Annotated in this window: 80 protein-coding genes, 1 tRNA gene and 1 pseudogene (1 of these 82 running past the window's edge); 26 read left to right on the top strand and 56 right to left on the bottom strand. The window is 63.0% G+C overall.

All coding sequences use genetic code 11. The annotated features are described in order from the left end of the window. From BLR94_RS20060 to BLR94_RS20035, 5 genes are all read left to right on the top strand, one after another. A partial coding sequence (locus BLR94_RS20060) for an IS3 family transposase (protein ID WP_139207451.1) occupies positions 1-307 on the top strand: 307 nt, incomplete at its 5' end. Between the two features lie 932 nt (positions 308-1,239). Further along, the gene (locus tag BLR94_RS20050; RefSeq protein WP_084307662.1) at positions 1,240-1,515 is read left to right on the top strand and encodes a hypothetical protein; all 276 of its coding nucleotides are present in this window, start codon (positions 1,240-1,242) and stop codon (positions 1,513-1,515) included. Positions 1,516-2,011: 496 nt separating this feature from the next. Beyond that, positions 2,012-3,301, top strand: coding sequence for an oligosaccharide MFS transporter (locus BLR94_RS20045; protein ID WP_084307663.1), 1,290 nt, complete (start codon positions 2,012-2,014; stop codon positions 3,299-3,301). A 23-nt stretch (positions 3,302-3,324) separates the two neighbouring features. Beyond that, positions 3,325-4,800, top strand: coding sequence for a glycoside hydrolase family 32 protein (locus BLR94_RS20040; protein ID WP_084307664.1), 1,476 nt, complete (start codon positions 3,325-3,327; stop codon positions 4,798-4,800). A gap of 91 nt (positions 4,801-4,891) precedes the next feature. Further along, positions 4,892-5,890 carry a LacI family DNA-binding transcriptional regulator gene (locus BLR94_RS20035; RefSeq protein ID WP_084307782.1) on the top strand — a complete coding sequence of 333 codons (999 nt, stop codon included), beginning with the start codon at positions 4,892-4,894 and terminating at the stop codon, positions 5,888-5,890. Positions 5,891-6,016: 126 nt separating this feature from the next. Here BLR94_RS20035 and BLR94_RS20030 read toward each other — a convergent pair whose 3' ends face one another. The 20 genes from BLR94_RS20030 to trmJ all read right to left on the bottom strand — a co-directional run bounded on the left by BLR94_RS20030 (position 6,017) and on the right by trmJ (position 23,605). Further along, positions 6,017-6,694 (bottom strand): type 1 glutamine amidotransferase domain-containing protein, encoded by a 678-nt coding sequence (locus tag BLR94_RS20030; protein WP_084307665.1) that lies wholly within the window; start codon positions 6,692-6,694, stop codon positions 6,017-6,019. Positions 6,695-6,972: 278 nt separating this feature from the next. Continuing rightward, complete coding sequence (der, locus tag BLR94_RS20025; protein WP_084307666.1) at positions 6,973-8,445, bottom strand: ribosome biogenesis GTPase Der; 1,473 nt, start codon at positions 8,443-8,445, stop codon at positions 6,973-6,975. 116 nt (positions 8,446-8,561) lie between these two features. Continuing rightward, positions 8,562-9,713 carry an outer membrane protein assembly factor BamB gene (bamB, locus tag BLR94_RS20020; RefSeq protein WP_084307667.1) on the bottom strand — a complete coding sequence of 384 codons (1,152 nt, stop codon included), beginning with the start codon at positions 9,711-9,713 and terminating at the stop codon, positions 8,562-8,564. Continuing rightward, positions 9,706-10,344 carry a tetratricopeptide repeat protein gene (locus BLR94_RS20015; RefSeq protein WP_084307783.1) on the bottom strand — a complete coding sequence of 213 codons (639 nt, stop codon included), beginning with the start codon at positions 10,342-10,344 and terminating at the stop codon, positions 9,706-9,708. Before BLR94_RS20015 ends, bamB begins: the two co-directional genes overlap by 8 nt. A 34-nt stretch (positions 10,345-10,378) precedes the next feature. Then, entirely contained in the window at positions 10,379-11,668 is a 1,290-nt protein-coding gene (hisS, locus tag BLR94_RS20010; protein ID WP_084307668.1) for a histidine--tRNA ligase, read from the bottom strand. Positions 11,669-11,688: 20 nt separating this feature from the next. Then, positions 11,689-12,801, bottom strand: coding sequence for a flavodoxin-dependent (E)-4-hydroxy-3-methylbut-2-enyl-diphosphate synthase (ispG, locus tag BLR94_RS20005; RefSeq protein ID WP_084307669.1), 1,113 nt, complete (start codon positions 12,799-12,801; stop codon positions 11,689-11,691). Between the two features lies 1 nt (position 12,802). Beyond that, positions 12,803-13,825 carry a RodZ domain-containing protein gene (locus BLR94_RS20000; RefSeq protein WP_084307670.1) on the bottom strand — a complete coding sequence of 341 codons (1,023 nt, stop codon included), beginning with the start codon at positions 13,823-13,825 and terminating at the stop codon, positions 12,803-12,805. Beyond that, on the bottom strand, positions 13,822-14,586 hold the full coding sequence (pilW, locus tag BLR94_RS19995; RefSeq protein ID WP_084307671.1) for a type IV pilus biogenesis/stability protein PilW: 765 nt from the start codon (positions 14,584-14,586) through the stop codon (positions 13,822-13,824). Before pilW ends, BLR94_RS20000 begins: the two co-directional genes overlap by 4 nt. Before the next feature lie 10 nt (positions 14,587-14,596). After that, entirely contained in the window at positions 14,597-15,745 is a 1,149-nt protein-coding gene (gene rlmN, locus BLR94_RS19990; RefSeq protein ID WP_084307672.1) for a dual-specificity RNA methyltransferase RlmN, read from the bottom strand. Between the two features lie 24 nt (positions 15,746-15,769). Then, complete coding sequence (ndk, locus tag BLR94_RS19985) at positions 15,770-16,201, bottom strand: nucleoside-diphosphate kinase (RefSeq protein WP_084307673.1); 432 nt, start codon at positions 16,199-16,201, stop codon at positions 15,770-15,772. A gap of 140 nt (positions 16,202-16,341) precedes the next feature. Next, a complete protein-coding gene (gene iscX / locus BLR94_RS19980; protein WP_084307674.1) occupies positions 16,342-16,542 on the bottom strand; it encodes a Fe-S cluster assembly protein IscX in 201 nt (66 codons plus the stop codon). A 15-nt stretch (positions 16,543-16,557) separates the two neighbouring features. After that, positions 16,558-16,899 carry an ISC system 2Fe-2S type ferredoxin gene (gene fdx, locus BLR94_RS19975; protein WP_084307675.1) on the bottom strand — a complete coding sequence of 114 codons (342 nt, stop codon included), beginning with the start codon at positions 16,897-16,899 and terminating at the stop codon, positions 16,558-16,560. Positions 16,900-16,902: 3 nt separating this feature from the next. Beyond that, positions 16,903-18,768, bottom strand: a complete 1,866-nt coding sequence (hscA, locus tag BLR94_RS19970; RefSeq protein ID WP_084307676.1) for a Fe-S protein assembly chaperone HscA — start codon at positions 18,766-18,768, stop codon at positions 16,903-16,905. A 54-nt stretch (positions 18,769-18,822) separates the two neighbouring features. Next, complete coding sequence (gene hscB / locus BLR94_RS19965; RefSeq protein ID WP_084307677.1) at positions 18,823-19,350, bottom strand: co-chaperone HscB; 528 nt, start codon at positions 19,348-19,350, stop codon at positions 18,823-18,825. After that, a complete protein-coding gene (gene iscA / locus BLR94_RS19960) occupies positions 19,350-19,673 on the bottom strand; it encodes an iron-sulfur cluster assembly protein IscA (RefSeq protein WP_084307678.1) in 324 nt (107 codons plus the stop codon). The genes hscB and iscA overlap by 1 nt, the downstream gene beginning before the upstream one ends. 12 nt (positions 19,674-19,685) lie before the next feature. Next, positions 19,686-20,072: a Fe-S cluster assembly scaffold IscU gene (iscU, locus tag BLR94_RS19955; RefSeq protein WP_002552476.1), complete on the bottom strand. Its 387-nt coding sequence runs from the start codon at positions 20,070-20,072 to the stop codon at positions 19,686-19,688. Positions 20,073-20,114: 42 nt separating this feature from the next. Next, entirely contained in the window at positions 20,115-21,329 is a 1,215-nt protein-coding gene (locus BLR94_RS19950) for an IscS subfamily cysteine desulfurase (RefSeq protein WP_084307679.1), read from the bottom strand. 43 nt (positions 21,330-21,372) lie between these two features. After that, positions 21,373-21,870 carry a Fe-S cluster assembly transcriptional regulator IscR gene (gene iscR / locus BLR94_RS19945; protein ID WP_084307680.1) on the bottom strand — a complete coding sequence of 166 codons (498 nt, stop codon included), beginning with the start codon at positions 21,868-21,870 and terminating at the stop codon, positions 21,373-21,375. 147 nt (positions 21,871-22,017) lie between these two features. Next, positions 22,018-22,797: a serine O-acetyltransferase gene (cysE, locus tag BLR94_RS19940; RefSeq protein ID WP_084307681.1), complete on the bottom strand. Its 780-nt coding sequence runs from the start codon at positions 22,795-22,797 to the stop codon at positions 22,018-22,020. After that, on the bottom strand, positions 22,790-23,605 hold the full coding sequence (gene trmJ, locus BLR94_RS19935) for a tRNA (cytosine(32)/uridine(32)-2'-O)-methyltransferase TrmJ (RefSeq protein WP_420492696.1): 816 nt from the start codon (positions 23,603-23,605) through the stop codon (positions 22,790-22,792). The genes cysE and trmJ overlap by 8 nt, the downstream gene beginning before the upstream one ends. 107 nt (positions 23,606-23,712) lie before the next feature. Here trmJ and suhB point away from each other — a divergent pair, with 107 nt between their 5' ends. Continuing rightward, complete coding sequence (gene suhB, locus BLR94_RS19930; RefSeq protein ID WP_084307683.1) at positions 23,713-24,528, top strand: type III secretion system regulator SuhB; 816 nt, start codon at positions 23,713-23,715, stop codon at positions 24,526-24,528. Between the two features lie 101 nt (positions 24,529-24,629). On the opposite strand, the gene BLR94_RS19925 is transcribed toward suhB, so the two are convergent. The 6 genes from BLR94_RS19925 to queA form a co-directional block, all read right to left on the bottom strand. Continuing rightward, on the bottom strand, positions 24,630-25,175 hold the full coding sequence (locus BLR94_RS19925; RefSeq protein ID WP_084307684.1) for a glycine zipper 2TM domain-containing protein: 546 nt from the start codon (positions 25,173-25,175) through the stop codon (positions 24,630-24,632). A gap of 125 nt (positions 25,176-25,300) precedes the next feature. After that, the gene (secF, locus tag BLR94_RS19920) at positions 25,301-26,221 is read right to left on the bottom strand and encodes a protein translocase subunit SecF (protein WP_084307685.1); all 921 of its coding nucleotides are present in this window, start codon (positions 26,219-26,221) and stop codon (positions 25,301-25,303) included. Between the two features lie 9 nt (positions 26,222-26,230). After that, positions 26,231-28,099, bottom strand: a complete 1,869-nt coding sequence (secD, locus tag BLR94_RS19915; RefSeq protein WP_084307686.1) for a protein translocase subunit SecD — start codon at positions 28,097-28,099, stop codon at positions 26,231-26,233. A 73-nt stretch (positions 28,100-28,172) separates the two neighbouring features. Next, positions 28,173-28,508, bottom strand: a complete 336-nt coding sequence (gene yajC / locus BLR94_RS19910) for a preprotein translocase subunit YajC (protein WP_084307687.1) — start codon at positions 28,506-28,508, stop codon at positions 28,173-28,175. A 36-nt stretch (positions 28,509-28,544) separates the two neighbouring features. After that, a complete protein-coding gene (gene tgt / locus BLR94_RS19905; RefSeq protein ID WP_175154247.1) occupies positions 28,545-29,663 on the bottom strand; it encodes a tRNA guanosine(34) transglycosylase Tgt in 1,119 nt (372 codons plus the stop codon). A 14-nt stretch (positions 29,664-29,677) separates the two neighbouring features. Then, positions 29,678-30,727 carry a tRNA preQ1(34) S-adenosylmethionine ribosyltransferase-isomerase QueA gene (queA, locus tag BLR94_RS19900; RefSeq protein ID WP_084307689.1) on the bottom strand — a complete coding sequence of 350 codons (1,050 nt, stop codon included), beginning with the start codon at positions 30,725-30,727 and terminating at the stop codon, positions 29,678-29,680. 114 nt (positions 30,728-30,841) lie between these two features. Here queA and BLR94_RS19895 point away from each other — a divergent pair. Together BLR94_RS19895 and BLR94_RS19890 are read left to right on the top strand one after the other, a co-directional pair. Beyond that, a tRNA-Leu gene (locus BLR94_RS19895) sits at positions 30,842-30,926 on the top strand. A 639-nt stretch (positions 30,927-31,565) separates the two neighbouring features. After that, positions 31,566-33,479 (top strand): HAMP domain-containing methyl-accepting chemotaxis protein, encoded by a 1,914-nt coding sequence (locus tag BLR94_RS19890; protein ID WP_084307690.1) that lies wholly within the window; start codon positions 31,566-31,568, stop codon positions 33,477-33,479. Between the two features lie 270 nt (positions 33,480-33,749). Here BLR94_RS19890 and BLR94_RS19885 read toward each other — a convergent pair. After that, positions 33,750-33,923 (bottom strand): annotated as a pseudogene (locus BLR94_RS19885) (IS256 family transposase); the annotation flags it as partial. 552 nt (positions 33,924-34,475) lie between these two features. On the opposite strand from BLR94_RS19885, the gene BLR94_RS19880 reads away from it, so the two are divergent. Together BLR94_RS19880 and BLR94_RS19875 are read left to right on the top strand one after the other, a co-directional pair. Beyond that, positions 34,476-34,688 (top strand): cold-shock protein, encoded by a 213-nt coding sequence (locus BLR94_RS19880; RefSeq protein ID WP_010486675.1) that lies wholly within the window; start codon positions 34,476-34,478, stop codon positions 34,686-34,688. Positions 34,689-34,783: 95 nt separating this feature from the next. Further along, on the top strand, positions 34,784-35,278 hold the full coding sequence (locus BLR94_RS19875; RefSeq protein WP_084307692.1) for an RDD family protein: 495 nt from the start codon (positions 34,784-34,786) through the stop codon (positions 35,276-35,278). A gap of 67 nt (positions 35,279-35,345) precedes the next feature. On the opposite strand, the gene lptG is transcribed toward BLR94_RS19875, so the two are convergent. Together lptG and lptF are read right to left on the bottom strand one after the other, a co-directional pair. After that, positions 35,346-36,407, bottom strand: a complete 1,062-nt coding sequence (gene lptG / locus BLR94_RS19870) for an LPS export ABC transporter permease LptG (RefSeq protein WP_084307693.1) — start codon at positions 36,405-36,407, stop codon at positions 35,346-35,348. Beyond that, positions 36,400-37,521, bottom strand: coding sequence for an LPS export ABC transporter permease LptF (gene lptF / locus BLR94_RS19865; RefSeq protein ID WP_084307694.1), 1,122 nt, complete (start codon positions 37,519-37,521; stop codon positions 36,400-36,402). Before lptF ends, lptG begins: the two co-directional genes overlap by 8 nt. 142 nt (positions 37,522-37,663) lie before the next feature. Here lptF and BLR94_RS19860 point away from each other — a divergent pair, with 142 nt between their 5' ends. Next, positions 37,664-39,157 carry a leucyl aminopeptidase gene (locus BLR94_RS19860; protein WP_084307695.1) on the top strand — a complete coding sequence of 498 codons (1,494 nt, stop codon included), beginning with the start codon at positions 37,664-37,666 and terminating at the stop codon, positions 39,155-39,157. 149 nt (positions 39,158-39,306) lie between these two features. Here BLR94_RS19860 and BLR94_RS19855 read toward each other — a convergent pair whose 3' ends face one another. The 4 genes from BLR94_RS19855 to BLR94_RS19840 form a co-directional block, all read right to left on the bottom strand. After that, positions 39,307-41,049 carry an ABC transporter ATP-binding protein/permease gene (locus tag BLR94_RS19855; protein WP_084307696.1) on the bottom strand — a complete coding sequence of 581 codons (1,743 nt, stop codon included), beginning with the start codon at positions 41,047-41,049 and terminating at the stop codon, positions 39,307-39,309. Between the two features lie 37 nt (positions 41,050-41,086). After that, positions 41,087-43,378, bottom strand: coding sequence for a TonB-dependent siderophore receptor (locus tag BLR94_RS19850; protein WP_084307697.1), 2,292 nt, complete (start codon positions 43,376-43,378; stop codon positions 41,087-41,089). Positions 43,379-43,495: 117 nt separating this feature from the next. Then, complete coding sequence (locus BLR94_RS19845; protein WP_084307698.1) at positions 43,496-44,428, bottom strand: DUF4880 domain-containing protein; 933 nt, start codon at positions 44,426-44,428, stop codon at positions 43,496-43,498. After that, positions 44,425-44,928, bottom strand: coding sequence for a sigma-70 family RNA polymerase sigma factor (locus BLR94_RS19840; RefSeq protein WP_084307784.1), 504 nt, complete (start codon positions 44,926-44,928; stop codon positions 44,425-44,427). Before BLR94_RS19840 ends, BLR94_RS19845 begins: the two co-directional genes overlap by 4 nt. A gap of 240 nt (positions 44,929-45,168) precedes the next feature. Here BLR94_RS19840 and BLR94_RS19835 point away from each other — a divergent pair, with 240 nt between their 5' ends. From BLR94_RS19835 to BLR94_RS19815, 5 genes are all read left to right on the top strand, one after another. Next, positions 45,169-45,588 (top strand): DNA polymerase III subunit chi, encoded by a 420-nt coding sequence (locus tag BLR94_RS19835; protein ID WP_084307699.1) that lies wholly within the window; start codon positions 45,169-45,171, stop codon positions 45,586-45,588. Between the two features lie 9 nt (positions 45,589-45,597). Next, the gene (locus BLR94_RS19830) at positions 45,598-46,008 is read left to right on the top strand and encodes a DNA polymerase III subunit chi (protein WP_084307700.1); all 411 of its coding nucleotides are present in this window, start codon (positions 45,598-45,600) and stop codon (positions 46,006-46,008) included. A 136-nt stretch (positions 46,009-46,144) separates the two neighbouring features. Further along, positions 46,145-48,976: a valine--tRNA ligase gene (locus BLR94_RS19825; protein ID WP_084307701.1), complete on the top strand. Its 2,832-nt coding sequence runs from the start codon at positions 46,145-46,147 to the stop codon at positions 48,974-48,976. Between the two features lie 123 nt (positions 48,977-49,099). Further along, on the top strand, positions 49,100-49,396 hold the full coding sequence (locus BLR94_RS19820) for a winged helix-turn-helix domain-containing protein (protein WP_084307785.1): 297 nt from the start codon (positions 49,100-49,102) through the stop codon (positions 49,394-49,396). A 23-nt stretch (positions 49,397-49,419) separates the two neighbouring features. Beyond that, positions 49,420-51,249 (top strand): SLC13 family permease, encoded by a 1,830-nt coding sequence (locus BLR94_RS19815; RefSeq protein WP_084307702.1) that lies wholly within the window; start codon positions 49,420-49,422, stop codon positions 51,247-51,249. Positions 51,250-51,683: 434 nt separating this feature from the next. Here the strand turns inward: BLR94_RS19815 and BLR94_RS19810 are convergent, their stop codons facing one another. Further along, complete coding sequence (locus tag BLR94_RS19810; protein ID WP_090423746.1) at positions 51,684-52,151, bottom strand: bacteriohemerythrin; 468 nt, start codon at positions 52,149-52,151, stop codon at positions 51,684-51,686. Positions 52,152-52,350: 199 nt separating this feature from the next. On the opposite strand from BLR94_RS19810, the gene rlmF reads away from it, so the two are divergent. Beyond that, a complete protein-coding gene (gene rlmF, locus BLR94_RS19805; protein WP_084307704.1) occupies positions 52,351-53,337 on the top strand; it encodes a 23S rRNA (adenine(1618)-N(6))-methyltransferase RlmF in 987 nt (328 codons plus the stop codon). Here the strand turns inward: rlmF and BLR94_RS19800 are convergent. Both BLR94_RS19800 and BLR94_RS19795 read right to left on the bottom strand, forming a co-directional pair. Then, on the bottom strand, positions 53,334-54,224 hold the full coding sequence (locus BLR94_RS19800; RefSeq protein ID WP_084307705.1) for a universal stress protein: 891 nt from the start codon (positions 54,222-54,224) through the stop codon (positions 53,334-53,336). The genes rlmF and BLR94_RS19800 overlap by 4 nt on opposite strands. Positions 54,225-54,319: 95 nt before the next feature. Beyond that, positions 54,320-54,955 carry a DUF998 domain-containing protein gene (locus BLR94_RS19795; protein ID WP_084307706.1) on the bottom strand — a complete coding sequence of 212 codons (636 nt, stop codon included), beginning with the start codon at positions 54,953-54,955 and terminating at the stop codon, positions 54,320-54,322. 198 nt (positions 54,956-55,153) lie between these two features. On the opposite strand from BLR94_RS19795, the gene BLR94_RS19790 reads away from it, so the two are divergent. Next, positions 55,154-56,764, top strand: coding sequence for an NAD(P)/FAD-dependent oxidoreductase (locus BLR94_RS19790; RefSeq protein ID WP_084307707.1), 1,611 nt, complete (start codon positions 55,154-55,156; stop codon positions 56,762-56,764). Here the strand turns inward: BLR94_RS19790 and BLR94_RS19785 are convergent. From BLR94_RS19785 to dinG, 16 genes are all read right to left on the bottom strand, one after another. Then, positions 56,761-57,267: a GNAT family N-acetyltransferase gene (locus tag BLR94_RS19785; RefSeq protein WP_084307708.1), complete on the bottom strand. Its 507-nt coding sequence runs from the start codon at positions 57,265-57,267 to the stop codon at positions 56,761-56,763. The genes BLR94_RS19790 and BLR94_RS19785 overlap by 4 nt on opposite strands. Positions 57,268-57,361: 94 nt before the next feature. After that, a complete protein-coding gene (locus BLR94_RS19780) occupies positions 57,362-57,694 on the bottom strand; it encodes a Na+/H+ antiporter subunit G (RefSeq protein WP_042555267.1) in 333 nt (110 codons plus the stop codon). A 13-nt stretch (positions 57,695-57,707) separates the two neighbouring features. Then, entirely contained in the window at positions 57,708-57,977 is a 270-nt protein-coding gene (locus BLR94_RS19775) for a K+/H+ antiporter subunit F (RefSeq protein ID WP_084307709.1), read from the bottom strand. Next, positions 57,962-58,465 (bottom strand): Na+/H+ antiporter subunit E, encoded by a 504-nt coding sequence (locus BLR94_RS19770; RefSeq protein ID WP_084307710.1) that lies wholly within the window; start codon positions 58,463-58,465, stop codon positions 57,962-57,964. The genes BLR94_RS19775 and BLR94_RS19770 overlap by 16 nt, the downstream gene beginning before the upstream one ends. Next, positions 58,462-59,964, bottom strand: coding sequence for a monovalent cation/H+ antiporter subunit D (locus BLR94_RS19765; RefSeq protein ID WP_084307711.1), 1,503 nt, complete (start codon positions 59,962-59,964; stop codon positions 58,462-58,464). The genes BLR94_RS19770 and BLR94_RS19765 overlap by 4 nt, the downstream gene beginning before the upstream one ends. Next, positions 59,964-60,290 (bottom strand): Na+/H+ antiporter subunit C, encoded by a 327-nt coding sequence (locus tag BLR94_RS19760; RefSeq protein WP_084307712.1) that lies wholly within the window; start codon positions 60,288-60,290, stop codon positions 59,964-59,966. The genes BLR94_RS19765 and BLR94_RS19760 overlap by 1 nt, the downstream gene beginning before the upstream one ends. Then, positions 60,290-63,082, bottom strand: a complete 2,793-nt coding sequence (locus BLR94_RS19755; RefSeq protein WP_084307713.1) for a monovalent cation/H+ antiporter subunit A — start codon at positions 63,080-63,082, stop codon at positions 60,290-60,292. The genes BLR94_RS19760 and BLR94_RS19755 overlap by 1 nt, the downstream gene beginning before the upstream one ends. Before the next feature lie 495 nt (positions 63,083-63,577). Then, positions 63,578-64,042 carry an outer membrane lipoprotein gene (locus BLR94_RS19750; RefSeq protein ID WP_084307714.1) on the bottom strand — a complete coding sequence of 155 codons (465 nt, stop codon included), beginning with the start codon at positions 64,040-64,042 and terminating at the stop codon, positions 63,578-63,580. A 218-nt stretch (positions 64,043-64,260) separates the two neighbouring features. Continuing rightward, complete coding sequence (locus BLR94_RS19745; protein WP_084307715.1) at positions 64,261-65,403, bottom strand: glycerate kinase; 1,143 nt, start codon at positions 65,401-65,403, stop codon at positions 64,261-64,263. Between the two features lie 225 nt (positions 65,404-65,628). Further along, positions 65,629-66,987, bottom strand: a complete 1,359-nt coding sequence (locus BLR94_RS19740; protein ID WP_084307786.1) for a GntP family permease — start codon at positions 66,985-66,987, stop codon at positions 65,629-65,631. Between the two features lie 147 nt (positions 66,988-67,134). Continuing rightward, positions 67,135-68,241: a sugar diacid recognition domain-containing protein gene (locus tag BLR94_RS19735; protein WP_084307716.1), complete on the bottom strand. Its 1,107-nt coding sequence runs from the start codon at positions 68,239-68,241 to the stop codon at positions 67,135-67,137. Positions 68,242-68,308: 67 nt separating this feature from the next. Then, positions 68,309-68,956: a pyridoxamine 5'-phosphate oxidase gene (gene pdxH, locus BLR94_RS19730; protein WP_084307717.1), complete on the bottom strand. Its 648-nt coding sequence runs from the start codon at positions 68,954-68,956 to the stop codon at positions 68,309-68,311. 48 nt (positions 68,957-69,004) lie between these two features. Further along, positions 69,005-69,859: an OmpA family protein gene (locus BLR94_RS19725; protein WP_084307718.1), complete on the bottom strand. Its 855-nt coding sequence runs from the start codon at positions 69,857-69,859 to the stop codon at positions 69,005-69,007. 90 nt (positions 69,860-69,949) lie between these two features. Next, the gene (locus tag BLR94_RS19720; RefSeq protein ID WP_084307719.1) at positions 69,950-71,095 is read right to left on the bottom strand and encodes a serine hydrolase domain-containing protein; all 1,146 of its coding nucleotides are present in this window, start codon (positions 71,093-71,095) and stop codon (positions 69,950-69,952) included. Between the two features lie 48 nt (positions 71,096-71,143). Beyond that, positions 71,144-73,387 carry a beta-agarase gene (locus BLR94_RS19715; RefSeq protein ID WP_084307720.1) on the bottom strand — a complete coding sequence of 748 codons (2,244 nt, stop codon included), beginning with the start codon at positions 73,385-73,387 and terminating at the stop codon, positions 71,144-71,146. Positions 73,388-73,703: 316 nt separating this feature from the next. Further along, on the bottom strand, positions 73,704-75,848 hold the full coding sequence (gene dinG / locus BLR94_RS19710; protein WP_084307721.1) for an ATP-dependent DNA helicase DinG: 2,145 nt from the start codon (positions 75,846-75,848) through the stop codon (positions 73,704-73,706). Positions 75,849-76,074: 226 nt separating this feature from the next. Here dinG and BLR94_RS19705 point away from each other — a divergent pair, with 226 nt between their 5' ends. Then, on the top strand, positions 76,075-76,539 hold the full coding sequence (locus BLR94_RS19705; RefSeq protein WP_084307722.1) for a CopD family protein: 465 nt from the start codon (positions 76,075-76,077) through the stop codon (positions 76,537-76,539). 18 nt (positions 76,540-76,557) lie between these two features. Here BLR94_RS19705 and BLR94_RS19700 read toward each other — a convergent pair whose 3' ends face one another. The 3 genes from BLR94_RS19700 to BLR94_RS28325 all read right to left on the bottom strand — a co-directional run bounded on the left by BLR94_RS19700 (position 76,558) and on the right by BLR94_RS28325 (position 78,402). After that, positions 76,558-77,322: a collagen-like triple helix repeat-containing protein gene (locus tag BLR94_RS19700; RefSeq protein WP_084307723.1), complete on the bottom strand. Its 765-nt coding sequence runs from the start codon at positions 77,320-77,322 to the stop codon at positions 76,558-76,560. Further along, positions 77,315-77,614 (bottom strand): DUF1145 domain-containing protein, encoded by a 300-nt coding sequence (locus BLR94_RS19695; RefSeq protein WP_084307724.1) that lies wholly within the window; start codon positions 77,612-77,614, stop codon positions 77,315-77,317. The genes BLR94_RS19700 and BLR94_RS19695 overlap by 8 nt, the downstream gene beginning before the upstream one ends. Positions 77,615-77,766: 152 nt before the next feature. After that, positions 77,767-78,402 carry an OmpA family protein gene (locus BLR94_RS28325; protein WP_084307725.1) on the bottom strand — a complete coding sequence of 212 codons (636 nt, stop codon included), beginning with the start codon at positions 78,400-78,402 and terminating at the stop codon, positions 77,767-77,769. Between the two features lie 163 nt (positions 78,403-78,565). Here BLR94_RS28325 and BLR94_RS19685 point away from each other — a divergent pair, with 163 nt between their 5' ends. Beyond that, entirely contained in the window at positions 78,566-79,063 is a 498-nt protein-coding gene (locus tag BLR94_RS19685) for a DUF6231 family protein (RefSeq protein ID WP_084307726.1), read from the top strand. A 2-nt stretch (positions 79,064-79,065) separates the two neighbouring features. Continuing rightward, positions 79,066-79,548 carry a YchJ family protein gene (locus BLR94_RS19680; RefSeq protein WP_084307727.1) on the top strand — a complete coding sequence of 161 codons (483 nt, stop codon included), beginning with the start codon at positions 79,066-79,068 and terminating at the stop codon, positions 79,546-79,548. A 135-nt stretch (positions 79,549-79,683) separates the two neighbouring features. On the opposite strand, the gene BLR94_RS19675 is transcribed toward BLR94_RS19680, so the two are convergent. After that, positions 79,684-80,223 (bottom strand): hypothetical protein, encoded by a 540-nt coding sequence (locus BLR94_RS19675; protein ID WP_084307728.1) that lies wholly within the window; start codon positions 80,221-80,223, stop codon positions 79,684-79,686. A 235-nt stretch (positions 80,224-80,458) separates the two neighbouring features. On the opposite strand from BLR94_RS19675, the gene BLR94_RS19670 reads away from it, so the two are divergent. The 5 genes from BLR94_RS19670 to BLR94_RS19650 form a co-directional block, all read left to right on the top strand. Beyond that, positions 80,459-80,956 carry an LEA/WHy family protein gene (locus tag BLR94_RS19670; RefSeq protein WP_084307729.1) on the top strand — a complete coding sequence of 166 codons (498 nt, stop codon included), beginning with the start codon at positions 80,459-80,461 and terminating at the stop codon, positions 80,954-80,956. Between the two features lie 7 nt (positions 80,957-80,963). Beyond that, positions 80,964-81,170, top strand: coding sequence for an SEC-C metal-binding domain-containing protein (locus tag BLR94_RS19665; RefSeq protein WP_084307730.1), 207 nt, complete (start codon positions 80,964-80,966; stop codon positions 81,168-81,170). A gap of 423 nt (positions 81,171-81,593) precedes the next feature. After that, on the top strand, positions 81,594-84,065 hold the full coding sequence (locus BLR94_RS19660) for a penicillin acylase family protein (protein WP_420492698.1): 2,472 nt from the start codon (positions 81,594-81,596) through the stop codon (positions 84,063-84,065). A 404-nt stretch (positions 84,066-84,469) separates the two neighbouring features. After that, on the top strand, positions 84,470-85,735 hold the full coding sequence (locus BLR94_RS19655) for an NAD(P)/FAD-dependent oxidoreductase (protein WP_084307732.1): 1,266 nt from the start codon (positions 84,470-84,472) through the stop codon (positions 85,733-85,735). Further along, on the top strand, positions 85,735-87,415 hold the 5' portion of the coding sequence (locus tag BLR94_RS19650) for a nitrate reductase (RefSeq protein ID WP_084307733.1). Its footprint extends 1,073 nt past the window's final position; only the first 1,681 of its 2,754 coding nucleotides appear in the window; the start codon lies at positions 85,735-85,737; the stop codon falls past the right edge of the window. Before BLR94_RS19655 ends, BLR94_RS19650 begins: the two co-directional genes overlap by 1 nt.

Below are 87,415 nucleotides of genomic sequence, written 5' to 3'. Positions count from 1 at the left end.
CCACTCAGACCAGGGCAGCCAGTTCAGCAGCCTGGACTGGCAAAGTTTCCTCAAGGCCAACAACCTAATCAGTAGCATGAGCCGGCGCGGTAACTGTCACGACAACGCCGTGGCAGAGAGCTTTTTCCAACTGCTGAAGCGCGAACGCATCAGGCGGAAAACCTACGGCACTCGTGAAGAAGCACGCGCTGATGTGTTCGATTACATCGAGATGTTTTATAACCCTAAACGCCGGCACAGCAGCGCTATGCAGCTATCGCCAGTGGATTTTGAAAAGCGCTATTTCCAGAGCTTGGAAAGTGTCTAGGAAAGCCGGGGCGATTCACCCCCAGAGATAGAAGACCGGTTGACGCCGGGGCATTGGACAGGTGTCCTGGTCTAATTCCCGTGGACACCATGATAGGGGATGATTCCCCCGGAGAGGACGTTGACCAGCATGACAACCCATTCCCGTAGAACCTTCGATGTGGCCCTCAAACTGCATATCGTGCAGATGATCCGCGAGTAAAAAACCTGAGCGTTGCCCAGGTCTGACTTGATCAGGGGCTGGTCGACAGCGCGGTGCGCTGCTGGTGGGTCCAGTACGATGCCGCAAAGCTGGGCCAGCCTAGGGGCGATAAACGGCTAACGCCCGAGCAGCAGCGTATTCGTGGGCTCGAACGCGAAAACCAGCGGCTACACGAGGACGTCTCCCTGCTAAAAAGCTTCAGCCTTCTCCCGGGAACTGAAGTGATCCAGCAGGCGATTGATCAGCGCCATAAGCAGGCCTGTGTTTCTCGGCTGTGCAGCGTGCGGAACGTGACCCGCTCGGGGTTCTATGCCGCCCAGCAGCGCGAGCGCGAATCTGCCGTATACCGTTGCGCTGAAGCCGCCTTCCAGGGCAGCCGCTGCCTGAGCGCGGTGCTCAAGGCCCAGTGCCTGCCAGCAGGTCGACATCGCAGGCTTTGATACGCACGTGTGGGGTTACACGGTGCAGGCGTTCGGCGACCGGAGGCCAAGACGCAGAGCAGCTCGCCCGACCCGCAATCGCGGATCTTGAAGACAGGCAATGGCTTCGATCAGCGCCACAATGCGCAGGCGGCGGTGGACGAAAGTGGCATGATCGTGGCCAAGTAGCTGATCGCTGCGGCCGCTATTGGCTGAGATCGGACCGTTCGGCAATCCCTCGGCTGCCGCCCTCACCCGTTGCAACATCGAGCCCGAATCACTGTCACTGACTCAGTCACTTAGGAGGTACGAATGAAGCTGATAACCACCCTTGCCGTTGTTGGCACCTTGCTGGTCGGCTGCGCTCAGCATGAACGAGAAATCAGACACGGCTATGGCAATGATGCCCTACCCAGCGCTGAAGTGAAGGCTTTCCAGGCTGCGGATGCTCGACTGCATTACCAGGACGCGCGTATCGAGTGGGACCAGAAGAACTGCGCGCTCTACCAGGGCATCGCCCCGGATGGCGCACTGCGGACCGTCCCCCTCGCCGACCAGAACGGCAAACCCATCTGCAGCCGCCCATAACCCGCCCCTGATAAATTCCCTCGCTATAGTGCCCACGCCGTACGTTTTACGCGCGCGGGTTCTATCCTCGGCGCATGGATAGCGCTGATCTTATCCGCCGCCTCGAAAACCTGATCCCCGCAATCGATGCGGACACGGCCCCTGCCGGCTCATAACCGGTGGTACCTCAGCGACCTGCCTGCGCTGTTACGCACCCGGCACTGGCGAGCAGAGCGCCGTCTTCGCCCAGTCCGGCGAGGCAGCGGTTGGCCTCGGGTCTATACAGCGAAGGAGCCCCGCCCCGGGTAACCATCAGCGCCCGGGCCACCGCACCTGAATAGGTCGCGGGGCCTATACCGGAGTCGGCGCCTACTGCTACGGACTGAATAGCGGCGCGAGGAGAAAGACCACCCGACAGCCTGCTCTTGCGCTCGACGCCACTTGACAGCGGCCGTTCGAAAACGCGTAATGGCTTGCAATGTTAACGTTAACTAAAATAAAAAGAAGAGGCCGCCACATGCAGCTATCCGTCAAACGCGAGTATTGGCTTATCAGCGGCTTGCTATTTTTCTTCTTTTTTTCCTGGTCTTCCAGCTACTCGCTGTTCTCGATCTGGCTTCATCGGGTCATCGGCCTGAACGGTACTGAAACCGGCTTTGTCTTCGCCGCCAATGCCGTTGCCGCCTTACTGATTCAGCCGTTCTATGGCGCCCTCCAGGATCGCCTTGGCCTGTCGAAAAAGCTGCTGGCCTGGATTGGCATCCTGCTCTGTGCGAGCGCCCCGTTCGCGATTTTCGTCTATGCCAACCTGCTGGCTCATAACGTGGTACTGGGGGCGGTGGTCGGTGCGGCTTTCCTGGCACTGGCCATGCTCGCGGGCGTGGGCGTGATCGAGTCCTACACCGAACGACTGTCGAGGCACGTGGGCTTCGAGTTTGGCACCAGCAGGATGTGGGGCTCGCTGGGCTGGGCCAGTGCGACAGGCGTGACGGGCGTGGCATTCGACATCGACCCGGATATCGCCTTTTACCTGAGCAGCGCTGCCGGAGCCGCATTCCTGCTGATCCTGTACAAACTGGATTTGCGCAGATTCGCCCCGCGCCAGGTCGCCGGAGTGACTGCAGCCAGCCCAGTACGCCTGCACGATCTATGGACATTGCTGACGCTGCCTCGCTTCTGGGCATTCGGCCTGTACCTGACCGGGGTCAGCGGGGTCTACATGATCTACGAGCAACAGTTTCCCGTGTATTTCGCCTCGTTCTTCGCGACCCCGGAGGCGGGCACCCGAACGTATGGGTATCTGAATTCATCGCAGGTGTTCCTCGAAGCGGCGTTGATGCTGGTCGCCCCTTGGGTGGTGAGCCGTACGGGCGCCAAGTACGGATTGATTCTGGCCGGTAGCATCATGTTCGTTCGTATTCTTGGTTCCGGGCTGGCAATGGAGGCCTGGACCATCGCCGCCTGCAAGATGTTGCACGCCTTGGAAGTGCCAATCCTGCTGGTTTCGGTATTCAAGTACATTTCGTTCAACTTCGATTCGCGCCTGTCCGCTTCGATCTATCTGGTGGGGTTCCAGTTCGCCCAGCAATTGACCGCGATGCTGCTGTCGCCGCTGGTGGGCTACGGCTACGACCATTTTGGTTTTCCGAGCGTTTACGTGCTGATGGCTGGCCTGGTCGGCGGCTGCCTGCTGCTGTCATTGACGCTATTGCGCCCGGACCCGCCCCGCAAGCCCTCCCCTTGCAGGGTTACTGATTCGCTGGAACTCCCTGCCATTGCTCAGCCCGTCACCCGTTACAAACCTTAGGACACCCTAGAGAGGAGCAAACCATGCATGCTGCACGGCTGGACAAAGCCCATCAAGCCATCGAAAAAAAGCGCCCCGAATGTGGTGACGACTATCGCCTTGGCTACCACCTGTCGCCGCCAGCGGGATGGATGAATGATCCGAACGGGCTGGTTTGCTTTCGCGGTGAATACCATGTGTTCTACCAGCACCATCCCTACTCGGCGCAGTGGGGGCCGATGCACTGGGGGCATGCCAAGAGCGGCGACCTGGTGCATTGGGAGCATCTGCCCATCGCCCTGGCACCCAGCGATGCTTACGATCAGGGCGGGTGTTTTTCAGGGTCGGCGGTGGTTGCAGGGGATACCCTTTATCTGATCTACACCGGGCACACTTGGCTGGGTGAGCCCGGTGATGACCAGAACATTCTCCAGGTCCAATGCCTGGCCAGCAGCACGGATGGCCTCACTTTCAACAAGCACGGGCCGGTCATCGCAACGCCGCCGGCACCGCACATCATGCATTTTCGCGATCCGAAGGTCTGGAAACGTGGCGAGCTATGGTGGATGGCGCTTGGCGCTCGGCAAGCAGATGACCCACAGCTGTTGCTCTATCGCTCCGAGGACCTGCATCACTGGGATTATCTGGGCTGCGCCCTGCAAGGTCGACGTGAAACGGACGGCTATATGTGGGAATGTCCAGATCTCTTCGAACTCGATGGTTGCGACGTTTTTCTCTATTCGCCGCAAGGTCTGCAGCCCAGTGGTTATGATAAATGGAACAAATTCCAGAACAGCTACCGAATCGGCCAGCTTGACGACAGCGGACGCTTTAGCCCTTGCGGCGAGGTTCACGAGCTTGATCATGGCCACGATTTTTACGCGGCGCAGACCCTGCTGGCACCAGACGGGCGCCGTCTGCTGTGGGCATGGATGGATATGTGGGACAGTCCGATGCCGAGTCAGGCGCACCACTGGTGCGGCGCGTTGTCGTTGCCCCGTGAGCTGAGCCGCGACGGCGAACGGCTGCGCATGCGGCCAGCCCGTGAACTGACAGCATTGAGGCAGTCACAGCAAGTGCTGCAGATCGGGGCAATCGAATCTGCCACCTGTTCACTCGGTGTACGGAGCGCCTTACTGGAAGTTGAACTCGTCCTGGAACTGGCTGGCAGCAGTGCCGAACGCTTTGGCCTGGCGCTACGCTGTAGCGAGGATGGACAGGAGCGCACCTTGCTGTATTTCGATGCCATGGCCCGACGCCTGGTGCTCGACCGGCAATACGCGGGCGCGGGCGTGAGCGGCGTTCGCAGCGTCCCCGTGGCTACCGGGCAAACGCATATCGCGCTGCGGATTTTTCTCGATCGCTCGTCCATAGAGGTGTTCGTCGACGACGGTGCCTATAGCCTTACCAGCCGGATTTATCCACGGCCCGACAGCCTCCGGGCCAGCGCTTTCGCCGTCAATGGGATCGGGCTGTTCGGGGAGGCTTCAACCTGGGAGCTGGCCGATACCCAACGCTGATACAGCGGACGGGGACAGGCACCGGGCAGCGCCTTGTCATGCTTTCAACAAGCATGACATGATGCCTGGCCAGAAAAACAAGGGCTCCGGAATGGCTTCGGTTAAAGATGTCGCACGGCTGGCCGGGGTGTCCTTGATGACCGTTTCCAGGGCACTCAACACCCCGGAAAAGCTGAACCAGGAAACCCTGGCGAAAGTTCGCCAGGCGGTCGAGACTCTGGGTTATGTTCCCAGCCTTTCCGCCCGCAGGACCCGCGGCGGTCACTCCCGGGGCAAGACCATCGGCGTCTTTGCGCTGGATACCGCGACCACCCCCTTCGCCGTGGAAATGCTCCTTTCGATGGAGCGCACGGCACGAGATACCGGCTGGAACCTTTTCATCCTCAACCTGTTCGAAGCGCCGCCGAGTCAGCAAACCATCGACCTGATGCTCTCCCATCAACCTGACGGAATCATCTTCAGCACCATGCAGTTACGCAGCGTGCAAATTCCCCAGGTATTGCGCAGCCTGCCGCTGGTGTTGAGCAACTGCATCAGTTCGGTACCTGGCGTCGCCTGCTACATACCCGACGACGAGGAAGGTCAGTATCAGGCCATAGGGCAGGCACTGAAACGAGGCTACCGCAAGCCACTGTGCATCAACCTGCCGCGCAGCAGCCTGGCCAGGCAATGGCGCCAGCAAGGGTTGCTCCGCGCCCTCACGGAGGCCGGTATTGCCATGGACAGCGTTCACCAATACGACCTGTCCACCGATGACGCCTATCAGGAAACACGGCTGGCCCTGGAACACCAATTGCTCGGCTCCAGGGGCAAACCGGCTTTCGATCTGCTGGTTTGTGGCAACGACCGTATCGCCCTGGTCGCCTATCAGTACCTGCTCGGTCGCGGCCTGCGCATTCCAGAGGATGTGGCGGTTCTCGGCTACGACAACATGATTGGCATCGCCGAACTGTTCTACCCTCCCCTGAGCACAGTGCAACTGCCCTATTACGAAATGGGCCGCCGTGCAGCGCGGCATCTGATCGAAAGCCGGGACGACAATACGATTCACAGAGTTGCCTGCCCACTCATTGCCCGTGATTCATGCTGATGAACGGGTCTACGAGCCGCAGCCTGCTGCCGGACCCTACCGACCGGCCTGGCTCGTAGCGCCTTGCCGATGGCCTGCCGCCCCCCCTACCGAACTGAACCTGCCCGATTCAGCGCTGCTCAGCCGTTACTGGAGCTGGGCGAGCAGGGCCTTGGCGACCCCTTCCGAACTGGCCGGGTTCTGGCCGGTAACCAGCCTGCCATCCTCGACCACGAAGGGTGCCCAGTCCGGGCCCTTTTCGTACTTGCCGCCAAGTGCCTGGAACTCGTCCTCGATCAGGAAGGGCACCACGTCGGTCAGTCCCACGCCGGCTTCTTCGCCGTTGGTGAAGCCGGTTACGCGACGGCCCTTGATCAACGGTGAGCCATCGGCGGCTTTGACGTGACGCAGCACACCAGGGGCGTGGCAAACGAAGCCGATGGGCTTGCCGGCGCGCGCGAAGGCTTCGATCAGACTGATGGACAGTCGCGACTCGGCCAGGTCCCACAGCGGGCCGTGGCCGCCTGGGTAGAAGAGCGTGTCGAATTCCTGCTGATTGACGGTTTCCAGCTTCAGGGTACTGGCCAGATGCGTTTGTGCCTGCGGGTCAGCCTTGAAACGTTGGGTCAGCGCGGTCTGGAACTGCGCTTGGTCGCTCTTCGGGTCCAGCGGCGGTTGGCCCCCTGCTGGGGATGCCAGTACCACCTCGGCGCCGGCATCCTTGAACAGATAGTAAGGCGCGGCGAACTCTTCAAGCCAGAAGCCGGTTTTCGCCCCGGTGTTGCCTAGCTGATCGTGGGAGGTCAGCACCATCAGTATTTTCATCATGAAATCCTTCTTGTCGCTGTAGGGTTCTTGATTAGTCGCCTGAAAGGCTCTGGAGTGCCCGATGCTTTACACGTTATGGCCCATGCAGCCGGTCAACGAAGACGCGGTACGACACAGGCGGGGAACGAGGCAGGCAAACTGGCCCCTGCCCTGCCCTGTGCACCCGGCTCGATACCTGGGGGCTGGAACGAAGAAAGGGGCAGCTACGCCTGTCGCTGCCCCTTTCTCCTGAAGCGACCAAAGCCTACAAGGGGCTGACCGCACTGGAACATCGCTCAACGCTTGTCCTTGCGCTTCTTCTCGGCCTTCTTGTGGTGGCTCATCAGACGGCGCTTCTTGTTCACCTGGCGATCGGTGAGGGTGTTCTTGTTGCCCTCGTAGGGGTTCTCGCCGCCCTTGTATTCGATGCGGATTGGCGTACCAACCAGTTTGAGCACGCGACGGTAGGTGTTTTCCAGGTACCGGGAGTAGGCACGTGGCACGGCATCGACCTGGTTACCGTGGATCACGATCAACGGCGGGTTGGCGCCACCGAGGTGGGCATAACGCAGCTTGATACGGCGGCCATTGACCAGAGGCGGCTGGTGCTCGCGTACTGCATCCTCGAGGATCTGCGTCAGGCGGCTGGTCGGCCAACGGGTGATCGCCGACTGGAACGAGGCCTGCACCGACTTGTACAGATGACCGACGCCGGTGCCGTGCAGCGCCGAGATGAAGTGGATGTCAGCGAAGTCGACGAAGAACAACCGGCGTTGCAGCTCGGTCTTCACGTAGTCGCGCTCGCTGGGCTCCATGCCGTCCCACTTGTTGAGAGCAATGACCAGAGCACGGCCACTCTCGAGCACGAAGCCGAGCAGGTTGAGATCGTGGTCGACCACGCCTTCGCGGGCGTCCATAACGAACACCACGACATTGGAATCCTGGATCGCCTGCAGGGTCTTGACCACCGAGAACTTTTCCACCGCCTCGAAGATCTTGCCGCGGCGACGCACCCCGGCGGTATCGATCAGGGTGTATTTCTCGTCATCGCGCTCGAAGGGGATGTAGATACTGTCGCGGGTGGTGCCAGCCTGATCGTAGACGATCACCCGGTCTTCACCGAGCATACGGTTGACCAGGGTCGACTTGCCGACGTTGGGACGACCGATGATGGCCAGCTTGATGCCGTCCTTCTCGCTAGGGCCGGGAATGCGCTTCGCTTCCTCGCCCTCGGCGACCACTTCGGCCTCCTCGCCCTCTTCAGGTTCGCCGGCGTCCTTGGGGAAGCTACCCAGTGCCGCTTCGAGCATCTGGGTGATGCCACGGCCGTGAGCACCGGCGATGGCCAGGGCTTCGCCCATGCCCAGCGGGGCGAATTCAGCGCGGGCCAGATCCGGGTCGAGGTTGTCGACCTTGTTGACCACCAGGAAGCTGCGCTTGTTACGCTTGCGCAAGTGCTCGCCAATCATCTGATCGGAGGCGGAAAGCCCCGCACGGGCGTCGACCAGAAACAGCACGGCGTCGGCTTCTTCGATGGCCTGCAGGGACTGCTCGGCCATCTTCGCGTCGATGCCTTCTTCGTCACCGGAAATACCGCCGGTGTCGATCACGATATAAGTACGCCCCTGCCATTTGGCCTCGCCGTACTGGCGGTCGCGGGTAAGACCGGAAAGGTCACCGACGATCGCGTCGCGGGTGCGAGTCAGGCGGTTGAACAGGGTGGACTTGCCGACGTTCGGCCGACCCACCAGGGCAATTACGGGAACCATTCGGCTCTCCACTTCGTTATTTCAGAAAATACAAAAGCCGCTGCACAGGCAGCGGCCACAAATCTGCACTATCCGCCCCGCTCGCCCGGCCGTGGCCGGGCGAGCGGAACAGGGGCTCACTTGATGGTCAAGGCCACCAGTTTGCCGCCGTTGCCGAAGGCGTACAGCCAGTCACCAACCACCAGGGGACGGGCACGCAGGCCATCGCTGTCGATACGGATACGCCCGACGAACCGACCATCGACCTGGCTGACCAGGTGGAGGTAGCCCTCAAAGTCACCGAATGCGACGTAGCTGGAGAAAACCTGAGGTGCTGACAGTTGGCGACGAGCCAGTGCATCGTTGCTCCACAGGGCCGAGGCCGAGCGCTCGTCGATGCTTTCCACGGTGCCGTTGGCCAGGGTCACGTAGACGTTGCCGAAGCCCTGAGCCACGCCCATGGAACTGGAGGCCTCGCGCTGCCACAACACGCGGCCGCTTTGCAGATCGAGAGCCGCGACACGGCCCTGATAGGTCACCACGTACAACTGGCCACCGGAGAGCAGCAGCCCTCCGTCGATGTCGACGATGCGATCCAGCTCGGAACGGCCTTGCGGAATGGCGACACGTTGCTCCCACACCGGTATGCCACGCTGGGCGTCCAGGGCCACGACCTTTCCACTGGACAGGCCGGCGATGGCCAACTGATTGGTCAGTATCGGGCTGCCGGTGCCACGCAGGGTCAGTACCGCCGGGGTGTTTTCGAAGATCCAGCGCTGCTGGCCGCTGTAGGCGTCGAGAGCGACCAAGGTGTCGTCCTGGGTCTGTACCAGTACGGTGTCGCTGCCGATGGCCGGCGCAGAGAGCACTTCGCTCGGCACCTTGGCGCGCCATTTCTCTTCACCCGTGGCGGCGTCCAGGGCGATCACTTCCCCCTTGAGGGTGCCGACCACGACCATGCCATAACCAGCGGCCACGGCACCGGAAACCGGTACCTCCAGTTCCTTTTTCCAGGACACCTTGCCAGTGGTGCGCTCCATGGAAACGATCAGCCCTTCGACGTCGGCGGCAATGATCTGCTCGCCGTCGACCACCGGCTCGAGCATGTTGTAAATGTCGCCCTGCCCGTTGCCGATCGAGCGGCTCCATTCTTTCTGCAACGTCACTTCCGTCTTGAAATCAGGCAGTTCGGCAGGAGGCAATTCTTTCTTGCTATTGCTGCTGCAACCAACGACCAGTACGGCCAGGGCCAGCATTGCGGCACTCTTCCAACGCTTCACGTCATGCATCCCCTTTGGCCAGGTCGTCGATCTTCATCTGCAGACCACCAACGGCCGCCTCTTCAGACAGTGCACCCTTGGCTTTCACATAAGCAGCATGGGCATCGTCGGTACGGCCCAGCTTCACCAACAGGTCGCCCTTGAGTTCTTCGCGACTGGCCAGGTAAGCCTGGTCAGCATCGCCCTCGAGCAGCTTCAGGCCCTCTTCGGCCTTGTCCTGGGCAGCCAGCACGCGAGCCAGACGCTGTCGGGCCAGTTCACCGAGGGTGTCATTGGCCGGCTTGTCGACCACGCTGCGCAATTCGGCGGCGGCGTCGTCCAGTTTGCCAGACTCGACCGCGACCTTGGCCACGAACAGGCTTCCGTATTGAGCGTACTGGGTACCGCCGAAATCGCTCTTCAATTGTCCCGACAGCGCCGCCACTTTGGCGGCATCGGGTTGACCGCTCGGGGTAAGGGCCGATTCGAGCAGTTGCTGGTAGATCACCGAAGCACCCTGAGCCTGATTGCTCTGGTACTTCTGCCAAGCCTGCCAACCGAATACCGCGATCAGTGCCAGTACGCCGCCAGCCAGCAGCGGCTTGCCGTTACGCTGCCACCAGTCCTTCAGGCCGGCCAGTTCATCATCATCGCTGTTCAACGCCACCCCAGATACTCCTTAATCGCTAAATCGCTCAAGCCTGCTTGGTGCAGGACGCCAGATGGCCGGCCAGATCCGACCAGGCAATGCTTTGTTGTTCGCTGTCATCGCGCAAAGGTTTGCAACCTACCACGCGCTTGGCCAGTTCGTCCTCACCCAGGATCAGAGCATACAGGGCTCCGCTCTTGTCGGCTTTCTTGAACTGGCTCTTGAAGCTGCCCCCACCGGCATTCACCAGCAGCCGCAACCCCGGAACCTCACTGCGCAGGTTTTCTGCCAGGGCCAGGGCGGCCAGCTCGGCTGGCTCGCCAAAGGCACAGATGAAGGCATCTGCCGTGCGGTTCAGCTCGGCGGGCACCCGCTGCAGGGTCTCCAGCAGCAACACCAGTCGCTCGACGCCCATGGCGAAGCCGACACCCGGAGTCGGTTTACCGCCGAACTGGGTTATCAGGCCATCGTAGCGGCCACCGGCACATACGGTGCCCTGGGAACCGAGCTTGTCGGTGACCCACTCGAACACGGTGCGACCGTAGTAATCCAGGCCCCGTACCAACTTGGGGTTGATCTCGTAGGCGATACCGACGGCATCGAGGCGCGCCTTGAGACCCTCGAAATGCACGCGGGACTCTTCGTCCAAATAGTCGTGCAGGGTCGGCGCGTCGGCGAGCAGCGCCTGGGTGGCGGCCACCTTGCTGTCGAGAATCCGCAGCGGATTGGTGGTCAGGCGGCGTTGGCTGTCCTCGTCGAGCTGGTCGAAGCGCTCGCGCAGATAGGCCACCAGCGCATCGCGATACACCGCGCGGGCCTCGCTGGAGCCCAGGCTGTTGAGCTGCAGGGTCACCGCATCAGCTAGGCCCAGCTGCTTCCACAGGCGCCAGGTCAGGATGATCAGCTCGGCATCGATGTCCGGCCCCGGCAGGTTGAAGACTTCGACACCGATCTGGTGGAACTGGCGATAACGGCCCTTCTGCGGCTTCTCGTAGCGAAACATGGGGCCGGCGTACCAGAGCTTCTGCACCTGGCCACCACCGGTCATGCCATGCTCGAGCACGGCGCGCACGCAACCGGCAGTGCCTTCGGGGCGCAGGGTCAGGGATTCGTTGTTGCGGTCGAGGAAGGTGTACATCTCCTTGTCGACCACATCGGTGCCTTCGCCTATACCGCGGGCGAACAGTTCGGTGAACTCGAGGATCGGCAGACGCATTTCCTGATAGCCGTAGTTGTCCAGCAGCTCTGCCAGGGTGGTTTCCAGGTAACGCCAGGCTGGGGTCTGCTGCGGCAGGATATCGTTCATGCCACGGATGGCTTGCAGGGACTTGCTCACTTGTTTTCCTTAGGCACGGGTCAGCCGCGCACGATCACGGCCGCGTCGGCTGCGACCTTCTCGGCCGCCTTTGTGCGGATCAGCCGTTCCAGCTCATCCACCAGGTTGGTGTTGGTCAGTTTCGAGACGGGCTTGCCGTCGATGTAGACCAGGTTGTTCGGGCTGCCGCCGGTAAGGCCGATGTGGGCCTCCTTGGCTTCGCCCGGGCCGTTCACCACGCAGCCGATCACCGCGACGTCCAGAGGCACCAGCAGGTCCTCGACGCGGGTTTCCAGCTCGTTCATGGTCTTGACCACATCGAAGTTCTGGCGCGAGCAGCTTGGGCAGGCGATGAAGTTGATACCCCGCGAGCGCAGGCGCAACGACTTGAGAATATCGAAGCCGACCTTGATCTCTTCCACCGGGTCGGCGGCCAGAGAAATGCGGATGGTGTCGCCAATGCCATCGGCGAGCAGCATGCCCAGGCCGACGGAGGACTTCACGGTACCGGAGCGCAGGCCACCGGCTTCGGTGATGCCCAAGTGCAGCGGCTGTTCGATCTGCTTGGCGAGCAGACGATAGGCTTCGACGGCCATGAACACGTCGGAGGCCTTCACGCTGACCTTGAAGTCAGGGAAGTTCAGGCGGTCGAGGTGCTCCACGTGACGCAGTGCGGATTCGACCAGTGCTTCAGGGGTCGGCTCGCCGTATTTCTTCTGCAGGTCTTTTTCCAGCGAACCGGCGTTCACGCCGATGCGGATCGGGATGCCCTTGTCGCGGGCGGCCTCGACCACCGCCTTGACCCGATCCTCGCGGCCGATGTTGCCGGGGTTGATGCGCAGACAGTCGACGCCCAGCTCGGCCACACGCAGGGCGATCAGGTAATCGAAGTGAATGTCCGCCACCAACGGCAGGTTGACCTGCTGCTTGATGCGGCCAAAGGCTTCGGCAGCGTCCATGTCCGGCACGGATACGCGCACGATGTCGGCACCGGCCGCTTCGAGGCGACGGATCTGCTCGACGGTGGCGGCGACATCATTGGTGTCGGTATTGGTCATGCTCTGTACGGCGATGGGCGCATCGCCCCCTACCGGTACCTTGCCAACCCAGATCTTGCGGGATGGACGGCGTTTGATCGGTGATTCACCGTGCATATTACTGCCCACCCAACTTCAAGCGTGCGGTTTCACCGGAGATGTGCGGCGTTACATCGACGGCAGCGCCGTTATAGGTCACCTGGGCGCCACGGGCGAAGCCCAGACGCAACTCGAGGGGTGCCTTGCCACGGGCATCGAGGCTGTCGCCGGATCGTTTCAGGCCGCTGGCGACCACCTTGCCCGTGGCATCGGTCACCTGAACCCAGCAGTCGGCGGTGAACTTGAGGCTCACCAAACCTTCGCCCGCGGCGACCGGCGCCTGCGGCTGAGCGGCTGCGGCAGCGGGGGCCGCAGGCGAGGCCGGCGCACTGGGAGCGGGTGTGCCCGACTGGGCAGGCGGCAGCGGATCGGCTGGTGCGGTCGGAGCGGCCTGGCCGGCAGGAGGATTCTGCTCCAGCAGCTCGCCGGCCGTGGCTGGCGGCGGAGTCTCGGCAGCACTGCCTGACGATTCGGCAGGCACACCGGGCAACGGTAGTTCAGTACCTTGGCTCTGTGCTTCTGCCACGGCCTGATCTTCCGGCTCTTCGAGGGGATGGATCTGCGTGCTGCCGTCGGCACCATCGACTTCGACATGCCCCAGGCCCACGCCCTTCAGGTCGTCGAACTGCCAGCCCTGGTCCTGCCACCAGTAGAAGCAGGCACCGCCCACCCCGAGCAACAGCAGGAAACTGACCAGACGCAAGATGCTTTGCGAGTAACGTGTCGGTTCTTCGATACGCCCCAGGGCGTGCACACTGCTGCCCGTGGCATTGCTGCCGGTGAACCGATCGAAGTCGGCGACCAGGGGGGCCTGTTCCAGGCCCAGCAGCTTGGCATAGGCGCGGATATAACCACGGGCGAAGGTATTGCCCGGCAGCTTGTCGAACTCGCCGGCCTCCAGCTGGGTCAGGCGCATTGGCGTGAGGTTCAGTTGGGTCGCGACTTCGCCGACCGACCAGTTCCTGCTCTCACGTTCCGCACGCAGGGCTTCACCAGGATTGACACGATGAGCTGCTGCAACTTCAGGTTGGGCCGCTTTCATCTTTGCTCCGACAGATATTGCTGATACTCCGGCGTACCGGGATAAAGACGTTTCAACTGCAGGCCGAGGCTGGCGGCGCGGTCACGATCCTCGAAGATCGTGGCCAGCCGAGCCCCCAGCAACAGGCTGCGGGCGTTCTGCTCGGCGATGGCGCTGTAGGCGTCATAATAACCACGCGCCGGGACGTACTGTTTGTCTTCATAGGAGAGGTTCGCCATCTCCAACAGCGCACGCGGCTGGCGGTTGTTGAGGCGTAGCGAGCGCTCGAAATAACCTTTGGCCTCGTCACGCTGCTTGAGCATCATGGCCGTCATGCCCAGATTCTCGAACACCCGGGCGCGCTCCGGGTAGAGGCTGTCCTCGGCGGCCAGGCTGTAACGCTGCTGGGCTTCCTTGTAGCGCTTCTGCTCGAACAGGAAACCGGCGTAATTGTTCAGCAGGCGAGCGTCCTTGGGATTCTTCGACAGCGACTTGCGAAAGTGTTCGTCGGCCAGTTGCGGTTCCATCTCACGCTGGAATACCAGGGCCAGCACGGCGTGGGCATCGGGAGCAGAAGCGTCGATGTCCAGCGCGTTCTTCAACGGCACCTTGGCCGGCCCGGTTTCACCCTGCTGCAGATAGCCAATGCCAAGCTGGACGAAAGAGTCGTAAGCCTTCTTGCGGCCTTCGGTGGTTTTCATCGGGTCTACGTCACCGGTGGACACACAGGCGGTGAGCAGACTTGCACTCAGCAGAAACAGCAGGGGGCGCAGCACGGTCATGGAGATCCTCTCAGGTACGGCTGGCGGCAGGACGCGGCACATCGGCATCGCCGCTCAATTGACGCACGGCGATGTAACGTTCGCTGCGACGAGTGCGGTCCATGACCTGGCCGACCAGTTGCCCGCACGCCGCGTCGATATCTTCACCGCGCGTGGTGCGCACCGTGACGTTGTGACCGGCTTTTTGCAAGCGCTCCTGGAAGCGACGAATGGCATTGTTACTGGGACGTTCATAACCCGAATGGGGAAACGGATTGAACGGAATCAGATTGATCTTGCAGGGTACGTCCGCCAGCAACGCGACCATCTGCTCGGCGTGCTCGAGTTTATCGTTCACGTCCTTGAGCAGGGTGTACTCGATTGTCAGCACACGTTTCTCGCCCAGGCGAGAGATATAACGCTTGCAGGCCGCCAACAACACAGCAAGTGGATACTTCTTGTTGATCGGCACCAACTGGCTGCGCAATTCGTCGTTCGGCGCGTGCAGCGACAACGCCAGGGACACGTCGATGACCTCGGCCAGCTTGTCGATCATCGGCACCACGCCGGACGTGGACAGGGTCACCTTGCGCTTGGAGATGCCATAACCGAGGTCGTCCATCATGATTTTCATGGCGGCGACCACGTTGTCGAAGTTCAACAGCGGCTCGCCCATCCCCATCATCACCACGTTGGTGATGGCACGGTCGATCTTCGCCGGTACGCTGCCGAACGACTTGTTGGCGACCCACACCTGGCCGATGATCTCGGCACTGGTCAGGTCGCTGTTGAAACCCTGCTTGCCCGTGGAGCAGAAGCTGCAGTCCAGGGCACAGCCGGCCTGCGAAGAAACGCACAGGGTGCCACGCCCGCCCTGGGGGATGTACACGGTTTCCACGCAGCTGCCCGATGCCACACGCACGACCCACTTGCGGGTGCCATCGGAAGAAATATCTTCGCTGACCACTTCGGGCCCGCGAATGTAGGCAGCGGCCTCGAGCTTCTCGCGCAAGGCCTTGCCGACGTTGGTCATGGCGGCGAAATCATCGACGCCGAAGTGATGAATCCACTTCATGACCTGACCGGCACGGAAGCGCTTCTCTCCGATGCTGTCGAAGAACTGCTCCATTTCCGGCTGGGTCAGGCCCAGCAGGTTGATTTTGCCATTCGTGTCGGTCATGACGTCACCTTCGCACGCTTCGCCTTAGCGAATGCGAGCGTTTACCTCGGTAGCGGAGAAGAAGTAGGCGATTTCGCGAGCAGCGGAAGCTTCCGAGTCGGAACCGTGAACGGCGTTCTCGTCGATGGAAACGGCGAAGTCGGCACGGATGGTGCCGGCAGCAGCTTCTTTCGGGTTGGTAGCGCCCATCAGCTCACGGTTCTTGGCGATGGCGTTTTCGCCTTCCAGAACCTGCACGATCACCGGGCCGGACGTCATGAATGCAACCAGGTCCTTGAAGAAGCCGCGCTCACTGTGCTCGGCGTAGAAGCCGGCAGCTTCGCGCTCGGACAGTTGCAGTTGCTTGGAAGCGACGATGCGCAGACCAGCGTCTTCGAAGCGAGTGGTGATCTTGCCAATGACGTTTTTCGCAACGGCATCGGGCTTGATGATGGAGAACGTACGTTGAACAGCCATTTGAAACTCCAGAAACAGTGGATTAAAGCCAAAAATTAAACCCGCGAATTATACGCGGGTTCCAGTCAAAAGCATAAGAGCGGAGCCTGTGCCGGTACACCACCCTTTGCGCCAGGATCGGCCGGAGCCGTCCTGGCGAGTCATTGCGCTTCTTCGATCCAGGCGGCCTGAATGGCCTCGAGCACCTTTTCGCCGCCCCGCTGGGGGTCGTCGGAAAACTCCGGCAGCGCTACCACCCAGCGATGCAGCTGGACGAAATTCACGTAACGAGGGTCGACATCCGGCTGGCTATCGGCGAGCTGGATGGCGATTTCGAGCACATCAACCCATTTCAGGCTCATGCGTGGGCTTCCTGATCAGTGCGGCGCTTCGGCCGCATGGTTGAGCGAGTATTTGGGAATTTCGACGGTAATGTCTTCCTCACCAACGATCGCCTGACAGGCGAGGCGCGACTGAGCCTCCAGCCCCCAGGCCTTGTCGAGGTAGTCCTCTTCGAGCTCGTCGGCTTCGTTGAGCGAATCGAAACCCTTGCGCACCACACAGTGGCAAGTGGTACAGGCGCACACGCCACCACAGGCGCTTTCCATCTCGATATGGTGCTCATGGGCCAGTTCCAGAATGGAAGTGCCCGGCTGCGCCTCCACCACCAGCCCTTGCGGACAGAATTTCTCGTGGGGCAGAAAAGTTACCACGGGCATCGGTTATTCCTCGATCTCATTCAGGCTGCGCCCGGCCAGCGCGGCTTTTACCGTCAAATCCATGCGGCGGGCTGCAAAGGCATCGGTCACTTGCGACAGACGCTTGGTCTGCTGCTCGATGGCCAGGCCATCGCTGCCCGTCAACAAATCACGCAGTTCCTGCACCTGCAGGTCGATCACCATGCGCTCCTCGGCATCCAGCAGACGCTCACCGTCGACCTGCAGGGCGGCCTCGACCGCCTCGAGCAGGCGCTGTGCATCGACCTGCTGCTCGCGCAATACGCGGGCGGCCTTGTCACCACCAGCATGCTGGAAGGAGTCCTGGAGCATGCGCGCCACCTCACCATCGGTAAGGCCGTAGGACGGCTTGACCTGGATACTGGCTTCGACGCCCGACGCCAGCTCGCGGGCACTTACGCTGAGCAGGCCATCGGCGTCCACCTGGAAGGTCACGCGGATCTTCGCAGCGCCAGCCACCATGGGCGGGATACCACGCAGCTCGAAGCGCGCCAGAGATCTGCAATCACTGATCAGCTCACGCTCGCCCTGCAACACATGGATCATCATGGCGCTCTGGCCATCTTTGTAGGTCGTGAATTCCTGAGCACGAGCCACTGGAATCGTGGTGTTGCGCGGAATCACTTTTTCCATCAACCCGCCCATGGTTTCCAGCCCCAGGGACAACGGGATGACATCCAGCAGGAGCAATTCTTCGCCGTCTGCACGACGGTTGCCAGCCAGGGCGTCGGCCTGGATCGCCGCGCCGATGGCGACCACCTGATCCGGGTCGATATTGGTCAGCGGCTGACGACCGAACAGCCCGCCGACTGCCTCGCGCACGCACGGTACCCGGGTCGAGCCACCGACCATGACCACCGCGCCGACGTCTTCGACTTCGATACCGGCATCGCGCACCGCACGGCGACAAGCCTTCAGGCTGCGCGCCACCATGGGCTCGATCAGCGCCTGGAAACCGGTACGTGACAGTACGCCGCGCCACTGACCGTGCACGACTTCGACACTGTCGGCATCGGTCAGCGCTTCCTTGGCGGCGCAGGCGGCCTGCAGCAGGCTGCGCTGGGCTCCGGGCTCGATATCGGCGGAGAGACCGGCCTGCTCGACGATCCAGCCAGCGATAGCGTGGTCGAAATCGTCGCCTCCCAGCGCACTGTCACCACCGGTCGCCAGCACCTCGAACACACCGCCGGTCAGGCGCAGGATGGAGATGTCGAAAGTACCGCCTCCCAGGTCGTAGATCGCCACCATGCCCTCGGCATTCTGGTCGAGGCCGTAGGCGACCGCGGCGGCAGTGGGCTCGTTGAGCAGACGCAGCACGCTCAGACCGGCCAGACGCGCAGCGTCCTTGGTGGCCTGACGCTGGGAATCGTCGAAATAGGCCGGCACGGTGATCACCGCGCCTACCAGCTCGCCCCCCAAGGTCGACTCGGCACGCTGGCGCAACACCCTGAGGATGTCGGCGGACACTTCCACAGGGCTTTTCAGCCCCTGCACGGTGTCGATGAACGGCATGTGCGACTCACCGGCGACGAAGCGATAAGGCAACTGCTCGCCCAATTGCTTCACATCGGCAAGACCGCGCCCCATCAGGCGCTTGACCGACAGGATACTGTTGAAGGGGTCGCTGGCGGCATCACGACGGGCCGTCTCACCGACTTCGACGCGATCGGCGTGATAACGCACGGCCGAGGGCAGAATCAGGCGCCCTTCACTGTCCGGCAGCGGCTCGCTGACGCCGCTGCGCACGGCAGCGACCAGGGAATTGGTAGTACCCAGGTCGATCCCGACAGCCAGACGACGCTGGTGTGGTTGCGGGCTTTGTCCGGGCTCAGCAATCTGCAATAAAGCCATAGGTAGTCGATGCTTATCTGGGTATCAGGCACGGCCACGGCAGCCGTACGCGCATTAATCGTCGAGGCGCTCTTCCAACTGGCGCACCTCGTGGGAAAGCTTGTCGAGGAACTGCATGCGGCGCATCAGGCGTTCGGCCTCTTCTCGGCGCGCATCCTCCTCCCAGGCTTCGGCGAAACGTTCGTTGAGCTGCTGCTGTGCGGTCTTCAGGCGGCCCTTGAAAGCGGCGACGCCGGCCAGATCGGCTTCGTCCTGCAGCTCTTCCAGTTCCTCACGCCACTGCATCTGCTGCATCAGGAAGTCGGGATCCTGCACGGTGACTTCCAGCGGCAGCTCGGGACCACGCATCGCCAGCAGATAACGGGCTCGCTGCGAGTCGCTCCTGAGCGTGCGGTAAGCCTCGTTGAGGCTCGCCGAACGCTCCAGCGCCAGGCGCCGTTCTCGCTCGGAAGCATCGGCGAAGCGGTCGGGGTGTACGCTGCGCGCCAGCTCGCGATAGCGAGCCGCCAACTGATCGAGATCAAGGCGAAAGCTCGGCTGCAGTTCGAACAGGGCGAAATGGCAAGGACCGGAACTGTTCATCAGATATTGAAGCTTTCGCCGCAGCCACACTCACCACGGACGTTCGGGTTGTTGAACTTGAAGCCTTCGTTCAACCCCTCCCTGACGAAATCCAGTTCGGTGCCATCGAGGTAAACCAGGCTCTTGGGATCGATGATCACCTTGACACCGTGGCTCTCGAACACCTGATCTTCGCCGGCGGTTTCGTCGACGAACTCCAACACGTAGGCCAGGCCGGAACAGCCCGTGGTGCGTACACCGAGGCGAATACCCTCACCCTTGCCACGACCGTCGAGCGAACGACGGATATGCTGGGCAGCCGCTGGAGTCATGCTGATGGCCATCGACGAACCTCCTTAGAGCAAACCTTTCTTCTGCTTGTAGTCGCGCACGGCCGCCTTGATGGCGTCCTCGGCGAGTACCGAACAGTGGATTTTCACCGGTGGCAGAGCCAACTCTTCGGCAAGCTGGGTATTCTTGATGGTCTCTGCCTCGTCCAGCGTCTTGCCCTTCATCCACTCGGTAGCGAGGGAACTGGAGGCGATGGCGGAACCACAACCGTAGGTCTTGAACTTGGCGTCTTCGATGACACCCTGCTCGTTGACCTTGATCTGCAGACGCATCACGTCGCCGCAGGCCGGCGCGCCGACCATGCCGGTGCCGACGTCAGGATCTTCCGCGTTCATCTTGCCGACGTTGCGCGGGTTCTCGTAGTGGTCGATGACCTTTTCGCTGTAAGCCATGTTATCAATCCTCTTTCATCAGGCGCCGCTCACCGGCAGCTTTCAGTGTGCTGCCCATTCCACCTTGGAAATGTCGACACCCTCTTTGAACATATCCCAGAGCGGCGACAGTTCGCGCAGCTTGGTGACTGCCTCGCGTACTTTCTCCGCGGCGTAGTCGACTTCTTCTTCGGTGGTAAAGCGACCGAAGGTGAAGCGAATGGAGCTGTGTGCCAACTCGTCGTTGCGACCCAGGGCGCGCAGCACATAGGAAGGCTCCAGAGAGGCCGAGGTACAGGCCGAACCGGACGATACCGCCAAATCCTTGAGCGCCATGATCAGCGACTCGCCTTCCACATAGTTGAAGCTGAGGTTCAGGTTGTGCGGGACACGGGCCGTCATGCTGCCGTTGATGTACAGCTCTTCCAGACCGTCGACGTGCTTGAAGAAGCGCTCACGCAGGGCCAGTACCTTGGCGTTCTCTGCAGCCATTTCTTCCTTGGCGATACGGAAGGCTTCGCCCATGCCGACGCACTGATGGGTCGCCAGGGTGCCGGAACGCATGCCGCGCTCATGCCCACCACCGTGGGTCTGAGCTTCCAGACGGATACGCGGCTTGCGGCGTACGTAAAGCGCGCCGACCCCTTTCGGGCCGTAGGTCTTGTGCGCCGAGAAGGCCATCAGGTCGACCTTGAGCTTTTGCAGGTCGATTTCCACCTTGCCGGTCGACTGGGCGGCATCGACGTGGAAGAACACACCACGAGCGCGCAGCAGCTCGCCAATCGCGGCGATGTCGTTGACGGTACCGATTTCGTTGTTGACGTGCATGATCGACACCAGAATGGTGTCTTCGCGCAACGCTGCCTCGACCATGGCCGGAGTGATCAGGCCATCTTCGCCGGGCTCGATGTAGGTGACTTCGAAGCCTTCACGCTCGAGCTGACGCATGGTGTCGAGCACCGCTTTGTGCTCGATCTTCGAGGTGATCAGGTGCTTGCCCTTGCTTGCGTAGAAGCTGGCTACGCCCTTGATCGCAAGGTTGTCGGACTCGGTGGCACCGGAGGTCCAGACGATCTCGCGAGGGTCGGCGTTGACCAGTTCAGCAACCTGACGGCGGGCGTTCTCTACCGCTTCTTCGGCTTTCCAGCCGAATACGTGGGAGCGCGAAGCCGGGTTGCCGAAGTTGCCTTCGTTGGTCAGGCATTCGATCATTTTTTGCGCAACGCGAGGGTCGACCGGCGTTGTCGCAGAGTAGTCCATGTAGATCGGCAATTTCATTTCGGTATCTCCTAATCAGGTATCAGGCCGGCGCCTTGCGTGCTCAATCGACGGTGGACGCTTCAATCTTATCCAGATGGTGCGCCCTGCCATTGCTGTTGCAGCGACGCTGATCCTGGCGCTGGGCGACTTCCTGCACCTCGCGGCGAGTGACCAGATCGGCCAGACTGATGCCGCTGAGGAATTCGTGGATCTGCTGGCTCAGATCACACCACAGGTGGTGGGTCAGGCAAATGTCGCCGGAATGACAACCACCCTGCCCCTGGCAACGGGTGGCGTCGACGGATTCGTTGACCGCGTCGATCACTTCGGCGACCTGGATACCCTGCATGTTGCGCGACAACTGATAGCCACCGCCCGGGCCACGCACGCTGGACACCAGGCTCCCACGACGAAGCTTGGCAAACAGCTGCTCGAGGTAAGAGAGGGAAATACCCTGGCGCTCGGAGATATCGGCGAGAGACACCGGCCCGTTCTGGGCATGCAGCGCCAGATCGAGCATGGCAGTCACGGCGTATCGGCCTTTGGTAGTCAGTCGCATGAAGGGTTACCAAGGAATCACAATGTGGTGCGATTATCCTATTCCCGAGTATTTAAGTCAACTATAAGACCTAGTAAAACACTCGGATTTAGCGCCTTGCATGCCCATTACGGCGGCGAATCATAGCAAAGCCACGCTGGCCACGCATCAGGCAGCCGGCTTGTCGCCCTGCCCCTTGCAGACACCATCGAAGTCTTCGGCGCGAAGCTCGGGCAACTTCTTGGCACGATAATCGCTGCCCAGCGCACCGAGCGCCTCGCACATGTCCTCCAGGCGATTGTCGACCGCATGCAGGTGATCGAGCAGTTGCGCGATCGCCCGCGCCACTGGATCGGGCATGTCCTGACTGACGCCGTAGGCATCGAAACCCAGCTTGTCGGCGATGGCCTGGCGCTGAGCCTCGAGCCCATCATCGCCCTTGACGATGATCTTGGCCGGAATCCCCACCGCCGTCGCACCAGCCGGCACCGCCTTGGTGACCACCGCATTGGAACCGATCTTGGCGCCGGCACCGACCGTGAACGGGCCGAGCACCTTGGCGCCAGCCCCCACCACCACGCCATCTTCGAGTGTCGGGTGACGCTTGCCTTTGTTCCAACTGGTACCACCCAGGGTCACACCTTGATAGAGCGTCACGTCGTCCCCGATCTCGGCGGTTTCACCGATGACGATACCCATGCCGTGATCGATGAAGAAACGCCGACCGATCACCGCACCCGGATGAATCTCGATGCCGGTCAGCCAGCGACTGAAGTTCGACACGCTGCGCGCCAGCCACTTCCAGCCGGATACCCACAACCCATGAGCAACCCGATGCAGCCAAACCGCATGCAACCCGGGGTAACAGGTGATCACTTCGAACGCATTGCGCGCCGCCGGATCACGATGAAAAACACCCTGGATATCTTCCCGCATGCGCTCAAACATCGGCCTTTCCCCGCTTATGGTGCTCGCCGCGCGCCGCCTTGAGCGTTTCCGTCAACACGCCGCGCAAGATGTTCATTTCCAACCTGGTCACGCCACTGCGGCCGTACAGACGACGCAGGCGACTCATCAGATGGCGCGGACTGACCGGGTCCAGAAAACCGATTTCCACCAGCGATTCCTCGAGGTGCCCATAGAAGGACTCCATCTCGTCAGCGGTCACCGGCTGCTCGCCCTCATCGGCAGCAACCTCCTGACGAGGCGCCACAAGGGGCGCATTCTCCAGCGCCAGGGCGGCCATGCGCGCCTCGTAGGTCAGCACCTGCACTGCAGCCGCCAGATTCAGCGAGCTGAATGCCGGATCGGACGGAATGTGCACATGGAAGTGGCAACGCTGCAGCTCTTCATTGGTGAGGCCAGCATGCTCGCGACCGAATACCAGCGCCACCTCACCGCCGCCCGCAGCTTTCTCAACAGCTTTCACACCACAGTCCCGCGGGCCGATCAGCGGCCAGGGAATGCGCCGCTCGCGGGCACTGGTACCGAACACCAGGCTGCAGCCGACCAACGCCTCCTCGAGGCACGAAACCACCCGCGCCGCCTCGAGGATATCGGTAGCGCCGGAAGCACGAGCCACCGCCTCCTCGCTCGGAAACTGACGCGGCTCGACCAGCACCAGCCGCGACACCCCCATATTCTTCATGGCGCGAGCCGCCCCGCCGATATTGCCGGGATGGCTGGTATTGACCAGTACCACTCGAATGTTCTGCAGCAAGGGAGACGCCCGCGTCGGATAAACAAGGCGACAAATCTTACAGAAGCCCCCCGCTTTATGCCATGCGAGACACGGACGGCACTTCAAGCGACAGGCTTTTCTGCTAGAATGGCCGGCTTTATTACGACCCCAGGTGAACTTCCATGCAGCCCATGCTGAATATCGCGCTGCGCGCAGCCCGTAGCGCCGGTGAAATGATCTTCCGCTCAATCGAACGCCTGGACGTCATCTCCGTAGATGAAAAGGACGCCAAGGACTACGTCACCGAGATCGACCGCTCCGCAGAGCTGTTGATCGTGCAGGCACTGCGCAAGGCGTACCCGACCCACAGCTTCCTGGGCGAAGAAGGCGGCCTGCTCGAAGGCAGCGGCGAGGGCGCCGACTATCAGTGGATCATCGACCCACTTGATGGCACCACCAACTTCATCCGCGGTGTGCCCCATTTCGCCGTGAGCCTGGCCTGCAAATACCGCGGCCGCCTGGAGCACGCCGTGATCATCGACCCGGTACGCCAGGAAGAATTCACCGCCAGCCGTGGCCGTGGCGCCGCCCTGAATGGCCGTCGCCTGCGCGTCAGCAACCGCAAGAGCCTGGAAGGCGCCCTGCTGGGGACTGGCTTCCCGTTCCGCGACAGCCAGCTGGACAACCTGGAAAACTACCTGGGCATGTTCCGCAGCCTGGTCGGCCAGACCGCAGGCGTACGCCGCGCCGGCGCCGCCAGCCTGGACCTGGCCTACGTGGCCGCCGGCCGCTTCGACGCCTTCTGGGAATTCGGCCTGTCCGAATGGGACATGGCAGCCGGCGCCCTGCTGATCCAGGAAGCAGGCGGCCTGGTCAGCGACTTCAGCGGTGGCCATGAATTCCTCGAGAAAGGCCAGATCGTCGCCGGCAACACCAAGTGCTTCAAGGCCGTACTGACCGCGATCCAGCCACATCTCTCGGCATCGCTCAAGCGCTAAGCTGATAGCTGCACCTATGGAAAACCGGCCTGGCGCCGGTTTTCTATTGCCTATGAAAAAGGCGCTCCCGGGAGCGCCTTTTGTGTATCTAGCCGAGCGAATTACTCGTCCGCTTCGGAATCGGCCAGTACCAGTTTGCCGTCGCGCACCGGGATCTTGCTACCGGGCTCTTCATCCATGCGCACCTTGCCGATCTTGCCATCCAGATCGTATTTCACGTCATAGCCAACGACCTTCTCGCTGGAGTCGGTAACGGTCTTGCAGCGCGTCTCGGTGGTGGTATAGGTATCGCGATTCTGCATACCCTCCTGCACCTTGTTGCCCGCATAACCACCACCAACCGCACCCGCCACGGTGGCGATCTTCTTGCCGTTACCACCACCGACCTGATTGCCGAGCAGACCACCGACCACGGCACCGATGGCAGTGCCGGCGATCTGATGCTGATCCTGAACCGGCCGCTGGCGAGTGACCGCCACGTCCTTGCACTCTTCACGCGGCGTCTTGATGATTTCAGTCACCGGCTTTACCGCCAGAACCTCCGCATACTGAGGCCCGCCGCCGACCAAACTGTAGGTCGCGACAGCACCACCCGCAGTGACACCAACAGCACCTAACACAGCTCCAACCAACAACGACTTGTTCATGCGAACCTCCTGATCACAACTGCAGCGCCATTGCGCTTTACTCCCTGCCTTGGAAAGGCAAAACGGGCGACAAGTTCCCTTGTAGCCCGCCTTTATCCACTGCGAACAGAGCAATGAATCACATCTCAAGGACGCTCATCGACGCCCTCTGCTGCGGCCACCGGAGGAATCAGGTCCTCGGAGGACAGCTTCAGCCAGATCAGCACCGGAGCACTGATGTAGATCGACGAGTAGGTACCCACGAACACACCGATCAGCAGCGTCAGCGCGAAGCCTGCAAGGCTGTCACCACCGAACACCAGCAGTGCGACCAGCGCCATGGCAGTCGACGTCGACGTGGCGATGGTACGCAGCAGGGTCTGGGTAACCGAGACGTCGATGTTCTCGATGATGTCGGCCTTGCGCAGCACCCGGAAGTTCTCGCGGATACGGTCGTAGATGATGATGGTGTCGTTCAGCGAGTACCCCAGCATTGCCAGCACGGCCGCCATCACCGTCAGATCGAAGGGCACCTGGAAGAACGCCAGGATACCCAGGGTGACGATCACGTCATGAGCCAGCGACGCCACCGCCCCCACACCGAATTTCCACTGAAAGCGAAAAGCCAGATAGAGCAGGATGCCACCGAGCGCCAGAAGCATGGCCAGGCCGCCCTGGTCACGCAGCTCCTCACCCACCTGGGGGCCGACGAACTCGACGCGCTTGACCTCGAACGAGCTGTCGACGTCGATCTTGCGCAGTGCGGCGGCGACCTGATTGCCGAGTTCGGCAGAATCACCCGCCAGACGCACCAGCACATCGGTGGTGGAGCCGAAGCTCTGCACCACGGCATCCGGGTAACCCGCCTGCCCCAACTCGCGCTTGATCACCTCCAGGTCGGCCGGCTGTTCGTAACTCAGCTCGATCAGCGTCCCCCCAGTGAAATCGAGGCCGAAGTTGAGGCCATGCTTGAACAGGCTACCAAGACCGATGAGGCTGATGACCACGGTGATGGCGAACGCGATGTTGCGTATCGCCATGAACGGAATACGGGATGGAAGTTTCATAGCCTCACCTCAGATCCACAGTTTCTTGAAGTTACGGCCACCGAAGATCAGGTTGACCATCCCTCGGGTGAACATGATCGCGGTGAACATCGACGTGATGATGCCGATCGACAGCGTCACGGCGAAGCCCTTGATCGGCCCGGTACCCAGCGCGAACAGGATGGCACCGACCAGCAGCGTGGTCAGGTTACTGTCGAGAATCGCCGAGTAGGCACGGTCGAAACCCTCATGGATCGCCCGCTGCACCGATAGACCGTTGTTCAGTTCCTCACGTATCCGTGAGTAGATCAACACGTTGGCGTCGACCGCCATGCCCAGGGTCAGCACGATACCGGCGATACCCGGCAGGGTCAGGGTCGCACCGATCACCGACATCAGCCCCACCAGCAGCACCAGGTTGAAGGCCAGCGCCACGGTCGCCAGAACACCGAAGAAGCGGTAGATGGCGATCATGAACAGCGACACGAAGATCATCGCCCACTCGGTGGATTCGATACCCTTGACGATGTTCTCGGCACCCAGGCTCGGGCCGATGGTGCGTTCTTCCGCAAAGTACATCGGCGCCGCCAGGCCGCCGGCGCGCAGCAGCAGCGCCAGCTCGGACGATTCGCCCTGGCCGTTCAGGCCGGTGATACGGAACTGGCTACCGAGCGGCGACTGGATGGTCGCCAGACTGATGATCTGTTTCTCTTCCTTGAATGAATCGACCTGCACTTCCCGCTCGACGCCATCGACCACCTGCTTCACATAGCGGGTCAGCGGCCGCTGCTCGATGAAGATCACCGCCATGCTGCGCCCGACGTTGCTGCGGGTAGCGCGGTTCATCAGGTCGCCGCCATGACCATCGAGGCGGATGTTCACCTGCGGGCGGCCATTCTCGTCGAAACTGGCCTGGGCATCGGTCACCTGGTCACCGGTGATGATCAACTCACGCTCAAGTTGCACCGGCGGACGGCCTTCCTCGCGGAAGCCGAACTGCTCGGTAGTGCCACGCGGCGCATTCGGGTCGGCCGCCAGGCGAAACTCGAGGTTGGCGGTCTTGCCGAGAATACGTTTGGCTTCGGCGGTGTCCTGCACGCCTGGCAGCTCCACCACGATGCGGTTGGCACCCTGACGCTGGACCAGTGGCTCGGCGACGCCCAGTTCGTTGACCCGGTTACGCACGGTGGTCAGGTTCTGGCGGATCGAGTATTCGCGAATTTCGGCGATCTTGGCTGCCGTCATGGTCACGCGCAGCACTTGCTGGCCACCACGCTCCTGGGCATTCAATTCGAAGTCGTTGAAGTCCTTGCGGATCAACTGCTCAGCCTTTTCCAGGGTCTCGCTGTCAGCGAAGCCCAACTGGATGGCGCCGCCCTGCTGCGGCATGCTGCGATAACGCACACGTTCCTTGCGCAGCAGGCTCTTGAGCTCACCCTCATAGACCTGGCGACGCACGTCCAGGGCCTTGTCCATGTCGACTTCGAGCAGGAAGTGCACGCCACCGGACAGATCGAGACCGAGCTTCATCGGGCTCGCCCCAAGGCTACGCAGCCAGTCGGGAGTGGTCTGGGCCAGGTTGAGGGCGACCACATAGTTGTCGCCGAGCGCCTTGCGCACGATGTCCTTGGCTGGCAGCTGGTCGCCCTGCTTGGTCAGACGCAGCAGGCCGTTACGGCCTTGCTCGCCAACGCTCGATGCCTTGACCTCGATACCTGCATCGTTCAGCGCCTGGCTGACACGATCGAGATCGGCTTGCGCGATGGTCTGCGCCGAGCTGGCCCCGCTGACCTGGATGGCCGGATCATCGGGGTAGAGATTGGGTGCGGAATAAATCAGGCTGATGCCGAGTACGGCTGCGATCAGCAGGTATTTCCACAGAGGGTATTTGTTGAGCATGAATGACGCCGCCCGCTTATGACGCGGGGCGCAATCTGCGCCCCGCGGGATGGATAAAACTGGATCAGAGGACTTAGATGGCTTTCAGCGTGCCCTTGGGCAGGGTCGCCGCAATGGCTGCTTTCTGGATCTTCAGTTCGACGGTATCGGACACTTCGATTACCACGAAATCGTCGCTGACCTTGGAGACCTTGCCGGCGATGCCACCCGAGGTCACCACTTCGTCACCTTTCTGCAGGTTGCCGAGCAGGTTCTTGTGCTCTTTGGCACGCTTGGCCTGAGGGCGCCAGATCATCAGGTAGAAGATGACCAGGAAGCCGACCAGGAAGATCCACTCGAAACCGGCACCAGCCGGGCCGGCAGCTGCGCCGGCGGCATCAGCGTAGGCAGCGGGGATAAAAAAACTCATTTGATACTCCTGTTGAAAGATCTTTTAGCCATCGAATCAGCAATCCAGCGGCGGCGTTGGCAGACCGCGCCGGGCATAGAAGGCATCGACAAAGGCGGCCAATGTACCCTGTTGAATTGCCTCGCGCAAACCAGCCATAAGACGCTGGTAATGACGCAAGTTGTGGATTGTATTCAACATGCTGCCGAGCATTTCGCCGCACTTATCCAAATGGTGCAGATAGGCGCGCGAGAAGTGTTTGCAGGTGTAACAGTCGCAGGTCGGATCCAGCGGCGAGTCATCGTGACGATGAAACGCATTGCGGATTTTCAGCACGCCGGTGTCGATGAACAGGTGGCCGTTGCGCGCATTGCGAGTTGGCATTACGCAGTCGAACATGTCCACACCACGGCGCACGCCTTCGACCAGATCTTCCGGCTTGCCGACACCCATCAGGTAACGCGGCTTGTCGCTGGGCATCTGCACTGGCAGATAATCCAGCACCTTGATCATCTCTTCCTTCGGTTCGCCGACCGACAATCCGCCGATGGCCAGGCCGTCGAAATCCAGCTCACTCAAGCCTTCCAGCGAACGCATGCGCAGCGACTCGTGCATGCCACCCTGAACGATGCCGAACAGCGCCGCGGTGCTGTCGCCATGGGCGACCTTGGAGCGCTTGGCCCAGCGCAGCGACAGCTCCATGGAGGTCTTGGCCACATCGAACTCGGCGGGATACGGCGTGCACTCGTCGAAAATCATCACGATGTCCGAACCCAGATCGCGCTGTACCTGCATCGACTCTTCGGGGCCCATGAACACCTTGGCGCCATCGACCGGCGAGGCGAAGGTCACGCCCTCCTCCTTGATCTTGCGCATCGCCCCCAGGCTGAACACCTGGAAACCGCCGGAATCGGTGAGGATCGGCCCCTGCCACTGCATGAAGTCATGTAGATCGCCATGGCGCTTGATGACTTCGGTGCCAGGGCGCAACCACAGGTGAAAGGTATTGCCGAGGATGATCTGCGCACCGATGGCTTCGATGTCGCGCGGCAACATGCCCTTGACCGTGCCGTAGGTGCCGACTGGCATGAAGGCCGGGGTCTCGACCACACCACGGGGGAAAGTCAGGCGCCCACGGCGGGCCTTGCCGTCGGTGGCCAGCAGCTCGAAGGACATGCGGCAACTGCGCGTCATAGGTGTTCCTCGGGCCCGCGCGGTGCGGGATTACGGGTGATGAACATGGCGTCGCCATAACTGAAGAAGCGATACCCATCGGCCACCGCCTGAGCGTAGGCCGCCATGGTTTCCGCATAACCGGCGAACGCCGACACCAACATCAGCAGGGTCGATTCGGGCAAATGGAAATTGGTCACCAGGGCATCGACCACATGCAACGGCCGACCGGGATAGATGAAAATGTCGGTGTCGCCACTGAAGGGCCGCAACTCACCATCACGCGCCGCGCTTTCCAGTGCACGGACGCTGGTGGTACCCACCGCGACCACTCGCCCACCACGCGCTCGGCAAGCAGCCACGGCATCGACCACCGTCGCCTCCACCTGCAGCCACTCGCTGTGCATCACGTGATCCTCGATACGCTCGACGCGCACCGGCTGGAAGGTACCCGCCCCGACATGCAGGGTGACGAACGCCGATTCGACTCCCTTCTCGGCAATGGCGGCCAGCAGCTCGCGGTCGAAATGCAGGCCCGCCGTGGGAGCGGCCACCGCCCCGGCGTGCCGGGCATAGACGGTCTGATAACGCTCGCGATCAGAGGCTTCGTCGGCTCGGTCTATATAAGGAGGCAGCGGCATGTGCCCGACGCGCTCCAGCAGCGGCAGCACCGCCTCGTCGAAACGCAGCTCGAACAGCGCATCGTGGCGCGCCAGCATCTGCGCCTGGGCGCCACCCTCGATGAGAATCGTCGTGCCTGGCTTGGGCGACTTGCTGGCACGTACATGGGCCAGCACCCGATGCTCGTCGAGCACGCGCTCGATCAGCACTTCCAGCTTGCCACCCGACGCCTTCTGACCGAACAGCCGCGCCGGAATCACACGGGTGTTGTTGAACACCATCAGGTCACCTGGACGCAGGTACTCGAGCAGGTCGGCGAAATGCCGATGAGCGAGCGCGCCACTGGCGCCATCGAGGATCAGCAGACGGCTGGCACGACGTTCGGCGAGAGGGTGGCGGGCAATCTGCTCATCGGGCAGATCAAAATGAAAGTCCGTAACGCGCATGGTGGAAAAAGGTGTCGTCTTGCAGGGCGGAGCAGCTTACCGGAATTCCCACACGGTGACCACGCAAGTGCATTGACCAACGGCTACTTGCTCCCTATACTGCGCCGCCATTGTGCCCCGGTGGCGGAACCGGTAGACGCGGCGGATTCAAAATCCGTTTTCGAAAGAAGTGGGAGTTCGAGTCTCCCCCGGGGCACCATATTTCTGAAGAAAGGCCTTGATAAATCAAGGCCTTTTTTATGTCTGGCGTAAAACGGGCGTAACGGCTCGATCCATGAAACCGTGGCCCCGCCAGCGCAACCGCGAGAAGGCGACTACGAAGAGCCCCCCGCCTTGTCGAGGGAACGCGCCGCATGAATCTTCCTTTCAAGCACACACACCTGCCCGGCCACTCCGCGCCATTTGGCTCATAAGCGCAAGCAATCGTCATCTTGGCAGCCTCCTCCCGATTCCTACCGGCGAACCAGCGTCGTAGCTGGCACGTGCGCCCCATTCGGCTCCATTCCAAAAGATGGCGAGAAGTATTATCGAAAACTAAAATATTGCGCACTAACGATATAGCCAGCCTTGTGGGCCCATTACAAAATTCTAATTGCTGCAAAGAAAGCGTTCATACAGACTTCTCTACAAATCGCACCTGGCTCCATCACCGATTCATTTGAAGTGGTTCGAGGTGTGCCCGGCAGTTGCAAGCGTCGACATCCGTTGCGCTTGGCTAGCAGCTAACCTCAGGCGAACAAAACAAACACAGCCCGGCTCAACCTCGAAACCGGCTTCAGGGATTACCGCCAGCTGTACTCCCGCCCCAACACCCACGATCCCCTTCCAGGTAATCCAGATGCTCAGTCACTCACCAGGTTTTATGGGCAACATCAGCGTACGCGCCAAGTTGCTATACGGTTTCTCTCTTCTTGTGGTCATGATGTTCCTGATCGCCTATACCGGCTGGAGTGCCATCGACTCCCTGCGCGATCGTAGTGAGCGCATGGAGGACATTTCGAGCATCAGCCTGCTGACTCGTGATATGCGTATCGAACGCCTCGTGTACTCCCTCACTGCCAGCCAGGCCCAGGCTGCGAAATGGCTTGACGCCATCGACACCCTCGACAACAAGCTAAAGTCCATCACCCCTCACTTCGACAGCCCCACCAACAAGGAGCTGCTGCAGGAGGTTGCCACTACGCTTGTCGGTTACCGCCAGTTTTATACGCAAGCCGTAACGGCCACTAGCGAACGCGAGGCAGCACGCAACGCCGCCACCTCATTAGCGGAGATGACAGGGAAGCTATTGGAAGAACTGTCTGAAAATGCCAACGGAGACAGCGGCAGCTTCGTCGCACGGCAGCAGATGACGCAGGCACTTTTGGCTTTTCAAAGAATGCGCGTGAGCTTCCGCAGCTACACCGCATCGCCCAGCCAAGAATCACTGGATGCTGTTCGCAGAACCATGGACGACATGGTGAATCAGGTCAATGGCCTCACATCGACCTCATTGCCGCAGGATAAGGTCGAAAACCTCAATAGCGCACTGAGCGACTATAAAAAACACTTGCAAACCGTCGCCAGCATGCAAGCCCGGGCGGATGAGGCCCAGACCGGAATAACGCGGTCGATCGCAAGCCTGTTTGCGGTCACCGACAAGATGACCAGCATCCAGCAAGCGTCGCGTGTCACCGACATCGCCAGTGCGTTTCAGATGCTGATGCTCTGGATGACATTGGCGCTGGTCACCAGCGCACTGGCTGGCTGGCTTATCTCGCGCTCCATCGTCGCTCCGCTCAAGGAGACGGTGAGGATCGCGGAAGAGGTCGCCAATGGCGACTTCACTTACCAGGCAGTGGTGTCGAGGCGTGATGAGCTGGGGATGCTACAAGATAGCATGCAGCGCATGACCGCTGGTTTGCGTGCCCTGATCGGCGATGTAAAAGATGGCATTGTCCAGGTTGCCAGCGCAGCCGAAGAGCTTTCCGCAGTTACCGAACAGACCAGTGCAGGGGTCAATGCACAAACGGTCGAAACCGATCAGATTGCCACGGCCATGCACGAGATGACCGCCACGAGCCAGGAAGTCTCGCGCAACGCAGCACAGGCGTCTCGCACCGCCCTCGAAGCCAGCCAGAAAGCCTTGCAAGGTGATGAAGTGGTGACCAAGGCAGTCTCACAGATAGAACTTCTTGCTGCTGAAATGGAAACCACCAAGATGGCAATGACCAGCCTGCGCACTGACGCGGAAAGCATCGGTGGCGTACTTGATGTCATCAAGGCCGTCGCCGAGCAGACCAACCTGCTCGCCCTCAATGCCGCCATTGAAGCGGCCCGAGCCGGAGAAGCCGGTCGAGGATTCGCCGTGGTCGCCGACGAGGTTCGTGGCCTGGCACAGCGCACTCGAACCTCCACGGACGAAATCGCCCATTTGATTAGCGGCCTGCACAGCAGCACAGACCGCATGGCAGGCGTTCTGGAACAGAACATCTTGGTGACTGACAGCAGTGTGTCGTTGTCCCGGGAGGCCGGCGCCGCGTTGCGAAGCATCACCGACTCGATCAGGACCATCGAGTCGATGAATGAGCAGATTGCATGCGCGGTAGAACAGCAAACCAGTGCTGGCGAAGAAATCAGTAGGAGCGTGACCAGCGTGCGTGACATTTCCGTGCAAACAGCAGCAGCCAGCGAGGAGACTGCCTCATCGAGTGTGGAACTGGCGCGCATTAGTGCCCGCCTGCAAGAGATGACCAACCGATTCAAAGTCTAAGCAGCGGCGTTACCCATATTGGCCTGAGGTTGGAGTGCTTACGGCACCAGTGGTGTAGAAAGCTCCCATAAAGGGTGGTTACCTGCATCACTGGCCGTTGGCAAACCTCAATTGCCTGCGCGCTTAATAACGCAGCACTGGCATCCAGAAATGCCATCGAGCGCCGGTTGATCATCACGGCTTCGATACCCCATCGCGGGGGGTGTTGATAAGGATCGTGTCCCTAGAAGTGGTGTAACTCAACATGGCCTTGGCCACTGAGTTCGCCGCTTAGTTGGTCACGGCCGACAGCTTGGCCTGCGGATTATCGCTGACCGCCTCCAAGACCTCCAACTGCGTGTAGCGCCGCCTCAGGCAGCACTCGTCGCCCTGCTCCAGCAGCATTACCCCGATCAGCCGGGTGATCACCAGGTCGTTAGGAAAGATCCCCACAATGTAGGTGCGCAGCACCACGAAAGTTGCCTATATGACGCCACGCCTGCTGTCTCCCCACCGGAGAAAAGGCGTAAACAGTATCACGCAACAGCCGTTTTCTGCCCCAAGCCGTACAGATGGCAATACCGTAACAATGAGGTAATCCACAGCTTGCACGTAACTGCCTTAATGTGCACAATGCTGCCCGCTTTGGGGAGAGTCTCCCCTTGGGCACCCTATATCCTTCAACTGTTACCTGCTTGTAACAGTTCGCACCAAAGCTGTGCTGCGCGATGCCTCTTCGCGCAATCAATTAGCCATTATAAAAACCAACTTGGAACTCGCCTCAAAGCCTCACGAATCCTGCGTGGGATTATGCGTGCCCGAGGGGTTGGCATTTGCTCCAGAGTTAGCGTAGAGTTCAGTCACTGTGTTTGCATGGGTCGCCGAGAATCGTGACCTGATGCAGTAGATCGTTCAAGATCCGCTACATCCCGTTCGACTTCCAACACTCCTTGCAACCAGTCTTCAGTCCTCTACACATGGAGGCTGTCATCAACTCTAGTTCCAAGGAAAAGAGACATGTCGAATCGTCAGAACGGTACCGTCAAGTGGTTTAACGACGAGAAAGGTTTTGGTTTTATCACTCCAGAAAGCGGTCCGGATCTGTTCGTACACTTCCGCGCTATCGAAGGTAACGGCTTCAAGAGCCTGAAAGAAGGCCAGAAAGTTAGCTTCGTCGCTGTACAAGGTCAAAAAGGCATGCAGGCTGACCAGGTTCAAGTCCAGGAATAAGCCGCTGCTTTAAAAACCCCTGATGCATATCAGGGGTTTTTTTATGCCTGTCATTTAGCATCGCCGATCATTCTTGCAGCCAGCGCGAGCTCTTCATGTCGAAACACGCATTGCGCCCACAGGGCGATTTTCCAGCAGCCGGCCTGGGCCGTCGCCTGGCCGCGATCCTGTATGACGGTTTTCTGTGCATCGCTTTGCTGATCGTCGCGACCTTCGTCTACAAGCTGATTCAAATGGCCATTTACGGCGAGGCGCAGCTACGTGAATGGTCGGAAGCGGGAGTCCTGGACGGCGACCCACTGCTCTCGACCTTGCTGATGTTCACCCTGTTCGGTTTCTTCGCCAAGTTCTGGACGCATAAAGGCCAGACACTGGGCATGCAGGTCTGGGGTATACGCGTACAGAATGCAGACGGTACCGCGATCAGTCTGTGGCAGGCATTGCTGCGCTTCATGATCGCGATTGTTTCGTGGCTGGCCCTGGGACTGGGCTACCTGTGGGTGCTCTTGGACAAACGCAAACGCACCTGGCATGACCACTACTCAGCCAGCGTTGTCGTGCGGCTTCCGAAGAATGCACACCGCAAATAACAGAAACACCGCCCAACGACAGCAGCGCGTGCCCAGCCCGAAGCCGCTGGCGCAGCCACCCGACCGATCAGCCGGCCCGGCGCAACAGCCAGAAACCCGCCAGTGCGCAGATGCCCGCGGGAATCAGCACCGCGAACAGTGGCGAAAAACCGAATACCAGGCTCGAGGGGCCGAGCAGATCCTGGGCGATACGGAATACGAAACCGACCAGCACACCGGTGAACACACGCTGCCCGAGGGTCACCGAACGTAGCGGGCCGAAGACGAACGAGATGGCCATCAGCACCAGTGCGGCAGTAACCAGCGGCTGCAGGACCTTGGTCCAGAAAGCCAGCCAATAGCTACCGTTGTTCAGCCCCTGCTCCTTGAGGTAGTGGATGTAGCGCCACAAGCCGCTGATCGACAGCGCCTCCGGCTCCAGCACCACGGTGCCGAGCAGTTGCGGATTGAGCTCGATGTCCCAGCGCTCGCTCGGTACCTTGACCACCTCGGTACTGCGTTCGTGGAACCGAGTGGTCGCGACATCCTCAAGCTGCCAGTAACTGCCTTCGTAGCTCGCACGACGAGCGAAGCTGGACGACTCCAGCCGACGCTGGCCGTCGAACAGGTAACGCGTCACGCCGAACAACACGCCATTGGGCTGAACCGCGTTGATGTGCACGAACTCCTGTCCCTGACGGTGCCACATGCCACGCTTGGCGGTTTGCGCTTCGCCTGCGCCTTGCGCCATGGCCCGGCCTGCCTGGGCCTGATTCTCGCTCCAGGGCGCAACGTACTCACCAATCAGGATGCCGACCAGCATCAGCGCCAGCATCGGCTTCATGACGCCCCAGACGATACGGCCGATGGACACACCGGCGGCCCGCATGATGGTCAGTTCGCTGTTGCTGGCCAGGGTGCCCAGGCCGATCAGACAACCCACCAACGCCGCCATGGGCAGCATGTCGTAGACGCGTCGCGGTGCTGTAAGGAAGACGTACCACAAGGCATCGCCCAGACCGTAATTGCCTTCTATGTCGCCCAGCTCATCGATGAAGGCGAACAGCAGCGCGAGGCCGACGATGATGCCGAGCACCGCCAGGATGGCGAACAGCACCTGAACGCCAATGTAACGATCCAGCTTAACCACGAGCGATCTCCCGTACCATACGGCGGCTTGCCAGCTTCAGACGCAGCGGCTCCCAGTAAAGCAGGACCAGACCGATCAGCAGGAACAACAGGTGCACCCCCCACAGGCCCACTGCTGGCGGTATACGCCCCTTGTCCAGGGCACTGCGCGCCGCCACCAGTAAACCGAGATAGGCCATGTACAGCAGAATCGCCGGCAGCAGTTTGAGAAAGCGCCCCTGGCGGGGATTGACGCGCGACAGCGGCACCGCCATCAGGGTGACGATGAACACCAGCAGCGGAATGGATAGACGCCATTGCAGCTCCGACTGCAGGCGTGGTTCGTCGCTGCCCAGCAGTTGCGAGGTGGGAATGGCTTCACGCTCGCTGATGTCCGCGGCTACCGAGGGCTTGGGCAGCAGCACGCCGTAAGTGTCGTACTGCACCACCCGGTAATCGGCCTGGCCGGGGTTGCCATCATAGCGGTAGCCGTTTTCCAGGATCAGGTAGCGACTGCCATCGGCCTGCACCTCCTGGCGACCGTTCTCGGCCACCAGTACGGTAATGCCGCGCTCCTTGTCACCGGCACGGGACAGGCGCTTGTCGGAAATGAAGATGCCGCCCAGCTCGGTGCGGTCTTCCGACAGTTCCTGCGTGTAAGTAACCCGGGAACCGTTGCGCATGGACTGGAAACGCCCGGGGACCAGGGTATCGAATTCGGTCAACGCGTCCTGCTCGTTGAAGATCTTCGCCACCTGGGCAACGCCCTGGGGAGCCAGTCCCATGCTCAACCAGGCGACCAGCAGGGCCACCACGGCCGCCGGTGCCAGGCTGTAGACGAACAGCCGCTGCTGGCTCATGCCGGTCGCCGACAGCACGGTCATCTCGCTGTCCAGGTACAGGCGCCCATAGGCCAGCAGAAAGCCCAGGAACAGCCCTAGTGGCAGGATCAGTTGCAGGAAGCCGGGCAGACGAAAGCCCATGATCAGAAACAGCACGCCCGGATCGAGTATTCCCTGGGCCGCCTGGGCCAGGTACTTGATGAAGCGGCCACTCATGATGATCACCAGCAGCACGGCGCTGACCGCACTCAAGGTAACCAGCACCTCTCGGGACAAATATCGGAAGACGATCAAACAGAGACTCCAGGGTTGTCAGGCTCAGGCGGCTATGCTCAAACTAACCGCACTGCATGCTGGTACGCGCATTTAGCGAACCAGCCGAAAAATTCTCGTTATTATCCTGCATTCGCGACTCGTTGTCTTGGGGACACCACGCATGGAATTTATTGTCAAAAGCGCTCGCCCGGAAACCTTGAAAACCGCCACGCTGGTCATTCCCGTTGCCGAGGGTGCCCTTCTGGGTGCAACAGGCAAAGCGCTGGACGCTGCCAGCGGCGGCGCGATCAGTGCCCTGCTCAAGCGCGGCGACCTGGCCGGCAAACCTGGCCAGACCCTGCTGGCCCACGGCCTGCCGAATCTCAAGGCCGAGCGCGTGCTGCTGGTCGGCACCGGCAAAGACGCCGAACTCTCTGACCGCCAACTGCGCAAATTGATCGCCGCCGTTTATGCGGTATTGAAGAACCTCGGCGGCAGCGATGCCCTGCTCGCCCTGCAGGATGTCCAAGTAAAGAACCGCGACGCTTACGGCAAGGCACGTTTGTTGGTAGAAAGCCTGGCCGACGCCGGTTACCGGTTCGACCGCTTCAAGAGTCAGAAGGCCACGCCCGGCGCGCTGAAGAAAATCACCCTGATCACCGACAAGGCCAGCGTCGCCGACGTCGAGCGCGCGACCACCGAAGCTCGCGCCATCGCCATCGGCATGGCGCTGACCAAGGATCTGGGTAACCTGCCGCCGAACATCTGCCACCCCAGCTACCTGGCCGAGCAGGCCAAGGAACTGGCCAAGGCACACAAGAACCTCAAGGTCGACATCCTCGACGAAAAGAAACTGCAGGCACTGGGTGCTGGCGCCTTCCTCGCCGTCGCCCAGGGCAGCGATCAGCCGCCCCGGATGATCGTGCTCAACTACCAGGGCGCGAAGAAAGACGACAAACCCTTCGTACTGGTCGGTAAAGGCATCACCTTCGATACCGGCGGCATCAGCATCAAACCAGCCGCCAGCATGGACGAGATGAAATACGACATGTGCGGCGCCGCCAGCGTGTTCGGCACCCTGCGCGCCGTGCTGGAACTGCAACTGCCGATCAACCTGGTGTGCCTGTTCGCCTGTGCCGAGAACATGCCCAGCGGCGGAGCCACCCGCCCTGGTGACATCGTCACCACCCTGAGCGGGCAGACCGTGGAAATCCTCAACACCGACGCCGAGGGCCGTCTGGTGCTGTGCGACACACTGACCTACGCGGAACGCTTCAAGCCGCAGGCAGTGATCGATATCGCCACCCTCACCGGTGCCTGCATCGTCGCCCTGGGCAGCAACGTATCCGGCCTGATGGGCAACGATGACGACCTGGTTGGCGAGATTCTCGCCGCTGGCCGCCACGCCGATGACCGTGCCTGGCAACTGCCTCTGTACGACGAATACCAGGAGCAGCTGGACAGCCCCTTCGCCGACATCGCCAATATCGGCGGGCCCAAGGCCGGCACCATCACCGCGGGCTGCTTCCTGTCGCGCTTCGCCAAGAGCTACCGCTGGGCCCATCTGGACATCGCCGGCACGGCCTGGATCAGCGGCGGCAAGGACAAGGGCGCCACGGGCCGCCCGGTACCCCTGCTGACCCAGTACCTGCTCGACCGCGTACCGCGGAGCTGAAACAGCGAGGGCTCCTGATCGCATCTCCCGCCGCTCAAGAGCCTTTCCCACCCTGTCCTCTGCCGCGCCCGTCGGCACTGCAACGCTCAGGGCCTGAATGGCCGCAGGCCGGTGAACAAATCGCGATGGCGCAAGGGCCGCCGCGACCTTCAGTCACGGCCTTGCTCATGGTCGATCCGGCCACTGCGTAATGCTCCGTCCGGCAGTATCTGCCAGAGCACTTCATGGTACTGCCGCAAGGATGGGCGGTGACCGATGCTGATCAGGGTGACGCCGGGCAGGCGCTCGCACAACAGGCGGTACAGACGGGCTTCATCCTCAGGATCGAGGGCGGAGCTCGCTTCGTCCAGCAGCAGCCAGTGGGGCCGCGCCAGCAGGGCGCGAGCCACCGCCAGGCGCTGCTGCTCACCGGGCGACAGGCGTTTTTCCCAGTGCGCGTCCTCATCGAGGCTGTCGGCCAGGTGGCCGAGCCGGCAGGCGTGCAGCGCCTCGCGGATGGCATCGTCCGTGACGGGGTCCACCGGGCTGGGATAGAGCAAAACCTGGCGCAACGTGCCCAACGGCAGATAGGGCCGTTGCGGCAACACATAGAGTGCCGGCGGCAGCTGTATTTCACCCTTTCCATAGCGCCAGATCCCGGCCAGGGTGCGCAACAGGGTGCTCTTGCCGCAGCCGGATGGGCCCTGGATGAGCAGGTGACGGCCCTGCTCGATCCGTTGCCGGTCGATGCGCAGGAGTGGCTGACCGTCTGGTAGTGCGGTCTGCAGCCATGGCAAGGACAGTCGTGGTTCGTCGACAGATGTTCTGCGAATGCCGGCCGGCGCCTGCGCCACCTCGGCCAGCGCCTGGTCGAAGCCGAGCAGGCGGTCGCTGGTGGCGCGCCACTTGACCAGGTCGTGGTACACGGCGATGAACCAGCTCAGGTTGCTCTGCAGGTTGCCAAAGGCCTGGTTCAATTGCATCAGTTGGCCGAACTGTAGGGCGCCGGAGAACAGGCGCGGGGCCGCCACCAGCAACGGGAAGACGAAGGAGAACTGTGCGTAGCCGGCGAGAAAGAACGCTAGGTTCTTTTCCGTGCGTACCAGGCCGTGGAAGTTGTCCCAGACCTTGCCGAAGCGCTGACGCAGGCCCTTCCCCTCGTCCGCCTCGCCACGCTGAAGGGCGATACTCTCGCCATTCTCACGCACCCGCAGCAGGCCGAAGCGCAGGTCGGCCTCGACCTTCTGCTGCTGGTTGTTCAGGCCGATCAGGCGGCGCCCCACGAGGTGGGTGAACAAGCTGCCGGCTCCGGCGTAGAACACGGCGGCCCAGAACATGTAGCCGGGGATGTAAAGGCCGAACAGCTCGATACCGCCGGATACCGTCCACAGGATGATGGAGAAGGACACCAGGCTGGTCAGGGTCTGCACCAGGCCGAGGACGATGCCGAGAGTCAGCCGGGTGAAGGCCTCGATGTCCTCGGTGAGGCGCTGGTCGGGGTTGTCCACCGGCCGCTCCAGTTGCATGCGGTAGTGCCGGCTGTCTTCCAGCCAGGCGTCCAGGTAGTGCTCCAGCAGCCAGCGCCGCCAGCGCACGATGAGCAGTTCCTTGAGGTACTTGTTGTAGGCCGAGATCAGGATGGTCAGCGTGGCGATGCCGGCGAACAGCGCCATCTGCCAGCCGAACGCCTCGGCATCGCGGGCCTCCAGGGCGTTGTACAGATCCTTGTGCCAGTGGTTGTAGAGCACCGCCATGCCGACGCTGCCGAAGGACAGCACGAGGATGGTCAGCAGCAGCGCCCAGGCGTGCAGCCGATCCTCCGAATGCCAGTAAGGGTGGACGAGCCTCCAGGCTCTGGCAAAGAAGCCGCGGGTATCCTGTCCGCGACCGATGGGGAATACCGATGTGGTCATACGGGCTCTTCGGCTATGCGGCTGGCGCCGTCATGGATCAGAAGCGGTAGCTTGCGGTGAGCTGGAATTCACGCGGTTGCTGCAGCGGGATGAAATAGGGATCGCCGTTCATCGAGGTGCTGTAGAGATCCTCGTCGAAGAGATTGCGGGCGATCAGTTCGAGGCTGTAGTTGCCATGGCTGTATTCCACGCCCAGGTCGGTCTGCAGTTGCTCGGGAATGCGGTAGTTCTCGTCGCGGTCGAGGTAGGCGGTGCCGGTGTAGGTCAGCCCGACGCTGGCGGAGAATCCCTTCAGCGCCGGGTTCTGGAAGCGGTAGCGACTCCACAGGCTGGCGCGATGCCTGGGCAGCGCCGCCTGGTAATTGCGGTTCTGGGCAAACTCGGCGCGGTTGTTGTTGTAGTGCCCGACCAGGTCGAGGTTGTCGGTCAGGCTGCCCTGCACGTCGATCTCGAAGCCGCGGCTGAGGTAGCCCGGCACGCTGACGTAGCCGCGCTCCCGGGCGTCGTAGAAGGCATAGTTGTCGAACTCGATGCGGTACACCGAGGTGGTCAGGTTCAGGCGCTGGTCCAGCAGGCTGAACTTCAGGCCGGCCTCGTTCTGCTTGCTGGTCTGTTCCGGCAGCAGGTCGCCGTCGCGGTCGACATAGCTGGGCGGTTGGTAGCCGCGCAGGTGGCTGGCATACACAGACAGCCAGGGGGTCGCTTCGTAGAGCAGGCCGATGGATGGCGACCAGACCTGGCGCTTCTGCGATTCGCTCGCCTCGTCGCGGCGGAACACGCCGTTCCAGCTGCTGCTGAAGCGCAGGCCGCCAGTCAGGTGCCAGGCGCCATAATCCAGCTGCTGCTGCCAGTAGGCGCCCACGGGCTTGCTCTCGGTGAAGCTGGTGACGTAGCCGCTACGGGCCGAAGGCAATGCCGGCAGGGGGTCGTGGATGGAAACCACATGCCAGGGGCTGAAGGTCGCGAGGCGGTCGTTATGGGAACGGGTGCGCGAGGCGCTGACGCCGAACACACTGGTGGACTGCAGCTCGCCCCACTGGTAGATGCCACGCAGGTAGTTGTCCAGATTGTGCTGATGGCTCTCCCCGCCCTGGGCGAAGCTGGTCAGCCATACGCTACCGTTTTGCAGCAGTTCGCTGCCGGTGTACCAGCCGAACTGCTCTTCCTTGACATCGGTATAGGTGCCCTTGCTGACGAACGTCCAGTGTTCGCCGAGGGCCTGTTCCAAGCTGTAGTGGAATTCGTTCTGCTGCAGGCGCAGGCTGTCCTCGCGGTTGCCCAGCGGTTCCGGAAGATCACCACCGTAGGGTTCGCCGCGGTACATCACGGTGTAGGGCAGGAAGGGCGTGGTGCGCACGGTGCGGCTGTAGCGCAGGGTGAAGTCAGTGCTGTCGTCGAGCCAGCGCAGCGAGGGCGAGAAGTAGAACTCCTTGTGCCCGTCATAGTCGCCGGCGTTGCCGCTGCTTTGCCTGCCATCGAGGATCACCCGGTAGCTCAGGCGCCCGTCGGTGCCGAGCAGGCCGGTGCTGTCCGCCGACAGCCGGCGCTCGTCATGGCTGCCGTAGCCCAGGCTGATCTCATGGCTGGCCACCGGCTGCGGCACCTTGTGCACCAGGTTGACGGTGCCACCGGGCGAACCAGAGCCGACCAGGATGGCGCTCGGCCCCTTGATCACTTCTACCGCCTCCAGGGCGATGGCGGGGATCGCCAGCGGCGTGCTGAGGCTGGAAGTATTGACCCCCTGGGACAGGACGTTGGCCTGGTAGCCACGGATGTTCAGGCTGGCCGAGCCCAGCGAGCTGGGGATCACGGTGACGCCGGAGACGTTTCGCAGGGCATCGCTGACGGTGCGAGCGCCCTGAGCCTCCATGATCTCGCTGTTGATCACGTTGATCGACTGCGGCGTCAGGTGCAGTGGCGTACCGGTACGGGTGGTCGGTGTCGACTGGCTGGCCAGGGCACTGCTCGAATACTCGCCATGGATCTCGGTGGAAGGCAGGTTCAGGCTGCTTGCCGAACTTGCTCTGACCAGGATCGCTCCACGGTTGTCACGGCTGTATTCCAGGCCCTGCCCATCCAGCAAGCGGGTCAGCAACTCGTCGAGAGTGAAATCACCTTCCACGCCGTTGGTGCTGTGGCGGATCACTGCCGAGGGCTCGAAGACGATCAACTGCCCACTCTGCCGCGAAGTGGCGAGCAGGGCGCTGTCCAGAGATCCGGCCGGAATGCTGTAGTGCTGGGCGGTAGTCTGGGCGTACAGGGGGAAGAACAGGGGAGCACCCGCCAGGGCCATACACAGGCCAAGGCGGGGCAGCTTGGGGCGGCTCATCAGGATGATCTCCGATTGTCGTTGGCAGATTCATCGCGATGACGAAGCCCTTGCGGAGATTTCCAGCCGCCATTTAGACAAGATCCTTATATGCATATGTCGCGTATTTGAAGAACCTCAGGCCGGCTGGATAGCAATCCATAGCGAGGTATGCGCCACCAGACGAACCGGCAGCGCCAAGGCCAGCATGTCCAGGGCGTGGCGGCTGTCGTCCAGCGGGAACACGCCGCTGACCCGTAGTGCGGCCAGTTCCGGGGCCAGTTGCAGGACACCGCGATGATAGGGACGCAGCCGCTCGATCACTTCGCCCAGGGGGCGGTTGTCCACATCCATCAGGCCCTGCAGCCAGAGCGACTCCGTGCCCCGGGCCGGGCCGCCGTGCACGACGCCATCATGGGACAGACGCAGCCACTGTCCGGCCGCAAGGGTATGGCGCTGTCCGCCGGAGGCGTTCACCAGCAACTCCTCCTGCTGCGCCAGGATGTAGCTGGCCCCCGGCTCCTGGCGAACCAGCAAGCGGTTGCGACCACTACTCACCAGGCAATTGTTGGTGCCGATCGTGAACGGCCCATCCGCCGCGGATGCAACCTCCAGTATCAGCTCGCCCTGCTGCAGGCGCAGGCTGCGCGCGCCGGTGGAAACCCGGCTGGAAGCGTTGAGGGTCAGGGCCGAACCATCCGCCAGGGTGAACCGCTTGCGTTCGCCGATGCCGGTGTACAGGTCGCCCGGCCAGGCCAGCCCGGTGCTGCCGAGCCGTCCGAGCAATAACGCCCCCAGGCCGAGACCACCGATGGCCAGAGCACCATGCAGGAAGCGCCGCCGCGAGGGAGCAGCCAGGGTAGCGGCAAGGTGCTCTTCATCCACCTGCTGCAACGGCGAATGCCGCAGGCCCCTGAGGCGGCGGTACAGACGTTCGATGGTATCGGCATGACGGGGGTCTGCCGACTGCCAACGGAGAAAGTCCGCTTGCACCTGCACGTCGACCTCGCCGGATTGCAAGGTGGCGATCCAGTGCGCGGCCTCGCGGCGTATGCGCTGCTCGTCGCTCATGCGTCCAGCACCTCCAGGCAACAGAGGAACGCCTGTTCCATATACTGGTGCACGCGGCTCCTGGAGATACCCAGACGCAGGGCGATCTGCTCGTAGGTCTGGCCGCCGAACTGACTGTAGACGAAAGCCGTCTTCGCCTTGGCCGGCAGGCCGTCCAGCAGGCGATCCAGATGGCATAGCGTTTCCAGCAGGACGGCGTGCTCCTCAGGATCGGCCAGAGTATTCGCCGGCTCCGTGGCGAGGGTTTGCAGGTAGGCACGCTCCAGATCCTCACGCCGCCAGTTGTCCAGTATCAGGCGCTTGGCGATGGTGGTGAGGAAGGCGCGGGGTTCGCGGACACCGCCGAGATCCGGCAGCTTCAGTACCCGCAGGAAGGTTTCCGAGGCGATGTCCTCGCCGCGGCAGGCATTGCCCATTAGCCGCCCGGCTCGCGCGCACAGCCAGGCATGATTCTGCTGGAACCACCGGGTGACGATATTGTGCTGGGTGCGTGCTGGCATGATGATGGCGAGCGGCAATGAAGGCTGCCGAATTTAGCAAGGAACCTTATAGAACTCGAAAGAATCAAAAGATATCTATATGAAATAAAAATGAATAACAAATCACAACGATGTCGTCTTCAGGCTTTCGCCCGCATGCCTACCCAGAGCAGCCCTGGATCAGTGCGGCACCCGTCCCGTCTACTAGTAGTCGGCGCCCTGCTCTTGCGGTTTTCCGCCCAAGACCCGAAACTTCCCGCCATGCCACGAATAGAATTCTACGTCCTGTCCTCCACCACCCCTGCCGAGCGTCTGCGCGCAGCCTGCCAAGTAGCGGGCAAGGCCTGGCGCCATGGTTTGCCGGTATTCCTGCGCGGCCGCGATGTCGAACAGTGTGCCGAACTCGACCAGTTGCTGTGGCAGTTCCGTCAGGAAAGCTTCATCCCCCATGGCCTGCACCAGGATGGTCCGCAGGCGCCGGTGGTGATCGGCCTGGACGAGGCGCCCGCAAGCGCGCAAGGGGTGCTGATCAACCTCGGCAGCACGCTCAGCGCCCATGTCGAGCACTTCAGCCGGGTGATCGAGATCGTCAACCAGGAACCCGACCTGCTGACCGCCTGCCGGGAGAATTTCCGCAGCTACCGTCAACGGGGCTATGATCCCAAACGTGTCGAACTGTAAATTCTCCCCATGGACAACCTGACCCCTCCGCACAAGCCCGGCGCCCTGCTGAGCGACCTCGAGTCGATCCGCGAACTGCTGGATGACGACCTCGATCCGCCTTTGTTGACCGAACGATTCGATCCTGACGACATTCCACTGCTTTGCGACATCGTCCCTGCCGTGGCGCCCGTCCCCACCGCGCAGCCATTGGCCAACACGGGCGCGGTTGCCGGCATGGCATCTGAGGATGAACTGCGCCAGACGGTGCAGCGCGCCATTGGCCGGGACAACGAGATCAATCGCCTCGACAGCGAACTGCGCGCGGCGGCCCAATTGCTGCTGCAGGACGTGATCGACGACTTCGTGCCGCAGATCGAGGCCGAGCTCAAGCGGCGCCTGCAGGCGCGCCTGAACCGCCTGCTGCCGCCCCGCAAGTAGCCTCGAGGCAGCCACCAGCTGCAACCTGCAAGCCGAAAGAGAAAAGTCGCTTTCAGCTTGCCGCTTATGGCTTGCAGCTCATAGGCGTTATACTTTTCGGCTTTTCCGCTCAGACGCCATAAGGGTCCCGCCGCGCATGGACAAGACCTACCAGCCCCACGCCATCGAAACCGCCCTGTACGAAAACTGGGAGGCGAAGGGCTACTTCGCCCCGCAGGGCTCCGGTGAGCCTTACACCATCATGATCCCGCCACCGAACGTGACCGGCAGCCTGCACATGGGCCACGGGTTCAACAACGCGATCATGGATGCACTGATCCGCTTCCGCCGCATGCAGGGCCGCAACACCCTGTGGCAGCCGGGCACCGATCACGCCGGCATCGCCACGCAAATGGTGGTGGAACGCCAACTGGGCGCCCAGGGTATCGATCGCCATGATCTGGGCCGCGAGAAATTCCTCGACAAGGTCTGGGAGTGGAAAGCCGAGTCCGGTGGCAACATCACCCGGCAGATTCGTCGCCTGGGCTCGTCCGTGGACTGGTCGCGCGAGCGTTTCACCATGGACGACGGCCTGTCCGAGGCGGTCAAGGAAGCCTTCGTGCGCCTGCACGAGGATGGCCTGATCTACCGCGGCAAGCGTCTGGTCAACTGGGACACCAAGTTCCACACCGCCATTTCCGATCTGGAAGTGGAGAGCCACGACGAGAAAGGCCACCTGTGGAACCTGCGCTACCCGCTGGCTGACGGCAACAAGACCGCCGAAGGCGCCGACTACCTGATCGTCGCCACCACGCGCCCGGAAACCATGCTGGGTGACGCCGCCGTCGCCGTGAACCCGGAAGACGAACGCTACAAGGCGCTGATCGGCCAGTACGTCGAACTGCCGCTGCTTGGCCGCCGCATCCCGATCATCGCGGACGATTACTGCGACCCGGAATTCGGCACCGGCTGCGTGAAGATCACCCCGGCCCACGACTTCAACGACTATGAAGTCGGCAAGCGCCACAACCTGCCGCTGATCAACATCTTCGACCAGGACGCAGCCGTGCTGCCGGGTGCGCAGATCTTCAACATCGACGGCAGCGTCAACGCCCTGCTCGATGCCAGCCTGCCTGCCGAATACGCTGGCCTGGATCGTTTCGAAGCACGCAAGCGGATCGTCGCCGCGTTCGATGCCCTCGGCCTGTTGGAAAAGATCGACGACCACGCCCTGAAAGTGCCGAAGGGCGACCGCTCCGGCACCATCATCGAGCCGTGGCTGACCGATCAGTGGTACGTGTCCACCAAGCCGCTGGCCGAGAAGGCCATCGAAGTGGTCGAGAACGGCGAGATCCAGTTCGTGCCCAAGCAGTACGAGAACATGTACTTCAGCTGGATGCGCGACATCCAGGACTGGTGCATCAGCCGCCAGCTGTGGTGGGGCCACCGCATTCCGGCCTGGTACGACCAGGCGGGCAATGTCTTTGTGGGCCGTGACGAAGAGGAAGTACGCGCCAAGCACAACCTGGGCGACATCCCGCTGCGCCAGGACGACGACGTACTGGATACCTGGTTCAGCTCCGGCCTGTGGACCTTCTCCACCCTCGGCTGGCCGGAAGAGACCGACTTCCTGAAGACCTTCCACCCGACCGACGTGCTGGTTACCGGTTTCGACATCATCTTCTTCTGGGTTGCCCGGATGATCATGCTGTCCACCCACCTGACCAAGCAGATCCCGTTCAAGACCGTCTACGTTCATGGTCTGGTGCGCGACGGCCAGGGCCAGAAGATGTCCAAGTCCAAGGGCAACGTCCTCGATCCGCTGGATATCGTCGACGGCATCGACCTGGAAACCCTGCTGGCCAAACGCACCAGCGGCATGATGCAGCCCAAGCTCGCCGAGAAGATCGCCAAGCAGACCAAGGCCGAATTCCCGGAAGGCATCGCCAGCTACGGCACCGACGCCCTGCGTTTCACCTTCTGCTCGCTGGCCACCACCGGCCGCGACGTGAAGTTCGACATGGGCCGCGTCGAGGGCTATCGCAACTTCTGCAACAAGCTGTGGAACGCTGCCAATTTCGTCATCGAGAACACCGATGGCCAGGACACCGGCATCAATGATGAAGCCGTGGATCTGTCGCCGGTCGATCGCTGGATCATCTCCGCCCTGCAGCGTTGCGAGCAGGACGTGACACGCCACCTCGACGCCTTCCGCTTCGACCTGGCCACCCAGGCCCTGTACGAATTCGTCTGGGACGAGTACTGCGCCTGGTACCTGGAACTGGTCAAGCCGGTGCTGTGGGACGAGAACGCCCCCATCGAGCGCCAGCGCGGCACCCGCCGCACGCTGGTGCGTGTGCTGGAAGTGATCCTGCGCCTGGCTCACCCGTTCATGCCGTTCATCAGCGAAGAAATCTGGCAGCGCATCAAGGGCCAAGCCGGCGTCAGCGGCGAAACGCTGATGCTGCAACCCTGGCCGGTGGCCAACGAAAGCCGCATTGACGCGGCCGCCGAGGGCGACATCGAGTGGGTCAAGCAACTGATGCTCGGCGTGCGGCAGATCCGTGGCGAGATGAAGATCTCCATGGCCAAGCGCATCGACGTCATCCTCGCCAACGCCAGTGCCGAAGATTTGCGCCGCCTGAACGACAACGCCCCGCTGCTCAACAAGCTGGCCAAGTTCGAGTCGGTGAAGGTACTGGCAGCCGGCGAAGAGGCACCGATGTCCGCCACCGCCCTGGTCGGCGACATGCAGGTCCTGGTGCCAATGGCCGGGTTGATCGACAAGGAAGCCGAACTGGCGCGCCTGGACAAGGAAATCCTGCGCCTGGAAGGCGAGGTCAAGCGGGTCGGCGGCAAGCTGGCCAACGAAGGCTTCGTCGCCAAGGCGCCGGCCGAAGTGCTGGAGAAGGAACGCGCCAAGCTGGCCGAGGCCGAGCAGGCGCTGGCCAATCTGGTGGAACAGCGCGGCAAGATCGCCAGCCTGTAAACCGCTACTCGGCTGAAGACGGCCCGCCGCGGTGAAAACCCGGCGGGCTGTTTTCGTTTATGGGCATGCCGTTTGGTATCAGGCAGTATGCTCGCGACTCTGCACATGATCGGGCCCCTGCAAATGGAAGTGAGCAAGACCAAGACCAGTTTTTACCGCCGTCTCTACGTCGCCTGGCTGATCGACAGTGGTGCCGCCGACAGCGTGCCGGCACTGATGGCTGCCACGGGCATGCCAAGGCGCACCGCCCAGGACACCCTGAGCGCGCTGGAGGAACTGGATATCCGTTGCGAATTCCAGCAGCACGATGGCCAGCGCAACAACGCCGGCCACTATGTGATCCGCGACTGGGGCGCCATCGACAAAGGCTGGATTGCCGGAAACCTGCAACGGATCAAGAGCGCGCTGGGCTACCCCTGAAAGACCGCCGACAAGGACTCGCAATGACCCTCGATCTGCTCATGGTACTCGGCCTGCTGCTGGCGGCCGTGGTGCTGTTCGTGCTCGACAAGCCGCGCATGGACGTAGTCGCGCTGATGATCATCGTCGCCCTGCCGTTGACCGGTGTGCTCAGCATCCAGGAAACCCTGGCCGGCTTCAGCGACCCCAGCGTGATCCTCATCGCCGCGCTGTTCGTGATCGGTGACGGCCTGGTGCGCACCGGCATCGCCTACCGCCTCGGCGACTGGCTGGTGGCCAAGGCCGGTAGCAGCGAAACCCGCTTGCTGGCCTTGCTGATGACGGCGGTGGCCGGGCTTGGCTCGGTGATGAGTTCGACCGGCGTGGTGGCGATCTTCATTCCCGTGGTGCTTGGCGTGGCGGCCCGCCTGAAGATCGCGCCAGGCCGGCTGATGATGCCCCTGGCGTTCGCCGGTCTGATCAGCGGCATGCTGACCCTGGTGGCCACGCCGCCGAACATGGTGGTGCACAGCGAACTGCTGCGGGCCGGCCTGCCGGGCTTCGACTTCTTCAGTTTCACCCCCATCGGCCTGGCCGTTCTGGTACTGGGCGTGCTCTACATGCTCGCCACCCGTCGCTGGCTGCAGCGCGACGCCGATGGCGATGCCTCGGCGCCACCGCGCCTGACCCTGAGCGACCTGGCCAACAGCTACCGCCTCAGCGAACGCGAGCGGCGCCTGCGTGTCCGTGCCGACTCGCCACTTGCCAACCAGGCACTGGACGAACTGCACCTGCGTTCGCAGTACGGCATCAACGTGATTGCCGTGGAGCGTCAGCGGCAGTTTCGCAACCTGCTGCTGATGGCCACCGGCAACACCCAGTTGCAGGCCGGCGATGTGCTGCTGGTCGATCTGGCCAGCCCGGCCATCGCCCTGCTCGGTGCCTACCAGGAGCTGGGCCTGGAAGCACTGCCACTGCGCAACTCCTATTACAGCGTGCATTCCCACGAACTGGGGCTGGCCGAAGTGGCGTTGCCACCGGAATCGCATCTGCCGGGCAAGAGTATTCAGGAGCTTGGCCTGCGCAGTCGCTACAAGCTCAACGTGGTCGGCCTGCGCCGCCATGGCGAGGCCCTGGAGGGCCTGCTGGTGGACGAGAAGCTGAGCCACGCCGACACCCTGCTGGTGGCCGGCAGCTGGAAGCAGATCCACCACTTGCAAAGCCTGAACCTTGATTTTCTGGTACTCAGCCTGCCCGCCGAGGTCGATGAGGTGGCTCCCGCCGCGCGCAAGGCACCCTATGCGCTGCTGAGCCTGGCAGTGATGGTCGGGCTGATGATCAGCGGCCTGGTACCCAACGTCATGGCAGCGCTGATCGGCTGCCTGCTGATGGGAGCGTTCCGCTGCGTCGACATGTCCAGCGCCTACCGTTCGATCCATTGGCCGAGCCTGATCCTTATCGTCGGCATGCTGCCCTTCGCCCTGGCCCTGCAGAAAACCGGTGGCATCGATCTGGCGGTCAATGGCCTGGTCGGGGCGCTTGGCGAAGCCGGCCCGCGGGTGATCCTGGCCAGCCTGTTCGCCGTCACCGCCCTGATCGGCCTGTTCATTTCCAATACCGCCACGGCGGTGTTGATGGCCCCCGTGGCCATCGCCACCGCCCAAGCGCTGGGGGTCTCCCCCGTGCCCTTCGCCATGACCGTCGCCCTGGCGGCCTCGGCCGCATTCATGACACCGATCTCGTCGCCGGTGAATACCCTGGTGCTGGGGCCGGGCCAGTACCGTTTCGGGGATTTCGTGCGCATCGGCGTGCCGTTCACCCTTCTGGTACTGATCGTCAGCGTGGTGATGGTGCCGTGGATATTCCCGCTCTAGGCGCAGGTTCGGTGGAGCGCGTAGCCTGAGCGAGGCCATATCCCTGCGCATGGGAATGCATCCAGGGACGCTCTGGAAACCATCAAGAAAGGCATGCGTAGGGTGGACAACGCTCTTCTTGTCCACCAGCACGATCGTAAAGCGGTGGACGGGTCGGGTCGCGCAGGTAAAGCGTCGTCCACATGCTGGATCTGCCGACAGGATTCTGGGACAACCATCTGCGCCTGGCCTGACTAACCAGCCCCCGGTAGGGTGGAAGACGCTTTATCCTTCCACCGCTCTTCAATCGCAACGGTGGACAAAAAGAGCGTTGACTGCGCGTCCCGGTCCACCCTACGGCCTGAAATCGGGGATGCCTTTTGATGCCGAATGAGCGCTTGCGAGGTAATGGGCAAGACGGTATCTACCATTGCCCAACGCTGTGAAACATCCGACTACGCCGCGCCAAAGAAGCGCCGTTTGGCGCGGCTCAGCCAACTGTCTTCGGTCCTGTCGGCAGCCAGGCGGCGGAGGTTTTCGGTGACGGCCGCCACGTAGTTCTGGTCATCGTTGCGGATATGGCCGAACAACCAGCGCCCGAGCAGGCTGCGCAATTCATCGGAGACGTCCTCGCCCTGCTTGAACCGCGTGCGATAGTCGTCGACCCGCTTGATGAAAATGTCGTGCACCCGCTTGTGGGCCTTGGTGAAGACATAGCCGGCCTCCTCGAGCATCGCCTCCTCGAACACGAAGTGCGAGGTGGTGTAGTCGACCAGCTCTTCGATCACCTGCCCCACGCCCTCGCGGGCGCCGTTGTGCTGGGCAACGTACAGCTCGTTGATCATGTCGACGATACGTCGGTGCTGGCCATCGATCACCGCGATGCCCGTGTTCAGATCATCACTCCAACTGAGATAGGCCATGCCCGGCCTCCCTGTCATCCCCTTAAGATGCGGCCAGTCTAGGACCGGGCAGGCGACAACCCCTTGACCTGTGTCAGTGCGCCTCCCCACACCTGAGCGAGGCTTGCAGCGGTCTGGCGATGGCTCAGGGAAAGCTGGCGAGCATGCCGCCGCCAGCTGTGGGAAAATGTGCGGCCCGTACCCTCCGTGATCCAACAGCATGCCTGCCAGACGTCCGCCGAAACCGCCTGCCTCGTCATCCGCCAAGGGCCAGTTGCACCCTCGCAGCCGCCATCAGGGGCGTTATGACTTTCCGGCGCTGATCAAGACCAGCCCTGAACTGGCGGCGTTCGTCATCATCAACCCATACGGCAAGCAGAGCATCGACTTCGCCAACCCGGCGGCGGTGAAGGTGTTCAACCGTGCCTTGCTCCAGCAGTTCTATGGCATCGCGCACTGGGACATTCCGGCGGACTACCTGTGCCCGCCCATTCCCGGTCGGGCCGATTACCTGCATTACCTGGCCGATCTGCTGGGCAGCGACAATGCCGGCGAGATTCCCAGGGGCGCGGCGATACGGGCGCTGGATATCGGCGTCGGCGCCAACTGCATCTATCCGTTGCTTGGCAACCGCGAGTACGGCTGGCATTTCCTGGGCGCCGATATCGCGCCTCAGGCCATCGCTTCGGCGAACGCCATCGTGCAGTCGAATCCCGGCCTCAGCGAACAGATCGAATTACGCCTGCAAGCCGATGCCGGGCATGTTTTGAGTGGTTTGCTGGCGCCGCAAGAGCACTTCGAGCTGACCCTGTGCAACCCGCCCTTCCATGCCTCGGCAGACGAGGCCGCCAGTGGCAGCAAGCGCAAATGGCGCAACCTCGGCAAGCTCGACCCCAAGCGCAAGCTGCCGGTACTGAACTTCGGCGGCCAGGCTGCCGAGCTGTGGTGCCCCGGTGGCGAAGCGGCCTTCGTCGCCCGGCTGATTCGCGAAAGCGCCGATATCCGCGAACAGGTGCTGTGGTTCAGCACGCTGATCTCCAAATCCGCCAACCTGCCCGCCGTGTACGCCACGCTGAAGAACGTCGGCGCCGTGGAAACGCGCACCGTGGAAATGAGCCAGGGCCAGAAGCAGAGCCGCTTCGTCGCCTGGACGTTTCACGACGTCGAACAGCGCCAGCGCTGGCTGACGAAGCGCATCAGCGGCTAATCGTCGGCGCGCGGCGCGCGCACGATCAGGGTGTCGCACGGCAGCCACTGCAGCAGTTCGCGGGCGGCGCTCCCCAGCAACGCGCTCATCAGCCCGCTGCGGCCGTGGGTGCCCATCACTACCAGGTCCACGGCATGCTCACGCACGTAGTGGCTCAGTGAAGCCCCCAGCGAGCCCTGCTCGATGACGATGCGGGTATGCGTGCGCACATGCTCCGGCAGCTCGCTGGCGGCGAGAAAGGCAGCATAGTCGCCCTCCTCGATATGCTGGCGTACTTCGTCGTCGATGACCCGCTCCAGACGGTCCGACATCGGCGCCTCGGTGGCGTGATAGAGCACCAGCTCGCGATCCGGGAAATAGCGGGCAGCGGCGTGCAGTGCATGGCGCGACGAGTCGGAAAAGTCGGTGGCGACCAGAATGCGCTGGTAGCGGCCGCGCGGCCGCTGGCGAACCACCAGCAAGGGTTGCGGCAGTTGCCGGGTCAGCGACTCGAGCGTCGAGCCAAGCAACAGCCGGCCCCACAGCTCGTTACTGGCAACGCCGGCCACCACCAGCGCGCTACCGGTTTCCCGCGCGGCCCTGGCGATGGCCTGCACCGGCTCGCCACGCTCGATACGCAGCCGCACCCGCACATCGCGGCCGGACAGATCCTCCTGCAACTGCCGCTCGGCGAAACGCACCAGGCTGGCATCATCCCGTGCGCCGGCCCAACCGAGCACCAGATCCGGCGCGTGAGCTGCCTCCAGCACGTTGACACCGACCAACATGGCCTGCCACTCACTCGCCAACTGCGCAGCGCGATCCAGCGCTCGGTCGCAGCGCACACTCAGATCAGTGGCCAGCAGAACGCTGACAGGTGCCCCGTCGCCCCAGGGTTGCTCGCTCATCTTTCCCCCTTGATATCCCTATTAAATGTGAGCCTAAGACCCTAACAACTCCCATCGTGTGGCGACACCGGCAAATCGTAAGCAAACGCGAGCTATCACCGCGCGCGGCGCATCAGCATCAATGCCAACGTGGCCAGCCACAGCAGCGAGCTCCCGTAATTGATGCGTTGATAGAGGCCGAAACCCTGTCCGCTTTGTACAGCCTCCGCCATCAACGGCAGAGTGCCGAGCGCCAGTAACGTGCACAGCAGAGAGAACCAGGAAAACCGCCGGGAGCCAAGCAGGCGCAGGCCCAGATACACCCAAATCGCACTGGCGAGCAGCAGACTGAGCGCCATGACCAGCCCCGCCAGGTTATGCAGGTTCTGGCTGGTCGATGGGCTTTGCGGCGCACAACCTGCGTCACAGGCGAAGTAGCCGGTGCCGAAGCTACCCAGGCCGTGGAGGATGATCAGCAGGCCGCTGAACCGCGCCCAATGGTTGTCGAAGCTCAGCAGCACGGCGACACCGAACAGCATGAACAGCGCACCCAACGGGAAGTTGTTGATCAGCGGCGATATGAATTGAGTCGGTGCACCTTCGGCGCCGAGCAGGCTCATGGCCTGATCGAAGTGGCTGTAACCGGGGTAAAGCGCTCCAGCCAGGGCAACGCCGAGCGCCAGCCAGAGAGGCGTGATGAGACCAGCCAAATAACCGAGGGTGAGCGTCCTGTGCGTTCTGTGCGACTGCATGCGAATGTCCTTTTGCGCCAGTGGAGTACCTGACATTGACGCACCCGATCCTCAGAGGGACACACCCGAACACCGAGCCAGCTGCCGCTGCCCGTCGACTGCAACGCGCGAACTGCAGCCTGATGGGATTATTTCGTCCATAATCGCCGCCCTCGAAAAGCTGCCGGGTGACCTCCGGCCCTGATAGGTGGACTCCACATGCTGCGCATCACCGAACTGAAACTGCCCCTCGACCATGGGGACGACGCCCTGCGCCCGGCCCTGGTCGAACGCCTGGGGATCGAAGACAGCGAACTGCTCGCGTTCAGCGTGTTCAAGCGCAGCTACGATGCGCGCAAGAAGTCCGGCGACATGCCGTTCATCTACACCCTCGATTTCAGCGTGCGCGACGAGGCGGCCCTGCTGGCGCGCCTGAGCAACGACCGCAATCTCGGCATCGCTCCGGACGTGCGTTACAAGCCGCTGAACATCCCGGCAGAGCGACACCCGGAACAGCGTCCACTGGTGATCGGCTTCGGCCCTTGCGGCATCTTCGCGGCCCTGTTGCTGGCACAGATGGGTCTCAGGCCTATCGTTCTCGAACGTGGCAAGGAAGTGCGCCAGCGCACCAAGGACACCTGGGGCCTGTGGCGCAAGAAGATCCTCGACCCGGAGTCCAACGTGCAGTTCGGCGAAGGCGGCGCTGGGACCTTTTCCGACGGCAAGCTGTACAGCCAGATCAAGGACCCGAACCACTACGGCCGCAAGGTGCTCGAGGAATTCGTCAAGGCCGGTGCACCGGAGGAGATCCTCTATGTCAGCAAGCCGCATATCGGTACCTTCCGCCTGACCGGCGTGGTCGCCAGCATGCGTGAAGAGATCAAGGCCCTGGGCGGTGAAGTACGCTTCCAGCAACGTGTCAGCGATGTGCTGATCGAAGACGGTCAACTGGTCGGTGTGGAACTGGAGAACGGTGAGCAGGTGCATAGCCGCCACGTCATCCTGGCCCTCGGCCACAGTTCTCGGGACACCTTCCGCGCGCTGCACAAGCGCGGCGTGTTCATGGAAGCCAAGCCCTTCTCGGTAGGTTTCCGTATCGAACACCCGCAGTCGCTGATCGACCGCGCCCGCCTCGGCAAGTACGCCGGTCACCCGAAACTGGGCGCCGCCGACTACAAGCTGGTACACCACGCCAGGAACGGCCGCTCGGTGTACAGCTTCTGCATGTGCCCGGGCGGCACCGTGGTCGCCGCCACCAGCGAGCCGCATCGCGTGGTGACCAACGGCATGAGCCAGTACTCGCGCAACGAGCGCAATGCCAACGCCGGTATCGTCGTCGGCATCACCCCGGAACAGGACTACCCGGGTGGCCCGCTGGCCGGGGTCGAGCTGCAGGAGCGCCTGGAGTCCCATGCCTACGTGCTGGGCGGCAGCAATTACGAGGCCCCGGGCCAACTGGTGGGCGACTTCATCGCCGGCAAGCCAAGCACGGCACTGGGCAGCGTCGAGCCGTCCTACAAACCGGGAATCAGGCTCGGCGACCTGGCAGCGGCCCTGCCGGATTTCGCCATCGAGGCGATCCGCGAGGCGCTGCCGGCTTTCGGCAAGCAGATCAGAGGCTTCGACCTGCACGACGCGGTGCTGACCGGCATCGAGACCCGTACCTCGTCGCCGCTGCGCATCACCCGCGGTGAAGACCTGCAGAGCCTCAACGTGCACGGCCTGTTTCCAGCGGGCGAAGGTGCCGGTTACGCCGGCGGCATTCTCTCCGCCGGTGTCGACGGTATCCGCGTTGCCGAGGGCGTGGCACGGGCGCTGTTGGCCAGCTAATCCGGCTGCCAGCGGCACAGGGTGGTACGCCGCGAGCCATTGGGCCGGCGCTCGGGATCATCGTAACGGGTGATCTCGACGAATCCGGCCTTGCGCATCATGCCCGCCGAAGCGGCGTTCTCTTCATGGCGGTCGATATAGATATCGCTGATGCCCTTGCTGCGGATATCTGCCACCACCTGGCGTAGCAACGCCGAACCCAGGCCGTGCCCGGCCATGTCGCGATGGATCACCGCCTCGCAGATATAGGCGTGATCGTCATCGAGGCGGCTCAGGGGTTGGTGCTCATGGAACCAGGTGGTGCGTACATGGCTGACGAACCCCAGCAGCCCACCCTCTGCCTCCGCCAGCAGCGCGCGCGTGCTGCCATCGGCGATGTCATGCAAATGGGCAGTCACTTCGGCACGTGGCAGATGATTCCAGGGGTTGGGGCCGTGCTCGAAGATCAGCGCACAAAGCGCTTCGATGTCAGCGGCGGTCGCCGCGCGTATTTGCCACTGCATCTGCCAGGCCTCCCTCGGGGATGGTGCCGATGCAGTGTAGGAGCGATGTCGGAACGCCGACAGGCACAGTCAGGCGGCAAACGGGCAGCCCAGTTCAGGACTCCCAGGGCCGCCCACGGGTGCGACGTACCAGTTTGACCTTCTGCTGCATCGCCGCCTTGGCGAGCATGTGCGCACTGACCGGGGCGGTGATGAACAGGAACAGGGTGATCAGCAGCTCGTGAAAGCTCAGCCCCTCTTCGTGGCTGCCGAAGAAGATCATCGACGCCACCACCATGCTGCCGACACCCAGCGTGGTCGCCTTGGTCGGGCCGTGCAGGCGGGTGAAGAAGTCCGGCAGGCGGTACAGGCCGATGGCGCCGATCAGGGCGAAGGAACAGCCGACCAGCAGGAAAAACGCCACCAGTGCTTCGATCCAGAATGGCATGGCAATACGCTCCTCAGTCGATGATCTCGCCGTGCAGCAGGTGTTTGCCTACTGCCACGGTGCCGACGAAACCCATGACGGCGATCAGCAGCGCCGCCTCGAAAAACAGATCCGACTGCAGCCAGATACCGAATACCACGATCAACGCCAGGGCATTGATGTACAGGGTGTCCAGGGCCAGCACCCGATCCGGCATGTCCGGGCCACGTACCAGACGGATCACGTTGAGCGTCACTGCCACGCCCATCAACGCCATGCACAGGGGAATCACGTAGGCGAGCATTGGAAAATCTCCATCAGCGGGGCTTCGTAGCGCGACTTGACCTCGGCGATCAACGCCTGGTCATCGGCCACGTCCAGGCCGTGCAGCAGCAGGGTCTTATGGTCGCCGCTAAGGCCGGAGGACACGGTGCCCGGGGTCAGCGAGACGATGCAGGCGAGTGCCGAGAGCATGAATTCGTTCTCGATGGCCATCGGCACTTCGACGAACGCGGGACGCAGCTTGCGTGTAGGCCCCAGTACCAGCCGTGCGACGTGCAGGTTGGCGACGACGATGTCCCAGAGCACCATCAGCAGGTAACGGCAGAGCAGCACCGGCCGGCGCAGGCGCGGCACGTCGAGCATGAAGCCGCGACACAGCAGTGCGATGCCCCAGCCAAGGAAAGCGCCCAGCAACAGGTGACCGAAACTCGGCGCGTTGACCAGCAACAGCCAGATCACCGTGAGCAGCACACTGAGCATGGGATGGGGCAACCATCGGGATCGGCTCATGCAGCACCTCCTCGCACGATCTGCAGGTAGCTGTCGACATCCAGCAACTGCTGGGCGACGGCCTGGACGTATTCGTGGATCGGCTGCGCGGCGATCACCAACAGCGGCCCGCCAGCCAGCAGGCCGATGGTCGCCAGGGCGCGCACCCGGTCGAACTCGGCGGCCGGCGCCGGCTCGCCGCTGCAGCGCCAGAACAGCGTGCTGCCTGCGCGGACCAGAGCGATCACCATGCCCAACCCACCGACCAGTACCACCGGCCAGAGCACCAGCGTCTGCATGCCCGTTTCTGCCGAACGCAGCAGCATCAGCTTGCCCAGGAACCCGGAGAACGGCGGCAGGCCGGCGACGGAAATGGCGCCGATGAAGAACAGCGCGCCGAGCAATTTCGGCTGCAGCAACTGTGGCCCCTTGCGCAAGCGCAAGCCAATCTCGCCACGCTGCCGCGCCAGCAGGTCGGCGAGCAGGAACAGCCCGCCGCAGACCCAGGTGCTGTGTATCAGGTAGTAGAGTGCAGCGCTGAGGCCCTGCGCCGTGCCCAGGGCGATGCCAGCCAGCAGGGTACCGACCGACACGATTACCAGATAGCCGATCAACCGCCCCAGGCTGCGCGCGGCAAGAGCGCCGATCACGCCGCTCGCCAGGGTCAGGGCAGCCAACGGCCACAACAGGTAGTCGATCAGGTGCGCCAGCTCGCCCGCCTGGCTGCCGAACACCAGGGTGAAGACGCGGATCACCGCATACAGACCGACCTTGGTCATGATCGCGAACAGCGCAGCCACCGGCGCCGTAGCCGCGGCATAGGCATTGGGCAACCAGAAATACAGCGGCAGGATGGCGCCCTTGAGGCCGAACACGATCAACAGCAAGTAGCCGGCTGCCGCGATGAGCGGCTGACGGTCGGCATCGGCTTCGGCGACCTTCAGCGCCAGATCGGCGATGTTCAGGGTGCCGAGCAGGCCATAGAGCATGCCCACGCCGATCAGGAAAAACGACGAGGCCACCAGGTTGAGTAGCACGTAGTGCATGCCGGCCTTGATCCGCTTCGGGCCACCGCCGTAGACCAGCAACGAGTACGAGGCGATCAGCAGGATCTCGAAGAATACGAACAGGTTGAACAGATCGCCGGTAAGGAACGCACCATTGATACCAAGCAACTGGAACTGCATCAGGGCATGGAAGTTCGGCCCGCGCTGGTCGTCGCCGCGCACCGCGTAGAGCATGGCGAAGCTGGCCAGCACGGCGGTCACCAGCAGCATCAGCGCAGCCAGCCGATCGAGCAGCAGCACGATGCCGAAAGGTGCCTGCCAGTTGCCCAGGGCATACACCTGCAGCGCGCCGGCGTCAGCCTGCAGCACCAGCCAGGCGCTCAGCGGCAGCAATGCCCAGGTGGCCAGCAGGGAAATCCAGCGCTTGGCGGTCAGCGACAGCCGCGAGCGAACCAGCAGCAGGCTGCCGGTGAACAGCGGTATGAGAATGGGCAGGATCAACGCGTGATTCATCAGCGCGGCTCCTCACCATCGACATGGTCGGTACGCAGTTCACCCAGGGCACGCAACGACAGGACCACCACGAAGGCCGTCATGGCGAAGCCGATGACGATGGCGGTGAGCACCAGCGCCTGGGGAATCGGATCACCGTATTCGGCGCTCTTGCCGATCACCGCCGGCACACCGGTGCCGAGACGGCCCATGGCGAACAGGAACAGGTTCACCGCATAGGAGATCAGGGTGAGGCCCATGACCACCGGGTAGATGCGTGCACGCATCAGCAGGTACACACCGCTGGCGGCCAGCACGCCCAGGGTAATGGCGAATAACGCTTCCATCAGAGTACCTCCCTGCTCGATTCGTCCTGGCTGACGTGACCGATGTTGGACAGGATCAGCAGCGTGGAGCCGACCACGGCCAGATACACGCCCAGGTCGAAGAACAGCGCGGTCGCCAGCTCGAACTCACCAATCAGCGGAAGATGGAAATGGTCGAAGGCCGAGGTCAGGAACGGTGCGCCGAAGGCCAGGCTGCCGAGGCCGGTGAGTGCGGCGATCATCACGCCGAGCCCGGCGATGCTGTGGAAGCTCCACGGCATGCGCCGCTGCGTCCATTCGACGCCATGGGCGACGTACTGCAGGATCAGGGCGATAGCGGTGATCAGACCGGCAATGAAACCACCGCCAGGCAGGTTGTGGCCACGCAAGAAAATGAAGGCCGACACCAACAGCGCCATGGGCAGCAGGATACGGGCAATGCTGTCGAGGATCATCGGGTGGCTGTCGCGCGACCAGGGCTTGCCGTTCGGATCGGTGAGTGGATGAGGCAAATGCAGGCCGGCGAGCAGGCCATAGATGCCGATCGCGGCGATGGCCAGCACGCTGATCTCGCCCAGGGTATCGAAGCCGCGGAAATCGACCAGGATCACGTTGACCACGTTGGTGCCGCCACCTCCACTGACGCTGTTCTCGAGAAAGAACGAGGCGATGCTGTCGTAGGGGCGGGTCATCACCGCGTAGGCCAGCAGCGCGACGGCGATCCCGCTGCCGCCGGCCAGCAGCACGTCGCGCAGGCCACGCAGGCTGCTCGACTCCATCGGCGTGCGATCGGGCATGAAGAACAGCGCCAGCACCAGCAGGATGATGGTCACCACCTCCACCGACAACTGGGTCAGGGCCAGGTCTGGCGCGGAATAGCGAGCGAAGGCCAGGGCCACCATCAACCCGGCGCAGCTCAGGGTCATCAGCGCCTTGAGCCGGTTGCGGTGGAACACCACCGTGAGAACCGCCATCACGCACAGCACCAGCATGCCGAGCACGGTGATGCCGTCGAGGGGGGCCAGCGGCATATCGCCGCCCAGCGAATCCATCGAGGACAGCGCGACGGTGATCAGTACCAGGGCACTGATCAGCAGCAGCGCCACGTAGCGCTGCAGGGAACCGCTTTCGAGAAGCCGGGTGATCCAGCGGGCGCTCTTCACCAGACGGCTGTTGAGCAGCTCGAATATCTGCTTGGCGTCCACCTCCGGCATGCCGTTGTACCAGCGGAATAGCGGCTCACGGCAGGCATACACGACTATTCCACCCACCAGAGCGATCACGCTCATGCCCAGCGGCAGGTTGAAACCGTGCCAGATCGACAGGCTGTAATAGGGCACTTCGCCGCCCAGGGTCGCGAGGGCAGCCGAGGCCAGCAGTGGCGCAACGGTATAGGCCGGCAGCATGCCCACCAGCAGGCAGAGGAAGACCAGCACCTCCACCGGGATCTTCATGTAGCGCGGTGGCTCATGGGGCGGGTACTTGGGCAGGTCCTTCGGCTCGCCGTTGAAGAACACGTCGTGGATGAAGCGCAGCGAGTAGGCGACCGAGAACACCCCGGCCAGTGTCGCGGCGGCGGGGATCATCCAGCTGAAGATGCCCAGCAGATCCTGATTGAGGGTCTCGGTGAAGAACATTTCCTTGCTCAGGAAGCCGTTCAACAGCGGCACCCCGGCCATCGCCGAGGCTGCCACCATGGCCAGCACGGCGGTGTGCGGCATGTATTTCCAGAGCCCGGCGATACGCCGCATGTCGCGGCTGCCGGTCTCGTGATCGATGATCCCGGCAGCCATGAACAGCGAAGCCTTGAACGTCGCATGGTTGATGATATGGAACACCGCGGCCACCGAGGACAGGTCGGTATTGAAGCCGAACAGCAGGGTGATGAGGCCGAGGTGGCTGATGGTCGAGTAGGCCAGCAACCCCTTGAGGTCGTGCTGGAACAGCGCCATGCCGGCCCCGAACAACAGGGTCGCCATGCCGGTCATGCTGACCAGGTAGAACCACCATTCGGTACCTGCCAGTGCCGGATAGAAACGCGCCAGCAAAAACACCCCGGCCTTGACCATGGTCGCCGAGTGCAGATAGGCCGACACCGGCGTGGGAGCCGACATGGCCTGGGGCAGCCAGAAATGGAAGGGGAATTGCGCGGACTTGGTGAAGACGCCCAGCAGAATCAGGATCAGGGTAATCGGATACAGGGCGTGTTCGCGGATCAGGTCGCCGGCCGCCAGGACCTGGGTCAGCTCGAAACTGCCAGCGATATTGCCAAGCAGCAAGATCCCCGCCAGCAGCGCCAGGCCACCTCCCCCGGTGACGGTCAAGGCCATGCGCGCGCCGCGTCGCGCATCTGAGCTGCCGCTCCAGAAGCCAATCAGCAGGAACGACGACAGGCTGGTCAGCTCCCAGAACACCATCATCAGCAGCATGTTTTCCGAGAGCACCACGCCCAGCATGGCGCCCATGAACAGCAGCAGATAGGCGAAGAAGCGCCCCATGGGCTCCTGCTTGCTCAGGTAATAGCGGGCGTAGAGGATCACCAGCAAGCCGATGCCGAGAATCATCAGGGCGAACAGGAAACCCAGGCCGTCCAGGCGCAGGCTCAGGTCCAGGCCAAGGTCCGACAGCCACGGATAGCGGACGATCCGTACCTCGCCTGCGAACACCGCGGGCTGTTGCAGCCACAGCAGGATGAGCGCGATCGCCGGCCCCAGCGCTGCCGCCAGCGCACACAGCGAGCGCCCCATGCGGTCGGCCAGCAACGGCAGAAAGATACCCAGAAATGGTAAGGCGATGATCAGCGCGAGCGCCATACACTAAACCCCTTGTACAAGCCCGTCGTGCAGCCAGACGGCCAGCTAGTGCGTGCCAGAATACCGGGCGCCTGTCGCCCGGCCGATCCCTGCGATGGTGTGCGTGATACCGACCCGGCAGGCGGCGATTGCGCCTGTGTCAGCCCGGCTGGGCGCATGCCTGGTCGGCGTCGATCAAGTCTGCGCCTATCGTGCGGTCGCTGTAACTGACTGGTGAAACAGCCATGGCGTTCGACTTGTTTTTGCCCGGCCAGCCCCTGAGCGACGCTGGCCGGGAAAACCGCGTCGATTATGCTTAACTATCGACAGATCGTCATGGATAGAATCATTACTAAAACTATCCCCGGGTGGATCGCCACGTGCCCTGCCGGAAATCCTGCGGTTGCTCCAGGCCGGCTTTTATCGCACTGGCCGCCATGAAAAAGGCCGAGTCGACGCAGCGACCCGGCCTTCATGAACAACGCCATCGGCACACCAGGCGCCGTCAGTCACTTTTCACTGAGTCACGCGGCTGGTGCCGTTGACTGTCAGGATGCGCACGCGTTCGCCAACCCGGAAGATCTGGTTTTCCTCGACGGCCTGTACGTAGGCGCGCATGCTGCCATCGTCTTCGCGCACGGTGATTTCGACACCTTGCGTACGGGTAATGCCCTCCTCGGCTGCAGCACCCAGCAGACCACCGGCTACCGCACCGATCACAGCCGCCACGGCCGAACCACGACCACCGCCAACGCCGCTGCCCGCCACACCACCGATGACGGCGCCGGCACCACCACCGATTGGCGTCTTGGTGCCTTCGATCTTCACCGGACGCAGGGATTCGATGGTGCCCATGCGCACAGTCTGCACGGCACGCGCTTCATCACGGGAATAGCTGTCGCCGGTCAGGCTCGATGCGCAGCCGCCGAGCGTGAGCGTCGCGGCGGCAAAAAGGGCAACGAAAATACCAGGTTTATGCATGACGATTCTCCAGACTGGACTGATAACGCTATGACAGCACGGTCGCCAGGACGGTCACTGTGATTGCCGATAAATTGCGTCGCCCGTTCAGCAGCGGTACAGATAGGCGAGTCAACGAAATGTTGTCGGCAGGAGTATAGACAGCAGCCGGCCCCGCTGATAACCGCCCCATCGGAGCACCTGCCGGGCAGCCCACCGGGTCATGTGCCATCCGTCGATCAGCCACGCGCAGCCTGGGCCAGGCGCCAGAACCTGGCAAGATCGGCAGCCCGGGCTTGCAGTTCCTGCGCAGCGTTGGCGCAGGCGTGCTCCAGGGTGATCGGCCCCGGAGCCAGGCTGAAGGAGGCCTCGATACCGGCCTCGCGCACCTGTTGATACCCCTCACCCAGGCTGCCGGCCAGGGCGATTACCGGGACACCCTGAGCCTTGGCCACCCGCGCTACGCCAACCGGCGTCTTGCCGTGCAGGCTCTGGGCATCCAGCCGCCCCTCTCCGGTGATGACCAGGTCGGCCCCCTGCACCGCCTCGGCAAGACCGGACAGCTCGGCAACCAGTTCGATGCCTGGACGAAAGCGAGCGCCCAAAAAGGCCTTGGCAGCGAAACCAAGGCCACCGGCAGCACCCACCCCGGGGAAGGTACTGAAGTCTTCGCCAAGCGCTTCACCGACCACTTCGGCCAGACGCGCCAGGGCGGCGTCCAGTTCCTTGACCTGCTCCGGGCTGGCGCCCTTCTGCGGACCGAACACAGCCGAGGCGCCGTGAGGCCCGCACAACGGGTTGTCGACGTCTGCGGCCACATCGACCTGAACATCCTGCAGACGGGCATCCAGTGCGCTGAGATCGACGCGCTGCAACGTGGCCAGCGCCGCCCCACCCGGCCGCAACTCGCTGCCACCTGCATCGAGAAAGCGCGCGCCCAATGCACGCAGTAGTCCGCTGCCACCATCGTTGGTGGCACTGCCACCGAGGCCAAGAATGATCCGCGTGGCACCGGCATCCAGCGCTGCACGAATGAGCTCCCCGGTGCCGTAACTGCTGGCCACCCGGGCATCACGTTGCGCGCTCGGCACCCAGTGCAGGCCGCTGGCAGCGGCCATCTCGATTACCGCCGTGCCATCGCCCAGCCAGCCCCAATGGGCCTGCACCGGCATGGCCAGAGGGCCCTGAACGCGAAGCTCGCGACGCTCGCCGCCAGTGGCGGCAAGCACGGCATCCACCGTTCCTTCGCCGCCGTCGGCCATGGGGCACAAGGCGATCTCGGCATCCGGGTAAACGGCGAGCCAGCCGCGGGCGATGGCCTGGGCCACGTCGGACGCACTCAGGCTCTCCTTGAACGAATCAGGAGCGATGACGATTTTCATGGCAAGACCTCGATGGCAGCGGGACGCCACGGGGGACATCCCGTTTGAAAACAGATGAGAACCTTCTCTAGGTCTAGCGAGCCAGGGCAATGCAAGGGCCAGGCGCCCCCCACAAAAACAGGCGAGGAACGGTCGGAGTCGCGGGTGACTGTACTTTTGTACATGAGCATTCCGAGCCTGTTTTAACACTGCAGTGCCGACGCGCAGCAGACCTAGAGCAGGTTCTTAGAGAAGTACCAGGCTCAGCAGCCATACCGTGGTGATACCAACCACGCCTTGAATCAGCGTAGCCATGGTTTGCGCGCGGTAGGCAACGGCTACCGGCATGCGGCTGAACTGGGTCACTACCCAGAAATAGCTGTCGTTGGCGTGGGAAACGGTCATGCCGCCAGCACCGATCGCCAGCACGGTGAGCACACGGCCCATCTCGCTGTCCAGGCCGATCTGCCCGAGCAGTGGCGCGACCATGGCCGACGTGGTGACCATGGCCACGGTGGTGGAACCCTGGGCTGTCTTCAGCGCCGCGGCGACCAGGAATGGCATGAACAGGCCGATACCGAGTGCCGACAGGGTGTTGCCCAGATAGCCGCCCAGCGGCGAAGCGCTGAGCACCGCGCCAAAGGCCCCCCCGGCACCGGTGATGAGGATGATCGGCGCGGCGGAGAGAATGCCATCGGTCACCCGGTCATGCAGTTGCTGGCGCTTGCCGTTGCCATTGAGCAGCGTGCAGGCCAGCAGCAGACCGACCAGCAATGCCACCACCGGCTGGCCGAGGAAGCTCAGCACGGCCTGCAGCGTGCCATCGCCCAGCGGGCGGCTGGGGAATACCGATACCGAACCCAGGCAGATCAGCACGATGGGCACGAGGATCGGTGCGAAGGCCTGGGTGGCGCTCGGCAGTGTTCCGTACTGCGCCTTCAGCACCTCGAAGTCCTCGGCGCCCGGCATTGGCGTGCCGTCGTCTTCGAGAACGATGTCCTTGCCGATGAAGCGATTGGCCCAGAGCAGGCCGGCCAGGGCGGACACCATGGCGACGAACAGGCCGACGGCGATCACCAGGCCCAGGCTCGACTCGAGACCGAGGTTGCCGGCAGCGGCGATCGGTCCCGGGGTCGGCGGCACGAAGGTATGCGTGGCGTACAGGCCGGTCGCCAGGGCAACGCTCATGGCCACCATGGACACCTTCATGCGCGCGGCCAGCGCGTTCTTCAGCGAGTTGAGGATGATGTAGCCAGAGTCGCAGAACACCGGAATCGACACGATGTAACCGATGATCGACATGGTCAGGGTGGGGAAGCGTTCGCCGAGCAGTTTGATCACGCTTTCTGCCAGGGTGATGGCCGCGCCACTGCGCTCGAGAATCACGCCGATGATGGTGCCCAGCACGATCACCACGCCGATGTTGCCGAGGATGCCGCCAAAGCCGCTGGCGACGGTCTTGAGAATATCCTGATGGGGCAGTTGATAAGCGAAGCCGGCGACTATCGCGGCGACCAGCAGAGCCAGAAAGGGATGCAACTTGAGACGGGTGGTGGACACCACGATGAACGCGATGAGCGCCACCAGGATCAGGACCAGAGCCATGCCGGTTTCCTCGTTGTTGTTATGTGATTTGCAGCTGGCGTGCATTGTCACCCGGCAATGGCCGGCGACACCCTGTTCATCCGCACTACGAGGAAGGCAAAGCGATGGTCAGTTATTGTGCGTACGCACCATTCAGGGGCATGGCGGTCAGTCAGGCTCGAGCAGCCCGAGGCCCAGGGACAGCTGTAAACGGCGATCCAGGCGGGTCAGCTCCACGCCGCTGAGTTCGGCGATGCGCTCGAGGCGATAACGCAGGGTATTGCGGTGGATCCCCAGGGCCGCTGCACAGCTCTGCACCTGGCCATCATGGGCGCACCAGGCTTCGAGGGTGTCACGAAGCGCCCCATTGCCATCCTGGGCCAGCACCTGTTTCAACGGCGCCAGCCAGCCCTGCAGCAACCAGCTGTTGCGCTGCGCATAGAGCAACGTCGGCAGGCGATGCTCTTCCAGGCAGATCAGGCGCTGGGAGGGATAGCGCGCCTGGGCGAAGGCCTGCAGATCACGCAACGCCAGACAGGCCTGGCGCAATTGCCCAAGGGACTGCACCGGGTCGCTGACCAGCAGGCGGGCCACGCCCCAGCCGCGCTCATCGGCACTTTCCAGCCAATGGCTATCGGCACGGCCGGCCGCGAGCGGTCGGCACCAGAGCAATTCGCGCGTCCCCAACGGCGCGCACAGTTGCTCGCTCTTGCCTGTCAGCGCAGCGAGCAGGCGGGCCTGCTGCGCCAGGGCTTCGCCCTGCTCCTGCAACTCCAGCAGACACACCTGGCGCGGCCAGCCGAGCACCAGCCCCTGGCGCTCGGCATCGGCCGCCAGCGTACCGAGGGCAACCGTCGGGTCGAACAACTGGCGCAGCCAGGCATCCAGCTGATGCCGCTGCCAATGGCGCTCGGCCTGCACCTGGCGTTGCTCGACCAGCATTTCCGCGGCCATGCGCACCAGCTCGGCATAGGGCCGCACCACCTCGGGCGCCCCGGTAATGCCCAACACGCCGATCAGTTCGTCTGCATGCAGCAGCGGCAGGTTGACCCCGGGGCGCACGCCACGCAGACAGGTCGCGGCCTGCTCGTCGATTTCCACGACGCGGCGATTGGCCAGCACCAGTTGTGCACCTTCATGTCGGGTATGCAGCCGCCCGGGATCCCCGCTGCCGATGATCATGCCCTGGGCATCCATCACGTTGATGTTGTACGGCAGGATGGCCATGGCTCGGTCAACGATATGCTGGGCCAGGGTGGAGTCGAGTTCGAGCATTGCGCGGCCTCCGGAAAGGAAGCCGCCATTGTAGGCAGAATCACAGGCAGGTGCCGCCGTGGCGGTATCAGGGGGCCAGTCGCTGGCGCAGCCAGGCTTCACCCTCGCGGCGGTAATCGAGACGGTCGTGCAGGCGGCTGGCACGGCCCTGCCAGAATTCGATGCGCTCGGGCAGCAGGCGATACCCGCCCCAGTGTGACGGGCACTCGGGAGCCTGGTCGGCGAAGCGTCGTTCAGTCTGCGCCAGCAGCCCCTCGAGCTCGGCACGGTCACGGATCACCCGGCTCTGCGGCGATGCCCAGGCCCCCAGGCGACTGCCCAGCGGGCGCACCTGGAAGTAGGCGTTGGACTCGTCAGGCGAAACCCGCTCGACGCGCCCTTCGATACGCACCTGGCGCTCCAGCGTCGGCCAGAAGAAGGTCATCGCCGCGAAGGGGCTGGCCTGCAACTGCTCGCCTTTGGCGCTCTGATAATTGCTGAAGAAGGTGAAGCCTTGGTCGTCGAGCCCCTTGAGCAGCAGCACGCGGCAGTGTGGACGGCCACCGGCATCGACCGTGGCCAGGGACATGGCGTTGGGTTCGACGGGAAGTTGCTCGGTTTTCACCGCATCGCCGAACCAGCGTCTGAACAAGGCGAGGGGCTCCAGCGGAGCCTGGTCCTCGCTCAATCCGTCACGGGTGTAGTCACGGCGCATGTCGGCCAGGGTCTGAGTCATGAGAGTGCTCTCGGAAGCGACAAAGACCCTAGTCTAAAGGTGTAACTGTTATTTGGCTTGATCTGCGGCAACCACTTTCTTGGCATCGGCCAGCTTGGTTTCGCTCTTGGCTGCAGGCTTGTCGGCCTTGGCCACGGCCTTGGCGGCAGGTTTGGCTGATGCCTTGGCAGCAGCTTTCGCCGCTGGCTTGGCGGATGCCTTGGCCACGACCTTGGCTGGGGATTTGCTCGCCGCCTTGGCTGCAGGTTTTGCGTCAGCCTTGGCTGCCGGCTTATCGGCAACGGCGACGGCAGTGGCGTCGGCAGCAACGGGAGCCGGCGCCGGCCTGCTGTACTGGGCGATCAGCGCACGCAGGGTGTCCTGGCGGGTCAGCAGGATTTCCACACGACGATTCAGTTCACGGCCATTGGCACTGTCGTTGGCTGCACGCGGCATGTCCGGACCCATCCCCTGCACCATCAGGCGATCCTGCTTGAGGCCACTGAGACGGAAGATGGCGGTGAAGGCACGTGCGCGCTCGTGGCTGAGCTCGCGGTTGGTCTCCAGCGAACCGCTGCTGTCAGCGTGGCCCAGTACCAGAACCCCGACCTTGTTGTCCTTTTCCAGGACCTTGGCGACGCGGGTGATCGGGCCGAGGGTGACCGGCAGCAGCATGCCTGGACGATCTGGGTTGAACGAGCCCTTGACCGGAGCGGTGACCACCAGCAGGTTCTCGCGTCGCTCGATCTCGAAGTTGCTGCCCTTGATCGCCTCACGTACCAGCGGCTCATACTCGTCGAGCCAGGCCTGGGTGACCTCGGGCGGTGGCATTGGCGCCGGCTTGGGGTCTTCTTTCTTCTCGAACAGGGAGCAACCTGTCAACAGTACGCAAAGCGCCAGCGCGCAAGTCTTGTAGGAAAGCATCGGTTATCCACGTCTAGTCGGTCGGAGTCACCCGGAGAGCCCGGAGTCAGCAGCCAAAATCCATATTACGCAAGAGTTTAGCTCAGGTTCTTAAAAACACTTGCATAAGATACCCGCAAGTTTCTGTGCTCGCGGATCCATTAAGACGAACGGCCCCAGATTATTCGTGACGAAACCCACGGCGACATCGCGCTGCGGGTCGGCGAAACCGGTGGAGCCCCCCGCACCGGGATGGCCGAACGCATGGGGGCCCATACCGTAAGTGGCATTGGCAACGGCAGGCTGATCGAGCATGCAGCCGAGGCCGAAACGCGTCGGCGTGAGCAGCGTCCTGTCTTCACCGAGACTGTGCTCCCGGGTGAATTCGGTCAGCAGCTCGCTGTCGAGCAGGCTGCCATCGAGCAGGCCAGTGTAGAAACCGGCCAGGCTGCGGGCATTGCCGTGGCCATTGGCGGCAGGCTGCTGCATGCGCCGCCACTCCGGGTTGTTGGTGCTGGTCATGATTGAGGGCGGGTTGGCGAACGCCCGAGTGGTCAGGGCCTTGGCATCGCTCATCATGGTCTTGAGCAGGCGTTGGGCGGCAGCATCGCCGACATTGCCCTTGCCACGGGTAATGGTCGCCACCCGGTGGAATTGTTCGTCGGCCAGGCCGACATGAAAGTCCAGCCCCAGGGGCTTGGCGGTGCGTGCAACGATGGACTCGCCGGGGCCACGCCCTTCAATACGCCGTAACAGCTCCCCGACCAGCCAGCCGAAGGTGATCGGCGCATAACCGTGGCCTTCGCCGAGTGCCCACCAGGGGGCTTCGGCCGCCAGCGCGTTGGTCATGGTCTGCCAGTCGTAAAGGGCTTCGGCCGGCAGACTATCGCGTATCGCCGGCAACCCGGCCTGATGGCTGAACAGGTGGCGCAAGGTGATGCGCTCCTTGCCCGCGGCCGCGAACTCCGGCCAGTAACGGGCTACCGGAGCATCCAGTTCCAGCTTGCCTTCACCGACCAGTTGCAGAGCGGTGACTGCCGTGAAGGGCTTGGTGCAGGAAAACAGGTTGAGGATGGTATCGCTGTGCCAGGCCTGCTGGCCGTCCTTGTCGGCGACCCCCGCCCAGATATCCACCACGGTTTCGCCGCCAACCTGAACGCAGAGCGCTGCACCGCGCTCCTGGGGATCGTCGAAGAATTCGGCGAAGGCGTCTTTCAAAGCTTCGAACTTGAGGTCGAAGTAACCCTGAATCTGCACTGCTTGCTCCTGCGAGGCAGGCGCCAGGCTCGCCCGGCGCCCGGGTGATTAGGGCTTGGCCGCTTCGGCCGGCTTGGCTTCAGGCTCGGTTGCCGCGTCCTGGGCAGGTGCGGCCTCGGCCTGTGGCTCCTTGGCTGCGTCCTCGAGCACCTTGGCTGGCACGCGCAGGTTGGCCTTGCGTACTGCCTTGACGAAACCGTCCCACGGCCTGTCGGTGATCGCCACCAACCCCAGGTGCCCGTTCTCGCCGTCGAGCAGGCGACCGGTCACCGGTTGATCGAGGTACTGGAACCAGTGCACACCGACGATCTGCGGCTCTTCCAGCGCCTTGTCGAGGAAGTGCGCATAGGCCGGGCCGCGCTCTTCTTCCTTGTAGACCTCGGACACGCCCCCCCAGAACGGGCCGCGGTCACGGGAACCGAAGTGAAACTCGGTGACCAGCATCGGCTTGTCGAGTTTGCGCAGGGCCTCGAAATCGTAGCCGTGCTGCGGCTCGCGGGTGTAGAAGTTGAAGCTCAGTACGTCACAGTACTGGGCACAGGCTTGCACCGCCTCGGGGATGCTGGCCGAGAAACGGCCGCCAAGCAGCAAGTGGTTGGGCGTGTGCCAGTCGAGCGAATCGGCGATGGTCTTGAAGTAGGTGTCCGCGAACAGGCGCAGGAACCGCTGCATGTCCTTTTCGATGGCCGGGTAAGCCGGATTGATGGGCGGCGCCTGGAAACCGGGATCCTCCATCAGTTCCCAGGCCTGCAGCTCGATCCCCCAGGCTTTCGACAGCCCCTGCTGGTTACGGTACTTGTCACGCAGCTGCTTGAGGAAGGCACGCTTGGCGGGCACATCGGTGGTCAGCCGCAAGGTCGCGTAGGCCAGCGCGTAACGCGACAGCGGATCGTCCGCCGGACCGGCCCAGGCCAGTTCGTTGTCGGCGTAATAGCCCATGACCCAGGGATCGTCACGATGGTCGCGGGTGGCGATGGCGATGGCGCGCTCGGCGGCCATGGCGAAACGCGGGTCGAAGGGGTCGGGCATGCCACCCCACCAGTCGATGCCGGTGCTGATGGTGGCGTAGTCGCCGTGAATGGACAGCGGGATGCTGTACGGCATGCGCTTGTCGACGGCGAAGTCGTTTTCGCTCCAATTGCCCAGGGTATTGAACCCCCAGGCCTGCAGGCGATTCTGCGCACGCTCGCGCCAGGCCTTCGGCTCTTGGGCACCGTAGGTGCGCTGCAGGTTGGCAGCATAGAAGTCGTACCAGCGCCCGCTGTCGAAATCGCGGCCACGGTTGGCGCCGGTATCGGCCTGGTTATCGCTGCTGCCGTAGAACGCGGCCAGTGGCTCGCCTTCAGCCGGCAGGGCGCTGAACATCTTTTCACGGCCTTCGATATAGGTCTGGCTCTCGCTGCCGGTAACGGTATTCACACCCAGGGAATAGAATGGGTTGCCCTCGGGGGTGATCAGGAACCAGCGACCTGCCCGTTTCTCGGTGCGGAAGAAGCCACTGGCCTCGAAGGATGGCCCGCCGATCCAGCCACCGTAGCTGTCCTGCCGAGGGCGATCAGCCTGCCAGGCCTGCAATTGCTTGTCTTCCTCAGCCACACCCTGGCGCAACTGATCGTCGTTCTTGACCTTGCCCGGCCAATCGCGGCGGGTGAACTGGCCGTAGCCATCGATGATGCCACGGTAGGCGTCTTCAAGATCGGCGCTGCCGCGCACGCCGAAGCGCCCCAACAGCAGGTGCTGGGCAGCTTGCGGATTGGGAATGGAAAGCGTCACCGCGGTGACCTTGGCCGGATCGATCTCACCCTTCACGGTTTCCGCCAGCAGCAGCAAGCGACCGTCATAACGCCATGGCATCACCACTCCGGCCCTCATCCCCTGGGCGCGCGGCGACGTCGCCCCCAGCGGCACCAGCAACGTCTGCGCAGGCCCGGCCGGCAGTGCCACCTGGCTGGTCAGGCGCTTGCCGTCGGCGCTTTCAATGGTCACATCGACGGTCAGCGCCCAGTCCATGGCATTCTGCACACGCAGACTCATGGCGCTCGACTCCGACCAGTCCCAGTGGCCGCTCTGTGGCGTCAGGCGCAAGGTCGGACGTTCACCCGGATTGAAGGTGGCGCGGCGCAGAATCTCTCCCTGAGCGGCGCTTTCCGCGGTAACGCTGGGCAGGTAGGCGTCTTCGCCAGCAATCTGCACGGCATCCATCGGGCGCACGAAGTTGAACAGTTCCTGGCGCTCCGCAGCACTGCCCATGGCTGGCAGGCCGAGCAGCGCGGCCAGCGCCAGGCGCCCCATCGCCCGGGGCTGTCGAGGGCGGACTGCCGCGCTACACAGCGAGAGTATTTTGGAAACCAGTCCCTCGGAGCACGCGTGCGCTTCGCACGGCACCGAACGATCGGCCGACAGCAGCCAGGTGTTGACCTTCAAGACCCCTTCTCCCCGCAACTCGACGAATTGAGCACAGCCCGCGACAATCCCGCCACGAGCCCTCTGCCGCGCTTCACGCGCGAAGCGGCAATAGTGCGCCAGATGGGTGCCTGACCGCAAAGCCCGCATGTCGATTAAGGGCTGATTCGGTGCATGTTTTTCAACGCCGTCACAGGGACAGCACTCAGGAGATTTCCCGACGGAACGGCGGCAATGCGTTGAGGATCGCCTTGCCGTAGCGCTGGGTGACCACCCGGCGGTCCAGCAGGGTGATGGTGCCGCGATCCGCCTCGGTGCGCAGCAGGCGTCCGCAAGCCTGTACCAGGCGCAGTGACGCGTCGGGCACGGAGATTTCCATGAACGGATTGCCGCCGCGGGCCTCGATCCACTCCGCCAGCGCGGCTTCCACGGGGTCGTCCGGCACGGCGAAGGGAATCTTGGCGATCACCACGTGCTCGCAGTAGGCCCCGGGCAAATCGACGCCCTCGGCGAAACTGGCGAGGCCGAACAACACGCTTTCCTCGCCGCTGTCGACCCGCGCCTTGTGCTTGTTGAGGGTTTCCTGCTTGGACAGATTGCCCTGGATGAACACACGCTTGCGCCAGTCGCGCTCCAGGCCATCGAACACGTCCTGCATCTGCCGACGCGAGGAGAACAGCACCAGGGTTCCCCGCGACCCCTGCACCAGTCCTGGCAACTCGCGGATGATCGCTGCCGTGTGCTCGGCGGCATTGCGTGGGTCGGCCTGCAGATCCGGCACCCGCAACACGCCGGCGTCGGCATGATGGAACGGGCTCGGCACCACCGCGGTCACGGCCACCTTCGGCAAGCCGGCACGCATGCGATAGCGGTCGAAAGTGCCCAGCGCGGTGAGTGTCGCCGAGGTCACCAGCGCGCCGTAGGCCACGTTCCACAGGTTGCGCCGCAGGGTCTCGGCGGCGAGGATCGGGCTGGCATTGACCTCGATATCGAACAACGCGCCACTCTCGGCCAGGGTCAGCCAACGCGCCATCGGCGGGCTGCCCTCTGGGTCTTCGCTGGTGAACGCCAGCCACAGCTCCCAGGTGCCCCTGGCCCGTGCCAGCAGACTGCCGAACAACGGGTACCACTCTTCTGCCTGATGGCTGGCGATACCATTGCCGGCCTCGCCATCCATGGCTTCCTTGAGCTTTTCGGTCACCCCGGTGAACAGGTCGGTGAGTTTGGAAAAGCCCTTCTTGAGCTCCAGGCCCAATTCGATCAGGTGTTCGGGCACCACGCCGCCGATGAAGCGATGGCGCGGCCGCTCACGGCCTTCCATGTCCTCGCCCGGTTTGAAGTCAGCGACCTGCTCGCAGGCACTGAACATGAACTGCTGATGGGTCTTCAGCTCGCGTGCCAGTTCCGGCACCTGCTCGATCAGCCGACCAAGGTCGCCCGGCAGGGGATGCTGGGCCAGCAGCTTGCTGAGGTTCTTGGCGATCTGCTCCAGCCAGTCGGCGGTGGAACGCAGCCGGGTGAAATGGGCGAAATGACCGATGGCCTTGTCCGGCAGGTGGTGGCCTTCGTCGAACACGTAAAGGGTATCGCGCGGGTCGGGCAGCACCGCGCCGCCCCCCAGGGCCAGATCCGCCAGCACCATGTCGTGGTTGGTGACGATCACATCGACCTTGCCCATGCCCTCGCGGGCCTTGTAGAAGGCGCACTGCCCGAAGTTGGGGCAATGCCGGCTGGTGCACTGGCTATGGTCGGTGGTCAGTTGTGCCCAGCGACTGTCTTCCAACTCCTGGGGCCAGCTGTCACGGTCGCCGTCCCATTTGTTGCCGGCGAGTTTCTCGATCATGGTGGTGAAGAGCTTCTGCCCTGCCTCGTCCACGTCGATACGAAAACCCTCCTCCTCGAACAACTGAGCGGTGGAGCTTTGCGCCTGCCCCTCCTGCAGCAACACGTCGAGTTTCGACAGGCACAGGTAGCGGCCCCGGCCCTTGGCCAGCGCGAAGCTGAAGCTGAGGCCGCTGTTGCGCATCAGATCCGGCAGATCCTTGTGCACGATCTGCTCTTGCAGGGCCACGGTGGCGGTGGCAATCACCAGCCGCTTGCCCGCCGCCTTGGCAATGGGAATGGCTGCCATGCCGTAAGCCACCGTCTTGCCGGTACCGGTGCCAGCCTCCACCGCGACCACGGCAGGCTCGCCCAGGCGGCGCTCCTCGTCGTCGGTCTTGATAGTCCCGAGTACCTTGGCTATTTCAGCGATCATCAGACGCTGCCCATAGCGCGGCTTGAGCCCCTTGGACTCGAGAAAACGGGAATAGGCGCCCTGGATCTGGGACTTGAGTTCGGTACTGAGCATGAGGAACTTAGGCTAAAAAGGCTGGATATATTTTCAGTGTTTGCAAACGGCCGCTATCATAACGCGCCAATCGCCTGCGCGCTGACTCGCTTGCCGAAACCGGATGAAGCGCAGCGCCTGGCCGGATCGTCCGCGAGCTGCTCGGCGCCCCGTGACCGGCCACCTGGGTGGTGCCGGCGTCGATCGCCCAGCACGACATGACCAGGCCTGTAACCGGAGTACCTGAATGCAACCTTATTCGCTCGTCTATTCCCTGCACCTGCTCGTGGCGCTGATCTGGGTCGGCGGCTTGTTCTTCGCCTGGGTGGTACTACGCCCCGCCAGCGCCGCCACATTGCAGCCCGCCGAGCGGCTGACACTATGGCTGGACGTGTTTCGGCGTTTCTTCGTCTGGGTGTGGGTGGCGGTTCTGGTGCTGCCGATCAGCGGCGTCGGCATGCTGCACATGGGCTTCAGCGGCTTCGATGGCGCGCCACGCTATGTCCACGTGATGACGGGGGTGTACCTGGCGATGCTGGCGCTGTTCCTGCGTATCCAGGCCTTGCAGGTGCCAGCGCTGCGCCGTGCAGTGGACGCCCAGGACTGGCCCGCCGGAGGCGCCGTGCTAAGCCACATCCGCCGCCTGGTGGCAATCAACCTGTCACTGGGACTGGCAGTCGTGGCGATTGCCGCCGTGCGCCCGAGCCTCTGAAAACAGGCCCGCCAGCGCTCAGAAACGTACGATATCCAGGCGCCCGTCATGCCCGGCCGCGCCGGCCTGGCCTGCCATGCCGGGCCTGCCATCTCGAGCCCCGCGGGTGCTGTAGATCCAGCAGCCCTTGCTCGCCCCACCCGCGCCAGCGCTCCCCGCGATGCCAGCGGGGCCGCCCGCACCGCCTTCGAGCCGGGCCTGCAAACGCTCGACGGGGAAATCCGCCGGGACTTCCAGCCGTACCTGCCCACCCGGTGCGCCGGGCTGCCCATCGGTACCATTCTGACCGTTATGGCCTTCGCTGGCCTGCCCCCAGGCACAACCACCCGCTTTGCCGTCGGCACCGTCCAGGCCGGCGTAGCCGGGAGCGCCACGGCCACCGCGGGCATCGAGCGACCACGACTCGGTGTTGACCGCCTGCAGACGAATGACCAGCGTGCGCCCGGGTATCGCCGCGTGCTGGGCGGTACCGGGCGCGCCCGGTGCGCTGATCTGCGCACCAGACGCGATATCGCCGGAACGTACGTCCAGGTGCAGGCTGTGAGTGGACGGCGCAATGGCGATCTGCGCGTTGCGGCCCAGGTACAGCTCGTCGACACGCAACTCGCTGACCCCGACCGGAACCAGCAAAGTGCCGTTATCGGCAATCGTCAGTCGGTTCAGTTGCAGCACGCTGCCCTGCGCAGGCAGCCGCATGAAGTGGTGAGAGTCGACCTCGATGACTGCCTCGGCCAACGCCAGTAGCGGGCAGCACAGCGCGGCCAGCAGGATCAGCTTACGCATGGGAGGCCCCCTCGGGGTTCGGTTGCACGGCCGGGAGGGCGGCCTTCGGCAGCGTCCACAGGTGGAAGATGCCGAAAACCAGCACCTGGACCCGCGCCACGGCCACTCGCGGCTGGGCACCGAGCAGGCCATTGAACAGTGCCAGCTCGACGGCATGCAGGGCCAGCACCGCAGCGCCGGCAAGCGTCAGCCACTGGGCGAAAGGTTGAGCGTATGGATCGATCAGATTGGCGAGCACGACACACCAGAACAGTGTTGCCAGCAGTTTACCCAGCCCCGCGATAGTCTTCATTGCCCGCCCCGACCGCCGATGATTTTGCGGCACATTACTGCGTTTACGGGTAAGGAGACCAGTGGGTGGTACGAAAACGATGCCCATTGCGCGGCACCGTACGCCTGACCGGCGTGAAGCCGGTCAGGCGCATCACGAACGACGAGAGCGGCTTATGGCCGTGCTTCGACTTCCGCTTCAACGCGACGGTTGATCGCGCGGCCCTCTTCGGTAGCGTTGTCGGCGACTGGACGGCTTTCGCCATAGCCGACGGCTTCCACGCGAGTGCCACCGACACCGTACTGGTTGACCAGTACGTCGCGCACGGCCTTGGCACGGCGCTCGGACAGCGCCTGGTTATAGGCGTCGGTACCCACGGAGTCGGTATGACCTTCGACCACGGTGGACGTCTGCGGATATTGCTTCATGAAGTCAGCCAGGCTCTGGATATCACCAAGGCTCTGTTGCTTGACCTGAGACTTGTCGAAATCGAACTTGACGTCCAGCTCGACGCGCACCGCATCGGCGACCGGCTCGGCAACCACCGGTTCTTCGACGATGGTCTCCTCGACCAGTACCAGCTCTTCCTGACCGTCCTCGCCATGCACCCAGCAATAGGCAGCGGCGAAGCCGGCACCGATCACCGCGCCACCACCCGCCCAGGCGGAACTTTCGATGGCACCCAAGGCAGCGCCACTGACGCCACCTACCGCGGCGCAGGTCGGCCAGTCGGATTTTTGCACGCCGGCACACCCCGTCAGAAAGGTGGACGCAATGATCAGGGGTACCGCTTTCCTTGTAATACTCATATGCAAGTCTCCTAATGGGAATCGGTGCAAAAACCGACACCATGGATTAAAGACGCCCGTTTTAGAATCTGCCAGACAGCGTTACGACTGCTGTGCAGAACGAACAGTTCTAGTTGATTGCATCCACGCGGGGTAGTCTTTTGTGATTCTTTCGAGGTCTTCGATGAGCCACATCATTTCTCCACGCACACCGCAACAATCGCTGGCCGCTCTACTTCAACGGTATGCGCCCGAACGCCTGCTGCTGATCGGCGCCAGCGAGCAACCTGCCGTCGATGCCTTCAGCCAGGCGCACCCACGGAGCATGATCGCCCACTGCGCCGTCGGCGCCTTGCCAGCGGAGCTGGCCGGGCAGCGTTTCGACCTGGCCGTTGTCGTCGACTGCCTCGAGCACTTGCCCAAGCGAGACGGCCTGCAACTGCTCGGAGGCATACGCAATTTGAATGCCAATCGCATGGCCGTGCTGGTCGATCTGCAGGCCAGTGGCTGGAAGGACACCGACTTCTTCGCCCTCGCGCTGAACATCAGCGAGCGCTTCGCACGGGATGAGCAAGTGCTCAGCCTGTTCACCTACGACCTGCTGGAATACAAACAGGCCCCCGATTGGCTGAATGCCAAGTTCTGGGCCAACCCGGAAAACTTCGGCAAATACTGGTGGTGACGATGCAGACCAGAGCCCCGCAAACCGGCTGCCCCTGCGGCAGCGGCGACGCCTTGCCGGCCTGCTGCGGCCGCTATCATGACGGCGCACCAGCCCCCTGCGCGCAAAGCCTGATGCGCTCGCGCTACAGCGCCTACGTGCTGGGCAACATCGATTACCTGCTGGCAACCTCGCTACCGGTCCAGCAGGCGAAGCTGGACGTCGAAGGCATCCGCGCCTGGAGCTTGCAGAGCACCTGGCTGGGCCTCGAGATCGAACATTCGGAACTGTTGGGAGGCCAACCGGAACATGCCCGGGTCACCTTCGTCGCCCGCTGGCATGACGAAACAGGTGAGCACAGCCACCGGGAACGCTCCGCTTTCGTGCAGAACCAGGGCCGTTGGTACTTCATCGACCCCAGCGTGGGCCTGCAGGCCGGGCGCAACGATCCCTGCCCTTGCGCCAGCGGGCAGAAATTCAAGAAATGCTGCGCCGGCTATCTATAAGAAGGCAGGCAGTTGAAAAACCAACTCGGCTCCGCTTCCTGCCTCGCCCGTTTTTATGGCCTGCCCTCCCTGGCCACCCTGCGGGCCGTCGCAAGCGACGTTGAAAATGGCTCCCGGCCATTTTTCAACGGCCGGTTAGACGAGCTTGAGGTGCGAGATGTCCGGAGCCACTGCGGCGGGCTGAGCCTTCGCCTGCCCCATATCGCTGCCCACCGGGGCGAGGCTGAACCGCGACAGATCCAGCGCAGGCTCGGGTACCTCGGCCACGGCATCCTGCAGATCTGCGCCGAGGCCGGCAACGCCGAAGTCCGGCGCATCGACCTCACTGAAGGCCGCCATGTACTCGTCGCGCGGCACCACCTGCAGGCGTGCCCGTGGCTCGCCTGCCATCCGGGTGGGCGGTTCGGCTGGCGGCGGCGCCAGTTCGATTTCCTCGATGACCGGCAGCTCGGTGTCGACCACTTCGACCCGTGCGCCGGCACGCTCCAGCGTGCTGCGGTACTTCTCGGCAGCGGCTTCGTCCAGATTGTTCTTGATCACCACTCGCCGTCCGGAAAACAGCTGGGCGATACGCTGGGCATCGGCCTGGAACAGCTTGGCCAGGTTGGCCTGTACGACGTCCAGCTGGGCGCCGGGCACCAGCTCACCGGAAAATGCGATTTCATATCGCGCCATCACCACACTCCTTTCTGTCGTTTCGTGCCGCGCCCTGTGCAACGGTAATAAAATCTGAATGCATGCAGGCCAGTATGCCCGAGCTTTCCGCGCCCACCACGCCTCCGTTGCCCATTCGACGTACGCCTCACCAGGCCTGATGCGTGGCCGCGAGGCGGCTCACGCGGAAATGTTAACAGCCCCTAGGGCAGCCAAGCCGTCTCTTGTTACACTGAGGCCTCGAACGGAGTATGAAATGTTTTCTCAGGCGCAAATGATAAGAATTCTTAGCCTAATGGTATTCCTTGGCCTGGGCTCGACACTGGGCGGCTGTTCGACGTGGCTGTCCGACGATTTCGAAGACCCTGACGTTCGCCTCGTGAATGTCGACGTGATACGAGCCAAGCTGCTGGAACAGCGCTTCGTACTGCGTTTCCGTATCGACAACCCCAACGACGTCAGCTTGCCGGTGCGTGGCCTCAGCTATGTGGTACACCTCAACGAGGTGAAACTGGCCGAGGGGGAATCGGAGGTCTGGTTCACGGTGCCCGCCAGTGGTCATGTCGAGTTCGACGTTCCCGTGCGCACCAACCTGTGGCGCCATGTTCGCCAGGTGGTGGCATTGCTGGAGCAACCGGATCAACCCATCAGTTACCGCCTGCAGGGCGAGGTGACAACCGGATTATTCTTCGGCCGCCGCGTGCACATGGCGCGCAATGGCGAGATAATTCCCGGTGATTTCATCCCGGAGTGACCTCGCAATGACCCAGCAACCCCACGTCCACGGCCCAGACTGCAACCACGATCATGACCCTGCTCACGACCACCATCATCACGGCCACGTGCATGGCCCGCATTGCAACCACGCCCCTCATGAGCCGGTTCGCAACACCCTGAAGGACGTCGGCCGCAACGACCCCTGCCCGTGTGGCAGCGAGAAGAAGTTCAAGAAATGCCATGGCGCCTGACCCGCTGCCGATCCTGCTCGCCGTTCTGATCCTCGCCGCCCTGGCTCTGTACGCTGTCCATCCGGGCCGTCGGGCCTGGGCCAGGCAACGTCGGCAGGCAGACGCTCGCCACTGGGGCGCCAGCGTCTGCACGACGATCTGGGGATGCCGGCCCTCTCCCTGCTCGGCTGCCAGCTATCACGGATCGACGGTGCGATTCGCACCAAGGTGCTGCCCGACCGGGGGGCTGATCGCCCGCCCCTGATCCCAGTCGGTGACGAGCGTCGCACCGATCATCGCGCCACTTGCCAGGCGCCATGCCTCTCTCTACCTTTAGCGCCATTCCGGCCCGCCCACCACCCTTTCCCGCTAGGAGTCCGCCGCATGCTGCCGCGCGCTTTCCGTTCTCTCGCCCCCCTGAGCGTCGCTGGTATCCTGACCGGCATGGTCGCGCTGAGCGGTTGCCAGTCGATGCTCGACAGCCGCTACGGCGACAGTGTGCACCCGGATCAGGGCACCTTTCGCGTCCAGGGGCTGGCGCAGACCGCTTCGGTACGCCGCAACCCCCTGGGCATGCCGCTGATCGAAACCCACAGTTTTCACGATGCCCTGTTCACCCTGGGCTACGTTCATGCCAGCGACCGCCTCAGCCAGATGGTCAGCCTGCGCCTGATGGCCGAAGGTCGCCTGGCGGAAATGGCTGGCCCTGGCGTGCTGGAGATGGACAGGTTCATGCGCGCGGTGAACCTCAAGAAGAGTGCCGAGGTGCTCTACAAGAATGCCTCGCCACGGATGAAGGCGTTCTTCGACGTCTATGCCCGGGGCGTCAACGCCTACCTGTTCCGCTACCGCGACAAGCTGCCGATGGACCTGGCCGAGGCCGGCTACCGGCCGCCGTACTGGAAACCAGAAGATTCGGTGATGATCTTCTGCCTGCTCAATTTCGGCTTGTCGGTGAACCTGCAGGAAGAGATCGCGGCACTGACCCTGACCCAGAAGGTCGGCGCCGAAAAACTGCCCTGGCTGTTGCCCACCTACCCCGACGAGCCCTTGCCATTCGAGGAAGCCGAAAAGCTCAAGGGCCTGGCACTGAGCGGCAGCATTCCTGGCCTTCAGGCGGTGAAGACAGCCGCCGCCCAGGTGTCCGAGCGGCACATGCTCGGCGTCGCCGCCTCGAACAACTGGGCCATCGCCCCCTCGCGCAGCCGCAGCGGCAAGAGCCTGCTGGCCAACGATACCCACCTGCCGATCGCGCTGCCCTCGGTATGGAGCTTCGTACAGATTCGCGCGCCGAAATTCCAAGCCTCCGGGGTAACGGTCGCCGGCATGCCGGCGGTGGTTGCCGGCTTCAACGGCAAGCTGGCCTGGGGCATGACCATGGTCATGGGCGACAACCAGGACCTGTTCCTGGAACAGGTGAAGCGCGAAGGCAATCGCCTGCTGTACCTCGCCGATGGCAAATGGCAGCCGGCCCAGCAGCGCCAGGAAACCTTCTTCATCAAGGGTCAGCAGCCGATCCGCGAGACGCTCTACGAAACCCGTCACGGCGCGCTGCTCAACAGCGTGCTGGGCGAACGCAAGCACCCGCTGCAGCCACTGCAAGTGCAGAGCGGTTACGGCCTGGCGCTGCAGACCACCCAGTTCGAGAACGACGCCAGCCTGGACGCCTTCTTCGACCTGTCCCGCGCCAAGTCGGTGGAACAGGCCTTCGAGGCAGCCCGGGAAATCCGCGCCATGCCGCTGAACCTGGTGTTCGCCGATGCCGAGCACATCGGCTGGCAGGTCACCGGGCGCTATCCCAATCGCCGCGGCGGCCAGGGCCTGGTGCCGTCACCGGGCTGGGACAGCCGCTACGAGTGGGATGGCTTCGCCGACCCGATGCTCCATCCCTACGATCAGGATCCGCAGCAAGGCTGGCTCGGTAGCGCCAACCAGCGCAGCGTGCCACGCGGTTACGGCATGCAGCTGTCCAACTCCTGGTACGCCCCGGAACGCTATGAGCGCCTGGCGCAGCTGGCCGGCAATGGTCGCCACGACACGCCAAGCATGATCGCCATGCAGTACGACCAGACCTCGCCCTTCGTCGCCAAGCTGCAGAACATGTTCGAAGCCCAGAACATCGCCGGACCGTTGCGCCAGGCCATCGACCGCCTGGCCGAACCCCAGCGAGGCAAGGCCCGTGAAGCACTGAGCCGGTTGATGGCCTTCGACGGCAAGCTCTCCGCGACCTCGGCGGACGCTGCGGTGTATGGCGCCTTCCTGCACGAGAGCGCGCGGCAGATCTTCCTCGACGAGCTTGGCCCGGAAACCTCGCCAACCTGGCAAGCACTTGTGGACACGGCCAACCTCTCCTATTCGGCTCAGGCCGACCACCTGCTCGGCCGCGACGACAGCCCCTTCTGGGACGACCTGCGCACCGCGCAAAAGGAAGACAAGCCGGCGATTCTCGCCCGCAGCCTGGCTGCCAGCATCGAGCTGCTCGAACAGCGCCTGGGCGGTGAACGCACCGCCTGGCAGTGGGGCAAGCTGCACACCTACGAGTGGCTCAGCGGCAGCACGCAGATGGCGCCCTACCTGAGCACTGGCCAGCGGGCCAGCATCGCTTCGCTGAAAGGCTATCTGGACCGAGGCCCCTACCCCGCGGGCGGTGACGCCAGCACGCTGAACGTCTCTGCCTACAACTGGGGCCAGGACTTCGCGACCTGGCTGATCCCGAGCATGCGGCTGATCGTCGACTTCGGCCGCGCGGAACCGATGATCGGCGTGAACAGCGCCGGGCAGTCCGGCAACCCGGCCAGCCCGCACTATGCCGATGGCATCGAGGCCTGGCGGCGTGCCCAGTACCTGAGTTTCCCGATGCAGGAACAGAACCTGCAGAAAACCTATGGCAGCAAACGCCTGTTGCTGACGCCGTGACGCACTACCCGGATGCGTAACGCACCAACAACGCGCAGAGAACCACGCGTATCAGGCGTAGCCGACGCAGCATCCAGTACCAGGATGCCGGCTGCGCCGAAGCTGCCACGCCGGGACAGGACGCAGGCCCGCGCAGGCTGACGATAACCCGTTGCCTGGTGCGCAGGGCCGTTTCCGGCCTCCCTGCCACCACACCAGGCCGTCCTCGCGAAATTGGCACACTCCCTGCTCATGATCCTGCACACATAAAGCACGCCGGTAGTCGGCAGAGCTGCCCGAAACGAATCGGGATCGGACAAAGGCGTCCTTGCACCCACGGTGCAGGACGCTTTTTTTGTGCCCTGCCATCCCTGGCAGGCCCCTTACCGGCCGTCGCGATTCATTCAGGGCCACGGAGGTAGCGGATGAAACGCTTGAAACTGGTGGTGATCGGCAATGGCATGGCCGGTATACGCACGCTGGAAGAGCTGCTGAGGATCGCCCCGGACCTGTACGACATCAGCGTGTTCGGCGCCGAGCCGCACCCCAACTACAACCGCATCCTGCTGTCGCCGGTGCTGGCGGGCGAACAGACCTTCGCCGATATCGTGCTCAACGACCTGGACTGGTACGCCGAGCACGGCATCCGCCTGCACCTCGGCCGCCAGGTGATGCAGATCGACCGTGTCCATCGCCGGGTGATCGCCGATGATGGCAGCAGCGCCAGCTACGACCGCCTGTTGATCGCCACTGGCTCGCGGCCGTTCATCCTGCCCATACCGGGCAACGCCCTGGAGGGCGTGATCGGCTACCGCGATATCGCCGACACCCGCCGCATGCTCGACAGCGCCAGCCGGCACCGCCACGCGGTGGTCATCGGCGGCGGCCTGCTCGGCCTGGAAGCGGCCAATGGCCTCACGCTGCGTGGCATGGATGTGAGCGTGGTACACAACGGCACCACCCTGCTGGAACGCCAGCTCGACGAGCGCGCTAGCAGACTGCTGCAGAACGCCCTGGAACGACGCGGCCTGCACTTCGCCCTGGGCAAGCAGACCGCCGAGCTGATCGGCACCGACAACGGCCGGGTCGCCGCCGTGCGCTTCAGCGATGGCAGGCAACTGCCCGCCGATCTGGTGGTGATGGCCGCCGGCATTCGCCCCAATATCGAGCTGGCCCAGCGCGCCGGTCTGCCCTGCGCCCGCGGCATCCTGGTCGACGACACGCTGCAGAGCTTCGACCCCCGGGTGTACGCGGTGGGCGAATGCGTCAACCACCGTGGCGTCGCCTACGGGCTGGTGGCACCGCTGTTCGAACAGGCGCGGGTGTGTGCCAGCCACCTGGCCATGCAGGGCTTTCGCCGCTACCTCGGCTCGCTGACCTCCACCAAACTCAAGGTCACCGGTATCGAGCTGTTCTCCGCAGGCGATTTCGCTGGCGGCCCGGGGACGCAGAGCATCGTGCTCGACGACCCGATCACCGGCAGCTATCGCAAGCTGGTGCTGAAGAACGATGTGCTGGTCGGCGCCTGCCTGTATGGCGATACCGCCGACGGCGCCTGGTATCTGCAACTGATCCGCGAAGGTCGCCAGGTGGCGGATATCCGCGACATGCTGATGTTCGGCGAGCACGCGGTGAGCAGCCTGTCCTCCGCCTGCAGCGCCGAGCCGATTCTCCTGCAGGGAGCGGCCTGATGGGTGCTCAGGAACTCAGCGGGGTGACACACAGCACCGCATCGACCTGCTGTTATTGCGGCGTCGGCTGTGGCGTACTGATCGAGCACGACGGCGAGCGCATTCTCGGCGTCAGCGGCGATCCCGCGCACCCGGCCAACTTCGGCAAACTGTGCAGCAAGGGCGCCTCGCTGCACCTGACCGGCGACCTCGCCGCCCGCGCCCTGTACCCGGAACTGCGCCTCGGCAAAGACCTGGGCCGTACCCGTAGCGACTGGGGCAGCGCCCTGGATCACGCCGCCGAGCGGTTCGCCGAAACCATTCGCCAAAACGGCCCGGACAGCGTGGCCTTCTACATTTCCGGGCAACTGCTGACCGAGGACTACTACGCCTTCAACAAACTGGCCCGCGCCCTGATCGGCACCAACAATATCGACAGTAACTCGCGCCTGTGCATGTCCTCGGCCGTGGTCGGCTACAAGCGCAGCCTGGGCGCCGATGCGCCGCCCTGCTCCTACGAAGACATCGAGCAGGCCGACACGCTGCTGATCATCGGCAGCAACATGGCCTATGCCCACCCGATCCTGTTTCGCCGTCTGGAGGCGGCCAAGGCCGGCAATCCGCAGATGAAAGTGATCGTCGTCGACCCGCGGCGCACCGATACCTGCGACCTCGCCGACCTGCACCTGGCCATCGCGCCCGGCAGCGATGTGGCGCTCCTGCACGGCGTGCTGCACCTGCTGCTGGAACAGGGGCGTATCGACCATGCCTTCATCGCGGCACACACCGAAGGCTTCGACGCCCTGCAAACCCTGGTCGCGGATTACCCGGCCAAGCGCGTCGCCGAACTCTGTGCGATCGACGAAGCGGACCTGCGTCGCTGCGCGGAGTGGATCGGCAGCTCACCACGCTTTCTGTCGCTGTGGTGCATGGGCGTCAACCAGTCCACCGCCGGCAGCGCGAAGAATGCCGCGCTGATCAACCTGCACCTGGCCACCGGGCAGATCGGCAAGCCCGGCAGCGGCCCCTTCTCCCTCACCGGCCAGCCGAATGCCATGGGTGGCCGGGAGACCGGTAGCCTGGCCAACCTGCTACCCGGCCATCGCGAAGCCGCCAACCCGCAGCACCGCGCCGAAGTCGCCGCCTACTGGGGCGTCGAGGCACTGCCGGAAACACCGGGCCTCAGCGCCATCGAACTGTTCGAGGCGCTGGGCAGCGGCAAGGTCAAGGCGCTGTGGATCGCCTGCACCAACCCGGCCCAGTCCATGCCGGACCAGCACCGCATTCACAAGGCCCTCAGCGACTGCCCTTTCGTGGTGGTGCAGGAAGCGTTCTTCACCACTGAAACCTGCCGCTACGCCGACCTGCTGTTGCCCGCTGCCAGCTGGGGCGAGAAGGAAGGCACGGTGACCAACTCCGAGCGCCGCGTCAGCCGCGTGCGCCGTGCCGTGCCGGCACCTGGCGAGGCGCGGGCCGACTGGTCGATCACCTGCGATTTCGCCAGGCGCCTGGAAACCCGCCTGCCGGACATGCCATCCGGGCATTTCGCCTTCGAGACGGCCGAGCAGTTGTTCGAGGAATACAAGGTCCTGACCCGCGGTCGAGATCTGGATCTGTGTGGCCTCGGCTACGCCCTGCTGGAGGCAATCGGCCCGCAGCAGTGGCCGCTTCCCGAGGGGAAGCAAAGCGGCACCCCACGCC

This window comes from Phytopseudomonas flavescens, from assembly GCF_900100535.1.
GTDB lineage: Bacteria > Pseudomonadota > Gammaproteobacteria > Pseudomonadales > Pseudomonadaceae > Aquipseudomonas > Aquipseudomonas flavescens.
This window is presented reverse-complemented; position numbering and strand designations above follow the sequence as displayed.

Bases quoted from the DNA above. Each gene is read 5' to 3' on its own strand.
- BLR94_RS20050 (WP_084307662.1), top strand. From the start codon at position 1,240: ATGAAGCTGATAACCACCCTTGCCGTTGTTGGCACCTTGCTGGTCGGC.
- BLR94_RS20045 (WP_084307663.1), top strand. From the start codon at position 2,012: ATGCAGCTATCCGTCAAACGCGAGTATTGGCTTATCAGCGGCTTGCTA.
- BLR94_RS20040 (WP_084307664.1), top strand. From the start codon at position 3,325: ATGCATGCTGCACGGCTGGACAAAGCCCATCAAGCCATCGAAAAAAAG.
- BLR94_RS20035 (WP_084307782.1), top strand. From the start codon at position 4,892: ATGGCTTCGGTTAAAGATGTCGCACGGCTGGCCGGGGTGTCCTTGATG.
- BLR94_RS20030 (WP_084307665.1), bottom strand. From the start codon at position 6,694: ATGAAAATACTGATGGTGCTGACCTCCCACGATCAGCTAGGCAACACC.
- der (WP_084307666.1), bottom strand. From the start codon at position 8,445: ATGGTTCCCGTAATTGCCCTGGTGGGTCGGCCGAACGTCGGCAAGTCC.
- bamB (WP_084307667.1), bottom strand. From the start codon at position 9,713: ATGCATGACGTGAAGCGTTGGAAGAGTGCCGCAATGCTGGCCCTGGCC.
- ispG (WP_084307669.1), bottom strand. From the start codon at position 12,801: ATGCACGGTGAATCACCGATCAAACGCCGTCCATCCCGCAAGATCTGG.
- BLR94_RS20000 (WP_084307670.1), bottom strand. From the start codon at position 13,825: ATGAAAGCGGCCCAACCTGAAGTTGCAGCAGCTCATCGTGTCAATCCT.
- pilW (WP_084307671.1), bottom strand. From the start codon at position 14,586: ATGACCGTGCTGCGCCCCCTGCTGTTTCTGCTGAGTGCAAGTCTGCTC.
- rlmN (WP_084307672.1), bottom strand. From the start codon at position 15,745: ATGACCGACACGAATGGCAAAATCAACCTGCTGGGCCTGACCCAGCCG.
- ndk (WP_084307673.1), bottom strand. From the start codon at position 16,201: ATGGCTGTTCAACGTACGTTCTCCATCATCAAGCCCGATGCCGTTGCG.
- iscX (WP_084307674.1), bottom strand. From the start codon at position 16,542: ATGAGCCTGAAATGGGTTGATGTGCTCGAAATCGCCATCCAGCTCGCC.
- fdx (WP_084307675.1), bottom strand. From the start codon at position 16,899: ATGCCCGTGGTAACTTTTCTGCCCCACGAGAAATTCTGTCCGCAAGGG.
- hscA (WP_084307676.1), bottom strand. From the start codon at position 18,768: ATGGCTTTATTGCAGATTGCTGAGCCCGGACAAAGCCCGCAACCACAC.
- hscB (WP_084307677.1), bottom strand. From the start codon at position 19,350: ATGAACAGTTCCGGTCCTTGCCATTTCGCCCTGTTCGAACTGCAGCCG.
- iscA (WP_084307678.1), bottom strand. From the start codon at position 19,673: ATGGCCATCAGCATGACTCCAGCGGCTGCCCAGCATATCCGTCGTTCG.
- iscU (WP_002552476.1), bottom strand. From the start codon at position 20,072: ATGGCTTACAGCGAAAAGGTCATCGACCACTACGAGAACCCGCGCAAC.
- BLR94_RS19950 (WP_084307679.1), bottom strand. From the start codon at position 21,329: ATGAAATTGCCGATCTACATGGACTACTCTGCGACAACGCCGGTCGAC.
- iscR (WP_084307680.1), bottom strand. From the start codon at position 21,870: ATGCGACTGACTACCAAAGGCCGATACGCCGTGACTGCCATGCTCGAT.
- cysE (WP_084307681.1), bottom strand. From the start codon at position 22,797: ATGTTTGAGCGCATGCGGGAAGATATCCAGGGTGTTTTTCATCGTGAT.
- suhB (WP_084307683.1), top strand. From the start codon at position 23,713: ATGCAGCCCATGCTGAATATCGCGCTGCGCGCAGCCCGTAGCGCCGGT.
- BLR94_RS19925 (WP_084307684.1), bottom strand. From the start codon at position 25,175: ATGAACAAGTCGTTGTTGGTTGGAGCTGTGTTAGGTGCTGTTGGTGTC.
- secF (WP_084307685.1), bottom strand. From the start codon at position 26,221: ATGAAACTTCCATCCCGTATTCCGTTCATGGCGATACGCAACATCGCG.
- secD (WP_084307686.1), bottom strand. From the start codon at position 28,099: ATGCTCAACAAATACCCTCTGTGGAAATACCTGCTGATCGCAGCCGTA.
- yajC (WP_084307687.1), bottom strand. From the start codon at position 28,508: ATGAGTTTTTTTATCCCCGCTGCCTACGCTGATGCCGCCGGCGCAGCT.
- tgt (WP_175154247.1), bottom strand. From the start codon at position 29,663: ATGTCCTTCGAGCTGCTGGCCACCGACGGCAAGGCCCGCCGTGGGCGC.
- queA (WP_084307689.1), bottom strand. From the start codon at position 30,727: ATGCGCGTTACGGACTTTCATTTTGATCTGCCCGATGAGCAGATTGCC.
- BLR94_RS19890 (WP_084307690.1), top strand. From the start codon at position 31,566: ATGCTCAGTCACTCACCAGGTTTTATGGGCAACATCAGCGTACGCGCC.
- BLR94_RS19880 (WP_010486675.1), top strand. From the start codon at position 34,476: ATGTCGAATCGTCAGAACGGTACCGTCAAGTGGTTTAACGACGAGAAA.
- BLR94_RS19875 (WP_084307692.1), top strand. From the start codon at position 34,784: ATGTCGAAACACGCATTGCGCCCACAGGGCGATTTTCCAGCAGCCGGC.
- BLR94_RS19860 (WP_084307695.1), top strand. From the start codon at position 37,664: ATGGAATTTATTGTCAAAAGCGCTCGCCCGGAAACCTTGAAAACCGCC.
- BLR94_RS19855 (WP_084307696.1), bottom strand. From the start codon at position 41,049: ATGACCACATCGGTATTCCCCATCGGTCGCGGACAGGATACCCGCGGC.
- BLR94_RS19850 (WP_084307697.1), bottom strand. From the start codon at position 43,378: ATGAGCCGCCCCAAGCTGCCCCGCCTTGGCCTGTGTATGGCCCTGGCG.
- BLR94_RS19845 (WP_084307698.1), bottom strand. From the start codon at position 44,428: ATGAGCGACGAGCAGCGCATACGCCGCGAGGCCGCGCACTGGATCGCC.
- BLR94_RS19840 (WP_084307784.1), bottom strand. From the start codon at position 44,928: ATGCCAGCACGCACCCAGCACAATATCGTCACCCGGTGGTTCCAGCAG.
- BLR94_RS19835 (WP_084307699.1), top strand. From the start codon at position 45,169: ATGCCACGAATAGAATTCTACGTCCTGTCCTCCACCACCCCTGCCGAG.
- BLR94_RS19830 (WP_084307700.1), top strand. From the start codon at position 45,598: ATGGACAACCTGACCCCTCCGCACAAGCCCGGCGCCCTGCTGAGCGAC.
- BLR94_RS19825 (WP_084307701.1), top strand. From the start codon at position 46,145: ATGGACAAGACCTACCAGCCCCACGCCATCGAAACCGCCCTGTACGAA.
- BLR94_RS19820 (WP_084307785.1), top strand. From the start codon at position 49,100: ATGGAAGTGAGCAAGACCAAGACCAGTTTTTACCGCCGTCTCTACGTC.
- BLR94_RS19815 (WP_084307702.1), top strand. From the start codon at position 49,420: ATGACCCTCGATCTGCTCATGGTACTCGGCCTGCTGCTGGCGGCCGTG.
- BLR94_RS19810 (WP_090423746.1), bottom strand. From the start codon at position 52,151: ATGGCCTATCTCAGTTGGAGTGATGATCTGAACACGGGCATCGCGGTG.
- rlmF (WP_084307704.1), top strand. From the start codon at position 52,351: ATGCCTGCCAGACGTCCGCCGAAACCGCCTGCCTCGTCATCCGCCAAG.
- BLR94_RS19800 (WP_084307705.1), bottom strand. From the start codon at position 54,224: ATGAGCGAGCAACCCTGGGGCGACGGGGCACCTGTCAGCGTTCTGCTG.
- BLR94_RS19795 (WP_084307706.1), bottom strand. From the start codon at position 54,955: ATGCAGTCGCACAGAACGCACAGGACGCTCACCCTCGGTTATTTGGCT.
- BLR94_RS19790 (WP_084307707.1), top strand. From the start codon at position 55,154: ATGCTGCGCATCACCGAACTGAAACTGCCCCTCGACCATGGGGACGAC.
- BLR94_RS19785 (WP_084307708.1), bottom strand. From the start codon at position 57,267: ATGCAGTGGCAAATACGCGCGGCGACCGCCGCTGACATCGAAGCGCTT.
- BLR94_RS19780 (WP_042555267.1), bottom strand. From the start codon at position 57,694: ATGCCATTCTGGATCGAAGCACTGGTGGCGTTTTTCCTGCTGGTCGGC.
- BLR94_RS19775 (WP_084307709.1), bottom strand. From the start codon at position 57,977: ATGCTCGCCTACGTGATTCCCCTGTGCATGGCGTTGATGGGCGTGGCA.
- BLR94_RS19770 (WP_084307710.1), bottom strand. From the start codon at position 58,465: ATGAGCCGATCCCGATGGTTGCCCCATCCCATGCTCAGTGTGCTGCTC.
- BLR94_RS19765 (WP_084307711.1), bottom strand. From the start codon at position 59,964: ATGAATCACGCGTTGATCCTGCCCATTCTCATACCGCTGTTCACCGGC.
- BLR94_RS19760 (WP_084307712.1), bottom strand. From the start codon at position 60,290: ATGGAAGCGTTATTCGCCATTACCCTGGGCGTGCTGGCCGCCAGCGGT.
- BLR94_RS19755 (WP_084307713.1), bottom strand. From the start codon at position 63,082: ATGGCGCTCGCGCTGATCATCGCCTTACCATTTCTGGGTATCTTTCTG.
- BLR94_RS19750 (WP_084307714.1), bottom strand. From the start codon at position 64,042: ATGCATAAACCTGGTATTTTCGTTGCCCTTTTTGCCGCCGCGACGCTC.
- BLR94_RS19745 (WP_084307715.1), bottom strand. From the start codon at position 65,403: ATGAAAATCGTCATCGCTCCTGATTCGTTCAAGGAGAGCCTGAGTGCG.
- BLR94_RS19740 (WP_084307786.1), bottom strand. From the start codon at position 66,987: ATGGCTCTGGTCCTGATCCTGGTGGCGCTCATCGCGTTCATCGTGGTG.
- BLR94_RS19735 (WP_084307716.1), bottom strand. From the start codon at position 68,241: ATGCTCGAACTCGACTCCACCCTGGCCCAGCATATCGTTGACCGAGCC.
- pdxH (WP_084307717.1), bottom strand. From the start codon at position 68,956: ATGACTCAGACCCTGGCCGACATGCGCCGTGACTACACCCGTGACGGA.
- BLR94_RS19725 (WP_084307718.1), bottom strand. From the start codon at position 69,859: ATGCTTTCCTACAAGACTTGCGCGCTGGCGCTTTGCGTACTGTTGACA.
- BLR94_RS19715 (WP_084307720.1), bottom strand. From the start codon at position 73,387: ATGGGGCGCCTGGCGCTGGCCGCGCTGCTCGGCCTGCCAGCCATGGGC.
- dinG (WP_084307721.1), bottom strand. From the start codon at position 75,848: ATGCTCAGTACCGAACTCAAGTCCCAGATCCAGGGCGCCTATTCCCGT.
- BLR94_RS19705 (WP_084307722.1), top strand. From the start codon at position 76,075: ATGCAACCTTATTCGCTCGTCTATTCCCTGCACCTGCTCGTGGCGCTG.
- BLR94_RS19700 (WP_084307723.1), bottom strand. From the start codon at position 77,322: ATGCGTAAGCTGATCCTGCTGGCCGCGCTGTGCTGCCCGCTACTGGCG.
- BLR94_RS19695 (WP_084307724.1), bottom strand. From the start codon at position 77,614: ATGAAGACTATCGCGGGGCTGGGTAAACTGCTGGCAACACTGTTCTGG.
- BLR94_RS28325 (WP_084307725.1), bottom strand. From the start codon at position 78,402: ATGAGTATTACAAGGAAAGCGGTACCCCTGATCATTGCGTCCACCTTT.
- BLR94_RS19685 (WP_084307726.1), top strand. From the start codon at position 78,566: ATGAGCCACATCATTTCTCCACGCACACCGCAACAATCGCTGGCCGCT.
- BLR94_RS19680 (WP_084307727.1), top strand. From the start codon at position 79,066: ATGCAGACCAGAGCCCCGCAAACCGGCTGCCCCTGCGGCAGCGGCGAC.
- BLR94_RS19675 (WP_084307728.1), bottom strand. From the start codon at position 80,223: ATGGCGCGATATGAAATCGCATTTTCCGGTGAGCTGGTGCCCGGCGCC.
- BLR94_RS19670 (WP_084307729.1), top strand. From the start codon at position 80,459: ATGTTTTCTCAGGCGCAAATGATAAGAATTCTTAGCCTAATGGTATTC.
- BLR94_RS19665 (WP_084307730.1), top strand. From the start codon at position 80,964: ATGACCCAGCAACCCCACGTCCACGGCCCAGACTGCAACCACGATCAT.
- BLR94_RS19660 (WP_420492698.1), top strand. From the start codon at position 81,594: ATGGTCGCGCTGAGCGGTTGCCAGTCGATGCTCGACAGCCGCTACGGC.
- BLR94_RS19655 (WP_084307732.1), top strand. From the start codon at position 84,470: ATGAAACGCTTGAAACTGGTGGTGATCGGCAATGGCATGGCCGGTATA.